This window comes from Flavobacterium johnsoniae, from assembly GCF_030388325.1.
GTDB lineage: Bacteria > Bacteroidota > Bacteroidia > Flavobacteriales > Flavobacteriaceae > Flavobacterium > Flavobacterium johnsoniae_C.
Genome location: NZ_CP103794.1, coordinates 4,383,034 through 4,498,376 on the forward strand (window position 1 = coordinate 4,383,034; position 115,343 = coordinate 4,498,376).

A 115,343-nucleotide genomic window follows, 5' to 3' on the forward strand; every position below is an offset into this window, starting at 1 on the left:
TGAAAGAATTTGCTAAACTTCCTCTATTGAATGAAGACATTGCCACGTGATTGTAGATTTTGTTTCCGCCAGCACCGTTGAAATTAGCTCCAAAATCGAAATTCTTGTATTTTAAATTCAAGTAAAAAGCATATATATAATCTGGTAAAGCGCTTCCTGCCACAATACGGTCATCATCTAAAATTTGTCCGTCTCCGTTTGTATCAGCAAATTGATTTAAACCATTAGAACCGATTCCAGTAAAATTAAGCATGTAGAAAGAACCAATTGGCTGTCCGTTAAGAACACCATTAATAGTTGCTCCAGATTGTCCGCCACCTTGAGCACCACCAGTAGTTAAGATTTTATAAGGTGAATTTTCTACTTTATTATTTGTAAAAGAAATGTTTCCACCAATACTGTATGAGAAATCTTTGCTTTTATCACTGCTGTAATCTAAAGCAACCTCAATACCACTGTTTTTAATTTCCATGTTTGGAATGTTTGTCCAATATTTTGATGTTGGCTGAATTGGATCTGTAGGCGCAACTTCTAATAAAATATTATCCGAAACTTTATTAAAATAATCTAGCGTACCAGAAATTCTATTATTGAATAAACTAAAATCTAAACCGATGTTTGCTTGTGTAGAAACTTCCCATTGAATATTCGGGTTAGCCAAACGCGTGTAGATTGAACCATAAGGATATCCGCTTAAATCTGTAGCAGAAGGATCTAACGGATAAGTATCGTTTCCTGTATTACTTTCTGTATAACTTGCTTTTGTAATTTTTGAAGGAATCTCTTGAGAACCAGTTTTTCCCCAGCTTGCTCTTAGTTTTAGATTATTTACCGTTTCAGAATCTTGTAAAAAGTTTTCTTTTGTAATATTCCAACCTAAAGCAACAGATGGAAAATATCCGTATCTATTATTTTTACCAAATTTAGAAGAACCGTCAGCACGCATTGTTGCTGTTACAAGATATTTATTATCATATCCATAGTTTAATCTTCCGAAGAAAGACTGCAATTCGTTTTCGATTGCCGATGAAGATTGTGTCGTACGCTCACTTGCTGTTTCAATCTGATTTTTTGGTTCTACACCATTATCAGGGAATCCAGATAAATTGTAGCTTTTTTGGTTTAATTGGATTTTCTGATAAGATTGACCTGCTAAAACCGTAAAACTATGATCTTTAATATTGAAATTATACGTTAAAGTATTCTCGTATAAAGTGTTATTATTTGTAGAAACAATATTATTCAAAGAACCTAAAGTTGTATTCGTTTCTGATGAATAAGGCAAAACTTGAATATCTCTTTCTGACATTGAATAATCAACTCCAAGATTAAATTTATACGTTAATCCTTTGATGAATTCGTATGATGGAGCGATATTTGCCAAAATACGATTGTTGTTTGTAAAATCAGAGTAGATTCTCTCGCTAATTAGCGGATTTAAAACATCATTACTTAAATTAGTATTTGGCTGACCGTTTACATAAACAGCATCTGTTGGGTTCATTGTTAGCATATTTCCAACAACTCCTCTTGCGTCTGGTCTAGAATTTTCTAGTTTAGTTCCTGTTAAACTGAAAGTAATGTTAAACTTATCATCTAATGCTTTTTGGCTTAAATTTACACGTCCAGAATAACGTTTTAAATCACTATTTCTTAAAACACCTTCTTGATTATCCATACCAAGAGATGCAGAATAAGTTGATTTCTCAGTTCCTCCGCTCATCGTTAAATTAACGTTTTGAGAAACTCCAGTTCTAGTCAATTCATCTTGCCAATCTGTATTTGCTCCACCGTCTTGTAAAGTTCCGTTTACCGCAACAACTCCTCTTCTAAATTCATCTGCACTAAAAACATCAACTTTATTAGCTAACGAAGAAAAACCAGTCGTCATAGAAAGATTGATTTGAGTTCTTCCTTTTGATCCTTTTTTAGTTGTAATTACTACTACTCCATTTGCAGCTCTAGAACCGTAAATTGCGGAAGCAGATGCATCTTTAAGCACGTCAATACTTTCAATATCTTGCGGATTGATAAAGTTTAAAGGATTTGAAGCAACTCCATTACCACTATTATCCAAAGCAAAACCGTCTACTACATAAAGAGGTGTTGTTCCAGAACGCAAACTTCCAACTCCACGAATAATGATGTCTTGATTCGCTCCAGGCTCACCACTTGCTGCAGTAACGTTAACTCCGGCAACTTTACCTTGAATCAATTGTCCTGCATTGGTAACAACTCCTTTATTAAAATTTTCACTTTTTACAGAACCAATTGCTCCCGTTACGTCCGATCTTTTTTGAGAACCGTATCCAACAACAACAACTTCATTTAATGTACTAACTTCTTCAGCTAAAGAAACATTTAATTTTTGATTTCCAGAAAAAGGAACTTCTTTAGTTTGAAATCCTACGTAAGAAAAAACTAAAACACCTTGATTGATCTGTGCTTTAATTTGAAAATTTCCGTCAAAGTCTGTAGTTACAGCTCCTTTAGGTTCTCCTTTTACATAAACAGAGACACCTGGTACGGGTATTTTTTCTGCGTCAGAAACTACTGCTCCTGATACTGATACCTGCGAATAGGAATACGACATACATCCTAAAGCAAGAATTAATAATGCATAAATTTTTTTCATTTAAATTACTTTTTTTGTTTTGCCAAAAGTATTTTAACGACTCCTCCAAAGGGAGGATTTTTGTTTTTCAAAAGAGGACTTTTATTTCAAATTAGGACAGAATTAGCACAAAAAAAGAGGAATATTGCACATTAACATTGTCCTAACTTTCTACAAATACAGGGCTAACAGAAACCTTAAACTGTGTACTCTTTAAATTCTTTGAATTCTTTAGGAGTTTTCCCAAAATACTTCTTAAACGAGCGTCCAAAGTATTTTGGATCATTATAACCGCATTCAAAACTGATCTCAGAAATGTTTAATCGTTTTGTTTTTAATAGAACTTCTGCCTTTTGCAAGCGAAGTGACATCAAAATATCTGAAGGAGATTGGTTTAAAGTTTCTTTAAATATGCGATAACATTTTACTCTTGAAATGCCCAATTCTTCACCCAACATTTCAACATTAAATGAAGGATTCTGAAGTTGTTCTTTTATAATTTCTAAAGCCTTTCGTAAAAGCCTTTCATTTGCCGTTACGTGTTCGTTATCTTCTGTTAGAATCTCAAATATTTTCTCCTGAATTTTATGTTCTCTAAGCGGTTCAATATTCTGATTGATTAAACTGTCTATCTTTTTTCTAACGAATGATGCGCTGGCTGGAAGCTGTATATGTGTTTCGATACCAATTTCTAATAATTGTTCGTTCAATTCGTAATTAATATCTTCTGAGATATAAATCATTGGAATTCTTATATGCGAATTATCTCTATTTGATTTTAAAAAATCAATGAGCTTTTTGGAGAATTCTGTCTGATATAAAATCAATGCCGAAATATCGATTTGTTTTAATATAGAATTCAAATTAGAAACAGAACTTTCGAAAATCAAATTAAAATTTTCGCCATCTAAAACCTGGTTTGCAGCCGGATTATTGTACGAATCTCCAAAAACCAAAAGACATTTTTTATCCGAAGCAAATTGATTTGGGTAATTGAAATTTTTCCATGAAATAGTTTCCTTATAATGCACATCAGGATTAACAATTTCGATTGGAATACGCATCGTAATCTGGAAATCTTCTTCCGAAAACGGAATTAATTCTCCTTCTAAATCTTGCAACAAAACTTGCAATGCTTTAAAGTAAGGACTATAATGCGAAATATTATACCAATTGTCTCTTAAAATAATACTATCTGAAATTGCTTTAATTTCAACACAATCAGATTGGTAAGTTATTGAAATATTTATTGTACTGTCTTTATCAGAATATTTGCTTAAATCATTAAAAAAATACTGCATTGCCAATTTTAAACGCAAAATATCTACAGACGCAAAGCAATCTGAATGATCAATTTCACAATTAAAATTTACCTCATTCTGCTGCAACTCTTTCTTCAATTTTTCTACATTATTTCTAAAAACAGGAAACAGACTTGTTGCTGATTTCTTTACAGGTCCAAGATCTTTTACATGTTCGAGATAATTCCATTCTGAAATAAGCTTTACCAATTTTCCAGATTGCACAATTAAATCTCGATGTGTTTCTGTATCTTTTTTGAAGGAACTAGATATTTTAATGATTTTAGAAATGGGTTCTTGAAACTCCGAAAGCATAAAAGTTTTAAACTTTTCAATTTCAAAATTTTCTTTTTTCAAATTACTGTGAAGAATCAGCAGTTTTTCTTTTTGTTCTAGAATTTTCTTGTTCTTTTCGTCCAATTCTTCATTAACCGCTTCCATTTCTTTTTTCTGATTTTCAATTACAGCCGTTCTTGCCGCAACCAATTCTTCAAGATATTTTTGCTGTGCCAGAGATGCTTTATTTTTAACATAAACCACAATAACGCACATAATCAGAATAAAACCTGACAGTAGCATATAAAACAAAATCGATTCATAAAATGCTTTTCCGATCTGAAGAGAAAAGAAAACCGGTTCAGGTTTTCCGTCTTTTCCTTGTTTAATGAAGAAATTATATTCGCCAGAAGATAAATTCGAATATTCTATTTTATTATTGCCAGACAAAAGAATCCATTTTTCATCTCTTCCTTCTAATTTATAATAAATAGCTACTTTGTTATTTCGAGGAAAAAGAATCGGAATTACTTCAATTTCTAATTTATTGTTACTGAAGCTTTTTTCAATCGACACTTGAGCATTTTCAATGCCATCAATTTTCAATTTTATTTTTGCTTTCGGACTAATATTATGAATCGTTGCTGGATTAAAATAATTTAAACCTTCAACACCTCCAAAAAACAAATTTCCTTTAGAATCTTGGTAATAAGCTCCTTCCGAAAATTCTGGTGCTTGCCAACCATAATCCGGATTATAAGACGTAACGCTGTATTTTTTCTTGTCAATAGAAGCAATTCCTTTTGTCGTGCTTATCCAGACTTTATCACCAGTATCAATTAATCCGTAAACCATATGACTTGGCAATCCTTCTAATTCTGTAATATTTTTAACAACACCGTTTTTTTTGTTAAAGACAGTTACACCGCCAAGAGAAGCAATCCAATAATTATCTGATTCATTATCAACAAAAACAGAATAAATGCTATTGCCTAAAATTCCATCTTTAGTACTAATTCTTTTTAGAGCATTTGTCTGCAAATTGAATACAATTACACCACTATTTTCGGTCGAAAGTATTAGATTTTGATTTTCTTTTTTGACGTTTCTAATATGATATTTACTCAGTAATTCTTGCCCTCTGAATTTTTCAAATTTTCCTGTTTCCAAATTAAACTTAGCCAAACCGCCCCAGCAACCGAGCCACAATTGCTTATTTTGATCTTCAATTATAGAATAACATCTGTTTATAGAAACGCTTTCACTGTTTGCTGTTTCATAGCTCGTGCAATTATTACCAGAAATTCTTAGAATACCTTTGTACGTTCCTGCCCAAATATTTCCGTCGCTAGAAGTAAATAAACTTCTCACGCGTTCCCAATCAGAATGTGAGCTGGCTTTGTCTATTTTAAATTTCTCAAATTTTTGACTTTTATCGTTGTAGCAATAAAGTCCTCTTGTGTAATATCCTAGCCAGATTTTTCCATTTTTATCTTTGGTAATGGCTCTAATTGTTTCGTCTGGAAGATTCGGTTCTTTTAAAGGATGCGGCACTATTGCATTTATTTTTTCAGAACCTGCAAATGCCATACTCAAACCGCCGTCTTTTTGCCCTAACCAAACATTTCCGAAATCGTCCAGATAAAGCGCTTCTATTTCATTATTTTTAAATGAATATGGCGCATACAAATCGGCTGTAAGATGTTCGATTTTATTTTCATTTGTAATAATGTATAATCCATTTTCACGAGTCGCAAACCAGATATTACCAGATTTATCCTTTAAAACATCATTGATTTTAAGCTTCGGATTTTTTCGAAGCAAGCTATTTTTTAAATTAGTGAAATCTGATTTTCTAACATTATTTGCACTTGTTTCTACAAAAGATTTGTTTTTGTATTCATAAAAATCTTTTTCTGTTTCGACTACAATATTTCCCTTTTGAGAGAGATACAGGTTTTTCGGGGCTGTTTTAAACTTAAACTCTTCAAATTCTTCATTACCAAGGTAACAGTTTATATTACCTTCTTTTGTCATAATCCAGATTTTTCCAGATTTATCTTTTTTCAACTTTGTAATATAATTGCTTGAAATGGTTTTAGGACGATTTAAATTATTTTTAAAAATCTTAAAATTATAACCGTCAAAATAATTCAGTCCGTCCCAAGTTGCAATCCATAAACCGCCGTCTTTGTCACTTTCTATATCGACTACGGAATTGTTGGATAATCCTTGATTGGTAGTAAAATTTTCGAATTTTATTTGTTGTCCAAATGAATACAGTGTAAAAAGAAAAAATAATTGTAGTGCCTTAGCCATTGCGTATAATTTAACTCGCAAGTATACAATCGCAAGGTAACTTAAACATAAATTGTATGTTAAGTTAAAAAGTGATTCAAAAGTAATCTCAGTGACTTAGAAAGCTATTTCAACATAAAAAATTAACATTTTTTTGAAATTTTAAAATTTATTAAACAAAACAAAACACATCATAATCTTATCTTAATACGTGTAATACACTCATTTATTGGGTTATTTCGTATATTTGCGAATTAGATTAAAAAAAGCAAAAACCACTAATGTTCCAACTTTTCCCTGTAGACCCCAAAACCATTTTTCTACTTTATTTTTGGGGAAATTTTTTTACTTGTATTTTAATTTTTAGTTATTCGTTTTCTTACGCAACAAGCGATAACAAAAAAATATTGAAACTATTCGGTCTAGGCAAATTAATACTTACTATAGCTTGGATATTAGCGCTTTTGCGAAATATAATCGACGATTTTACTTCAATCAACATTGCCAACTCTATGATTCTTGCTGCTTGTTGTTTTGAAACAATTGCCATGTTAGCATTGATCAAGACAAAAGCAAAGCGATATTTCAGACTTCAAATAGCCATTACCACTCTTACCATTATCTTTTTCAATATCGGTACTTTTCTAGAAGCTACAATGAATACGCGCGTTGTAATTGCGGGTATCGGAGTTTTTGCTATTTACTTAATGCCAACCGTACTTTATTTTACAGAAAAGAAAAAAAGCTTTTTTAAGACATTTTATGTTCTCTGTTATGGCGGATTTGAAGTTTTAATTCTAATACGAACTATCTACAGATATTACTATCCGGAGGATAAAGTCATTTCTTATGGAACTTTAGACAGTTTGTATAGTATTTGTTTGTTTCTGCTGTCTCTTATCGGAATTGTTGGCTTTTTATTGTTAGTGAAAGAAAAGCAAGATCATAAAATTCAGAAACTTTTAGACGATAAAAATCAGTTTTTCTCTATTATTTCTCATGATTTAAGAGGTCCGTTAGGATCATCTGTTTCGCTGTCTGAACTTTTTCTAGAAAATATTGAAGATTACAGTCGTGAAGAAATTAGAGAAATTTCAGAAATGCAGCACGAATCCAATAAAAACATTTACAAACTTTTGGAAAATCTGTTAGAATGGTCGCGCGTACAGACAGGAATGATTACTTTTTGCCCAAAAAATGTTTCTTTAAATACATTGATTAAAGAAAATATCGAACTAAATAAAAATGCGGCTTTAAACAAAAATATAAATCTTGTTTTCGAATCAACAGATTTAATTGAAGCTGAAGTCGATAAAAATATGGTGGGAACTATTTTGCGAAATTTACTTAGCAATGCGATTAAGTTTACCGAGAAAAACGGAGAAATTAAAATCAAACTTTCTCAAAATGAGCATCAAGCAAAAATTTCTATTACAGATAACGGAATTGGAGTTCCAGATTCTATAAAAGAAAATCTATTTAGAATTAATGGAAAAGTAACGCAAAAAGGAACTGAAAACGAAACCGGCAGCGGATTAGGATTGCTACTTTGCAGTGAATTCATTAAAATTCACAATGGTAAAATTTGGGTAGAAAGTGAAGCTGGTGAAGGAAGCACTTTTAAATTTACTTTGCCATTACAAAATATCTAAAAAAAAATCCAAATCCCAAGAAATTGGAATTTGGATCTTTAATATTGGATTTTTTAAACTTTTAGTCTAACACAAAACTTACGCTAACATTTGCCGTAATTTCGATTTCGCCAATTGCTAAAGTTTCATTTGATGCTCCAGCATTATCCATTGCCATAGATTTCATTGCAGCATACATTGGCTGTGGACGATACACTTGTGAATTGTCTGAAATTGTAAAAGCTTTACCAACTTTTTGTCCTAAAACAGAAACATATTCTTCAGCTTTTACTTTAGCATCTTTCATCGCTAATTTTCTAGCTTCAGATTCGTATTGCGCTAATTTAGAAGATTCAAAAGAAACTCTATCAATACGATTAATTCCTTGCTGAACCAAACCTTCCATTAATTCATCGTATTTCGACAAATCTTTTACTACGATTTCTACAGTTTGAGTCGCATTATAAGAAGTTTTCTTTTTCTCATAATCATACTGCGGATTTAAAGCAACTTGTTTTGTTCTGAAATCTGCTGTCGGAATATTCATTTTTTTGATGAATTTTAAAACAGCGTCCATCTTTTCGTCGTTTTGTTTTTTAACGTCTTTAGCATTATTCCCTTTTGTTTCAACCGTAGCTGAAATACAAACTTGATCAGGTGCTACTTTTACTTTTCCTTCCCCATTTACATTGATTAGAGGTATTTGTTTGGTTTCCTGGCCGTAAGACATAGTCATAAACATGATTGTTAAAAATAATACTAGTTTTTTCATTTTTGTTATATTTTAATATTTAATAAAGGCTTTTCAAAAGTTATGCCAGCATTATATTTTTCCCATTTTTGCCATTCCAAAAAGTATAATTATCGGAATAGCTAGCAAAATAACCATTAAAGTATTTTCTGTAAATAAAGAAGGTTCTTTTATTAAAGTAATCAAATAACCGCCTATAGCACCTCCAAAATGCGCTGTGTGCCCAATGTTATCATTTTTGGCACGCATTCCATAAATCGAGTATAATAAATACACAATTCCAAAAATATAAGCCGGCATCGGAATGACAAAAAATACGCCAAGCATCATATTTGGCTGTAATAAAATCGCAGAATACAAAACTCCCGTAACAGCGCCAGACGCTCCAACCGCACGATAACTGTAATCGTTTTTATGAAACATCATTGTGAGAAGATTTCCAAATATCAAACTTCCAAAATAAATCAAAACAAAAGAAAATGTTCCGAGCCAGGATAAAACTACTGGAGCAAAGAAATAAAGTGTTAGCATGTTAAATATCAAATGCATCATATCTACATGCAAAAAACCTGAAGAAAGCATCCTGATCTGTTCTCCAGAACGAATACTCCCTACGTGAAATTCGTACTTTCTAAAAAAAGAAAGATCGTTAAAACCTTTGTAACTAATAACAGCGTTGGCAATTATAATCCCAGCTAAAATGATATTCATAAATAGTATTTATTGTGAATTGTAAATATAATCATTCTTAAAGAAAACTTAGTACGAAAGCAAATTATCAAACGTTAATCATTTTTCATTTATCTTTGTAAAAAAAAGCTGCATGCAATTTCTCGTTTACATTTTAGCCTATCCTTTATTGTGGCTTATCTCCATATTACCTTTTCCTATATTTTACTTATTCTCAGATTTTGTTTATTTTTTAATTTACAGAGTTATCGGATATCGTAAAAAAGTAGTTCGCGAAAATTTAGCTCTTGCTTTGCCTCATTTAAGCGATACTGAAAGAAAAGAAGTAGAAAAGAAATTCTACAAACACATGTGCGATATGTTTTTAGAAATGGTGAAAACAATGAGCATTTCGCATGAGGAAATGGACAGACGATTCCGAATAACCAATCTCGATCTTGTTTTAGATTATGCAAAAAAAGGAAAAAGCGTAATTCTTGTAGCTTCGCATTATGCAAGTTATGAATGGCTTTTGACTATTAACCCAAAAATTGGTTTTAAAGGAATTGCTGTTTATAAAAAATTGGCTAATCCTTATTTTGACAAACTCGTTCGAAGAATCCGTTCTAAATACGATACAGAAATGATAGAAACCAGAAAAGCAATTCCTACAATGGCTCAAAACCAGCGTAATGGAGTTTTGGCAATGTATGGTTTAGCTAGTGACCAATCTCCGAAATTGGATAGAATTTTTCATTCGATGAAATTTATGGGAGTTGAAGTTCCTGTACACACAGGAGCAGAAATGCTGGCAAAAAAATACGATTTGGCTGTTATCATGGTAAAAGTTAAAAAAGTAAAAAGAGGATTTTATGAGGCAACGTTTGTTTCGCTTGCAGATAATCCGAAAGAATATCCAGATTTTGAAATTACCGAAATGTATTTGAAAGAAGTAGAAAAACAGATTCTTGAAGTTCCAGAATTTTATTTATGGACACACAAAAGATGGAAACACCGCGTAAAATAATTTCAAAATAACAATTTAAAAAATCCGAAAAACAACCTTATGTTTTTCGGATTTTTCTTTTGAATCTGACGCAATTCGCCAATTTATGCTTTGTAAGCTAGATTTGATGTGTTTTTGTAATGATTTTTTTGAATGAATTAAAAAAGGAAACAATTTAAATTTGATCTTCTCTAATTATCTAAAAAAAACCAAAAAATCATTAACCATGATCAAAAAATTACTTTTTACAGTTTTGCTATTATTTCTGTTTTCTACGATTTCCGCTCAAAGTCCAAAACGAGGTATTGCTTACGGGGCGCATTCTAAAGCAGATATTTTAGCGTTAAAACCAGGTCTTTCTTGGTGGTACAATTGGTCGCCAGAACCAGAAGCTGCTTTAAATGCAGATTATGCATCTCTAGGAGTTGAATTTGTTCCTATGGCATGGGGAAAAATCAGCGATGCAGAGGTTCAAACATTCATCAATAAAATAAAACCTGGCGCCAAATATTTACTAGCTTTTAATGAGCCTAATTTTACCGATGGTGCAAGGTTAACACCGCAAGAAGCTGTGAATGCTTGGGTAAATATCGAAAAAATTGCAGCGGCAAAAAATCTAGAAATCATAAGCGCATCACCTGCTTATAACGGACCAAACAATTATGGCGGAATTTCAGATCCGATAGTTTGGCATACACAGTTTTTTCAATTATGTCCAAATTGCAAAGTCGATTATATTGCTTTTCATACTTATGATGCTACTGCGGGTTCTGTAATTGGTGTTACCAGTCTTCTAAAAAAATTCAATAGACCACTTTGGATCACTGAATTTGCAAATAGAGTTATTCAAAGTGCTGCAGACAAAACAGCTTTTATGAAAGACATTTTAACCAATTTTGAAAACGATCCAGATATTTTTCGCTATTCTTGGTTTTCTGGAAGAGTAAATCCGACTTGGACCGATATGTTAGAAGGACAATTGTTAAGTTCTACAAGCGGTGTTTTAAGACCAATTGGAACTGAATATATTAACGTTCCTTACACCACAAAAAAAATGACTGTTCCAGGGCGTGTTGTAGCCAATAAACATTACAGAAGAAAAGGAACAGGTTTGCAAGCTACTACAGACTCTAATACTGGCCAAAATGTTTGTTATATTAACGAAGGAGATTGGAACGAATTTATGCTAAATGTTGTCGATGCAGGAACTTATAACTTAACTTTTAGAGTTGCTTCTCCAATTCTTGAAGGGAAATTTGATGTTCTTGTAAACGATGTTGTGGTAAAAACAGATGAAATTTTTCCTGCAACGGGAGGCTGGCAAACGTACGCCGATAAAATTGTTAGTGGAGTTACACTTCCTAAAGGGGAAGTTTATTTGAAAATCAAATTCAAATCAAACGATTTCAACTTTAATTATATTGATGTTGCTGTAGCAAATCTTGGCGTGAAAGATGATGTTTTAGAAAAAGATAGTTTTACAATTTATCCAAATCCAGTAAAAAATCAATCGACTTTGCATGTCAAATCGAGTATAACAGAACCTTTAACGATCAAAATTATTGATATGAAAGGTGATGTTTGTTTTTCATCTTCTGATTTTTCTACAAATGAAGATATTAAAATTGGAGAAAAATTGGCAAAAGGAGTTTATATTGTTAATGTTTCTTACGGAAATATTAAAAAATCAATTAAAATCATTAAAAACTGAGATTTATAAAAGTAAAAAGCCTCTTTCGAAAATTTCAAAAGAGGCTTTTTTTATTTTAAAAACAGAAATTATTAGATTCCGGCAATTACTTTAATTTCATCAATAATTCGAAGTGCTAATTCATCTGCAGCATCTTGTGAAGGTGCTTCAGTATAAATACGAATAATTGGTTCTGTGTTAGATTTTCTCAAATGAACCCACTCTGTAGCAAAATCAATTTTTACACCATCGATTGTCGAAATATCTTCATTTTTATATTTTTCAGTCATTTGAGTTAAAATTGCATCAACATCAATTTGCGGTGTTAATTCAATTTTATTTTTGCTCATATAATATTCTGGATAAGAAGCTCTCAAAGCAGAAACCGACATTTTTTTATTCGCTAAATGCGTTAAAAACAAAGCAACTCCAACCAAACTATCTCTTCCGTAATGCAACTCTGGGTAAATAATTCCGCCGTTACCTTCACCACCAATAATGGCATTATTTTTTTTCATTAATTCTACTACGTTCACCTCTCCTACTGCACTTGCTTCGTAGCTTCCGCTATGAGCTTTTGTAACATCTCTTAAAGCACGAGAAGATGACATATTAGAAACTGTATTTCCTGGAGTTTTACTTAAAACATAATCTGCGCAAGCTACCAATGTATATTCTTCGCCAAACATTTCGCCATCTTCGCTAATGAAAGCTAAACGGTCAACATCTGGATCAACTACAATTCCTAAATGCGCTTTTTCTTTTACAACCAATTCAGAAATATCAGTTAAATGCTCTTTCAAAGGTTCTGGATTGTGAGGAAAATGTCCGTTTGGTTCGCAGTATAATTTTACTACTTCAACGCCCATTATTTCTAATAATTTTGGAATAATAATTCCTCCCGACGAATTTACGCCGTCAACAACTACTTTAAATTTAGCATCTTTTACAGCCTGAACATCAACCAACGGAAGACATAAAACTTCATCGATATGAATATCCATGTAAGCATCGTTTACTGTAACTTTTCCTAAACTGTCAACATCCGAAAAATCAAAAGCTTCAGCTTCTGCAATTTCAAGAATTTTAGTTCCGTCTGCACCGCTTAAAAATTCTCCTTTTTCATTTAATAATTTTAAAGCATTCCATTGTTTTGGATTATGAGATGCTGTTAAAATAATTCCACCGTCTGCTTGTTCCAAAGGCACGGCAACTTCAACAGTTGGTGTTGTAGAAAGTCCAAGATCGATTACATCAATTCCTAATCCAACCAAAGTATTTACAACTAAGTTATGAATCATTGGTCCAGAAATTCTGGCATCACGACCAATTACAACTTTCAATTTATCTTTATTGGCATTATTTTTTAAGAAAGTTCCGTATGCTGATGCAAATTTCACCGCATCAACAGGAGTCAGATTATCTCCTACTTTTCCTCCGATTGTTCCTCGAATTCCAGAAATAGATTTTATTAGAGTCATTTTTGTGAGTTAGGGTTATTTTTCTACAAATATAAAAAAGTTACCGAGTAACTAAGGTCCTAAGTTTTTAAGATTTTAAATTTAACTTATAAGAAACCACTTTCAAGGAGTAGTTTTTATAACAAAACCATTTAAAAAAGTTTTTATACATTTACTAAATAACTCAGAAACTTAGCCACTAAGTCTCTCAGAAACTTTAACAAAAATGAATTTCTTAGCCCATATATACCTTTCTGGAGAAAATGATTTGATCAAAATCGGGAATTTTATGGCAGACGGAATTCGCGGAAAACAATTTGAACATTTTCCTCTCGACGTGCAAAAAGGAATCCAACTGCACCGATTTATTGATACTTACACAGATTCTCACGATATTTTCAGAAAAAGCACAAAACGTCTTCACGATAGATATCATCATTATTCTGGTGTCATTGTAGACATTGTTTACGATCATTTCTTGGCTAAAAATTGGAGCAATTATTCTGATGAAAAGCTAGAAACCTTCATCAGCCGATTCTACAATTCGCTTCACGATAATTACGATATTTTAACAGAGAAAACTCAAGATTTAATGCCATATATGATTGGCAGAAACTGGCTTTTGAGTTATCGTACTGTAGACGGAATTCATCAAATTCTAACACAAATGGATAGAAGATCTAAAAATATCTCTCAAATGCAATACGCTGTTGAAGAGTTGAAAGAATTTTACGATGATTTTGAAGAAGAATTCACTTTATTTTTTGAAGAAATGAAAAAACAGGCCAAAATAAAATTGCTGACTCTGTAACCGCTTCATTCCTTATTAATTTTTTATTTATGAAAAAAATCACGCTTTTAGCAGCTCTTTTATACCTATCAATCAGCAACGCTCAACAGAAAACTGCAAATCCAACTGGATTGGTTGTTACAAAAGCAATGGTCGTTTCGGCACGCGAAGAAGCTTCAAAAATTGGAGCCGATATTATGAAAAAAGGCGGAAATGCTTTTGACGCAATGGTTGGCACCGAATTAGCTTTGGCAGTTGCTTTTCCGTTTGCGGGAAACATTGGCGGCGGTGGATTTATGGTATATCGAAAAGCAAATGGCGAAGTGGGATCTTTAGATTATAGAGAAAAAGCACCTTTAGCTGCTACAAAAGATATGTTTCTGGACAGCGAAGGAAATGTTATAAAAGGTAAAAGTACCGAAACTGCTCTTGCAATTGGTGTTCCTGGAACTATTGCAGGCGTTTTTGCAGTTCATAAAAAGTACGGAACAATGCCAATCGCTAAAATTCTAGAACCTGTAATTGCTTTGGCTGAAAGAGGAGTTGTCGTAACCAAAAAACAAGAAAAAAGTTTAAACGATTATCATGATAATATTGTAAAAATAAACGGCGAAAATTCTCCCGTGTCTAAAATCTTCAAAGAAAATGATACTATCAAGTATACTGAACTTGCTAAAACTTTAAGAAGAATTCAGAAAAAAGGGAGAAATGAATTTTACAAAGGAGAAACGGCAAAGATTTTAGTCAATTATCTCAAATCGAAAGGCGGAATCATTACGATGAATGATTTAGCTAAATATGAAGCAAAATGGAGAAAACCACTTCAATTTACTTATAAAGATTTAAAAATCACTTCTATGTCGCCTCCAAGCAGTGGCGGAATCTGTTTAGCTCAAATTCTAAAAATGCTGGAACCTTACGATTTAGCAAAAATGGGACATAATTCAGATGAAGCCATTCAGGTTATTGTTGAGGCAGAAAGAAGAGCGTATGCCGATAGAAGTTATTATTTAGGTGATCCCGATTTTGTAAAAATTCCTTTAAAAGAATTAATGGATGAAAAATATCTGCGTGATAGAATGGCAAGTTTTAATCCCGAAAAAGCGACTTTATCTTCTGAAATAAAAGAAGGAAAAGTAAATTATGCAGAAAGTACAGAAACAACTCACTATTCTATTGTAGATCAATTTGGAAATGCAATCGCAGCCACAACAACTTTAAATGATGGTTATGGTTCTAAATATTATTGCGACGAATTAGGCTTCTTTTTAAATAACGAAATGGACGATTTTAGTGCCAAACCAGGTTCTCCAAATATGTTTGGTTTAGTTGGAAATGAAGCCAATAGCATTGCGCCACAAAAACGTATGCTAAGTTCTATGACACCCACAATTGTAGAAAAAGATGGAAAACTCTTTATGGTTGTTGGAACTCCTGGCGGCTCAACGATTATTACATCTGTTTTGCAGACAATCTTGAATGTTTACGAATACAATTTAAGCATGCAAGAAGCTGTAAATGCGCCACGTTTTCATCATCAATGGCTTCCAGATTTAATTACTTTCGAACCAAATGCTTTTGAGGCCAAAACTATAAATAAGCTAAAGGCGAAAAGTTATTTAATTAATGAAAAACCAACTCCAATTATCGGAAAAGTAGATGCTATTTTGGTTTTACCTGAAGGGAAATTAGAAGGCGGTGCCGATTTTAGAGGAGACGATAAAGCCGTTGGATTTTAATAGTTCTGCGTTTTCATTTTTTTTATCTAAGATTATAGCCTAATTTTGTAAGACCTATAATTTTACAACCGAATGTTAAAAAAATATTTCAGAAGACTAGAAAGTATAATTGCTTTGGCTCAATCGTTAATGACTCCAAAACAGTTTCTATTTTTATCAAGCGTTTTAATTGGAATATCATGTTCGTTTGCTGTAATTATTCTTAAAACGTTCGCCCACAGCGTATTTTCTTTCGCTACTTATATTAACGGAATTCTAAAATTGAGTTTCATTAATAGTATACTTCCAATTATTGGTATTTTACTGACCGTTTTTGTTGTAAAAAAGGTACTTAACGGAAGCATTCAAAAAGGAACTTCGCAAATACTTTATGCCGTTGCAAAAAAAGCAAGTATCATTCCGCGAAAGCAAATGTATGCACAGATTGTTACGAGTTCGTTAACAGTTGGTTTGGGTGGTTCTGCTGGTTTAGAAAGTCCAATTGTGATCACTGGCGCCGCATTTGGTTCAAATTTTGCCCAAAACTATAAATTACAATACAAAGACAGAACTTTATTAATTGGCTGCGGAGTTGCTGCCGGAATTGCTGCGGCTTTTAACGCTCCAATTGCTGGAGTTCTTTTTGCCATAGAAGTTCTATTGGTCGACGTAAGTATTTCTGCCTTTACTCCAATTATGATTTCTGGAGCAACTGGCGCTCTAGTTTCTGCGATTGTATTGGATGAAAGTATTCTTTTGAGCTTTAAAAAACAAGAAACTTTCGATTATCATAATATTCCTTTTTATGTAACACTTGGAGTTCTTACAGGGCTTGCGGCGATTTATTATTCTAGAAATTTCCAAAGAGTCGAACATTATTTTTCAAAACAGCAAATCAATCCATATAGAAAAGCATTAATCGGTTCTTCGCTTTTAGCTTTGCTTATTTTTATCTTTCCAACTTTGTTTGGTGAGGGATACGAAAGCATTCGAACTTTATCTGAAACAGATCCTGGAAAATTATTAGACAATACTCTTTTTGCAGATTTTAGAAATAATCAATGGGTTTTATTGCTTTTTGTTGGAGCAACGATGATGGTAAAAGTTTTTGCTTCGGGATTAACACTTGGAAGCGGTGGAAATGGAGGAAACTTTGCTCCTTCTCTATTCTTAGGCTCTTATTTAGGATATTTCTTTTCTAAATTTATAACACTTATTGGTTTATCAAAATTGCCTATTACCAATTTCACAATGGTTGGAATGGCTGGTATTTTGAGCGGATTATTTCATGCGCCCTTAACCGCAATATTCTTAATTGCAGAAATTACAGGAGGTTACGGACTTATGATTCCGCTTATGATTGTTTCTTCAATCAGCTTTGCTATTTCAAAACGTTACGAGAAATATTCGCTTGACGTAAAAGGATTAGCAAAAAAAGGACACGCTTTTACAAGCAATAAAGATTCTAATATTTTATCGACTTTGGATATTGATACCATTATTCAATGTGATTATTTAACGGTTCATCCTGAAGAAAATCTAAGCAAATTGGTCGATTTAATTTCTCACTCCAATCAAGTAGTTTTTGCAGTTGTAAACAACGATAAAGATTTAGTTGGTGTTGTTCATTTTAATGATATTCGCGAAATCATTTTCAATTCTTATCGCGTAAAATACACTCTTATCAAAGATGTAATGAAAGCGCCATTGACAACTATTTCTTCATTGGACAGCATGGAAATTGTAATGAAGAAATTCGAAATGTCAAAATCTGCCTTTCTGCCTGTTTTAAGAGATTGCAAATATCATGGCTTTATTTCTAAGTCAATAGCGCTTGAAGCTTATAGAACAAAACTTCGTTCTATGACGATTGAATAATTTTTTCAGCCTTGCATGATTAATAGATATATTCATACAAAAAATACTATATTTGGTTTACTATTATCATCCCAAAAACGATAAACCAAAAACCAATCTATAGATGAAAAACTATTTAATCCTTGTTCTTTTAATCGCTGGATTTCAAAATGCTAAATCCCAAGAAACAGCAAAAGTTAATGCTGAAGAATTACTAAAAGAAATCTCAGACGGCGTTTGTAAATGTATAGATTCTATACCAACTTTAGATAGAGTTAAAGATTCTATAACTGCCGATATTCATTCGTGCATTAGCGATAAAGTTGGCGCTTATCAAATTGGCGAAAAATTAGCCAATCTTGATATGACTAAAGCAACTACAGATACGCAAGGGAAAAAGAATATCGATGTTACGATGAATTTTAATCCTGATTCTAAAGATTTTAAAGATTCCTATTATAAAATTGAACGTTATTTAATGGCTAATTGCAATTCTTTAAAAAGAAAAATTGCCACAAATGATAAAGTGAATAAAAATTCCCTTTCTCAAAATGAAAAAGCCTTAGAAAACTATCAGTTGGGAATTGACGAATCAGAAAAACAAAACTACAAAGGAGCAATTGAATATTATAAAAAAGCAATAAAAATTGATCCTAATTTTGCTTTCGCTTATGATAATATGGGAATTTGCTACAGAAGATTAGAAAAATACGATGAAGCAATTGAAGCATACGAAAAATCCCTCAAAATAGATCCAAACGGATTAATGCCTTTACAAAATATCGCAGTTGTCTACTCTTATAAAAAAGAATATGGCAAAGCAGTAAAAACATACGAAAAACTAGCAGAAATTGAGCCAAATAATCCTGAAGTTTATTATGGAATTGGTCAAATGTATGCTTTGCATTTAAACGATCAGGAAAAAGGTTTAGACAATATGTGTAAGGCTTACAATATGTATATTCAACAAAAATCTCCTTATAGAACAGATGCCGAAAAAATAATAAGAATGATTTATGCTGAAATGAAGAAAAACGGCAAAGAAGCTACTTTCGAAAAAATACTAGCAGATAATAACATCAGTTCAAAATAGGTTGAAAAAATCAAAATTTAAAAACGCCGATTCTCATTGGCGTTTTTTTGTTACTATTTGTAACATAAAGTTTTGCTATCGAGCACAAAAAGAACAAATCAAAGTGGTAACTTTGCGTTTTGCTCAAAATTATGTTAGAAAAAGACAATACTATTGAAGTTCTTGGCGCAAGAGTTCATAATCTTAAAAATATAGACATTTCTATTCCGCGTGAAAAACTGGTTGTTATTACCGGTTTATCAGGTTCGGGAAAATCTTCTTTGGCATTTGATACTATTTATGCTGAAGGTCAGCGTCGTTATGTTGAAACTTTTTCGGCATACGCTAGACAATTTCTAGGCGGTTTAGAACGTCCTGATGTAGATAAAATTGACGGATTATCGCCAGTTATTGCAATTGAACAAAAAACAACCAGTAAAAGTCCGCGTTCTACTGTTGGAACAATTACTGAAATATATGATTTCCTTAGACTTTTATACGCTCGTGGAGCAGATGCATACAGTTACAATACAGGCGAAAAAATGGTTTCGTATTCTGACGAACAGATTAAAGATTTGATTATTCAGGACTACAACGGAAAGCGCATTAATATTTTAGCACCAGTTATTAAAGCAAGAAAAGGACATTATGCTGAATTATTTCAGCAAATCACTAAACAAGGATTTCTAAAAGTTCGTGTTAACGGAGAAGTTCAGGATTTAGTTTCTGGAATGAAATTAGACCGTTACAAAACACACGACATTGAGATTGTTGTAGATAGAATGGTTATTGAAGACAATCCTGATACTCAAAAAAGATTATCAGAAAGCATTAATACAGCGATGCATCACGGCGAAGATGTTTTGATGATTTTAGATCAAGATACGAATGAAGTACGTTATTTCAGTAGAAATTTAATGTGTCCGACAACAGGAATATCTTATCAAAATCCAGAGCCGAATTTATTTTCTTTCAATTCTCCAAAAGGCGCTTGCCCGCATTGTAATGGATTAGGAACTGTTCATGAAATCAATGCGAAGAAGATTATTCCAAATCCGAAATTATCAATTAAAAGCGGTGGATTTGCTCCACTTGGAGAATATAAATCATCTTGGATTTTTAAACAATTAGAAACAATTGGAGAAAAATTCGGATTTAAAATAACCGATCCAATCGAGAAAATTCCTGAAGAAGCCATGACGATGATTTTATATGGCGGAAAAGATAAATTTTCTATCAATTCTAAAGATCTTGGTGTAACCAGAGAATATAAAATTGATTTTGAGGGAATTTCTAATTTCATAAAAAATCAATATGACGAAAGCGCAACAACTAGCATAAAACGTTGGGCAAAAGATTTTATGGACGAAATTCCTTGCCCAGTTTGCGAAGGTTCTCGTCTTAAAAAAGAAGCTTTATTTTTTAGAGTGAATGGAAAAAATATCACCGAATTGTGTGATATGGATATTTCAGATTTAACAGCTTGGTTTCTTGATTTAAATAGTCATTTAACTGAAAAACAGCTTTTAATTGCTTCTGAAGTCGTGAAAGAAATCAAAGACCGTTTGAATTTCTTAATGAATGTTGGTTTGAATTATTTGGCTTTAAGCCGAAGTTCAAAATCGCTTTCTGGTGGAGAGGCGCAACGTATTCGTTTAGCAACACAAATTGGTTCTCAATTGGTTGGCGTTTTATATATTTTGGATGAGCCAAGTATTGGTTTGCATCAAAGAGATAACGAAAAATTGATTCATTCTTTGGAACAATTACGCGATATTGGAAATTCTGTTATTGTGGTCGAACACGACAAAGACATGATCGAAACTGCCGATTATGTAATTGATATTGGTCCAAAAGCTGGGAAATACGGAGGAGAAATTATCAGTATTGGAACTCCAGCAGAAACTTTAAAATCAAATACTATTACCGCTCAATATTTGAATGGTAAAATGAAACTAGAGATTCCAAAAAAACGTAGAAAAGGAAACGGCAAATTCTTAAAACTGACTGGCGCAACGGGAAATAACCTTAAAAATGTTTCTATTGAAGTTCCATTAGGACAGTTAACTTGCGTTACAGGAGTTTCAGGAAGTGGAAAATCAACATTGATTAACGAAACACTTTATCCGATCTTAAATGCCTATTATTTTAATGGAGTAAAAAAACCGCAACCTTATAAAAAGATTGAAGGTTTAGAACATATCGACAAAGTTATTGATATTGATCAAAGTCCAATTGGGCGAACACCACGTTCGAATCCAGCGACTTATACGGAAGTTTTTACAGAAATTAGAAATCTGTTTACCATGACTTCTGAAAGTATGATTCGTGGTTATAAAGCGGGACGCTTTAGTTTTAATGTAAAAGGCGGACGTTGCGAAACTTGCGAAGGTTCTGGTGTAAGAACAATCGAAATGAACTTTTTACCTGATGTTTACGTAGAATGTGAAACTTGTCAAGGAAAGCGTTTCAATAGAGAAACTTTAGAAATTCGTTATAAAGGAAAATCAATTTCAGATGTTTTGGATATGACGGTTGATGAAGCGGTGCCTTTCTTTGAAAATATTCCGAAGATTTATAGAAAAATCAAAACGATTCAAGATGTTGGTTTGGGTTATATTACGCTTGGTCAGCAAAGTACAACCCTTTCAGGTGGTGAAGCGCAACGTATTAAACTAGCAGGAGAATTATCTAAAAAAGATACTGGAAATACATTTTATATTCTTGATGAACCAACTACAGGTTTACACTTTGAAGACATTCGCGTTTTGATGGAAGTTATCAATAAATTGGTAGATAAAGGAAATACAATTTTGGTAATCGAACACAACATGGACGTTATCAAACTTGCCGATTATATTATTGATATTGGTCCAGAAGGCGGTAAAGGCGGCGGACAATTGGTTGCCAAAGGAACTCCAGAACAAGTAGCCGAAAATAAAAAAAGCTACACGGCTAAGTTTTTGAAAAAAGAATTGGAAGCTTAAAATCTTTACTAAAACATCTTTACATGGCGATACCTTTGTCAAAGTTTAAAACTTTGACAAAGGTCTACGTCCAAATTTAGTCTACACATTTTTGCCATAAAATATTGAAATCAATATTCAACTCACCAATCTCTTGATAATGAAACCACAACAAAAATCATTACCAAAAAAATGTTACATTTAAATTAATAAATAAACATTGTTGTTACAATTCTAGAAAAAAGCGTTAATTTAGTGTCCGCTTTTTCTGAAAAATTCAAAGTTTTAAAAGAGAAATCTTTCAATTAAACCAATTGTTTATTTGAAACCAACTGCCCTAGCCCTGATGGGAGCGGCATCCTTTTGTGGTGGGGTTCACCACAAAAGATATAGCGGACAGCAGGAAATAGCTCCTTCTTTCAACAACGCTAAAAACATAAATAGAAAAAATAATAAATTAAAATACCTAAAATGAGATTAGAAGATTTTGATAATGATGAAGATAAAGTAATTCAGGATCGTTTGAAACAAAAAACGTGGAATGAAATTAGAACCAATGACAGCTGGGCAATTTTTAAAATTATGTCTGAGTTTGTAAATGGTTACGAAGCAATGGGACGTATTGGTCCTTGCGTTTCGATTTTTGGTTCTGCGAGAACAAAACCAGATGACAAATACTATCAATTGGCTGAAAAAATTGCTTATAAAATCAGTAAAGCTGGTTACGGTGTGATTACAGGAGGCGGTCCCGGAATTATGGAAGCTGGAAATAAAGGCGCACATTTAGGTGGCGGAATTTCGGTTGGTTTGAATATTGAATTGCCTTTTGAACAGCACTTTAACCCTTATATCGATCACGATAAAAACTTGAATTTCGATTATTTCTTTGTGAGAAAAGTAATGTTCGTAAAATATTCTCAAGGTTTTGTAGTAATGCCAGGCGGTTTCGGAACTTTAGACGAAATGTTTGAAGCGATTACTTTGATCCAAACTAAGAAAATTGGAAAATTCCCGATTATTTTGGTTGGCGTAGAGTTTTGGTCTGGTTTAATCGAATGGGTTAAAACGGTTTTGGTAGAGAAAATGCATACGGTTAGTCCAGAAGACTTGAATTTATTTAAAATTGTGGATACGGAAGATGAAGTTGTAGATGTTTTAGATAAATTCTACAAGAAATATGATTTGAGTCCGAATTTCTAATTTTTGAACCACATAAATGATATAAGTATATTTAAGTGTTACGCTTAAAGCAATGCTTTTAAATGAACTTATATCACTTATAAGGTTAAATTTTACTACAAATACGCAAAAATTGAAAGCTGTTTTTTTAAACAGCTTTTTTTATGCTATTTTTACAAAAATCCGAAGTCACAATATGTCCGTAAATTAAGTATATCTGAACATTTTTAAGCCCGTATTTGAAAGCACTTTATAAAATTATTTGCCTTTTTATAGTTTTATTTTCTTCGATAAAACTTTCAGCACAACATCAATCTAAGATGGAAGTGGCGGTAAATCTTGAGCTTAAAACACTGAATGTAAAACAGGATCTTACTTTCTACAATACCTCAAATGATTCTCTAAACTCTATTGTTCTTAATGATTGGAATAATGCTTTTGTAGATAAAAATACACCTTTAGCAAGACGTTTTTCAGATGAATTCTACAGAGGATTTCATTTAGCAAAGGCTGTTGATAGAGGAAAAACTACAATTTTAAGCTTGACAGATGATAGTTCTTTAGCTTTGGAATGGGAAAGAACGGAAAAAAATCCAGATTTTATAATCGTTCGTCTGAATCAAAAACTGGCTCCAAACGAAAAAATCGATTTGCATCTTACTTATATTGCTAAAATTCCAAACGATAAATTTACACATTTTGGTTTTGATCAAAATGGCGGTATGGCTTTAAAAAATTGGTTTATAAGTCCTGCACGTTTTGAAAATGATGAGTTTATAAAATACAACAATTTTAATCTAGACGACATTGCAAATGCCGTTGCAGATTATGAAGTCGCTATTAAAATTCCAAATCAATATGCTATTACAACGGATTTAAATTCGATTTCTAAAGACGTCAGCAATTCTGATTATAGCGTTTACTCTTTTTCAGGCAAAAACAGATCTGATTTTAGTCTTTACATCGAAAAGCAAAATAGCTTTAGAACTTATGATAATGGTTTAATTGAAGTTTCGACAGATTTAAAAAGTAAAAAAATAAGCGAAATTCAAAAAGCTGTAATTATAGACCGAGTTGTTTCGTTTATGGAAGGTTTTATTGGCGAATATCCGAATGAAAAAATTACGGTTTCGCAAGCAGATTATGAACGAAATCCATTTTATGGATTGAATCAGCTGCCTTCTTTTATTAGTCCGTTTTCAGATGATTTTATTTTTGAAATTCAGTTTTTAAAAACATTTTTAAATAATTACCTCAAAAATAGTCTTCGATTAGATCCAAGAAAAGACAATTGGGTTTATGATGGAATTCAGATTTATGTCATGATGAAATACATGGAAGAGCATCATGAAGACCAAAAAATGCTGGGAAGACTTTCTAACATGAAATTGTTCAGCAGCTATAACATTACTAATCTAACTTTTAATGAGCAATACAGCTATTATTATATGCTTATGGCTCGTAAAAATTTAGATCAGCCATTGGGAGATCCTAAAAATACTTTAATCAAATTTAACGAGCAGATAGCAAGTAAATATCGAGCAGGTTTAAGTTTGAGTTATTTGGATGATTATCTGAATCATAACATTGTTCCAGAAAGTGTAAAAGAGTTTTATAACTTGAACAAAATTGGACAATCTAATCGTTATGATTTTGAAAAAATTCTAACTAAAAAAAGTCCAAAAAACATCGATTGGTTCTTTAAAACAATTATAGATTCTCGAGATATAATCGATTATAAATTTAGTAATGTTTCTAGAACTGCAGACAGCGTTTCTTTTTCAATTAAAAACAAAACCGGAATTTATGCACCTATTCCCGTTTACGGAACTAAAAAAAATCAGGTTGTTTTTAAGGAATGGATCGAACCAAAAAAAAAAGATTCTGTTTACGAATTACCAAGAAAAAATGCAGATAAAATTGTCATTAATTTTGATAATGAAGTTCCAGAATATAATCAGAGAAATAACTGGAAATCGCTGAAAAATATTGCTCTGAATCGTCCAATCAAATTTAACTTTGCTAAAGATTTAGAAGATCCGAATTACAATCAGATTTTATACATTCCAACAATCTATTATAATTATTACGACGGACTTACGCCTGGCATAAGATTTCATAACAAAACTATTTTAGACAAGCCGTTTAATTTTGATATTAATCCTGCTTTTTCTTCTAAAACAGGAAGTTTATCAGGATCTTCGGCATTTTCTTGGAATCAGTATTATCGCAATAGCACTTTGTTTAATGTGCGTTATTCTTTAAGTCAAAACTACTTTCACTATGCTCCGGATGCAACTTACTTAAGATTGAATCCGATGGTGCAATTCCGCATTCGCGAAAAAGATTTCAGAGATAATAGAAAACAGCTTATTATGGCGCGCCAAATAATTGTAAATCGTGAAGCGAGCGATTATATTACAGACAATTCAAAACCAAACTATTCTATTTTTAACGCCCGATATTCTAATACAAAAACAGAATTAATCAATCATTTTAACTTTATGACTGATGTTCAGTTTTCGGGAGATTTTGGAAAACTTTCGGGAGAAATTGAATACAGAAGATTATTTCAGAATAACAAAAAACTGAATTTGAGATTATTCGCAGGGACTTTTCTTTATAATACAACAAATTCAGATTATTTCAGTTTTGGTTTAGACCGTCCAACCGATTATTTATTCGATTATAATCTCTTTGGAAGGTCAGAAAGCACAGGCTTTTTTAGTCAGCAATATGTGATTGCCGAAGGTGGATTTAAATCGCAATTAGAACCTTCTTACGCAAATCAATGGATGACAACTTTGAATGCAAGTTATGCCGTTTGGAACTGGATTGAACTTTATGGAGATATTGGTTTTATGAAAAATAAACATCAAAGTGAGTTTTTTGCCTACGATACTGGAGTACGTTTAAACTTGGTTCCAGACTACTTTGAACTTTATTTCCCAGTATATTCTAATAACGGGTGGGAAATATCTCAAACAAAATACAATGAAAAAATACGATTTATAATCACTTTCTCGCCAAAAACATTAGTTACTCTTTTTACCCGAAAATGGTTTTAATCAAATAAAAATTAAACAAAAACTTGCGAAATTATCAATAAAATTAAATTTTACATAAAAATTACATAAATAAAATACGTAGTTTTTTGATTTTGAATACAAATAATTAAATTATATTTAGTTCAAAGAATTATGATTATTGATTGTTTTTAAGTAATTTCGCGACATAATAACATGACCCTACAAGATTATGATAAAAGAAAAAAACAATACTACACTGACATTTGAAGATTTCAAAACTGAGGTATTGAATGACTATAGAATAGCTGTAACAAGCCGTGAATGTAGTCTTTTAGGTCGAAAAGAGGTATTAACAGGAAAGGCTAAGTTTGGAATTTTCGGCGACGGAAAAGAAGTTCCGCAGCTGGCAATGGCTAAAGCCTTTAAAAATGGTGATTTCCGTTCTGGATACTATCGCGATCAAACTTTTATGATGGCTATTGGCGAATTAGATTCAAGACAATTTTTTGCTGGTTTATATGGTCATACCGATTTAGCTTTCGATCCAATGTCGGCGGGAAGACAAATGGGCGGACACTTTGTTACGCATAGTTTAAACGAAGACGGTTCTTGGAAAGATTTAACAAAACAACGAAACTCAAGTTCAGATATATCTCCAACTGCAGGACAAATGCCAAGATTATTAGGATTGGCTCAAGCTTCTAAAATCTACAGAAACGTTGACGGAATTACAATAAAAGACAAATTTTCTGTAAATGGAAATGAAGTTGCTTGGGGAACTATCGGTAATGCAAGTACTTCTGAAGGTTTATTTTTTGAAACCATAAATGCTGCCGGAGTTTTACAAGTTCCTATGGTAATGAGTGTTTGGGATGATGAATATGGAATTTCGGTTCACGCTAAACATCAGACAACTAAAGAAAATATTTCTGAAATATTAAAAGGATATCAGCGCGATGAAGATTCTAAAGGTTATGAAATCTTTAGAGTAAAAGGTTGGGATTATGCCGAACTGGTTTCGACTTATGAAAGAGCTGGCGCAATTGCACGTGAAGAACATATTCCAGTTTTAATTCACGTAAACGAATTAACGCAACCGCAAGGCCACTCTACTTCTGGTTCTCACGAACGTTACAAAAGCGCAGAAAGATTAGCTTGGGAGAAAGATTTCGACTGTATTCGCCAAATGCGTCTTTGGATGATTGCCATTAATATTGCTTCTCCAGAAGAATTGGCAGAACTTGATTTTCAATTGAAAAAAGAAGTTTTAGAAGCTAAAAAAGATGCATGGAATGCTTTCATTAATCCAATTATTGAGGAACAAAAAAATCTTCTTGAATTATTAGAACAAATTGCCGAAGCGAGCATTAATCATAAAGATAGAATCAAAAAATTAATTTCTGAATTGGCAGCGATTAAAGCGCCTTTAAAGAAAGAAATTTTAGTTTACGCTAGAAAAATTCTTCGTTTTATTGAGGTTCCAAACAGCAAAGTTCTTTTATCAAATTGGATTACAAATTTCTTAAATGAAACTCAAGAAAAATTCAGCAGTAATCTACATTCAGAATCAAGTGAAAATGTATTTTCTGTAGAAAAAGTGCTTCCTAAATATGCTGAAAATGCAAAACCAGATTTAGATGGAAGAATGATTCTTCGTGATAACTTTGATGCTTTATTTGCAAAATATCCTGAAACTTTAATTTTCGGTGAAGATGTTGGAAACATTGGAGACGTAAATCAAGGTTTGGAAGGAATGCAGGAAAAGTACGGTGAACTTCGTGTTGCCGATGTCGGAATTCGTGAAGCAACTATTATTGGTCAAGGTATCGGAATGGCTTTGAGAGGTTTACGTCCAATTGCTGAAATTCAATATTTAGATTATTTATTGTACGCTATTCAGATCATGAGTGATGATTTAGCTACATTACAATATAGAACTGTTGGAAAACAAAAAGCACCATTAATCATTAGAACTCGTGGACACCGTTTAGAAGGAATCTGGCATTCTGGTTCTCCAATGGGAATGATTATCAATGCGATTCGAGGAATTCATGTTTTGGTTCCGAGAGACATGACACAAGCGGCTGGTTTTTATAACACTTTGTTAGAATGTGACGAACCTGCTTTGGTTATCGAATGTTTGAATGGATATCGTTTAAAAGAAAAAACGCCTTTAAATTTTGGTGAATTTAAAACGCCAATCGGAGTTGTAGAAACTTTAAGAGAAGGTTCTGACATCACTTTAGTTTCTTACGGATCAACATTAAGATTGGTTCAACAAGCAGCTAATGAATTGGCAGAAAAAGGAATTGATTGTGAAGTTATTGATGTTCAATCTTTACTTCCGTTTGACATTAGTAAAGACATTGTAAAAAGTGTTGCAAAAACAAATCGTCTTTTAGTAATTGATGAAGATGTTCCTGGCGGAGCTTCGGCTTTCATTTTACAACAGATTTTAGAAGAACAAGATGCTTACAAACATCTAGATAGTAAACCACAGACTCTTGCAGCAAAAGCACACAGACCTGCCTACGGAACTGACGGTGATTATTTCTCTAAACCTTCTGCAGAAGACATTTACGAGAAAATATATGATATGATGCATGAAGTTAATCCTTCTAAATATCCTGCTTTATACCAGTAATTTAGAATGTTTTCGATATTAAAAAAAGCTCCAAAATTTTGGAGCTTTTTTGTTTTTTATTCTTTATCAACTTTGTCAAAGTTTGAAACTTTGACAAAGTTCTTTACGCAACATTAACAATTATCAATTAACAATTAATCAAATATCTCTCAACATTGCTCTAGCTCTTTCCAAATCTTCAGCCGTATCAATTCCAATACCAACATGCGTTGTTTCAACCATTTTAATGCGTTTTCCGAACTCTAAATATCGAAGCTGTTCCAGTTTCTCAGAAGCTTCTAAAGATTTCATAGGAAGACTGTAAAAGTCTAATAAAGCTTGTTTTCTAAAAGCATAAATTCCGATGTGCTGAAAATATCTTACACCAACATTTACCTCTCTTGGATATGGAATTACAGAACGTGAAAAATACAACGCAAACTGAGATTGATCTACCACCACTTTTACATGATTTGGATTATTGATTTCTTCTTCATCAGTAATTTCACGCATTAACGAAGCTAAATCAATTTTTTTATCAGGATCATTTTTAAAAACAGATAAAACCTCCGCTAAAGGTCCTGCTTCTGTAAAAGGTTCATCGCCTTGAACATTTACTACAATATCAACATCTAGGTCTGCAATTGCCTCGGCGATTCGGTCGCTTCCAGATTCATGTTCTTTGATGCTCATTATCGCTTTTCCTCCATTAGAAACGATTTCATCAAAAATCAAATCTGAATCGGTTACTACAAAAACATCATCAAATAAATTTGTAGAAACGGCTGCTTCGTAAGTTCTTAAAATTATTGTTTTTCCACCCAAATCCTGCATTAGTTTTGCTGGAAAACGTGTGGAAGCATATCTTGCCGGAATTACCGCTATTATTTTCATTTTTTATGTCATTGCGAGGAACGAAGCAATCTCATCCTCATTATTAATTTATTCTTTTGTGAATCTCTGTGTAAAACTTTGCGAGTCTCTGTGAAAGCTATAACGCAAAGATGCACAAAGGTTTCACAAAGATTCGCAAAGTTTTTACATTATTTTTACCGAAGTCATACTCAAAGAACCCGCTAATAACTTATCATTAAAAAGTTCAATTTCATCCGTTTTATCTTTTAATCCTAAAGTATATAACAACGGAAGATAATGCTCTGGAGTTGGAACTGCCAATTGAATGGCTTTATTCAATTTTTCAAAATCTATTAAAGGCTGGAAATTTCCATCTAATAAATAATTATTTACGGTTTCTCGAGCTTCAATTGCCCAATCGTAACCGTAATTATCTTTATCAAAATTTCTAAAGTCAACCATTCTAAGATTATGGACAATATTTCCGCTTCCGATGATTAAAACACCTTTATAACGAAGCGCTTGCAGTTTTTGAGCCAATTCAAAATGGTATTGTCCCGATTTTGTATAGTCAATACTCAATTGAATAACTGGAACATCTGCATTTGGATATAAATGTTTAATAACACTCCACGCACCGTGATCTAAACCCCAATGTTCGTCTAACTCAACCATTACTGGATCTAAAAGTTTTTGAGTTTCAACAGCCAATTCTGGACTTCCTTTGGCTGGATATTGCACATCAAAAAGTGCTTGCGGAAAACCTCCAAAATCATGAATAGTTCTTGGCATTTCCATCGAAGTAACTTTTGTTCCTTTTGTAAACCAATGCGCAGATACACACAAAATAGCGTTCGGTTGCGGCAGAGTTTTAGCCAAATTGCGAAAACCAGCCACAAATTGATTTTCTTCAATTGCGTTCATCGGGCTGCCGTGTCCTAAAAATAGAACGGGCATTTTATCTGTATTCGAAAACGTTGATGAAATCGAATGTAAATCGTTTAGTGTTGTCATTGTAAAAATATTTAAACACGGATTACACAGATTTGCACTAATCTAAATCAAAAAAATTCGTGCTAATTCGTGAAATTAGTGTTTTATTCCTCAAAACTCTCGTCTTTAAATCCTATCAAATATAACTTATTTTTAGCACGTGTCATAGCCGTGTAAAGCCATCTAATATAGTCGCGATCGATTCCGTCTGGTAAATATGGCTGTTCTACAAAAACCGTATTCCATTGTCCACCTTGCGATTTATGACAAGTAATCGCGTATGAAAATTTAACCTGGAGTCCGTTAAAATATTCGTTTTCTTTTACTTTTTGAAATCTCTTATATTTAGTTGGTTCATCTTCATAATCTTTCATTACTTCTTCATACAAACGATTTGATTCTTCGTAAGTTAAAGATGGAGACTCGCTTTTTAAAGTATCCAAAATCAAAACGGTTTCAAAAGGTTTCTGATCCGGATAATCGACCATTCTAATTTTTACTTTCGCAAATGTAAATCCGTATAATTCTCTGATTCCGAAAAGTTCCAAAACTTCAATAATATCTCCGTTGGCAATAAATCCTGCTTCGTCGGTTTCTTTTAGCCAGAAATAATTATTCTTTACAACCATTAAAAAATCCCCTACAGAAAGTTCGCTTTCTTTAAATAAAATTCGGCTTCGAATCTGTTCGTTATATTGATTGGCTCTTTTGTTAGAACGAACAATAAATGCCGTGTCTTCAATACTATAATTGCTGTACGCCATATTTATGGCATCTTGAATATCGTAACCGTCTGTTAATCGTACAATGTCTTTGAATTTCTTTACATTAAATCGAAACTCAGTAATAAAGCTTTCTTTCAATAATTCACGTAATTCTGTCGCATTGTACAAAATTCCAGAACTTTCTTCCTGACGCATTACTTCATCGAGTTCGATATGTTCAATTTCTTTACTATAATGAAAACCCAAAGTGTCAATATCTAAAGCCGGACTAACATCTAAATTAACTGGCGGAAGCTGAGCAGTATCTCCTAAAAGAATCATTTTACAATTCTGTCCCGAATAAACATAATTAATCAAATCGTCTAGAAGCGAACCGCTGTCTAAAGTGCTGTCTGAAATCATAGAAGCTTCATCGACGATAAAAATGGTGTTTTTATGTTTGTTTACTTGCTTTGTAAAAGCCACTCCTCCACCCGAAGATTTCTTAGGAAAATAGATTTTTTTATGAATTGTAAAAGCTGGATTGTTCGAATAATTAGCAATCACTTTTGCCGCGCGTCCTGTTGGTGCGAGCAAAACATATTTCTTATTAATATCTCCCAAATTATTTACAATTGTAGAGATTACAGTCGTTTTTCCTGTTCCGGCATATCCTTTTAAAACGAAAATAGTATCATTTTGAGGTTCAGTTAAAAAAATGGCGATTTTCTGAAAAAAAATATCCTGTTTGAGAGTTGGTACAAATGGAAATCGTTTTTGTAAAATACCGTAAAAGAGTGCAGAATTCATAAGGAAAAATTGAAATACAAAGTTCGCTTATTTAAATGGCAATAACAAAATTCAATTTCAATGGCTAAATCAAATTCAACGTGAAAATTAAAAATAATATCTAAAACTTAAATTTAATCATACTCTTAAACAACTGATAATAAACAAAATGATAATATTCTGCTAACTTTTATGTAATATTATTTTTAGAAATTGCACGTTAATTAAGTCTTTTTCATTGAGATTGAAATTGACATTGTTATTTTTTTTATTTGTAAGTTTGTGGTCGCTTAAATTCTTTCTTGATTTAAAACAGGTAACGAATTGTAAATCAACTATGTCATTACAAAATACTAACATTACTTCTAAAAATTACAAAAAACTTTCGATTCAGGTTTCACTGACGGGATTTTCATATTGCTGTTTTGATACTTTAAATAATGTCATTACTTCGTTTAAAGAAATTCAATTTGACAATTCAAATAAAACATCAAAAATTGAAGATTTATTTGCGAATGCTTTTAAGAATAATCCTGAACTAAAAGATGTTTATGATGAAGTAATGGTTATTCATACCAATAATCTTTCGACTTTTGTTCCAACGGCTTTGTTTGATGAAAATTATTTAGGAAGTTATCTGCAATACACCACAAAAGTTTTCGAAACAGATTTTTTTACTTTTGATCAAATATCTAATTATCAAATGAATTCGGTTTATATTCCGTATGTAAATATCAACAATTTCTTGATTGACAATGTTGGTTCATTTGATTACAAACATGCCAATAGTATTTTGGTCGAAAAAATATTGGACAATTCTCGCAATGACGATGATAAAAAAATGATTGTGAATTTTAATCCAGAAAATTTCGAAATTATCGTTGTGCAAAATCAGAAGTTATTGCTGTTCAATTCTTTTGAATACAATACACCAGAAGATTTTATCTACTATATTTTATTTACTGCGGAGCAATTAAGCATGAATCCAGAGAGTTTCAAACTAGAATTGTTAGGAACAATTAAAGAAAATGATCCTTTTTATGCTATTGCATACAAATATGTTCGCCATATCTCTTTTATGGATGTAACCAAATTGCAAGAAAAAAATAGCTTTTCTACAGCTGAAAATCAAAAACATTATATCTTATTTCAATCATGAGAATCATTTCAGGAAAATACAAAGGACGCCGTATTAATCCGCCAAAAAATCTACCTGTAAGACCAACGACTGATATGAGTAAAGAAGCATTATTTAATGTTTTGAACAATCATTTCAACTTTGACAGCTTAAAGGTTCTGGATTTATTTTCGGGAACTGGAAATATTAGTTTTGAATTCGCTTCACGCGGAAGCGCACCAATAACTTCAGTTGACGGAGATTTTGGATGCGTAAAATTCATCAAACAGGTTTCATCAGAATTTGATTTTGATATCGCGGCAACTAAAAGTGATGTTTTTAAGTTTTTAGATAATACTAAAACTACTTACGATATTATTTTTGCCGATCCTCCGTACGGTTTGGATCAGGCAACTTTTGAAAAAATCGTTCTGACTGTTTTTGAAAGAGATTTATTGGAAGAAGACGGAATGATGATTATCGAACATTCTAAATATACCAAACTCGATCATATGAGTAATTTTTCTTTTCAGAAAAGTTACGGCGGTTCATTTTTTAGTTTTTTCGAACTAAATTCAACCGATGACGATGAAGAATTACCACATGATATTTCTAAAAAAGAATCCGAAGAAGACGAAGGTTAGTTTTCTTTTAATTATAAAAAAGTCTCTTTAAATTCAAGAGGCTTTTTTATTTTACCTAATTCTATTTTCATTCTCATTAATATTTTTTTCTTTTAACTCACTTTTCTTAATTTTCCAAAAGAATAACGAAGCGTGATAGAAACTTCATTTGAATCAACTAAATATCTCGCTCGTGAACTTATATTATTGATTGTAAATCTTTCTGTGTAAATTGTATTCTTAAAAACATCATTATAATTTAAAGCGCAAGTCCAGTTTTTACCAAATTTTTTTTGCCAAAAACCCATCAAAAATTAGTTTTGCGTTTCGTTCAAAAACACCTACTTTTTGTTTTGAACAATTAAAACTTCTTTCAATTGTTCATTTGAAATCGAATCTTTTAGCTTTTCATTTTGTGCATTGGCAATAAATGAAAGACAGAATAATAAAAGTGCTATTAGAAGTTTTAATGGTAAATAGATATTCATTTTAAAATCTTTTGATTAATGTCAATGCAAAAATGATTTGAAAAAATTATTCCGAAAGTTAATTGAAGGTTAATGCGGAGTTAACGAGCTTTTTATACCGTAAAAGCATTATTTTTGATGCAGGTAAAATCCATTATGAAACAAAGAATCAATTTATTAATAGTATTTTCGGTTGTCGCACTAATTGTTCTGACGACTGTGCAATGTTATTTGGTAAAAACGGCTTACGATTATAAAGTAGCCGAATTTCATACGCAGATTAAAAACGAAATTGGAAAGATTTCGAATAATTACAGCGATATTGATTCTGCAATTGTTTCTAGAAAAGAAGCGCTTTACAAAAGTCTTTCGGAAAATTATATTAAAGGAAAGAAAACTAAACTTGACGTAAAAAGCGGTGTTCTTCAGGCGCAATATCAAAATGCAATTACCCAGAAATTACAGCGAAAATTTGAGAGAGATTTGCCTAATTTTAAGATTGATTTTGCTATAGTTTTGAATAAATTTATTCTTTACAAAAGCAAACAAGAAGCAGATACTATTTTCTCTGAAAAACCTTTTATTGAAAATAAATTATACGGAAATCTTCTTTCTCTAAATCATGCTTTTTTGGTTAGAAGTTATGTCGGAACCACAAACGGAACTTTTGATAATCAGGATTATAAATTACTGACAGAAGATTCGATGTACGTCTCGGTTGTAGATTGGGAAATGATTATTTTAGGAAGAATGACTTTTATTCTGATTCTGTCTTTATTATCGATTCTGACGTTGATAACGCTTTTTGTAATTGCGCTTAAAGCTTTAATTAAGCAAAAAAAAGTAAGCGATGTTAAGACCGATTTCATCAATAATATTACACACGAATTAAAAACTCCTTTGGCAACTTTAGGAATTTCGACCAAGATTTTAGAGCAAAAAAATATTCGTAACAACGATGAAAATTTCACTTCGATTGTAAATACTATTTCGCGCCAGAATAATCGTTTACAAAATTTGATTGATCAGGTTATGGCAAATTCATTAGCAGAAAATGAAATTGAATTGCAAAAAGAAAAAATCGAAACCGAAGATTTTTTGCTTTCGATTGTAAATGATTTTAAAATTACTTTTCCGAAAATCAATCTTAAAACCGATTTTCAAACTCAGAAAACAATTTTGGTTTTAGACCGATTTCATTTAACAACAGCTTTTTTAAATGTTTTGGAAAATGCTGTAAAATATGGTTCAAGCACAATTACCATTAAAACAAAAATAATTGAAAACCAATTTTCTATTACTTTTGAAGACAACGGAATTGGAATTGCAAAAAACAAACAATCTTTTCTTTTCGAGAAGTTTTACCGTGTAGAACAAGGAAACTTGCATAATACAAAAGGCTTAGGTTTGGGTTTATATTATGTTGACCAAATCGTAAAAGCGCATCAGGGTTCTGTAAACGTGATTAGCGATTTAGGAAAAGGATCTCAGTTTACTATTTTATTAAAAGTCTAATTACTTTATTTTGAAAAAATTACTTTTAGCCGAAGACGATTTTGATTTTGCAGCAATTTTAAAACAATATTTAGAACTCCATGAATTTGAAGTTACTTGGGCAGAAAATGGCGAAATCGCTTTAAAATATTTTGAAAATCAAACTTTTGACATTTGCATTTTTGATGTCATGATGCCAAAATTGGACGGGTTTTCTTTGGCAGAAAAAATCATTACAATTAATCCAGAAGTTCCTTTTATTTTTCTAACCGCAAGAAAATTAAAAGAAGATAAATTAATTGGATTAAAATTAGGTGCAGACGACTATATCGCTAAACCTTTTGAGGTTGATGAACTTGTTCTTCGATTGCAGAATATTCTAAAAAGAATTGAACAAAAAAGAACTTTAGAAGGAAATAATATAATCGAAATTGGTTCTTATATTTTTGATAATGAACGTCTGACTCTCAATAACAAAAACCACGTTCAGCAGCTTACAGAAAGAGAAGCATCTCTAATTGAGTATTTATATCTAAATCATAATCAATTATTAAAAAGAGATCAGATTTTGATGTCTGTCTGGAAAAAAGATGATTATTTTACTGGACGAAGTATGGATGTTTTCATCAGCAGACTTAGAAAATACTTTAATTCTGATCCTAAAATCAAGATTGAAAGTGTTCGAAATATTGGTTTAGAATTTAAAATTCAAAAGTAATCCTGCAAATCATATAATTTTAGTAAACAATTGTATAACAAGAATTAAGGTTTGAGATTTAAATTTGTTAGAGAAACTTTAAATCTAAAAATCATGAACCTAAAAAGATTTTTCGGAGGATTATTAACAATCCTCGGAATTGTAGGACTTATTTATACTGCCGTTATTTTTGCCGGCACTTCTGGAGAAACCAGAGATATTAAATCATTAATTATTTACGGTATTTTAGGAATTGTTTTTTTTACGTCTGGAATCAGTTTGGTTCGCGCGACAAAAGACGAATCTTAGAAAACTATTTCACTAAAACGGCGGCAATCTTTTCGTAAAGAGGAGTTTTTACGCCGTATTTCTTTCCTTCATTTACAACAAATTGAGTGAGCGAAAGAACTTCGGTATTTTTGCCAGCCAACAAATCTCTATGCATAGACGAAGTAGCTTCTTTTGGAGATTTTTCTAATTTTAAAATAGTCTGTCCAACAATGTCATGTGGCAATTTTAAGCCTTTTGCCTGTGCTACATCTTCAATTTCGTGAAGCAATTCTATATAAACTATTTTTGATTCGGCATTTTTTAAAATATCTCCAATATTCTGATTTAAATAAGAAGTTACAGAAGCTAAAGCAGAAATAAAAATAAATTTTTCCCAAACTGCTTCTTCAATATTTTCAACTAAATAACTTTCGATTTTTGCTTTTTTAAAAATCAGATTGAGTTCTTCTAATTTAGAAAATGGAGCCGTTTTTGAACCAAAAAACAACTTTTCATAGAAACCAATTTTACGAATCGTTCCTGGCGAAAAAATCATAGAAATGATATAAACGCAACCTTGCAAAACTTCATTTTCAGGAAATAGTTTTTGAATTCTTTCCTGAGCGTCAACGCCGTTATATAAAGGCAAAATTACAGTTTCTTTCTTTATGCAATCTTTCAAAGAATGCAAACTTTCTTCAATATCATAAGTTTTAGTGGCACAAATGAGATAATCTAAAATTCCTATTTCTTGAGAATTATTAGAAACTAAATCTGGATAAACAATCATTTCTGAATCGTCTGTAACAATCTTTAGTCCGCTTTCAGCAATTGCGTTTTGGTTTTCTCCTCTTGCAATAAAAATGATTTCAATATCATCAGATTTGAAATACGCTTTCGCTAAAAGTCCGCCGAAATAACCTCCGACGCCGCCAATTCCTAAAATTCCAATTCTTGTTTTCATAATTATTCAATTAATGCCGCGAAGGCGCTAAGTCACAAAGTTTCTTTTCTCGTAAAGTAATTTTAGCCAACAGAAAACGTAAAAACTTAGAGGCTTAGAGTCTTTGTGGCTAAAAAAAATTATTCCTCCGAAATCGGATTCAAATCGAGTTCTGTAAAATCTCTTTCGGTTTTAGAAATAATAATCGTTGCAACTGTATTTCCGATCAAGTTTGTAATCGCTCTGGCTTCGCTCATAAATTTATCAACTCCTAACAAAAAAGCCAAACCTTCTACCGGAATTTTGTGCAATGCCGTTAAAGTTGATGCCAAAACTATAAATCCGCTTCCTGTAACGCCCGCCGCTCCTTTCGAAGTAATCATTAAGATTCCGATTACCGTAAGAATTTCGAAGAAACTCAAATGAACATCGTATAATTGTGCCAAAAAAATTACAGACATTGATAAATAAATCGAAGTCCCGTCAAGATTAAAAGAATATCCTGTCGGAATCACAAGTCCAACTACCGATTTACTGCAGCCCATTCTTTCTAATTTTACCATAATACTAGGCAAAGCCGCTTCAGAAGACGAAGTTCCTAAAACTAATAAAAGTTCTTCTTTAATATATTTTAAAATAGAAAGAATACTAATTTTATAATATCTCAGAATACTTCCTAGAATTAAAAAGACAAATAATGCCATTGTCAAATACACGCAAAGCATTAATTTTCCTAGCGGAATTAAAGTTGCCAAACCAAATTTACCAATAGTATATGCCATTCCGCCAAAAGCACCTATTGGAGCGAGATACATTACATATTTTAAACCAAAGAAAACCACTTTAGAAATTCGTTCTAAAACTAAAATTGTCTGTTCTCTTTTTTTATAAAAATTCAATGCAATTCCGCAGATAATTGCGGCTAATAAAACTTGAAGTGTAAAATTGGAAAAGAAAAACTGAAGCCAAGAAAAATCTTTCGCACTTCCGTTTGTATATTGACTAGCATCTCCTAAAGTTAATCCAGATTTATCAATTTTTCCAGGCTGAAAAAAATAAGCTACAGCAACACCAATTGCCAAAGCAACGGTAGAAACTACCTCAAAATAAGCTAAGGCTTTTACACCTATTCGACCGACTTTCTTGAGATTTCCCATTCCTGAAATTCCCAAGACAATTGTCAGAAAAATAATTGGCCCAATAAAAAGTTTGATTAAGTCGACAAATCTTTTACCTAAGATTTCCATTTTCATACCATTTTCGGGAGAAAAATGTCCAAGCAAAACACCAGCAATAATTGCGATTAAAACCCAAAAAGTAAGATTGGTAATTACAGTACGAAAAAGACTTTTATTAGTTTGTGAAGAAGGATTTGGAGTCGAAATATTCATGAAATTGGGTTAGATAGTTTCACAAATATATAAAAAATGCAGACCTGTAAGCCGGATTCTGTTCTTGTCTTATTTTGCAACAAAACAATACCTTATCATTTATCTAGATCCAGAATTACTTCGGGACTCAATCTACCTACCCTTCGGCAACGAACGAGAAGCTCTTAAATGCCGATATACTTGGTATTTCACCGCATAGAGTTTACCTGGTTTCACTACAGCATTACCTGTACATACTTTCTGCTGCACTTGTCCTAATCCCAACAACAAGTTATCGGGACCGACGGGCGTTACCCGCTATGCTTCTCTGTGGTGTCCGGACTTTCCTCCCTCCCGATGAATCGGGACGACGATAAGGCGGTCTGCGCTGCAAAAGTAGCGATTTAAGAACTAACAATAATCATTTTAAATTTCTGTTTTTATGACTTTCATTCTAACTTTTTAATTTTAAAATAGTTATCTTTAAAATTGTATAATTATTAAATTCAGTTTATCATGAAAAGAATGTATCATTACGCAACTGTTTCAAAGGCTTTAGATCAATTGAATGAAAAAGGATTTACATGCGATTTTAATCGAAATGCAGAAATGATTAAAAGAAATCCTGACAAATTTGAAATTGTTCATGTGTATCGATACGAGGGTAATTCGGACCCAGCAGATGAGGCAGTTGTATACGGAATTAAATCGACTTCGGGGAAAAAAGGAGTTTATGTGGCTGGCTTCTCGGCAGATTCTGATCAGGAAACAGCAAAATTTTTATTTGATTTAAGCATTAGAGGAAGATAGTTTTCTGTTAATTTTCTAAAATCAAAAAAAAAAAAAAAAAGAGAACAAAAAAGTATTTAATAATCTGTGTCATTCCGAAAAACGGAATCTAGCCTTTTTCGGAATGGCATATAATTAGAAAATCTTTAATGAATTTTGAATTCCAAAAAACATTAAAATTTAGTTTTCAAATCCATTCTACCGTGAAGAATTCTTATAATTTCAATTTCTTGTTTTGAAATAATCCGATAAAATAAAATGTGTTCATTAGATTTATAACCTAATAATTTTTCTGACACATTATCGTATTTCTTTCCAAGATTAGGATTCTCAGCAACTTCCTGACAAGAATCTAAAAGTAAAAGATAGTATTTATCAGCCTGTTTTTCTGACCATTCATCAAAAGTATAATTCCAAATATCTGCTAAATCTTCGACAGCTTTATTTGTCAAATAATATTTAGCCATTTTTTCTGTTTGCTTTTAAGCTTTTAAGATGTTCATTTGGATCAAAATTTTCGGCACGTCCGCTATTAATTCCATCTTGAATTGCCTTTTTTAAAACGATTAATTTACTTTCTTCTTCTTCCAAAAGTCGTAATCCTGCCCTAACAACTTCACTGGCATTCTTATATCTTCCCTCCGAAAGACTGTTTTCTATGAAGTTTTCAAAATGATTTCCAAGTGATATAGAAGTATTTCTTCCCATATTATTTTTATAAGATTGCAAAGTTACCAAAAATTGGTAATAATTCCGCAGAAGATTATATAAAAAAAGCCCTTCTTAAAAGAGGGCTTTAAAATAGTACAACTATAATACTGTTGTTGGTATTTTTAACTTCCAGCCTGGCTGAATTAAGTCGGGGTTTGAAATGATATCTTTATTTGCTTCGAAGATTGTTTGCCAAGAAACGCCAAACTCTTTTCCGATTTTCGAAAGCGAATCACCGCTTTTAACCGTATATTCTTTTGAAGCGCTTTCTGCAACTTTAATATTCATTACAACATCTGCAGATCTGTAATCTGGATCAATCGCACCATAAGAATTCCAAAGTTTCTCTTTATCTTCTGCCGATTTTACTATTCCGTCGATATACAATACATTATCTTGCTCTCTTACTTCCAAATTTGTTGTTCCCAATTGAGATGCCAAATCTGTCAATTCCTTATATTTATCTTGTAAACTCATAACACTCTTATTTAATAATCAATTTATTGTCGACTTTTTTAGGATGCAATTCCTGGATACTTTGCATTAAAGGCTGTAGTTTATCTCTTTTAATTTCACCCGAAAGTGTCACTACACCTCCAACAACAGTTGCGCTAACTCCATCATAAGCATCTACAACTTTATGTATCGATTTATCTAATTCTGTATCTGGATTAATAACAACAGCCGCAGCAGCTGGTTCCTGATTTGCTCTAGCAAGTTCGCAAGTGTTTACTACCGATTTTACTCCTTTGGTTGCTCGAACGCTTTTTTCAATATTCTTTTTGAAAACTTCATCATCACAAGTTCCGGTAATTGTAGCGACACCATCGTGAACAGTCACTTGTATGTTTGGTGTGTCACTTAGTTTTTCGCTAATCGCTTTTTCTATGTCTGCATCTTTTGGAGCGCAGGCTATTAAAGAAACAGCAAGCGCCATTCCTAATAAAATTGACCTCATTTTCATAATACTTTCTTTTAATAATTAACTTTTTTAAAATTAAATAGATTAATTACCAAAAGGTTATAACATGTTGTGATGAGATTTATATGTTTTCCAGTAGATTGAGATTATTTTAACTAAAAGAAAATCATCAATCAAAAATGAGCGCTCTTGGAGCAAAAACAAGTACTATTCTAATTATATCATGTTTAATCCAGTTTCTAATTTCCCCAACTTATCATATATACTATTCAAATATGTTAACATTGTAGATGGGGCTTGATAAGTATGAGTAACTCCAGCGATAGAAGTATGAGCAGCTGGATTTCTTAATGATATAAGACTATTTAATTGTGATTTTAATAATGTAAAGTCGCCATTATAATCTAAAATATCTTCTAAAGGCTCAACATTTATAATCCCTATTAATTTAATCAATATGGGTCTTAAATTTTTATCATATTCGAATCCGTAAGTTCCATCCACAAATTGTTTTTTTGCTAAGTTAATATTATTAGTTTTCAATAATTTTAAATCAATATATTTTTTAGTTATATCGTCAATACATAATTCAATCCAACCACACAGTTCTATTAAAGCTAATTTTGAATAATAAATTTTGTGACTATTATCTGTAGCAGTATCATATAAAGTAACTAATTCCACTAGTAAAGTTTCAATCGGAAGTTTTGGCAACATTATTTTGAAAATTTATTTTTGGAGGCATTTAATCTGTTAATTAACTTATCCTTTTGAGCCAAGCCCTCTTTTAAATTAACCAAATTAAATTCTTCTAAATTCAAAAATTCAGTAAATAACAACCTAACCTCTGCATTACTTTTAGATTTTAGGTTTTCAATATTTTTTGACAATCCATATAGCAATCCTTCTAGTACAGTTTTACTTATATTCTTAATTTGTTTATCATTAAATATTTTGGTAAATAAAATTTCCAATGTTTCATTTAATAATAATTTTTTTTTATCTAATTCATCTTTGCTCAATTGTCTATTTTTAAACATATAATCATTTAGAAAGGTGGAAAGTTTACCACTGTATGTGTTTAATTCATCGTAAAATGCAAAGAATCTTAAAAAAAGTTCTTCATTTGCAAATCGTGATTTTTGTCCAATCGATTTTGATACAATATCAGAACTAGAAATATCTTTCAAAAGAGTATTAAAACTACCATTGTATATACAATTTCTAATTTCTTGATTATTTAATTTTATACCTCCTGAGTTTAATCTGTGGAATATTGTGAATAAATATTCAGTGTGAGATTTTTTTGAATAATCACATCTAATAACAGTTATAGGTATAACAATATTTTGAACTCTTGAATAAAGTTCTTTATGTTTAGCTTTAATTATTGCAACTGTTTTTCCTGATAAATTTTCATCAATATCTTCAAGTTGAGATAATTTCCATTCATCATCAGATAAAAAATTAATAATACTGCTCATTCTTTGCAAACCATCTATAATTTGCCTTTGATCAGTTTTATAGTCTAGACTAATACACATACTTGGTATAGGTAATTGTTTGATTAAACTATCAATAAACCTTGTTTGATCTGGTTTTGACCAAACCACATCTCTTTGAAAATCAGGTTTTATATCTAATTGATTACTTTCATACATTCTTAATAGATCCGCACAAGATCTTAATTCATTAAAGGCAACAATGTCTGTTGGAGGTAATTCATTATTATTATCTTCAAAAGTTAATTCATTCTCTAATTTTTCTATTTCAGAACTTTTATCTTCGTTAAGATTACTCATATTTTATTAAATCAAGGTTACTATCCATACAATATGTAAGAAATTAAACAATAAATTACACATTAACGAAAATACAAATTAAACTATAGATTTGACAAAACATCAATTATTTTTAAAATTTATTTTTATTTAATTAATTATAAAATTCATACCCAGTTGCTAAAGTTAATTTCCTAACGTTTCAAAAAAAACATTAATTCCTCAAACTTAAACTACTTAGAAATTCACAAAAATATTTATGATTTTCAGATTTGTGAATTGGTAATTTTCAGACTATATTTGCTATCGAATAAAAAAGAATATGGAACAATTTGTAGTATCGGCACGTAAATATCGCCCGCAGACCTTTAAGGATGTTGTGGGGCAAAAAGCCATTACCAACACTTTGTTGAATGCTATAGAAACCAATCACTTGGCTTCTGCTCTTTTATTTACTGGACCACGTGGAGTTGGTAAAACTACTTGTGCACGTATTTTGGCTCGAAAAATAAACCAGCCTGGATATGACGATCCTACTGAAGATTTTGCATTTAACGTTTTTGAGTTAGATGCCGCTTCAAACAACTCAGTTGATGATATTCGTAGCTTGATTGATCAAGTTCGAATTCCACCACAAACGGGACAATACAAAGTATATATTATTGACGAGGTCCACATGTTGTCTTCGGCTGCTTTTAATGCTTTTCTTAAAACATTAGAAGAACCGCCAAAACATGCTATTTTCATTTTAGCAACAACAGAAAAACACAAAATTCTTCCGACGATTTTATCTCGTTGTCAAATATTCGATTTCAAAAGAATTACCGTAAAAGATGCTAAAGAACATTTGGCCGATGTTGCCGAAAGTCAAGGAATCAATTTTGAAGATGACGCACTTCACATTATTGCTCAAAAGGCAGATGGTGCTATGCGTGATGCTTTGTCTATTTTTGACCGTGTAGTTTCGTATTGTGGAACTAATTTAACACGTCAAGCCGTAACCGAAAACCTAAACGTTTTAGATTACGAAACTTATATTTCGATTACCGACTTACTTTTAGAAAATGAAATTCCGAAGCTTTTATTAGCGTACAATGACATTCTTGCTAAGGGCTTTGACGGACATCATTTTATTGCAGGTTTAGCTTCTCATTTTAGAGATCTATTGGTAAGCAAAACGCCTTCGACAATTGCTTTATTAGAAGTTGGAGAACAAGCGCAGCAAATGTATGCCGTTCAATCTCAAAAATGTTCTCAGGAATTTTTATTAAAAGGAATTGATATTGCAAACGACTGTGATTTAAAATACAAATTGAGTCAAAATCAACGTCTTTTAGTAGAATTATGTTTGATGCAATTGGCCTCTATCAACTTTGATGGAGAAAAAAAAAAGCTGAGCAATTCATAATTCCTCCCGTTTACTTTAAAAACGGCGGGTATTCTATTGTTGAAGTCGAAAGTCGAAAGTCGAAAGTCGAAAGTTCTGCAGCAACTGAAGATCAAACTGCTGAAGCAGTAATTGAGACCAAAACAACTATTCAACCAGAACAACAAACTGTAGAAACTCCAAAAGTTCAAACTCCAGAACCTCCAAAAACGGAAACAGACGGCACACCAAAAGTTTCTGCTTTTTCTCTTGCTAGTATTCGCAAGAAAAAAGAATTGGAAGCAAGCACAAAATCTTATGTTAAACCTTCGTCTGTATTACCTACCGAAGAGTTTAACGAAACAGATATGCGTCTTCATTGGAACAAATATGCGGAACGCTTAGGTCAAAAAGGACTTAAGATTATGGAATCGATATTATTGATTTCTGATCCAGTTTTAGAAGGAACTAAAATCTATTATGAGTTGCCAAATGAAGGTTCTAAACTTGAATTTGAAAGCCAGATGAATGGTTTATTAGGTCATTTAAAAGGTCATTTGCATAATCACGACATTACGATTGAGGTTATTGTAAACGAGCAAGTAGAAATGAAGAGAAGCTACAACAATCAAGATCGTTACAATCGTTTCTTAGAAATAAATCCAAACATCGAACTTTTGCGCTCAACATTTGGATTAGATTTAAAAGATTAGTTTTTATTTATTTTGGAGACCGAAATTGTAGACTTTTTCGAGCCATTTTTTTCTTTGAGATTCCTCAGATCCTTTAATGATTCCGATATAACTAACTTTAACTGGTTTTATACCACAGAATTCTAAAGTAGATTTCTTTAATTGATTAACACTTGGTCTTCCAAAAAATAATCTATAATACCAACTCGGCTGATCTAAAGTGGTAATAATATGTGCGGTTTTGCCTTTTAGGAGTTTATCCCACCAAACCGAATTTTCACGGTATTGAAACGCCATTCCAGGTAAAAACAAACGATCAATAAATCCTTTGGTAATTGCAGGAAGTCCGCCCCACCAAACAGGATGAATCCAAACTAAATGTTCTGCATTTTGTATTTTCTGCCAAGCCTCTAGAAGATCAGGTTCTAGTTCTGTTCGTTTTTGATAACCGAATTGAAGATTTGGGTTGAATTTTAAATCGTTAATTACTATAGTTTCCACTTGAGCATTAGAAGCTAAAGCGCCATTTTTATAAGATTCTGCAATTCCGAAATTGAAACTTTCAGCGTTTGGATGCCCGTTTATAATCAGTATTTTTTTCATATCAATGTTTTTTTCAAAAATACTTTTAGTACATTTTATTTTACTAGACAAATGTCCTGAAAAACTTTTCTTAACTGTATAATTGTTCACGCAGATTTCGCAGATAAAAATGATCATATGAATATTTCGATTAAGCAGATTTTACATAAAACTAAAGCAAATAATCTGTACAAATCAGCTTAAATCTTTTAAAATCTGCGTGAAATAAAACTAATCTAAACTATGGCTTTTCGAATTCTGCTTAAATGTCTTGGCGTAATTCCTAAGTAAGAAGCTAAATATTGCAATGGAATTAACTGTATGTATTTTTGATGATTTTGATACAATTCTTCGTAACGTTCTGCACCAGATAATTTCTGAAAAGAAACCATTCTTTTATGCAGGTTTACAAATTCTAATTCGGTTAGTTTTCTACCCGTCTCTTGCCAGTTAAAACCCGATTTGTATAGTTTTTCTAAAGCTTTCCTATCGAGAATCTGTAATTCTGTATCGGTTAAAGCTTGAATATTTTCTTCTGCTTTTTCTTCTGTAATAAAACTGGCAAAAGATGCCATAAATTCATTTTCGAAAGCAAAACAATTGGTGATTTCGTCACCTTTATGATTAACAAAAAAGGAACGAAGAATTCCTTTTTTTATAAAAACAATTTCATTGCAAACTTGATTTTCAGTCAATAACAATTCTCCTTTTTTTAAGGTTCGAAACGTAATTAAATCATCTAAAAGATTTAATTCGTCAGCAGAAAAATCTTGAATGGACTGAAAAATTGATTTCATTATTATTTTTTGCCACGAATTACACAAATTAACACGAATTATTCTTTTTGCTAAACTTAAAAAATAATTCGTGTAATTTGTGGTTAATTTTTTAAATTTTACCGTAATACATTGCTTTTACGATACCATCAGAAAGTCCGATTTTTGGAACATAAATCTGGCGCGCTCCACTCCATTTCATTGCATTTAGATAAATACGCGTAGCGTGAATAATTACGTCGGCACGGTCAGAGTTTAAACCTAATTCGGCAATTCTCTGCTCGTAAGTCAATGAATTTAAAAATGCATATTGTGAATTAATATAAATGTATGAAAGCGGTTTTTCTTGCTGTTTTCCAGACATTTTAAACAATTTATTGATGTTTCCACCAGATCCGATTAAAGTAACTTCCTCATAATCTGCAGTGTTGGTTTTAATCCATTTTTCGATTTCGTCCCAAACCACATCGTGAACCATATTGTTTAATAAACGAACAGTTCCGGCTTTGAAAGATCTCGAAGTAATCATTTTTCCAGAAGAGAAAAGCGTAAACTCGGTACTTCCACCTCCAACATCCACAAAAAGATAGGTTTCATCAGACTTAATTAAATGATGCAAATCTGTAGAAGCGATAATTGCCGCTTCTTTTTTACCATCGATAATTTCGATTTTAATGTCGGCTTTTTTCTTAATTAAAGCCACAACTTCTTTTGCATTATACGCTTCGCGCATTGCAGAAGTTGCAAACGCCATATAACGCTCTACTTTATGTACTTTCATCAAAAGATTGAATGCTTTCATGGCATCAACCATTCGATCTATATTTTCTGGTGAAATTTCTCCAACTGTAAAGGCATCTTGCCCTAAACGAATTGGCACACGAACAAGGGAACTTTTATTAAACTGCGGTTCTTTTCCTTCTTGTTCTACAACATTCGATATCAGTAGCCTCATGGCATTTGAACCGATATCTATTGCTGCAAACTTCCTAATATTAATCATGCTCACTATATGATTTGAAATTGGTTTTATTATTAATTTATTTTTTGAGGAACCTCTTCTAGTATTGCTACTTTATTTTGGTAATACTTATAGGTTTCAAATTGTGCTCTAAATGGGGCATGATGGTTTTTCGGCTTATATTTATTATCCAATTTATAGGAATGATATCTTACTTTTACATTTCCTTTCCAAGCAATGTTGAAATTATCGATTAATTCTTTTTTAATTTCAAGGTCATAAATTGGGCAAGTTACCTCAACTCTTCCGTCAAGATTTCTTGTCATAAAATCGGCAGACGAAATGTAAACTTCTGTTAGACCAGCATTTCCAAAAATATAAACTCTAGTATGTTCTAAATAATTATCTACAATACTAATCGCTTCAATATTTTCACTCATTCCTGGAATTCCTGGAATCAAAGAGCAAATTCCTCGAACTTGAAGTTGAATTTTAACTCCAGCATTACTCGCTTCATATAGTTTATCAATCATTTTAAAATCAGATAAACTATTCATTTTAAGCTTTATATGTGTTTTTCTTCCTGCTAATGCATGAAGAATTTCGCGATCAATAAGTTTAATGAATTTGGTTCTTGTATAATGAGGCGAAACAATTAAATGCTTGTATCTGTGCACTCTATAATTGATATCAAAAAACTCAAATATTTTCGAAGTGTCTTTTAAGATTCCCTGATGGCAAGTTAGCAACGTTACATCGGTATAAATTTTTGCCGTAGATTCGTTAAAGTTTCCTGTAGAAATAAATCCGTAACGACGGTTTTTGCCTTCTTCCATTCGTTCAATAACGCAAATCTTGCTGTGCACTTTAAGGCCTTTAATTCCGAAAATAAGTTCAATTCCTTCGGTCTGCATTTGTTCAGCATACGAAATATTCGAAGCTTCATCAAAACGAGCTTGAAGTTCGATTTGCACAACAACTCTTTTACCATTTTTTGCAGCATTAATTAGCGAACTAATAATCTGCGAATTTTTAGCCAAACGATACAACGTAATCTTAATACTTGTAACTTTTGGATCTAAAGCTGCTTCACGCAAAAACTTTGTTAAATAAGAAAAAGATTGGTAAGGAGCGTGTACTAAATAGTCTTTTTTACTGATTTTTTCCAGAATACTTCCTTCCAAACTTAAGCCAGGAACAGGCAGCGGTTCATTTGGTTTATAAAGCAAATCGTAGCGTCCTAGATTTGGGAAACTCATATAATCACGACGGTTGTGGTATCTTCCACCCGGAATTATACTATCAGTTTCTACAATTTTCATTTTATCTAAAAAGAAATGCAGCGTATCATCTTCTATTAAACTATCATAAATAAAACGAACAGGTTCGCCAATTCGACGGTCTTTTACAGAAGTGGCGATTTTTTCGAGCATACTTTTACTCAAATCACTATCGATATCCAATTGCGCATCTCGCGTAATTTTGATCATATGTGCAGAAACGCTCTTATAATCAAATATATTGAAGATGTTTTTTAGTTTAAAACGAATTACATCATCTATTAAAATTACATATTGTTTTTCATCATCAGAAGGAAGAACAACAAATCGATTGATGTTTTTGGGAATTTCGATTAAAGCGTAACGAACTTCGTCATTTTTTAATTCTAAACGAACTGCCAAATATCCTAAAGTGTCTTTTAGAATTGGAAAAACTGCCAAATCATTCAAAATGATAGTTACCAATTCTGGACTTAACTTCTGGTTATAAAAATCTTTTAAAAAACATTCTTGCTTTGGCGTAATCTGTTTTTCGTTTATTATAAAGATATTTTCAGCCTCTAACTCTGTTTCGATATTTCCAAGAATACGTAAACTTTCAGATTGCTGTTGAATTACAATATCTGTAATATCTTTAATTAATTGATGAGCAGAAATTCCGCCTAAATATTTTTCTCCAGAAATACCAGATAGACTTAATCTTCTAATTGCAGCATATCGAACCCTAAAAAATTCGTCTAAATTGTTTGAAAAAATTCCAACAAAACGCAATCTGTCTAAAAGCGGAACCGTATTATCTGCGGCTTCCTGAAGTACTCTTGCATTAAACGCTAACCAGCTTTTTTCTCTATCGATATATTTCTGTTCGTACACTGTTATGATTTTAAATCTTTGGGGAATATAGTTTTATGTGTTTTGCCTTTATTTATTGTATCCCAGCTTTCAGCATCAAATTGTAAGGATACAAAGCCCGAAGTTGGAACATTATCAATAAAAACATCCCCAAATTTATTAACAAAATTTGTAATAGCCTCGTTATGTCCGAAAAGAATAACGCTTTCTAAACTATTATCACACGATTTGATAACTTTTTCGAGTTGTTTCTCATCAAAAGTATATAAATCGTCTTTAAAAACGATGCTTTCTATTGGGTAAGAAATATTTTGAGCAAAGATTAAAGCAGTTTCTGAAGCCCTTGCGGCAGTACTGCTCCAAATTATATACGTTTTTGGAAGATAATTAGAAATATGTAATGAAACGTCATGCGCATCTAAAATTCCTCTTTTCATTAATGGGCGATCGAAATCTTTCAACGGTGCTTCCCAACTTGATTTAGCATGGCGTATTAAAATGAGATTTTTCATAAGCTGTAAAATTTAAAAACCTGATTTGGAGATTAATTTTTTATTTAAGTTCTAATTTACAAAAGAAATCTTAAACCTTTTCCATTTTTTATTTCCCTTAACATTAAAATGAAATTTTAACAAGAATGTAATCTTAATAATATAGTAATCTTTAAAAAAAATGAATTCTAAAAAAAGTACAATTAGTGTATTTTGTCTAGAAAATAAGTACTTAGTCGAGATTATATAAATTTGCAAAAAATTAACCAAATATCTGATTATTAGATATTTATAATATTTAAAAACTTCCAATTTTAACTAAAAAAGCAAAAAAAACGTGTTGCATTTTTTGCATTTTTATGTTAAAAAATATTCTTTTTATCGCTTTTTTTTGTAGAAAAAATACATTTCAACGAGTTTTTAGGTTAGTTACAGATAAAAAAATTCAATTAGAAAAACTCTAATATAACTTTGAATCTGTTAAAATTTCATAAATACTTTTAAACAAAATCATAAGTTATGAAAACTAAATCTACTCTTGAAAAAGCAGTAAAATTTGTTACTAATTGTAAGTTTATTTTTTTCTCAAAGAGAAACATCTTTCAAAAAAATATTTTTTTCATACTGTTTTTTTTGACAACAACTTTTTCATTTGCTCAAACTGAAAATGTGGATTCGTACTTAACAAGCTTGAAAAACTCTGGACAAGATTCTAAGCTTAGCCATCTCAAACATCTTCTGTATGATATACAATCTGCAATATATTCTTCTTCTACAGGAATAAAAGTTTATGGTGAAAAACCGACCGCTTTATTCGCAGATATTAATTCGCTTAACAACCTTAACAGTGCGGTTTCATTAAAAAGCGATATCGAAATTGTAACGATTAAAATTGAAAATTCTGCAGATTTAAACAAGTCAATAGATCTTAATTCTTTCTCTGGCTTTGAAAAATTAAAATACGTTTTCATCATTTCAAAAATTGAAACAAACCCAGCTGTAATCAATAATTTGATTAAAAATGATACTTCAAAATATGTTCTACTTTATAAAATCTCGATAGGCGGATAATTTAAAAAGCTATTACTATGAAAAAATTCTACTATCCCTATTTAACGGCTTTTTATATCTTTTTTATGCTTTTTATGAGCATTAATGAAGTAAAAGCTCAAGTAATTGTACCGTTTAAAGAACGAACTTCTACATATTCTCCTACTAGAACGATTTATAAAATCAAAGGAGATTTTACGATGATTGGAAATATCAATCTAACGACTCAGAATTATGATCGTTGGGAGACTAATGGTCCTTTTCCGATGGTATACATTGACAAGGATAATGATAACCAAACAGTTAATTCTTCTTCTGCAACTTTAGATTTATTGAATGATCATGGTGCCAAATTGACAAACTGTTACAATATTGTTTACGCTGGATTGTACTGGACTGGAAGAATTGACGATGCAACTAATAGTCCAAGTACTTTTACTGTAAATAAAAACGGTAACGTTACAAATCTGGATAAAAGAAAAATCTTGTTTAAAGGTCCAAATAATGGAAACTACGATGAATTTACAGCAACGGATATTTATTTCCCAAATAATTCTGAAAACAATATTTTTACTGCATACACAGAAGTTACAGATTATGTAAAAGCAAATGGAGTTGGTGAATATTTTGCCGCAAACATTGCTGCAACAGAAGGTGCTGACGGTGGTGCGATAGGAAAATATGCCGGATGGGGATTAATAGTGGTTTATGAAAATTCAGACATGAAAAATAGGGATATTACTGTTTTTGATGGTCATGCATTTGTTCAAAATAACATTACTGCCGATCACTCTTTTTCTGTTTCTGGATTTAACGCTATAGCATCTGGACCTGTTGATGTCAAACTTGGAATTATGGCTGGTGAAGGTGATATTAATTATAATGGCGATTATTTTAAAATTCAGAAATTGAATACTAATGATTATTTAAGTTTAAGCCATTCTGAAAATTCACCAGATAATTTCTTTAACTCTTCTATCAATACTGGAGGAAATTATAGAAATCCGAATTTTGAAAATAATTCAGGAATGGATATCAGTATGTTCAAACTTCCAAATGAAAATAAAGACATCATTGGAAACAATCAGACTTCTACCACTTTCAGATATGGATCTACTGTTGACACTTATGTAATCTTTTCTATTGTCATGGCAGTTGATGCATATGTTCCAGAAATTGAAGGTATTATTAGTGCTACTTCAATAAACGGAAGTCCTGCTGGAGCTGGTCCATACACAGTTTTACCTGGTCAAGAATTAGGCTATAAAGTTCAAATACAAAATAGAGGAACAGAGGCTATCCAAAATAGCAAACTTGTTATTCCAATTCCTTACAATGCTACATATGTTCCTGGAAGTTTAGCAAAAACAATAAATTTTACTCCTGCTCCTACTCCAAATTCATTGACATATGAACCAACAATTGGTGCAAATGGCTCTATTGTTTGGGATTTAGGAACATTGCCATTACCAACTGATCCGAATACTATTTTGGGAGAATTAACATTCACATTAAAATCAACTGAGAATTGTGCTTTGCTAAAAAATTCTAACTGTAGCAATGTTATTCAGGTAAATGGAAAATTAAGTGGAAAAGGTGTTAATTCTTCAGTTACTGTAACTGATCATTCTTTGATATTAGGCTACACACCATCTGGAAGCTGTACGGGATCTCCAATAGCAGCACCACTTCAAACAACAATAGATTCAGCAAATTATACCAATGCAAATTGCCAAGCGACTCCGCCAATAATTGCATTTACATTTTGCAACAGCGCATCATCAATTCCTGTTACAGATGTTACAGGATCTTTTCCAACAGGATCAACGTTTTACAATGCGTATCCAGTAGTTGCAGGAACAACAGCTCAATATACCATCAACAATCCGTTTCCTGCTACGGTTGGAACATCAACTTATTATGCTATTCCTCCTGGAGCGTCTAGCGGATGTTATTTTCAATTTACAATTACTATTGAAAGCATTACAACCACACCAACGGTTACTAGTCCAATAAATTATTGTATTGGTGATACACCAGTAGCATTAACTGCTGTACCTACCAAACCAGAATATACATTATACTATTATGAAACCTTGACTTCAACAGGTCAGCAATCATTAACACCTTCTACAACTGTAGCTGGACAATACACTTATTATGTTGCCGAAGGAAAAACAAATGCTTGTATTGGTCCAAAAAAAGAAATAATAATTAATGTAAATGAAAAACCAACAGTTTCTATAACTAATCCTCTTCCAATTTGTTCTCCTGCTACTTCATTAGATTTAACGGCTACAAATATCACAGCTGGAAGCTCTTCAGGATTAACATACACGTATTGGACAGATGCTACGGCAACAACTCCATATGCCAACTTTGCTGAAGCTGTTCCTGGAACTTATTACATAAAAGGAACTAATTCTTCTAATTGCTTTGATATAAAACCAGTTGTAGTTACAAAAAGTACTGTTTCGATAACAGAATTAACTGCTTCGCATGTAGATGTAAAATGTTTCAATCAGGCAACAGGTTCTATTAGCGTAGAAAATGCTTCTGGCGGAGTAGCTCCTTATACTTATTCATGGAAAAAAAATGGTGCTGTTTATACAGGAACTTCGCAAACGTTAACTGATCTTGAAGCTGGCAGTTATGAAATTACTGCAACAGATAGCAATGGTTGTCAAGGAACTTTAGTTATTACAATTTCTCAACCTGCTGCAGGTTTGGCTTTAGGAATATCTTCTAAAACTGATGCTTCATGCTTTGGAACAAGTACTGGAACTTTAACTGCCGGTGCTGTAACAAATGCCATTGGAACAGTAAAATATTCTTGGAAAAATGAAGCAAATACTGAAATTTCAACTTCTGCAAATGTTTCAGACGTACCAGCGGGAACATACACATTAACCGTAACTGATGATTGTTCTTCACAGTCTAATTCTGTTATAGTTGGTCAGCCAGCTGCGGCGCTAAGTGCTGTAAAATCTCAAACTAATGTTTCATGTGGCAACGGAACAAACGGTTCTGCAACAGTAACTGTTTCTGGAGGAACTCCTGCATATACTTATATTTGGAATACCAATCCGGTTCAAACTACTGCAACAGCAAATAATCTTATAGCTGGAAATTATAGCGTAAAAATTACGGATGCAAACGGATGTGAAATTAATGAGTCTTTTACAATTTTAGATGGAGATGCTATCAAACCAATCATAAGTCCGTTACCACAAACAACAACAATTAATTGTCCAGCAGAACCTGTTTTTGCACAAGCAACAGCAACAGATGATAGCGGAACTGTATCTTCATTAACATATATTGATGATATTGTTCCTGGAAATTGCGCTGGTTCTTATACAAAAACAAGAACTTGGACTGCACAAGATGCTTGCGGAAATATTTCGCTTCCTGTATCACAGACCATTATTGTGCAAGACAATACGGCACCAACTTGGACAACACAAGCTGGATCTTTAGATAAAACTATAGAATGTAGTGATGCTTCCGCTTTAGCGAATGCTCAAGCTTTATTTCCAACTGCTACAGATTCTTGTGATGCAGACGTAACAAATATCGTAAAAGTAAGCGGTTCATTTACAGCTTCTGCTGGATGCGGAAATGCAGGAACTTACACCAATACGTGGACCGTTAAAGATGATTGCGGAAATACTTCTGATACTTTCACGCAGATAATCACTATTCAAGATACGACTGCACCAACTTGGACAACTTTAGCTGGATCTTTAGATAAAACTATAGAATGCAGCGATGCTTCCGCTTTAGCGAATGCTCAGACTTTATTTCCAACTGCTACAGATTCTTGCGATGCAGATGTAACAAATATTGTAAAAGTAAGCGGTCTGTTTACAGCTTCTACAACATGTGCAAATGCTGGAACTTATACCAACACTTGGACTGTTAAAGATGATTGCGGAAATACTTCTGATACTTTCACGCAGATAATCACTATTCAAGATACGACTGCGCCAACTTGGACAACTTTAGCTGGATCTTTAGATAAAACTATTGAATGTAGCGATGCTTCCGCTTTAGCGAATGCTCAGACTTTATTTCCAACTGCTACAGATTCTTGCGATGCAGATGTAACAAATATCGTAAAAGTTAGTGGTGCATTTACAGCTTCTCCAACATGTGCAAATGCTGGAACTTACACCAATACTTGGACTGTTAAAGATGATTGCGGAAATACTTCTAGCACTTTCACACAAATAATTACGATTCAGGATACAACTGCGCCATTATTTACAGGAAATCTTCCACAAAATATGACTGTTTCATGTGATGCTGTTCCGGAACCTGCGGAAATGACTGCATCTGATAATTGTAATGGAAGTTTACCAATAGTATTTTCTGAAACAAAATCAGATATTCAAAATGGATGTGCTTCAAATTACACTTTAACGCGTACTTGGAAAACTAGTGATTGTGGAGGAAACACAGTTTCTTATACTCAAATAATTACAGTAAAAGATACAACTGCTCCAACTGGAACGGCACCTGCGAATGTAACTAATTTAGCTAGCATCGATTTAATTCCTGTGGGAAGTCCAGCGGATATTAAAGATGCGGCGGATAATTGCAGCCCCACCGTTAATATCACTGTAAAAGACACAAATAGCGGATGTGACGGAAACGTAAATATCTTAACCAGAACATATACATTAACAGATTGTGCTGGAAACAAAACGGAATTAGTTCAGACCTTTACTATAAACTGTAAAAAAGCCATTATAGCAAATGATGATTCTGCAGGTCCGATTGCAGGTGTTAATCATACTACAACTAATGTTTTGAATGTTTTTTCAAATGACACTCTGGATGGTGCGCCAGCTACTCCATCGAATGTTATCTTGACTACAGTAACACCAAATCCGTTTTTGCAATTAAATCCGAATGGTTCTATTGATATATTGCCAAATGCACCGGTTGGAACATTAACTTTAGTTTATCAAATTTGTGAAGCAAACCAAACAAATAATTGTGATACTGCAACTGTAACAATTACTATTGAAGCTCCAAAAATGACGGTTACTGCAACTCCAATCTGTGTAAACGATGTTCCATATATTGATTATGTGGTAACACCTTTAAACTTTACTCCTGTAAACGGTGTAAGCATTGTATGGGCTGATAGCAGTAATAATGCTGTAACAACAATGAATAACTTGCCATTAACTGGACGTATTTTATGGCCAGGTGCTATAATAGACAACAATGGAAAAGGTATCGACTGGCCAGGATGGATTTTCGAAAACAACAAATGGGTTCAAGGTGCAGATGGTTTTGAAAAATTGCGTCCAACAGCTAATTTGATTGTAACATTAAATCCAACAGAAACTATTACGGTAAATTATCCTCCTTCTGATCCTTATTGTACATCTCGTCCTGCATTTGCCATTGTTGCAAATAACGACACAGCTGGTCCAATAAACGGAGTTTCTGGAGCAAATAATATCGTAAATGTTTTAACTAATGATACATTGAATGGTTCTGCAGTAAACATAAATGACGTAACATTAACAACAACTATTCCTGATCCAAAAGGAGCGTTAACTTTAAATGCCGATGGCTCAGTAAATGTTGCTCCGAATACACCTGAAGGAACGTACACATTAACATATCAAATTTGCGAAAAAGCTGATTTTGGAAATTGCGCAACCGCTGTCGTAACAGTAACGGTTATAACTCCAGCTGCGCCTCCAACTCCTGTTGTTGCAAATGACGATACTTACAGTAATATTGGATGCAACACTTTTGGAGTAGTAGGTAATGTTTTAAGCAATGATTTAAAAGGCACAACTCCTGTAACTCTAGAAATAGTAAACTTTACGCTTCTTAGTGATAATAATAGTAAAACTGATCCGAATATTACAATCAGTAATTCTGGAAGTGTAACTGTTTCTAGTTTAACGCCTGCTGGAACTTATACTTACAGTTATAGAATCTGCGACAAATTAAGTTCTGAAAATTGTGATACCGCAATTGTTACTATTACAGTGGTTCCAAATGGTACTACGCAATTTAGCAGTGAAGCTTGTACAGACGATTCATCTCTTCTAAATTTAACTAGTTTGCTTCCTGAAGGAAGTCCAACTACTGGAACTTGGGTAGACAGAAGTAATTCAAATGCGCTTCAAGGAAACATTTTTAATCCGTTTGGGTTGGCTTTAGGAAATTATGTTTTAGAATATTTAATCGCCGACGAAAAATGTCCAAGAAGCATCATTCTAAACATGGAAGTAAATGATGATTGTAAAGTTTTGGCTTGTGGTGAAGTATTTCCTCATAACGCTTTCTCTCCAAATGGTGACACATTCAATGACACGTTTAAAATTGACTACATCGACGATTTAACTTGTTATCCAGAAAACACGGTCGAAATCTATAATCGTTGGGGTATTTTAGTTTTTGAAACCAAAAACTACAATAATACAACGAATGCATTTGATGGAATTTCTAGAGGAAGAACAACTGTTAAACAATCTGACGGATTACCTACTGGAACTTATTTTTATATCATTAATTATAAATCTCTAGATGGCAATAACAACCTTCAAGATAACAAGCTAAGCGGTTATTTATATCTATCAAAATAACATTCGACTCTAAACAAAACGTAAAATACTATTTTTCAGCACATTAATAAAATTTATGTAAAAAAAATATGTATTTTTACATTAAATAACTATTTGATTTTCAATATATTAAAAAATCAATAGTAATATTAAAAATAATTCATTTACTATGAGAACAAAATTACTTTTTTTCGTCATTCTGTTAGTTACATATAGCGGTTACGCGCAACAAGATGCTCAGTTTACGCAATATATGTACAATACAATTAACATAAATCCTGCTTATGCTGGTTCTCGTGGTGCATTAAGTATTTTTGCATTACACCGTGATCAATGGGTAGGATTAGATGGAGCCCCTAAGACAAATACAATATCTGTCAACACTCCAATAAACAACAGCAATGTTGGACTTGGCGTATCTTTAGTTAATGACAAAATTGGTCCCACGACCGAAAATCAATTCTCTGTAGATTTATCTTATACGATTCCAACTTCAGACACTTGGAAACTTTCATTTGGGATAAAAGGTACCGCAGATATTTTTAATCTTGACGTAACTAAATTAAGCCCAGAAACAGCTGGCGATCCTAAATTTCAAAACTTAGATAATGATTTTTCTCCAAATGTTGGTGCGGGTTTATACTGGCATTCTAGTAAAGCTTACATTGGTTTATCTGTACCAAACTTTATTCAGACCAATCGTTACGATGATAATGATGTAGCTATTTATAAAGATAAAATCAACTATTATTTAATGGCAGGTTATGTCTTTGATCTTTCTCAGGAAATAAAATTTAAACCTGCTGCTTTAACTAAAATGGTTGAGGGTGCACCTCTTCAGGTCGATGTATCAGCAAACTTTTTATTCTTCGAAAAACTAACTCTTGGGGTTGCCTACAGATGGGATGCAGCGGTAAGTGCAATGGCTGGATTTCAAATTACTGACGGCTTATATCTTGGATATGGGTACGACAATGAAACTACTAGACTGAGAAACTACAATTCTGGTTCGCATGAAATCTTCTTACGTTTCGAACTTTTCAAATACAATAGTAAAATGACAACTCCTCGTTTCTTCTAAAACTTCGCACCATGAAAAACTATACACTACTTCTCTTAACCATTATCAGTGCTTTTTCATTTGGCAGTTATGCTCAAAAAGCGAAAATAGCTTCTGGAGACAAGAAATATGACAGTTATGCATATGTAGATGCTATTAAAACTTATGAAAAAGTAGCGTCTAAAGGATACAAATCTGAAGACATGTTTAAAAAACTAGGAAACTCTTACTATTTTAATTCAGATTTTGCAAATGCCGCAAAGTGGTATGGCGAATTGTTTGCAATGAATACTTCTATAGAACCTGAATATTACTACCGATACGCTCAATCTTTAAAATCTATTGGCGAAAACAACAAAGCCAATTCTTTTTTAGATCAGTTTTACGCAAAATCAAAAAACGATGCTCGAGGTAAACTTTATAAAGATAATGCCAATTATCTAGACGAAATCAAAGCCAATTCAGGAAGATATAAAATTGAAGATGCCGGTATAAATAGTAAATATTCTGATTATGGATCTTTCGTCTACAATAACAAAATATATTTTGCTTCTGCCAGAGATACTGGAAATTTTACGAAACGCAAACACCAATGGACTGGAGAATATTTCACCAATATTTACAATGCTGATGTAGATTCTCAAAGTGGAAATGCGGGCAAAGTTAAAAAGTTCAAATCGGCAATTAACACCAAATTTCACGAAGCATCTCCTGTTTTTACACAAGATGGTAAAACAGTTTATTTTACAAGAAACAATTATATTAATGGGAAAAAAGGGAAAAATGAAAATAGAATTACTTTAATAAAAATTTATAAAGCAACTTTAAATGCTGATAATAAATGGGACAACATTGTTGAACTTCCTTTTAATAGCGATAATTACAGCACTGGACATCCTGCATTAAGTCCCGACGAAAAAACATTATATTTTTCATCAGATATGCCAGGTTCTTTCGGTCAATCTGATTTGTATAAAGTCAGCATTAATTCAAATGGCGGATTTGGAACTCCTGAAAATCTTGGAAAAGAAATTAATACTGAAGGAAAAGAAACATATCCTTTTGTAACTAAAGAAAATGAAATTTATTTTTCGTCTGACGGATATCCTGGACTTGGAGGTTTAGATGTTTTTGTGGCTAATATCGATAATGATGGAAAAATAAGCAATATTCAAAATGTCGGAGCAGATGTAAACTCTCCTAAAGACGATTTCGCGTATATTATTGATCCAGCTTCAAGAAGAGGTTATTTTACCTCAAATAAAGATGGCGGTCAAGGTTCTGATGATATTTATAAATTCTTAGAAACAAGAAAACTCAAATGCGAGCAACAGCTTGAAGGAATAATTACTGATGCCGAGACTGGAACTGTTTTGCCAGGCACTAAAGTAACTTTATTCGACGATCAGATGAACGTGAAAAACACAATAGTTACAGATGAATACGGAAAGTATGTTTTTCCTGTTGAATGTGGAAAAATATATTTTGTAAGAGCCGAAAAACCTGAATACAATACTAAAGAAGTAAGTGTAACTATTTCTAAAACAAGTGGAAAAACTAGTCTGCCAATTGCATTAGAAAAATCAAGCTGTAAAGTTACTGTCGGTGATGATTTAGGTGTTTGCTTTGGAATTAAAATGATCTATTTTGATCTTGACAAATCGAATATTAGAACAGAAGCTGCCTTAGATTTAGAAAAAATATTAGTGGTTTTAAACGAAAATCCAACAATGAAATTAGATATTCGTTCGCACACAGACAGTAGAGCAACACATCAGTACAATGCAGCTTTATCTGACAGAAGAGCAAAATCTACCATTAAATGGCTTATTAAAAACGGTATATCGCCAAATCGATTAACAGGAAAAGGCTATGGAGAAACTCAACTTGTAAATAAATGTGCAGACGGAGTTAAATGTACCGAAGAAGAACATCAAGCCAATAGACGAAGTGAGTTTATTATAACTGCTTTGTAATTTTTAATTACTAACATAACCAACGGAAAAAGCTGTCTAGATAGACAGCTTTTTTTATATAAAAAAAAATCGTTGTAACTCTACGAAATTACAACGATCTCTAAAAAACCAACCAGTTCAAGTTTTTTTACAACTTAGCAAAAATGTTAGTGTAATATTTTTTACCAGTCACAGTATCTGTTGTAACAGATATACCGAAATGCGTATAATCACCTTCGATATTTGCTTTGTGGCCTGGACTCTCCAGCCAGGCTCTCAAAGCCGCTTCAGGAGTTTTATAGTTGTAGGCAACGTTTTCACCAACTTTTTTGGCTCCTAAAACACTAGTAATATTTTGAGATCTTTCGACAAAATCATTGTGATTTACAACATTGTTTTCAATCATATAAACATTATGTTCTTCACATTTAGAAGATATATGATTTACTTTTTCTAAAGCATTTAAACCAACACTCAAACGGTGTTCGTTAATAAGCTTCATAGTAAGAAGTTCAAAATCGTTGTAAGAGTAATTAGTAACGAGCGCTTCTATCGGATTATTATCCACGCTTCCTTCGGCGGTGTCTGCAGTACATGAGTTCATTGCGATTACAATCGCAATGAACAACATGATGCGCTTAATCTTTTTCATAATCAATAGCATTTTAGCAGTTTAAAGTAAATGTGGGGCAAATCCTTTAAATTTATGTTTGAATAAATATCGTCTGATTTCTTTACCAAACGTATTTAATTTATCGCTAAACTACAAAATTAATCGATGAAATACATCTCTTTTTTTTAATGAAATATAAAATTCCTACAAATCAAGAAGAAAGTCTTTCAATCTTCCATGAAAAGTCAGATTGGCTTGTAAAACGAATCCTGTCATGCAGTCTGTTAGCTCTTCCTTGCCAAAATTCTACTTGTAACGGTGTGACAATATATCCTCCCCAATTTTCAGGTCTTGGAATTGATTTTCCTTCAAATTCAGCTTCGATTTTCTTTAAATTTTCTTCTAAAAAATTTCTAGACGGAATTACTTCGCTTTGATTAGAAACAATAGCGCCAAGCTTGCTTCCGTCTGGACGCGAATCAAAATAGTTATCAGAAATAATTTCAGAAGTTTTTTGGGCAATTCCTTTTATAATTACCTGACGTTCCATTTCCTGCCAAAAAAATGACAAACAAACATTTGGATTGTTTTCAATTGCCTTTCCTTTTTCAGAATGATAATTGGTGTAAAATATAAATCCTTCTTCAGAAAATTTCTTCAACAACACAACACGAGATTTCGGAAAACCATCTAAACCAATTGTAGAAACCGTCATAGCGTTCACTTCTCCACTTCCACCAAAATCTTCTACTTCGTGAAACCAACGGTTAAAAAGATTAATTGGATCTTCCGGAATGCTATTTTCTAACAGTTCACTTTTCTCGTATGATTTTCTATAGTTACTTAAATCACTCATAGTTTTTGTTTTTTTTGTTTCAGGTTTAAAGTTTCAAGTTTGTCAGGCTGAGCGAAGTCGAACCCCTACGTTTGCAAGATACATTTTGCTAAAAAAAGCCCTTCGACTTCGCTCAGGGTGACAACAATTTTCAAAACTTTGTTCCTTTGTCCCTATGTCCCTTATAAATCAAAATTCAAAACTCAAACCGTCATCTGCTAAAAGCACATTTGGAAAAACTTCTTCTGCTTCTTTCTTAAATGATTCTAAACCATCATATCGGGTTGAATAATGTCCTAAAACTAATTGTTTTACATTTGCTTTTAAAGCAATTCTTGCAGCTTCTTTTGCTGTAGAATGTAAAGTTTTTTCTGCTAATCTTGCTTCCGATTCTAGAAAGGTCGATTCGTGATATAAAACATCAGTGTTTTCAATAATTGGAATTATAGCTTCGTTGTAAACAGTGTCGGAACAAAAAGCATAACTTTTTGTTGGCGGTGGATCAAAAGTCAACTTTTCGTTTTCAACAACAGTTCCGTCATCCAATGTAATATCGCCGCCGTTTTTTATTTTCTGATAATAAGCAACATGAATATCATATTGCTGAACCGCCTCAACGTTCAGCTTTCTTTCATCTGGTTTTTCTTGAAAATGATAACCATTTGTATAAACGCGGTGTTTTAGCGGAATTGTTTTTACAATTACTTTTTTATCCTCAAAAATAACTTCGCTTTCTTTTGATTCTAATTCGTGGAAAAACAAAGAATAAGTTGTCCAAGATTCAGTTAATTTCAATTGAAGCAAAATTAATTCTTTAATTCCTTTTGGACCATAAATATGTAAATCTGTGGTTCTTCCTAGAAGAGAAAAAGTCGAAATTGTTCCAATTAATCCGAACAAATGATCACCATGAAGATGCGAAATAAAAATGTGGTTAATCTTCGAAAATTTAATTTTATTCTTTCGAAGCTGAACCTGAGTTCCTTCACCACAGTCAATTAAAAACAATCTATTTTTAATCTCTAAAACCTGCGAAGTCGGATTAGTAAGTGTTCTAGGAGTTGCGGCGTAACAGCCAAGTATAGTTAATTTCATTTTTCAATTGATAATTGACAATTAATAATTATCAATTGTTAATTATTAAAAACCTAAGTCTCTTTCGATTTCTTCCATTTCGATAATGTCGTGCGCTTCTAAAAGAGAAGGAACAACAGTTAATTTATCAGAAATAGCATTAAAATCAAGATCGGTTGCAACGATTACAAACGATTTTTTTGCTTTTTTATGCTGCTTAGAAAGCGGTAAAAAAGCTTTCAAATCTTTTTCTGTAATCGCTGTGTCAGCTGACAAATCGATGATAATATTTTGTTTTTCAAAGGTTTTAAACTGTTGCGTTACTTTTTCCAAGAAAGCATTTACATCTCCTTGAGTATCTTTAATCGTAACGGTATGTCCTTTTTGATCTACTTTCATTTTATAATTTTATGGGGCTTATAATTTATGATGCAAATTTACTAAGTTTTTTTGTTGTTTCAGGTTTCATGTTTCAGGTTGTTTACTTAAAGTTTGATTTTAACGCAAAGCACGCTAAGTTTTTTCTCCTCAGTTAGTCCTAAAACCTGCAAAGTTCGCAAAGCTAAATCTACACAAAGCTTTGCGAACTTTACATATTTATTAAGTTTCGCTTGTTAAAAAAACTTAGCGTGCTTTGCGGTAAAAAAATATCACCTCCAACAATAACTTGAAACATTAAACTTGAAACAAAAATCTACTGAATCTTAGAAGCCAGCAAATAAATAACCGCCATTCTAATCGCTACACCATTTTCTACCTGATTCAAAATCACAGAATGATCAGAATCTGCAACCTCAGAAGTAATCTCTACTCCTCTATTGATTGGTCCTGGGTGCATGATTACGATTTCTTTTCCTAGCGAATCTAAAAGCGGTTTGTCTACTCCGTATTGTTGTGCATATTCACGTGTTGACGGGAAGAAATTCACATCCATACGTTCGTTTTGAACTCTAAGCATATTCGCAACATCACACCATTCTAAAGCTTTACGCAAATTCGGTTCAACCGTTACACCAAGCGATTCAATATATCTTGGAATCAGTGTTTTTGGTCCGCAAACTTTTACTTCTGCCCCTTGCATCTGCAAAGCATATATGTTTGAAAGCGCTACACGCGAATGCAAAATATCGCCTACAATAACTACTTTTTTTCCAGCAACATCTCCCAATTTTTCTCTAATAGAATAACTGTCTAACAAAGCCTGAGTTGGATGTTCGTGCGCTCCGTCTCCAGCGTTTACGATACTGGCTTTGACATTTTTAGATAAAAAATAAGCCGCTCCTGGATTGGAGTGGCGCATTACAACCATATCAACTTTCATCGAAAGGATATTATTTACAGTATCAATCAAAGTTTCTCCTTTTTTAACCGATGACTGAGCTGCAGAAAAACTGATTACATCAGCAGATAAACGTTTCTGTGCTAATTCGAAAGAGAGTTTGGTTCTAGTGCTGTTTTCAAAGAAAATATTGGCAATGGTAATATCTCGTAATGAAGGAACTTTTTTAATCGGTCTATTAATGACTTCTTTAAAATGATCTGCCGTTTCAAAAATCAGGTTAATATCATTCTCGTTGATATATTTTATTCCTAATAAATGATTTACGCTTAATTCTTTCATTGTGTGTGTTTATATATTTTGTTTGTTTAATCGTTTATTTGTTAAATTGTTTAATGCTGGCTTTTCCGATTAAACAATTAACCGGTTAACCGATTAAACTAATTTGTCACTAAGTGAACAACATCTTCACCATCATTTTCTTTCCAGCTCACTATCACTTTTTCGCCATTAATAGCATCTACCTGACGACCTCTATAATCGGGCTGAATTGGTAAATGACGACTAAAACGTCTGTCTATTAAAACCAATAATTCGATTTCTGAAGGTCTTCCGAAAGATTGAATGGCAGTTAAGGCCGAACGAATACTTCTTCCGGTAAACAAAACATCATCAATAAAAATGACTTTTTTGTCTTCGACTATAAAATTGATTTGAGTTTTATTGGCTTCAAGCGGTTTATCAGTTCGACGGAAATCATCTCTAAAAAAAGTGATGTCCAGATATCCTAAAGTGATTTCAGGAACCTTGTATTCGTTTTCTAATAATTGTTTTAAACGTTCCGCTAAATAAACACCTCTTGGCTGAATTCCAACTAAAATTGTATTTGAGAAATCAAGATGTTTTTCGATTAACTGACAAGCCAAACGATGGAGTATGATAGTAACTTCTTTCGAATTAAGTAATACTTTTTGACTCATAAGTGATTGTAATGTTTGGTTGCGCAAATATACGGAATCTGATTTTATTTGTTGGGGTGTTGAGTACATAAATGTTTATGCGATATTATATGAATTTTTAAGTCCTAATTATCCATAAAATGTACATAATTCATTCTCAAACATATAATAACTAACATTAAATTGAAATAATTATATTATATTTAAAGCCTATTAATCTGACAAAAATATGCTTTCAAGATCAAACCAATTAGAAGTTCATTATTTTTTTTCTGACAACTCACATGGTTTTGATGCTTTAGTCCGTAATGAATGTGAAAAAGAACTTCTTCATCTTTACCATGATGTTGCTAAAACTCTTGATTTTAAATTATTAGTTCAAAGCGAGCCACCAAAGGATGGTGGTTTTGTAGAATTATGGAAATTTATCGGTGATAATCCCAATCAAATTACTCTTATTGTAAGTGCAATTGTTGTCATTCTTTCACGAATTCCGGTTGAAAATAAAAAATTAACCAAATTACAAATTGAGAACTTAGAGTTAGACAATGAATTAAAACGAAAAGAATTACAAGAACTAAAATTAAAAACAAAAAATGAAATTGAAATTGATGACGAACTCATAAAGAAAGTTGTAGATTTATTAATTCTTAATTATAAGATAATTTGGCGCCGTTCAAATTTCTATAGAAAAGTTTCACAATACAAACGTATTTACAAAATCTCAAATCATAGATTATCTGATGGAAAACCAATAGGAAATGAGCGAGAAGTTTCTAGAAATGAGTTTTACAATTTTGTTTTATCGTCTGACGATCTTCCAGAAAATGAAATTGATGAAGCTAACATTGACCTTATTTCCCCAGTTTTAAAATCTGGAAATTTCCACTGGAAAGGCTTTTATAATAATGAAATAATTAATTTTGAGATGATTGATTCAGCATTTAAAACAATGGTTCAACAAGGTGAAATTCTTTTGAACAATAAAGTTATTTTGACAACGCTTTTAATTCAAAATCGAAAGATTGATGAAAATGGGCAAATCAAAACTACAAAGTCGTCAGTAACATTAGTTATTAAATATTCTGTAAATGGAGTAGAACACATTACAAGGGATGGAGAAATTTATTTGAGAAATAAAAAACCATTATCATAATTTTTTGATTAATCTTTTAAAAGACACTCGGTGAAATTTATTTAATTACTGATAAAACCTTTTTTTGATTTCTTTAAATTATTTATAACCAAACCCTAAAAAATTCCCCTAAAAATTCTATAACACATTTCCCTGATTTTCAAGTAATTTTAAATCGAATTTAAAAACTCAAAATTATGAGAAAAATAATCGTCATAACCATGATTACCATCGATGGTGTAATGCAAGCGCCTGGTGGTCCAGAAGAAGATACTTCGGGCGGTTTTAAATATGGAGGTTGGGTAGCACCTTTTGGAGATGAAGAATATGGCAATGTTATGCAGGAGCAAATGAAACCCGCCGATATTCTTTTAGGCAGAAAAACATTTGACATTTTCGAAGATTATTGGCCAAAACATGCAGATGGCTGGCCGGGAATTAATGAAGTTACGAAATACGTTTTGTCTTCCACCAGAAAAAAATCTAATTGGGAAAACTCGGAATTCCTTTCATCTGTAAACGATATCAAAAAACTTAAAAATTCAGAAGGCGGAGACATTAAAGTTTGGGGAAGCGCAACACTTGTTCAGCTTTTACTTGAGCATGATTTAGTTGACGAACTTGCACTCGTAATTTACCCTATTATTCTTGGTAAAGGAAAAAAACTCTTTAAAGACAATGCAACTCCTTCTGGATTTACCTTAATAGAAAGTACAGTTACGCCAAATGGGGTAATTGCTGTGAGCTACAAAAAAGCAGGAGAAGTTAAAACGGGTACAATTGGAGAATAAGAATCATATGAAAGAAAGTATTCGAAACTTTTTAGCAAAACCCAAAAACATATTTCTATTAGATAGTTTTGGAGCTTTACTTACCGCAATATTACTTTTTTTCGTTCTTAAAACTTTCAATTATTTTTTCGGCTTATCAAAAACTATTTTAGAATGCCTTTCTATAGTAGCCGTGTTCTTTTCAATCTATTCTCTTCTCAGTTTTTTTTTAATAAAGAATAATTGGAAACCATTTTTAAAAATAATCTGTACAGCTAACATTCTTTATTGTATCCTAACATTTGGCATTTTAATCTACAATTATGATAGCATTTCTATTTTTGGCATTATTTATTTCCTAGCGGAAATAGCAGTAATTATTGGACTTGTCACTTTAGAAATCAAAATCCTAAAACATTTCTCCAAAATTCTATAACACATTTCCTTGATTGTTGAAGTAATTTTAATACTGAATTTAAAAACTCAACATCATGCAAAATAAAATACTTAGATTGTTAATGGTATTTGTTATACTATTTTCATTTACAAGCTGTGAACTAGTAGGAGACATTTTTAAAGCCGGAATGGGATTCGGGATTTTCATCGTAATTTTTATTGTTGCGATTATCATTTGGATCTTTGCCAAAATGTTCGGAAGCAAATAAGACATAAAAAAAATCCCCGTTATTTACATAGCGGGGATTTTTTTATAGGTGATAGAACTTTGTCAAAGTTTTAAACTTTGACAAAGTTGCAAGATTTTATAGATTAAAGATTATACATCTTCTTTCTTTGTTCCTGAATCTTTTCATCATCAAGATATTCATCAAATGTCATGTAACGATCGATAACTCCGTTTGGTGTCAATTCTACGATTCTGTTACCAACAGTTTGAGCAAACTCGTGGTCATGAGTTGTGAAGATTACAGAACCTTTAAAGTTTTTCAATGAGTTGTTGAAAGCTGTAATAGACTCCAAATCTAAGTGATTTGTTGGTTCGTCTAACATTAAAACGTTGGCACGCTCCATCATCATTCTAGACAACATACAACGCACTTTTTCTCCTCCAGATAAAACTCTTGAAGTTTTTAAAGCTTCTTCTCCAGAAAAAATCATTTTCCCTAAGAAACCTCTAATAAATACCTCATCACGCTCTTCTTCCGTTTTAGCATACTGACGTAACCAATCTACTAAACTTAAATCGTTTTCAAAGTAATCGTGGTTTTCAGCTGGTAAATACGCTTGGTTTGTTGTAATTCCCCAATCGAAGTTTCCAGAATCTGCTTTTTGTTCGTTATTTAAGATTTCGTAAAATGCAGTTGTTGCACGTGAATCTTTAGAGAAAAGAACGATTTTATCGCCTTTCGCCATATTCAGATTAATATCTTTAAATAAAACTTCCCCATCTACAGACGCAGATAAGTTTTCTACATTTAAGATTTGATCTCCAGCTTCACGATCCTGATCGAAAATAATCGCTGGATAACGACGGCTTGAAGGTTTGATTTCTGAAATATTCAATTTAGAAATCATTTTTTTACGAGAAGTTGCTTGTTTCGATTTCGCCACGTTTGCACTAAAACGACGAATAAATTCTTCCAATTCTTGTTTCTTCTCTTCAGCTTTTTTGTTTTGCTGTGCACGTTGTTTTGCCGCTAATTGGCTAGACTCGTACCAGAACGTATAGTTTCCTGAGTAATGATTAATTTTTCCGAAATCAATATCAGAAATATGTGTACAAACCGCATCTAAAAAGTGACGGTCGTGAGATACAACGATTACAGTGTTTTCGTAGTTTGCCAAGAAGTTTTCTAACCAAGCGATTGTCTCGAAATCCAAATCGTTGGTAGGCTCATCCATGATCAATACATCAGGATTTCCAAAAAGTGCCTGCGCCAAAAGCACACGAACTTTCATTTTTCCTTCCATATCAGCCATTAATGTGTAATGATCTGCTTCTGTGATTCCTAAGTTAGATAACATTGATGCCGCGTCGGAATCTGCATTCCATCCGTTCATTTCTTCAAACTGAACCTGAAGCTCTCCAATTCGGTCTGCATTAGCATCATTATAATCCAAATAAAGTTCATCCATTTCTTTTTTAACAGCGTACAGAACTTTATTTCCCATTAAAACGGTTTCCAAAACAGTATGCTCGTCGAACATGTTGTGGTTCTGGTTTAAAACCGACATACGTTTTCCTGGTTCTAAATGAATATGCCCAGAAGTTGGGTCCATATCTCCTGAAATAATTTTCAGGAATGTAGATTTTCCAGCACCATTGGCTCCAATAACGCCGTAAATATTTCCGTGAGTAAACGTTGTATTTACTTCGTCAAATAAAATTCTTTTACCAAACTGAACTGATAAATTATTGACTGTTAACATGAATGTCTTTTTAATTAATTTGGTGCAAAAGTACGGAAAAAGGTTCAGAGTTGCAAAGGTACTGAGGGACTAAGTTTTTTTGATGCTGATGAAGGTTTCTCGCAAAGTCGCAAAGACGCAAAGTTTTGTTTTTCTCAGATTTTTTCACAATCTTGTCATTTCTCGTTCCTCGAAATGACAAACTGTATCCTAAAATAATTGGTTAAAAACTTCGCGGCTTCGCGACTTTGCGAGATTAATTCGATTATAATTTACTTTCCTTAGCCAAAGCCACTTCTAAACTTTCAAAATTTGGCAGCACTTTAGCAATAATTCCTTCTTTGTTTAAAATGAAATGCGTTGGAAATGAATTCAATTGCAAAGAATCGTTCATATACTCTTTCATGTCTGGAATTACAGAATAAGAAAGTGGTTTTCTTGCTAGAAATGTTTTTAATTGTTCGGAAGAATCTTCAGCTAAACTTATAAAAACGATATCTTTTCTGTCTTTATATTCAGCAACCAATTTATTTACCTGCGGAAATTCTCTAATACAAGGCGCGCAATGAATGTACCAGCATTTTATGACAATAATTTTCCCTTTCATAGATTCATTCGTAACCAAATTTCCGTTTAAATCTTTAAATGAAAATGGAGGAAAAGCCGTTCCTTCCATTTTGTAATTTTTGTAAGCATCAAAACCAATCTGATTAATTGTAGCTTTTATACTCGTATCTGTTTTTGGCTGAATCTTAAATAATTTATAAACATAAACAGCCGTTTCAGATTTTAAACGAATTGGAATAAAATTTCCGTTAGCAAGCTGATCTAAAAAGGTTTCTTTTGATATTTCTTTTGAAGAAAAATCCAGCGGCGTAAAATCTCTCGAAAGCATTATATTTTTATTCTGATAAGCTGACCACGATTCGTAAGTTTTCTGAATTTGAATAGGATCAACTTCTGGATTTCCGAATTTATTTTGAGCTGAACTGATAGAAAAAATAAAAAGAAATGTAATTAAACTGAAGAATTTCTGCATGGAACCTGAAAACATTGTATTAGATTCCAAAAGTAATCAAATTTTATATTTGCTTAACCGTAAAGCTTACTAAACGGTTAAGCAATTTGTTTTCTTAATTTTTTAAAACTGGCAAAAAAGAAATATCCATAACATAATCTTTTGGATTCTCTGGATCAATAAAAACTCTTACTGTATCTGTTTTTACAAATTCTGTAGGATCAAACCAAATGCTTTCACTTTTAAAAACATATAATTCATCGGTTTTCGGATCTTGCCATTGACTCAAAATCTGAAAAGGATTTCGCCCGTTTAATGTTTGATTTGTATTTAACTGAACTTGTGTAAATTTTGCTGAAATCGGTTTTCCTGTTTCACGTAAATTTTGTGCTTTTTTATTTTTAAGATAACGAAATAAAACTCCTAAAGAACCGATTAAAAAGAAAACGATTCCGATAAAACCTAGAATTATAACACCTAGCCATAACGAGAAAAAGCCATTTATTTCTGCTTTATTTGGATTAGCGGGATCATAAAAAATTTGAACATTTTCTCCTACGTTATAACTTGGCGGATTACTGCTAGTAGATGATGTGTAAGCAATTTCCTGACCTGATTTTGTCGTAAAAGATACAACTGGACTATAAGTGGTAGAATCTTTTGATCTTTTAGGAATCATTTCTATAACCGTTCCTTGTGTGGTTTCTGCTTTTTCGAGAAAAGCTTGTTTGTCTATATAAAGATAAATAGCTCCAGCTAATAGACATGCTCCGATAATGGAAAATACATAATTAAAAATTGAGAATGCTTTCATTAATTTTGGGTTTGATTAGTTGCTGTAAAAATAATCCTAAAACTTTTATTTCCTAATAGTTTGATTTATTTTAAACAAAAAAGCCTGACAACGAATTGCCAGGCTCTATAAATGACCTCATCTGGGTAAAAACCAAATAACAAATTACCCAAACTCGATACATTGTTTTGAAATAAAACTAGATTAAAAAATAAATAACCAAACTCAATTTTAACCCACCAAACATTTTATTTCACATAATTTTCAGGATTTTTGTTATTAACTCTTGAAAATATATTTTTTGCTCTTTTTTTAAAGAGCAGAAAAATCTCTTTTTGTAAATATCTCTGCCAGAGAGTTTCTAGCAGAGATATAGAATTCAAATTAATAGAGGCAACATTTTACTAAACACTAATTCAAATTATATTACAATAATTTTTTCAAGCTTGTATAAACAGCTAATTCTACATCGGCGTGGTCTTTTGTATTGCAATCTTCCACTAATTTTTTCAAATTATCAGATTTCAAAGTCGATTTATTATCTAAAACCAATAATAATTCCTGCGACGCATCATTTAATTTTTTTGACAATGGCAATAACGGCTGCACCAAAGGCGCATTGGCACTTAACGTTGTCAAATCTTTGTGTACAGCGATCCATTTATTAAAAAATCCTGCCACTTTTGCTTTATTATCAGCAGATTTATTTGCTAAATATTGAGTAACTGCCGCGTCAAATGCTAAAGCGTCTTTTGCATCTGGACCACAGGCATCTGCAAATAAAGTAAATGGAGAGTACATTTGATATTCTGTTCCGCCTTTGTTACGAGTGTAACCTTTTAAAGGTTCACTTACCAATGAAAATTCTTCAAGTGCTTTAATATCCTGATTGTTTGAAATATTTCTCAGAATTACATCTTTGTTGCGAATATGAGTGATTCCCAATTCTTCTAATCTGAAAGAAACTGTTTCTAAACGTTTGCGCATATTCTCAACATCAACAACATCTTCTGCAGACCAAAGTCTTTCTGCAATTGCAGCAGTTCTTGGCCAAATTCTAGAATCTACTGTCTCAGGAGTAACCAATTCTGTCCACATTGTAGCTTCTCCACCTAAAATTCTTGCTTTTTCTTCTGCACTTAAATTTGCATTTTTCGGCATCGGATCATTTAAATAATGACTTGCTACTGGATACATCAGATCGATATAATAACCGTTTGATAAAACCGTTTTGTATCCTTTTTTAACAGCATCTACTAAAGATTGCCCAGCGGTCATTCCTTCGTTTGGACCTCTCCAAGAATGTACAATTGCTTCTTTAGAAAGATCTTTAGTTAGAATTTCTTCCCAACCCATCAATTGTTTTCCGTGTTTCTTTAACATAGGCGCCAATTGCATCGTGAAATAGGTTTGTAATTCGTGGTTGGTTTTTAAATTATGTTTCTTTTTAAATTCTTGAATTTTAGGATTCGCATCCCAATCTTTTCCTTCATTTTCATCTCCACCAATATGGAAATATGCACCTGGAAATAACGGACAAACCTCATCAAAAACTTCACTTAAAATTTGATATGTTTTAGGATTTGAAGGATCTAATGTTGGCGAAAAAATACCAGCATTTCTTTCAACTCCATAGGTACTAATTGCTGTACCTTGAATATTTTTTTCGGATGTTCCTCCTGTCAGCGTAATTACTTTACTGCCAATTTCTGGATAAGCCGTTAAAATTGCAGATCCGTGACCTGGAACATCTATTTCTGGAACAATTAAAATACCGCGCTCATCAGCATATTTTACGATATTTTTAATTTCCTCTTGTGTGTAATACATTCCATCCGAAGCTAAATCAATAAACTTTGGATGTTTTTTCATTTCGATTCTCCATCCCTGATCATCAACCAAATGCCAGTGAAAAACATTCATTTTCATCGCTGCTAATGCATCGATATTTCTTTTAATAACATCAACTGGCTGAAAATGTCTTGAAACATCAATCATTAAACCTCTCCATGTAAATCTCGGAAAATCTGAGATTTTCGAAGCTGGAAAATAAAACGAATTTGAGTTATTTTGAAGCAATTGCAACAAAGTCTCCAAACCGTGTAGAGCTCCTAAATCGCTTGATGCGTTTAAAGTGATTTTGTTTGAAGTAATATCCAAGTGATAACTTTCGTCTTCATATAAACCAATTTTACCACTTTTAGCACAATTGATTTGCAGTTCTGCATTTGGAACTTCGTTTAATTTAGTAATAAAACCTTGTTCAAAAAATATACCTGCTCTACCATCTAAACGGCGCAAAAAGCGAGTTACTCCGCCAAAAATTCTTGGATTCGGATTTCCTGTAATATTGACTTTAAAATTTTTGGTTAAAGCAAAATTACCTTCATTAACAACAACACTCTGAGGCCAAGGCATAAGATTTAGCTGCTCTTTCTTGACTTGAGCACCCGCAGTTATCCCTGCAAATAATAGTACAAATAAATATTTCATTTTTCTTTTTTTTGGTTGGATAGTTTTTTAATAAGTATCCTAAATTTATATAAAAAAAGACAAAATTCAGAATGCCTTCTGCATTACCTCACTTTAACCAGTAACCATCTGAATTTTGTCAATTGATTCGCTCAAAATCGAATCTTAAAACTTTAATAATCAAAACGTTTAAAAGCTTCAATTGCTTCATATTCAGCTAAACCTAATTCATCATATAAAATGGCTGTATTTTTGTTTCTGTCTTCTGCTCTAACCCAGAATTCTCGAGAATCATTTCCTTGAAACATTACTCGGTCTTTTTGAGATTGATGATGCAAAATAGCATGACGTTTCAATAAAACCTCTGATGGACTTAGCGGAACTGCCATATCAATCTCATGAATATCCCATTCGTGCCAAGCGCCTCTGTAAAGCCATAACCAACAATCTTTCATGTAAGGTTCTGGTTTAAGTTCTTTTAAAGCCGCAAATATGGCATTCAGACAAACTTCATGTGTTCCGTGCGGATCTGCAAGATCTCCAGCCGCAAAGACTTGATGTGGTTTTATTTGAGCAATAATATTTTTTACAATATCAATATCTTCTGATCCTAACGGATTCTTTTTAACCTGCCCTGTTTCATAAAAAGGTAGATCTAAAAAGTGTGTATTAGCATCTTTTAAACCAATATATCTAGTTGCCCCGTAAGATTCTCTTCTTCTAATAAGTCCTTTTAATTTTCTAACTTCCAAAGAATCAATTTGATTTTCAGATTTGTTATTTAGAAATTTTATTACTTCTTTAAAATTGATACCAGAATCATTTTTTCCAAGAAAATCACTTGCTACTTCTGCAAATTTTAGTGCTTCATCATCAGAAACGGCAATATTTCCTGAAGTTTGATATACAACATGAACATCATGACCTTGTTTGATTAATTTAGAAAAAGTACCTCCCATAGAAATTACATCATCATCTGGATGCGGACTAAAAAGAATAACTCTTTTTTTCGCCGGATTTGCTCTCTCTGGACGATGCGAATCATCTGTGTTCGGTTTTCCTCCTGGCCATCCGGTAATGGTGTGCTGCAAAATATTAAACATATTGATGTTCATATCATAAGCAGAACCTTCTTGTGCCAAAAGATCAGACATTCCGTTATTATTGTAATCTCGGTCTGTTAATTTCAGAATAGATTGTTTTGTTTTTTGACACAACCAAACAATAGCTTTGCTTTTCAATTCTGGTGTCCAAAGACATTCGCCAACTAACCAAGGCGTTTTAAAACGAGTTAATTCGGTAGCTGCAGATTGATCTAAAACGAAAGTAGCGTTTGGATGATTTTGTAAAAAAGTAGCGGGAACTTCAGAACTGATATCACCTTGAATAGTTCTTTTAATGATATCTGCTTTGTTTTGTCCCCAAGCCATCAGAACAATACGTTTTGATCTCATAATGGTTGAAACTCCCATTGTAATAGCGCGTTTCGGCACATTATCGATACCATTAAAAGCAGATGATGCATCGACTCTTGTGATATGATCTAACGTAATAATTCTAGTACCTGAATTAATATGAGAACCTGGTTCGTTAAAACCGACGTGTCCTGTACGTCCAATTCCAAGTAATTGAAAATCAAGACCACCAGCATTTTTAATATTCATTTCATAATCAATACAATATTGATTGATTTCGTCAATCGCTACAGTACCATCTGGAATATTAATATTTTCAGGTTTGATATCAATGTGATTAAAAAGATGTTCATGCATGAAATAATGATAGCTCTGATTGTTCTCTTTAGTCATCGGATAATATTCATCCAGATTAAAAGTAACAACATTGCTAAAACTCAGTCCTTCTTCTTTGTGCATTCTCACTAACTCTTCGTAGACTTTTATTGGAGAAGAACCTGTTGCTAAACCTAAAACACAAGATTTATTTTTCTCCTGTTTTGATCTAATCAGCTGCGCAATTTCCTGAGCGACAATTACAGAAGCTTCTATAGAACTTTTGAAGATTTCGTTATGAATTTTCTCAAATCTAGTCTCTTCAAATTTTCCCGCGCTTTTGTAACTGATATCAGGTTTTATTTCTAAAGCACTTTTCATTTCTTTTCTTTTTTTGTAGTAATTACCATTTTGGTTTTAAGAATGGTATAAACCGCTTTCGCACTCTATACCATTACTACTAACCAAACTTAAAATCTTGTGACCTTTATTATTTCGATGGGATAAAAAAAGCTTTACGGCATGTATTGTAAAAACTGTTTTTAGTTCCCACACAGATTTGTAGTTTTGACTTTTAGAGAAGTAAACTTTTTATGAATAACATCTAATAAAGAGTATTCATCAAATGAATCTTGGGCTAATTCCCAAATCATAATTCCTCCTGTATTTTGAGCAACATATTCTACTTTTTGCGCAATGGTTGGTCTTCCATTATAATAGATTTTACCTAATTCATCCTGTTCAGCAAATTGCTTTCCTGCTGCGACAATTTCACTATATTTAGCACTTGTAACTTCTGGATTCGTAAAGTTATAACCATAAAAAGGAACACCTAAAGTCAGTTTTTCGCTAGGAACATTTTGAAGTTTATTCCAAAACTCAATTCCTTCCTTAGCAAAAGCAAAAGAACTATGCTGACCAGGTTTGTTTGGTGCCCAAGGACCAGTGGAATCATAAGCCATGATATTGATAAAATCGAAAGCTTCTAAAGCAGCTGCATTTATATTTTGAAAACGAGAATTGTTTGGAAGTGCGGCAGTTAATAGCTTTTTACGCTCAACCATGCTTTTTTTCAATTCCAAAACAAAGCCACTATAACCAACTGTTACAGCATCCCATTCTAAATCTACGTCAACGCCATCCAGCTTATGAAGTTCTACAAAATTCATAATGTTTTGAATCAAAACTGGTCTATTTTCGGGCTTATCAATCAACCATGACCAATTTGCTGCCTGCTCTTCTGAAATGACACCACCTGCTAAAGAAATGCTTATTACAATTTTGGGATTAACTGATTTTGCATAATTAACTAGTGCGTCAATATCTCCTGAAAAAACAATATTTCCATTTTTATCAGGGTTTGCAAACGCAACATTCAAATGCGTTAGTTTACAAAACTCAATCGAAGTCATTTTATAAAAATTATCCGTAGATAAATATCCTACAACTCGAGCTGTCTTTTTCTTAACATCATCGTTTTCTGCATCTTTTTGAGATGTACAGCTGTAAACAGAAATAAGTGAACTTATAAAAAAGAGGATGCCTAATAAGGCTTTATTTTTTCTCATAATTTTGATTTTAATAATACCGTATTAGGCATAACTCTAGTTTTTTAGTTTACATCCCACCACACTCTATTCAACCAGTCGTTTGTTCCTCCCATTCTAGATAAAGCTTCTGTATAGTTAACACCATTCTTTTGCATTTCATCATTTGGATAGTATAAACGTTTTGGCGTAACACCATTAGTTTCAGAATCTGGATTTGTAATTGGCAACAATTGAGGGAAACCTGTTCTTCTCCAGTTTGAATATGCTTCAATACTGTTAAATAAATAAGTAACCCAAAGCTGTGTTGCAATTTGTTGTTTTTCAGAGCCTGCAACTAAAGGTTTAGCAGTCAAATAAGTATTAATAGCTGCTGGAGTTGCTGGTGTAGCACCATAAATTTCTAATTGTTTAATACCTGCTTCAACACCTTTTCTGTAGTAATCTGCCGCTGTACCAGTTACCCATCCTCTGTATGCCGCTTCAGCCAATAATAATTGTGACTCTGAATAGCTAACATGTAAAAATGGCGTAGTTCTTAATTTCAAATAAGGCTGGATTCCAGATATTGCATTTGAACCTCCCTGCATTTCCCATTGAAAAAGTCCTGGAGTATTTCCTATATACAAATCTTCACCAGGAAGAGGAGCTCCACCAGCTGCTCCACCGGTTTTTGGAGTTGCAAGCATAGTTAATCTTGGATCTCCGTTATTTTTCAAGAAATTAATCATTAAACTACTAAAATGGTCACCATTTTCGTTTCCTATAAGTGCATAAGAAAGACCATTCCCTCTAAAATCAAGTGCTCCAGGAGTATCATTAAAAGGATAATCTAAATGTTTCATGATACAGTTATCAAGATTACTTTCGAAAACTCCATTTTGTAACGCTGCTTTTGCTTGTTTTTCAGCTTCAGCTGGTTTTACTTCTGAAATTCTCATTGCTAAACGCAAACGCATTGTATTAGCAAGTTTTTTCCATTTTGAAATATCTCCATTATAAAATAAGTCTCCATTTACTGCACCACCACTTGCATTTAATTGTACAAAAGCTTCTTCTAATTCAGCAAAGAATTGATTGTAAATATCCTCTTGTTTATCATACTTTGGAGTTACAATTCCTTTAGAGAAACCTTGACCAGCTTCTGAATAAGGGCAATCACCATATAAATCGGTAATACGCTGTGCAATCATAACTCTCATAATTTTAGCCACAGCATTCATATTTACCATGTCTGCTTTTCCGCTAGTTTTTTCAATAACGTCTACGATACTTTTTAATTCGTTAGCATATCCATTTCTCCATATTGCTGTTGCGTAGTCATCGCTTTTCTTAAACTTGCTTCCAAATTCTGTTACATTCCACGCTCCTGCATAATGTTGCACAAACCCTCCAGAATAGATCAAATTGGCTCTCCATTGGTAGTATCCGTCACCAGACATACACAATTGAGTAAATGAAAGCTGTCCTGCAGGATTTGCAGATAACGCAACTGGATCTTTTTCCAGTTCGTCAAAATTGTCTGTACAGCTTACCGTAGCAAAAGTTACAAGTACTGCTAATAATATATTTTTAAATTTCATAATTTCTATTTTTTAGAATGCAACTTTAAGATTAAAACCATACGATCTTCTAAATGGTAAAGAACCATACTCAAACCCTTGTCCATTACCTGAAGTATACATAGATTCAGGATCAACGTTTGGTAAATCTTTATTAAAAGTCAATAAATTTCTAGCAAATGCTGAGATATAAATTGAACTAATTTTTGATCCAGCGAAAACACTTCCTGGAATTGTATATCCTAAACTTAGCTCTCTAAGTTTTACGTAAGATGCATCATAAACAAACGGTGCTGGTGTGTTGTTGAAAACAGTACTCCAATAATCTTGAGGATTTACTGGTCTTGTATTTTGCACATAATTTGGATTTTCTGCAGTACCTGTATTTACAACTCCTTGCACTACATAACCAGCTGTAGGAATCCATGTTGACTGGCTAAAGTTTGGATCATTTGCAACAGCTTGAGCTCTTGCTTCGTTGTAAGCATCTCTTCCTTCTGTTGTAATATCCAAAAGACCTTTTTGAGCTGCAAGTGCATTTGTCATAGAATACACATCCATTCCAAATTTCATATCAATTAAGAATTGAAGTGTAATTCCTTTATAAGAAAAACGGTTTGTTAAACCTGCTGCCCAGTCAGGAAGACCTTTTCCTAAAGCAACTTTATTATCTGTAAATAGAGGCATACCGTTTGCTCCTACTATTTTTTCTCCAGATGGAGTTCTTAAGAAATCTTTCCCCATAATTGTACCATATTGACCTCCAACTTGTGCCACAATTGCCGCACCAGCCCAACGAGCTTCAGAAATAGTATAAGTATCAATATCTGGATGTAAAGAAACAATTGAGTTTTTGTTTCTAGAGAAGTTCAAATCAATTCCCCATTCAAAATCTTTCGTTTTGATTGGCGTACCAGATAAAAACACCTCGATACCTTCGTTACGTAACTTTCCAGCGTTTACAGAGATAAATTCATATCCAGATGTTGCAGATGAAGGCAAATCAATAGTTTGATCTGAAGTATCTTCACGATAAACTGTAATATCTGCTCTTAATCTGTTTTTGAAGAAAGCCGTTTCAAGACCAAATTCAACTCCAGTTTTAGATTGGTATGTTAAATTTGGATTTGGTGCAGAAGTATTTTTAATGTTTACAACACTTCCTCCGTTGTAAGAAGAATAAGTTGTATAGTTTAATGCATTTTTATAAGCGCCTGGAGCATTTGAAACTTGTGCCCAAGAACCTCTTAATTTACCATAAGAGAACGTATCGCTTTGAAGTCCAAGTGCATCAGAGAATATGAATCCCATAGAAGCTGCTGGATAAAAAGCATCTTTATTAATTACACTAAACCAGTCATTTCTACCTGTAAATTCAGCATATAAATATCCTTTGTAATCAAATTTTGCAGAACCGTAAACAGAGTTAGTTCTTGTTTTTGTTTCTACTGGAGCATTTTCTGTTTGATTAGAGAAATTACTAATATATTCAGTTCCTGGCTCAATAATATTCGTTGCAAATCTAGAGTTTTGTTCTCTTCTAAAATCTCTTCTACCAGCACCCAAAATTCCAGAGAAAGTAAAATCTTGCGCTAATTTGATATCACTGAAAGTAGCAATGAAATCTGTATTCATTTCAGAAACTTTAATTCCTTCTATACCTAAATATCCATTGTCTCTTCCTGGCCAAGTGTTTCCACCTTCCATAAAATCTTTAGAATCAAAAGTATAAGTATCTAAACCAGTTCTAAGAGTTAAACCCATCCATTTTTTTAATTGGTATGTTCCAGTAACATTACCCATAAAACGGTTTTTCTTAGTCGCATTATGATTTTGATCTACAATCCAATAAGGATTCAATGAGTAAACATTATTGTTCCATTGATACATATCACCAGTTGCAGGATTTTGAGAATTTTTTAACCATGCCTGATCAATATTTGGTGCCAAACCACTTAAAGCATATCCAACGTTATTTGGAGAATCTCCTAACCCTGGTCTATTATTAGTATTTTCGACCATGTAGTTTACATTAGCATCTAAAGTGAATTTTTCAGATTTTAATGTCGCATTTAAACTTGCATCATTTCTTTCTAACCCTGTATTAGGAATTACGTCATCATTTTTTAAGTTATTGTATCCAAAACGTACAAATGCATTGTCACTTCCTGAAGATAAAGAGACACCATTTGTCATTGTAACTCCAGTTCTAAAAAAGTCTTGAATATTGTTTTTAACTCTTGCATAAGGTTTCATAGAACCATCAAATATTATTGATTGCTGTCCTACAGTTTCAGAAAATTTAGGTCCCCATGCACTTGTTGTATAACTATAAATTTCTGTAGGTCTTGCTGGATCTGGCAAAAGTCCATTAGATCCTGAACCATATTCTGTTTGATAATCAGAATATTTAGCATTTACACGGTCAAAACTTACACCACTATTAAGCTCAACTTTTAATGCTCCTTTACTACCTTTTTTAGTCGTAATCAAGATTACACCATTTAACGCTCTAGAACCATATAATGCAGCAGCAGCAGCTCCTTTAAGAACCGTTAAACTTTCAATGTTGTTCGGGTTGATACTAGAAATTCCATCTCCACTATCTCTACCGTCAAACCATTTACTTGTTGCAGCTTGATCATTATTCAATCCAGAGTTATCAATCGGCACACCATCAACAATATAAAGAGGCTGATTGCTCTCACCAATACTAGAAATACCTCTAATAATAACACGAGTACTTCCTCCAACACCTGTAGCAGGAATAGATACGTCAACACCGGCAACTTTACCAGAAAGTGCTGTTGCAACATTCGTTGTAATTACCTTGTTCAACTGGTCTCCCTTAACATCCTGAACTGCATAACCTAACTCTTTCTTTTGTCTCTTAATACCAAGTGCCGTTACAACAACTTCATTAAGATTCTGTGCATCTTCCGAAAGAGTAACATTAAATTGTGTACCATCGGTTACAGTAACCGACTGAGATTTAAATCCAATGTACGAAAACAACAAAACATCATTTTTTGATGCCTGAATTGTGTACAATCCATCATAATCACTTTGACTTGCCTTGTTTGTTCCTTTAATGAGAACCGTCACGCCTGGTAAAGGCAAACCTTTCTGGTCTGTTACCAAACCTTTGACAGTTTTTACCTGAGCAAACATAATTTGCGCCGTAAAAACAATCATAAAGATTAAGAAAATTTTTTTCATGTTTATTTTATTTTGTTAGTTATGAGGTAAAATTATTCTTAAGACATTGTTAAAAAAAATAAATTAAACCAACGACAATAAAATTTAAACCAACGACATAAATCATTCAATAATACGCTTTACGAAAACGTTCTATTTAAAAAAATAAGCACGAATAACCATTTATAGCGAAATTTTATTCAAAAAAATTGGCACTTTGCCTTTAATTGTTTAAAGTTGCACAATAATAATACTTGTTAAGAAAAACTAAAATCGCTAAACATCTTATAACCAATTGAAAGAAATTAAGAAAGTTAAATTCGACATTAAACTTCGAAATCACATATGGTTTTGGGGAGTTTATTTTACTTTAAACTTTTTAAGATGGGGAGCTTATTTTAATGATTATCCTTATGCTTTTAAATCTAACCTAATTGAATTTTCATTAGTTATACCTTTAGTATATCTTAATTTATTTGTTTTAGTTCCGAAGTATGTATTGAAACAAAAATATATTACTTATACATTTTTACTGCTTCTAAGTTTATTTGCCATTTATTTAGCTAAAACCGCACTTACCTATTATATAATTAGTGAAAACATTTGGCCTGAAGCAAATCGAGAATACCATCCTTTTGAAATTAATCATATTGTTGCCGTTTGTATTGGAGAATTATACGTTTTGGCAATGGCATCTTCGGTTTATTTGACATTAACTTGGCTTCGTGAACGCGAAAGAAACAGATCTTTAAGAGAAAATCAGTTTAAGATCAAACTAAAATATCTCGAAAACCAGATTCAGCCACATTTCTTTTTCAATACTTTAAATAATTTATACGCTTTATCACTAGAATCTTCTAAGAAAGTTCCTGATGTAATTATCAAACTTTCAAACTTAATGGAATATGTATTGTATGATGTAAAAGGAACTAAGTTTGTGCCTTTGCTGAAAGAAATCGATTATATTCAGAATTATATTGAAATCGAAAAACTGCGTTTTGCAAATGTAGATGTGACGATAAATCTAGAATCAAATATTGAAGACGTTGTTGTGCCACCGCTTATTTTTATTTCTTTGGTAGAAAACGCCTTTAAACATGGTGGCGTGAACAACAAAAATTTGAAGATTAAAATTAACTGCAAAGTCTTAGACAATAAAATGCTTGACTTTGAAATCTTAAATAATTTTGTAATTTCACAAAATGATAATTCAAAAAGAGGAATTGGCTTAGTCAATACAAAAAAGAGATTAAAGCTCATTTATAGAAATAATTTCAGTCTTAAGCAAAAAACCAAACTAAATTTCTACATAACAAGATTACAAATACCTACTCATAATGAAGATTAAATGCGTGTTAATTGATGATGAGCCATTAGCAATCAAGGTTCTGGAAAATTATTTTACCAATTTTACAGACTTTGAAGTAATAGCAACATTCAACAATTCTTTAGAGGCGCTAGATTTTATCAACAGTACCTCTGTCGATGCTGTCTTTTTAGACATCAACATGCCGATGATGACCGGTTTTGAACTTATCAGTCTAATTGAAAGCAAAACTAAAGTAATTATAACAACTGCATTTAGAGAATTTGCGGCAGAAAGTTATGATCTTGATGTTTTGGATTATTTAGTAAAACCGATTCCGCTTCCTAGATTTATAAAATGCATTAATAAAATCACAACCGAATACAATCTTAAAAACAATATTAAAGTTGAAACCGCAAAAGGCGATTCACATATTTTCATTAAAGTAGATAAAAAGATGATGAAAATTAATATTGAAGAAATTCTGTTTGTTGAAGGAATGAAAGAATATATCAAAGTTGTCACTCCAGACAAAACCTATATTACCCATAAATCTCTTACATCTTTATCAGAAGAATTGCCTGCAGATAAGTTCCTGAGAATACATAAATCATATGTAATTGCACTAAATAAGGTAAAATCAATAGAAGGAAACCGTGTTCAAATACAATCTTACAACATTCCGATAGGTAGAAACTACAGTAAAGAGGTCAAAAATAAAATATTAGAATAAATATAATTACGAATTACATTTTCTAAGTAGGTTAAAATTAACACTTTGTTGAAATAATATGGTCGTTGGTATAAATTTAACATTATTTATACCTTTTTATTTTTTTTTGATAATCCTAACAAATATATTTACGGTCTTCAAAAAACAATAAATAAAAAATTAACCTTATTATTATGAGTTCAGAAAATGTGCAAACCAAATGGGGGCAATTTATCTCGTTGATAATCGTCTTTTTCTTTTGGGGTTTTGTTGGTTCTGCCAACGACATCCTGATTCCAGTATTCAAAAAAGTATTTACTTTATCGCAAGTACAATCACAATTAGTAGCGTGGGCATTTTATGCTGCGTATTTTGTAGGATCGATAATCTTCTTTTTAGTTTCTTTAAAGCTTGACGTACTCCAAAAGTTCGGCTACAAAAGAACACTTTCAGCTGGTTTACTTCTTTCTGCTGTTGGATCGTTTTTATTCATTCCAGCTGCAACTATGGAAAGTTTCCCTTTCTTTTTAACCGCTTTGTTTACTGTTGGTTTAGGTTTCTCTATTCAGCAAATTGTAGCAAATCCATTAGCAATTAAAATGGGAAGCCCGAACACTGGGGCGCACCGTTTAACACTTGCTGGAGGTATCAACTCTTTCGGAACAACAATTGGTGCGATCTTATTAGGTATCGCTTTATTCGGAATGGGTGACAATAAAAAAACTGCTCTTTCATTAGAAGATATTAAATTGCCATTTATTATTCTTGGACTTGCTTTTATCATTGTTGCAGTTTTCATGAATTTCTCTAAAATTGAAGATCCAGAAAAAGAAGAAGAAGCTGTAATTAAAGACAAACACAGTAAATTCAACATTATGGATTACCCACAATTATACCTTGGTATGTTAGGGATTTTCATTTATGTAGGAACAGAAGTAACTATCATCAGTAATTTACCAGCTTTATTACACACTAGCGAGTTTGGTAATGTATTAGAAGATGCAATCGCTCCATTTATCGCCCTTTATTGGGGAAGTTTAATGATTGGACGTTGGAATGGTGGTGTAAACGTATTTAACACTTCAAACCTAGTAAATACAGCTTTAAAATTCATTGTACCAGCTGCTGCATTCGGAGTAATTATCGGTGCTAATATTTTTGCTGCCCATGACGTTTCTTCATTCTACATTTACCCTCTTTGGATTTTATTGTTCATTGCAGTAAGTTTCGTTGGAGGTAAAAATGCTGGAAAAACGTTAATGCTTTTCGGAGCTTCAGGATTATTAATGATGGTTTTAGGTTTAGTTTGGCCAAATCCAGAAATTGCTAAATTCTTCTTTATCTCAGGAGGTTTATTCTTATCTATTATGTGGCCTTCTATCTTCGATTTAGCGATTGCAGGTTTAGGAAAAAACACAGGAAAAGCATCTTCTTTTTTAATTATGATGATTCTTGGAGGTGGAGTTATTCCATTGGTTCAAGGAAGTATCTGCGATTTTGATATTTCTCATCCAGGTGGAATCTTCGGAATTACATGGACACATTTCTCTTACATTGTTCCACTTTTAGGTTTTGCTTATTTAGGATTTTACGGTTTCTATTGCCCAAAAATCCTTAAAAAACAAGGAATCAGCCACGTAGAAAGCGAAGGCGGCGGACACTAAAAATTTCAAAAACAACAATATAAAAAAATCCAAATTCCAATTTATAAAACGGAATTTGGATTTTTTTTATTTTAAAAAAGGCAAAACCTTAGAATCTCAGCATCTCAGTAACTTAGCACCTTTTATTTAGCATTAATGATATTACTCAAATTCTTTTTAAAAATTGCTTTATTTTGTGCCGTTAAAGGATAAACAACATCTTTATCAGCATGAACAATTACTTTGTCAATATCCGCTTTTAAAAGCGCTTCTGGGTTTGCAATTTTTAGCGTGCATGCACCGTCAAAAAAACCATCATCTTCTATCGTTTTTTTTGCCTCTATAATTGTTCCATCGCTTAAAACGGCAGAAATCTTCATTTCACTATTTAGTGTTTTCGAATAAAAACCATCCATTACCAAAAGCAATCTATAACTGTTTTTCATTTCAGGACCTTTAAATTCATGTCTTGTTATGTTATAACGAAGACCTTTTGCGAGCGTTTGAAATTTGACCGAGCAATCCAATTCGTAAGTCGCCACATCTCCCGCATCATTTACAGAAGTTAACACTTTTGCCTGGGCATTTACAGAAAAATTCAAAGCCAGAAAAGACATTAAAACAAATAGTACTTTCATAATCAGTTATTTAAGATTCATATAAAAGTAAAAAAAATCGTCTTTTCTCGTTAGAAAAAAGACGATTTTTATTTTATAAGTATCTAAGTATTACTTATTTCCTTTCTCGAAATCAGCTACGAATTGAGCTAAACCGATGTCAGTTAAAGGATGTTTCAACAATCCGTAAATTGCAGAAAGAGGTCCAGTCATAACATCAGCACCAATTTTAGCACAGTTCACAATATGCATTGTGTGACGAACAGAAGCTGCTAAAATTTGAGTTTCGTAACCGTAGTTATCGTAAACTTCTCTAATTTCTTGAATCAAGTTTAATCCGTCTGTAGAAACATCATCTAAACGCCCAACAAAAGGAGAAACATAAGTAGCACCAGCTTTTGCAGCCAAGATCGCTTGACCAACAGAGAAAACAAGAGTTACGTTAGTTTTGATTCCTTTATCAGAAAAATATTTTGCTGCCATAACACCTTCCTTAGTCATCGGAAGTTTTACAACAATCTGATCATGTAATTCAGCTAACTCCTCACCTTCTTTAACCATTCCGTCAAAATCCAATGCATTAACTTCAGCACTAACATCACCTTCAACAAGATTGCAGATGTCAACATAATGCTTCAAAATGTTGTTTTTTCCAGTGATTCCTTCTTTTGCCATCAAAGACGGATTAGTTGTTACACCATCCAAAACACCTAAAGCTTGTGCTTCTTTAATTTGAGCTAAATTAGCTGTGTCAATAAAAAATTTCATAATTTATATTATTTAAATTGTGTTGATTTACTTTGGGCGTGCCCCAAGGGTCGGGCTTTCGGCTAAATCTTTTGTTCCGTTTCACTTCACAAAAGGATATCGCCTCTATCCCTCACGCAAACGCCGGTGCAAAATTACGAAATCAATACCAATAACAATTTCAAAAACCAAATCAATTTGCGAATTATATTAAAATTCACAAAATATTTACAAACAGTAAATTATTTATTTCTGTTTAGTTCTTTCAATTCATCCCTAATTTCTTCCAGAACTCTTAAAGTATCTTCTTTGTAACTTTCAGAATTATTTATCTTATCGCTTACTGATCCTAAAATTCTACGAATCACAAACCAAATAACAAGTAATACTAAAACACCAAAAACCGTTGGCAAAAACTCATTAAACTTTTCCATAATTTTATAGTTTATAATGGTTCATTAACATTTTCTCGTAAACTTTATCTGGAAGCGCGCGTTTTAAAACAATCGAAAACTTCTGCATAAAAGCGCCAACTTTATAATGCACATTTGGTTTTTTCGTTTGAATAATTTTATAAACCGCTTCTGCCATTTCATTCGGATTACTTCCTGCGTCAACATGATCATTCATTGTTGCTAGAACTTCACCATAAACGTTTTCATAAGCCGAATCTTTAATCACTGGTGCATGATAGCGACCAGCAGCAATATTGGTTGCAAAATCTCCTGGCGCCACATTTGTAATTTCAACACCGAAAGATTTCACTTCCATTCTCAAAGCTTCGGTAATCAATTCTAAAGCTCCTTTTGATGCCGAATAAACACTTCTGTAAGGAAGTCCCATGTAACCAGCAATAGAAGTAATATTAATAATTAATCCAGAATTCTGTTTACGCATTTGCGGCAAAACTGCTTTCATTACTTCAATCGGACCAAAGAAGTTTGTTTCAAAATTATTTCTGATTTCTTCTGTCGGAATTTCTTCCAAAGGTCCTGTAATTCCAACTCCAGCGTTATTTATAACGATATCTAATCTTCCAGAAGTTTCAATAATTTTAGAAACAGCACTCTGAATAGATGCCACATTTCGAACATCTAAAGCAACCAAAGGAAAAACAGAATTTACAACTTTCTCAGGATTTCGGCTTGTTCCATAAACAACGAAACCTTTATGATGTAAAAATTCACCAATAGATTTTCCGATTCCTGATGATCCTCCGGTAATTAAAACGACTTTATTCATTTGACAGATTAAATGTTAGGTTAAAGTGATTATCTATGAGTCAAAATTAATACAACAAGAGAAAATCTTTAGTTTCTTTCATATAATTTCCAACTTTCGAGATGCCCAAAAATAAAAAAATCTTCCAGAAGGAAGATCGCAAATTAAGTATTTCTAAAAATAAAAAAATGGCAAGCGACCTACATCGCACCGCTCAACCACGTACCCTTGCTATGTTCCCATCCTGGGGGAGTCTGCAGGAGCTGGTCGTGTAGGACTTGCCGGTGCAAATATACAACCTTTTTATATTTTTGCAAGACCTTTGTTGCTATAAAAATATCGTCGTATATTGGCTTATTCAAATTTTAAACTATGAAAAATTATAACTTCCTAACTCTCATTTTATTAGGAATCACATTAATTGGATGTGGAGATACAAAAAAAGGTGAAAATTCTTTATTTACTATCGATGAATCTGCTTTTCCGGCTCATTTTACGCAAAAAGAAGCGCTTACAATTGGAATTTTAAACCCAAAATCGAAAGAAATCGACAGCGTTGCTTACTTTATAAATGACCAAAAAGTTGGAAGCACAAAAGGCGCTAAAGAATTTAGATTTGAATTGATAGATCAAAAATTAGGTTACCAATACTTAAAAGCTACTGTTTATTTTGGTGGTGATTCTTCTGATGCCACTAAAAGAATTGAAGTTGTTTCGGATGTTGAACCAAAAGCTTTAAAATTCAAAATTGTAAATACATTTCCACACGATACTAAGTCTTTTACTGAAGGATTAGAATTTCATGATGGCTCTTTATACGAAAGTACAGGACAAAAAGGCGATTCTTATATTAGAGAAATTGATTATAAAACTGGAAAAGTAATCAGACAAGTAGATTTGGACTCAGCCTACTTTGGAGAAGGAATTACTTTTATTAACGGAAAATTATTTCAATTGTCTTGGCAAGAAAAAACAGGTTTTATCTATGATGCTAAAACTTTGAAACTTGAAAAAACTTTCACGTACGATAAAGAAATTGAAGGTTGGGGAATGACAAATGATGGCAAATACATCTATCAATCTGACGGAACTGAGAAAATCTGGAAAGTAGATCCAGCTAATCAAAAACATATTGATTATATCAATGTATATTCTGGAACATCAAAAATTAAAGCTCTTAATGAGTTAGAACTTATTAATGGAAAATTCTTCGCAAATGTTTTTCAAAAAGATGCAATTGCAATTATAAATCCAACTTCTGGAGCTGTCGAAGGAATTTTGAATATGGCAGAATTACGCAAACAGCTAAAATTTAATAACCCAGACGTTTTAAACGGAATCGCTTACAATCCGCAAACAAAAACAATTTTTGTAACGGGTAAATACTGGGATAAAATGTTCGAAATAACAGTTTCGGAATAAACCTTAGACAAAAACAATTTTACGAATTTCACAGATTTCACGAATTAGTTCGTGATAATTTGTGAAATTTGTGTTTATAACAATATCAATAATGAAAACATTAATTACAAACATAAAAGAATTACTTCAAGTTCGCGAAACTTCAATTACTAAGGTTTCGGGTTCAGAAATGGCGGTACTTCCAACAATTAAAAATGCTTTTTTAGTTTTAGAAAACAATCTTATTGCTGATTTTGGTTCTATGAACAATCTTCCAAAAATTAATGCCGATAAAGTTATTGATGCAACAGGAAAAGTAATTCTCCCATCTTGGTGCGACAGCCATACTCATATTGTTTATGCAGGAAATCGCGAACAGGAATTTGTTGACAGAATTAATGGATTGACTTATGAAGAAATTGCCAATCGCGGCGGCGGAATTTTAAATTCGGCTAAAAAACTAAACGAAACTTCAGAAGAAGAAATTTACGAACAATCTAAAACTCGTCTTGAAGAAGTAATGCGTTTAGGAACTGGAGCAGTTGAAATAAAATCTGGTTACGGATTAACAATCGAAGGCGAATTAAAAATGCTTCGTGTAATTAAAAAACTGGCAGAAAATTATCCAATTTCAATCAAAGCAACTTTTTTGGGCGCACACGCATTTCCAACTCATTACAAAGAAAACAAAGCAGGTTATATAGACGAAATCATCTCGAAAATGATCCCAGAAATAGCTAAAAACAAACTAGCGGATTATGTAGATGTTTTCTGCGAAAGCGGTTATTTTTCAGTAGAAGAAACCGAAAAAATTATGGAAGCAGGAATTGAATTTGGCTTAAAACCGAAAATCCACGTCAATCAATTTAATTCTATTGGCGGAATTCAGGCTGGAGTTAAATATAAAGCGCTTTCTGTCGATCATTTAGAAGTTATGAATCCAGAAGACATTGAAGCTTTAAAAGACTCAGAAACGATGCCTGTTGCTTTACCTTCTTGTTCTTATTTTTTAAGCATTCCGTACACGCCCGCGCGCGAAATGATTAAAGCTGGCCTACCTTTAGCATTAGCCACAGATTTTAATCCTGGTTCTACTCCATCTGGAAATATGAATTTTGTTGTTGCCACAGCTTGCATCAAAATGAAAATGACGCCAGAAGAAGCTATAAATGCCGCAACAATAAATGGCGCTTATGCAATGGGACTTTCAGAAACGCATGGAAGTATTACAAAAGGCAAAAAAGCCAATTTAATTGTAACAAAACCAATTTCTTCTTATTATCAAATTCCTTATGCTTTTGGAAGCAATTTAATTGAATCTGTTTTTCTTGAAGGTAAAATTCTAGAATAAATTATTTTAAAATTATTGCAATAAAAAAAGGTCTGTGAAAATGCACAGACCTTTAATATCAAAGTGGTATTTTATCCCTTTAGGCTAAATTATCTTAAACTGAAGCTAGTTTTAGAAACTAACTCATCATTATCAAAAACATTGATGAAGTAAGTTCCTTTTGCGAAATCTTTTCCAGGAAGATCTTCACTTACATTTACGCTTTTGTTTTCGTACTTAACAGTAGTTTTAAAGCTATAAGTTAAAGAGTTATCTCCAAAACTTTCTGTTTTCTTTTCACCTAAAACATTATTTTTAGCGTCAATTACTTGTACATAATAAGTTTTGTCACCAGATTTTGCAATTTGGTTTTCAGCAATTGTAAAACTAACTTTTAAGATATCAGCACGACTTGCTTTATCTGTTTCAATTTGTTTTCCTGAGCTTCTCAATTTGTAAGCTGCAGTTTTTGTGTTTAACACAGATAATTTAGAACCTCTTTCTACCGTTTTAGAAAGTTCTTCGTTTTGACCAACTAGAACTTCATTAAACTTTTTAGATTCTCCTAAAACTACGATTGTACTATCTCTCTGAGTTGTTAAAACACCATTTTGTTTTTTCAACTCATCGTTTTCAGCAACCAAAGTTTTCATTTTACTTTGCATAGCCTGAACTTGAGATTTGTATTTAGAAACATCTCCTTTTGATTTATTTAAATCATCCATTAAAGCAACTACTTTATCCCTCTCTTGGATCAACTCATCAGACATTGAAGTGTTTTCAGCAATTGCAGCATCATAAGTTGCTTTTAATTCCTGTAAATCTTTCATAACAGATTCTTTTTCTGTCATTGATGTTGTAAGTTCTGTTTTAACTACTTCTGAATCAGAAGATAATTTAAAAATATACACTAAGCTACCAATCAGTAGGACTGCTAAAACTGCGATTATCGCTTTTAGACTTGAATTGTTGTTCTTTGGGTTTTCCATATTTAAAAAATTTTCTTTAATAACAAATTTAAGAATTAATATAAGGTAATAACGTAAGTTAGTACAATTATATTATTTTTGGAAAATAAATTTTTTTCATGGAGAAATTAATCCCTTTCACTATAAATGATTTAGCAAAAGTCACAAATCATCGAAGTGGTGAAATAAAGTTCGGAGAAAAAATGATTGTCATTCCGCCTGGAGCTGACAAAGTTGATTTTCTAAAACAAAGTGAAGCTAAATATGTGCTTTTAGGAATTCCTGAAGATATTGGCGTGCGTGCCAACTACGGAAGACCTGGAGCTGCTTCAGCTTGGCAATCTGCCATAAAAAGCATTGCAAATATTCAGCATAATCGTTTTTCTAAAGGAAGTAACATTATAATTTTAGGACATATTGATGTTGCTGATGAAATGCGCGAAGTTGAAAACTTAGATTTTAACGACATTGACGATCGTTCTAAATTAAGTCAACTTGTTGAAAAAATAGACAAAGAAGTATCTCATATTATATTTACCATTATTAAGGCAGGAAAAACACCAATTATTATTGGCGGAGGACATAACAATGCATACGGAAATATTAAAGGTGCCGCTTTAGCGAAAGGAAAACCAATAAACGCTATTAATTTTGATGCTCATTCTGATTTTAGAATTTTAGAAGGCCGTCATAGCGGAAATGGATTTTCTTATGCTTATGAAGAAGGTTTCTTAAAAAAATACTTCATTTTCGGACTTCACGAAAATTATACTTCAAAAAGCGTTTTAGATATTATCAAAAAACTGGAAGATCGAGTTCGATATAATACTTACGACAGCGTTAATATTAGAAAAGAAAAAGACTTTAATCGCGAAATGATTACGGCTTTGGATTTTATAAAAAATGACGCTTTTGGAATTGAAATAGATTTAGACGCGATTCCAAATATCGCCAGCAGCGCAATGACAATTAGCGGTTTTTCTGTAGAAGAACTGAGACAATTTGTTTCCTTTTTTGCAGAACATAAAAATGCCGCTTATATTCATATTTGCGAAGGCGCACCAGATTTAGACAATGCACCAAATAATAATTTAATTGGAAAATTAATTGGTTATTTAGTAACCGACTTTATAAAAGCAAACTTAGAACAGGATTGATTTTAAACTCTAATTTCAATCCTAAAACTAAGCGTGTTTGCCAAATAATCGCCAATTCAAACAAACGATTGACTGAATAAACCTATCTTTGCACAGCATTTTAGTACATCAAACTAAAATACTTAACAAATAAGATATGTTATTCGAAGATTTATCACTTTCAAAAAGTATACAAAAAGCCGTATTTGAAGAAGGCTATTTAAATCCGACTCCAATTCAGGAACAATCTATTCCGATTGTTTTATCAGGGAGGGATTTAATTGGCTGCGCGCAGACAGGAACAGGAAAAACGGCGGCATTTGCTATTCCAATTATACATCAATTACACCGAATTGTAGGTTCATCAAAAAAAGCAAAACAAATTCGTGCTCTTATCGTTACACCTACTCGCGAACTTGCCGTGCAAATTGGAGAAAGTTTTGACACTTACGGAAAGTACACAAACTTAACACAATTAACCATTTTTGGTGGTGTCTCTCAAAATCCGCAAGTCGAAACCTTAAAAAAAGGTGTAGATATTTTAGTGGCAACTCCAGGAAGATTACTTGATTTACACAAACAAGGATTTCTGGATTTTGATCATTTACATACTTTGGTTTTAGACGAAGCCGATCAAATGTTGGATATGGGTTTTATAAACGATGTCAAAAAAATCGTAAAACTGACTCCAAAAAACAGACAAACATTACTTTTCTCGGCAACCATGCCAATTGCAATTCGCGAACTTGCTGAAATGTTTTTGCAAGATCCAGAAAAAGTAGAAGTTTCTCCAGTTTCTTCAACAGCAGAAAACGTAGAACAACGCGTTTATTTTGTTGATAAAACAGAAAAAAGAAACTTGTTGTATAAGTTGATTCAAGAAGAAAATTTATCAAACGTACTTGTTTTCTCGAGAACAAAACATGGTGCAGATAATGTTGTAAAAGCGCTTCGTAAAAAAGACATTCCTGCTGAAGCCATTCATGGAGACAAATCTCAAAATGCCAGACAACGTGTTTTAGACGCTTTCAAGAACAAAGAAGTTGGAGTTTTGGTTGCAACTGATATTGCAGCAAGAGGAATTGACATTGAACAACTTCCGTATGTAATCAATTTTGATTTACCGAATATTCCAGAAACTTACGTTCACCGTATTGGTCGTACAGGACGTGCAGGAAATGGCGGAATTGCAATTTCTTTCTGTGGAAAAGATGAAGAACCATATTGGAAAGACATTAAGAAATTAATAAAAGTAGATGTAAAAATCATTACAGATCATCCTTATCCATGGCATTCGGGAAGTCCAGAAGCTGGAGAAAAACCTAAAAATTCTTCTAATAGAAGCGGTGGAGCTCACAAATCGAGAAAATCGAATTCTTCTAAGAAAAACAAAAAACGCTGGTATTAAACAGCGTTTTTTTCGTTTATAAGAAAATTAATGATCTTAAATAATTTAACCGGCTCAAAAGGTTTAATTATAATATCATTCATTCCAGACGAAATGGCTTCGTCTGTAATTTCATCTTTATCAAAAGCGGTTAAGGCAACAATTGGAGTATCAACTCCTAATAGACGAATTCGTTTTGTGGTTTCAAATCCGTTCATTAAAGGCATATTAATATCCATCAAAATCAAATCAAAAACTTCATCTTCTAAAATCTTTAACGCCGCAAAACCATCATCAACAACTTTACACGCATAATTGTTTTTTTCGATAATCTTTTTGGTCACCAATTGATTGATTAAATTATCCTCAACAACCAAAATTTTATAGATTTCGTTTGAAGTTAAATCGACTTCAATTTCATTAATTATACTTTTTGTTTTGTCTAAATCGTGTTCAAATGCAATAACAAACGAAAATGAAGTTCCTTTTCCGAGATCGCTATCCAAAGTAATTGTGCTTCCAAAAAGTCCTAATAACCTCTTAACGATACTAAGCCCAAGTCCAGTTCCTTGATAATCTTCATCTTTACGTCCTACTTGAACAAATTTTTCAAAAATCTTACTTTGATCTACCGCCGCAATACCAATACCATTATCTTTAATCATGAAATTCAAGTAATTTAGTTTTCCTTCAACATTTACTAAATCTACTTTTACTTCTACTTCTCCGTCTTTCGTAAATTTTAATGCATTACTTACCAAGTTCATCAAAATTTGCGCTAATCGAAGTTTATCGCCAATTAAATATTCTGGAATTTCAGGATCAACATCGATGGAAATTTTATTGTTATTTTTCTGCGAAAGAAAAGATAATGAGTTCTTAATAACGGTAATTTCGTCTAGAATATTAAATGTTAAGCTCTCGAGGACAATTTTGTTTTCTTCAATCTTATTTATTTGAAGAATATCATTTACTAGAGAAAGTAAATATCTGGCAGAGAATTTTAGGGAACTTAAATGCTGGCTTCTTGAGATTTCTTTATGCTCTTCTAAAAGCATATTGGTTATACCAACAACACCATAAAGCGGCGTGCGTAATTCGTGACTTATAGTGGAAATAAACTGCGTTTTTAATAAGGAAGCTTCTTCTGCAATTTCTTTTGCTTTTAAAAGCTCTAAATTATGCTTTTTCTTATATCGAATATTCTTTATTAAAGTGATAATTAAAAAGAGGAGTATTAATGAAATCAGAATAAATAGAATTACAATAATTCTCGATTTTTTAAGACTTTGAGATTGTTCTACTTTTTCATTTTCGATTTTATCGATTTCTCTTTTATATTCATCTAATTCTAAACTGATTCCAGCATTTGAAGCTTTACTCAATTTGCCCTCATTGTAAATTTCTTCAGTAATTTTATTATAATTAACCAAAGCTTCATAAGCCTCTTTATGTCTATCTATTTTATTTAAAAACGTCGCATATTCTAAATAAGCGTTTGACAAATCTGTTTTTTCTTCGCATTTATTTCCAGCTTCTATTGCTTTTAAAAAATAGGCGTTTGCTTCATCATTCTGTTTTTTATGGCTTAGATAAATACCATTGAGCATATTAACAACAACATCGGTAGATTTATCTCCATATTTCATGTTATTATTTACATATTTCAAGAAAAGATATCCTTCGTCATAATTTTTAATATCGAAGTATGCCCAAGCTATATTAACATTTGTAAAAAATACATCTTTTAAATTATTTGTTTTTAAACAATAAGCAATTGCTTTCTTATAGTATCGAATTCCTTGATCAAATTCTCCTCGATCAAAGCAATGCATATTTCCTAAATTATTGTAAATATTGGCTTTTAGAGAATCGTTAGTAGTTTTGTTTGCATAACCTAAGCTTTTTTTATAGAAAAAGATCGATTTATTAAACTCTGAAACAGCATTATAATTAGCTGCAATTATGTTGTAAGATCTAGCAATAAGACAATTATCTTTTTGCAATGTTGCCGCATTTAAGGCAGTTCTGGAAAGTATTAAAGATTTTTCGAAGTTAGACTCTCTGAAAGATGCGAGTGCCTGTTTAACCAGTTTTTCCGTTTTAGGATTTTTACCGCAGTCAGATTGAGCCATAGCCGAATCTATGCCAAAATTCAGGCAAAAAAGCAGAAAAAAATAAATCCGTATTTGGGGCATCAATCGGGCTAATTTAATCAAATATACACTTTAAAATAAAAAAAAGCTGTATTTCAAATAAAAATACAGCTTTTCAATTGTTATTTAGACAACTAAGATTAAAATTGTAATCTCAGCGCTACTTTTTCTTATTCTTTTCCGTCTTCCCATTGCCCTACAACAGAGGTTGCTAAAGCGTTTCCTAAAACATTAGTTGCGCTTCTGAACATATCGCAGAAATGGTCAATTGGTAAAATTAATGCAATACCTTCAATAGGAATATCAAACATTCCGCAAGTCGCAGCTACAACTACCAAACTTGCTCTTGGCACACCTGCAATACCTTTACTTGTAAGCATTAAAACCAAAAGCATTGCCATTTGAGTACCTAAATCTAAATGCACGTTGTAGAACTGTGCAATAAAGATACTTGCAAAAGTCATATACATCATACTTCCGTCAAGGTTAAACGAATAACCAAGAGGCAACATAAACGAAACGATTTTATCTTTTACACCAAAACCTTCTAATTCCTCTGTTAATTTCGGAAATACAGCTTCACTACTAGTTGTTCCAAAAGCAATTGCCAAAGGTCCAGTTATGCGTCTTAACAATTCAGTCATTCTTCCTTTAAGGAAAATATATCCAACTGCAATTAAAATAACCCATAAAGTACTGATTCCTATTAAAAACGAACCGAAAAATTTAAAGTAAGTTATTACCAATTCTTCTGCATCTCGAATAGCAAACACACCAGCAATAGCACCAAAAACTCCAATTGGCGCAAACTTCATTACATAGTTTACCATTTTTAAAACGATGTGAGACAACTTATCAAAAGCACCAATAATTGGCTTTACTTTCTCGCCTAAAGACGCAGCTGCCAATCCGAAGAAAATTGAGAAAACTACAATTTGCAGAATTTCATTGGTTGCCATCGCTTCGACGATACTTTTTGGCACGATATGCTCAACAAAATTATCAAAAGACAAGTTTTGAGTTTTACCAGTAACTTCTGAAGCTGCTGCCATATCTACGTGATCTAGTTTTAGACCAACACCCGGCTGTAAAACATTTACATAAAATAATCCAATTAAAAGAGAAATAAACGAAGCTGTAAAAAACCATCCAATCGCTTTTCCTCCAATTCTTCCAACAGTTTTAATATCACCTAATTTCGCAATTCCCACTACCAAAGTCGTAAAAACCAACGGAGAAATAATCATTTGCACCAAACGGATGAAGATGGTTGCCAGCATTTTTATTTTACTGCTAAATGCTTGCGCTGCTTCGGGCGAAATGCTATTGTGCAGTATAATTCCTAATATGGCTCCAAGAACCATCGCAATTATAATCTGCCCTGTTAATCCCGAAAGAAATGATTGTTTTTTAGTTTCTGTAACTTCTTGCATTAATTTATTTTTTAATTATTAAAATATAAGACCCTCACTGTCTTACCTTTTATTAATATGTTTTGTTGATTAAATAAAAATCAGCCAAAACAATTGCTGCCATTGCTTCTACAATTGGAACAGCGCGAGGCACTACACACGGATCATGACGTCCTTTTCCTGTCATTGGTGTAATGTTTCCTTTATTATCTAATGAATCCTGCGTCTGCATGATAGTTGCAACAGGTTTAAAAGCTACTCTAAAATAAATATCCATTCCGTTGCTGATTCCACCTTGAATTCCGCCAGAAAGATTTGTTTTTGTAGTTCCGTCATTATTATATAAATCGTTGTGTTCGCTCCCTTTCATTTCAGAACCAGAGAAACCGCTTCCGTATTCAAAACCTTTTACAGCATTAATAGAAAGCATAGCTTTTCCTAATTCTGCATGAAGTTTATCAAAAACAGGTTCTCCTAAACCAACTGGAACATTTTGGATTACACAAGTTACAACACCTCCAACAGTATCTCCTTGTTTACGAATATCACGAATATATTCTTCCATAATTGCAGCCGATTTTTCATCTGGACAACGAACAGGATTGCTTTCTATTTTAGAGAAATCCAATTCCTGATAAGGAGTTTCTAAATGAATTGGACCAACAGAAGAAACATAAGCATTAATCTTAATTTCAGGAAGCATTTGTTTTGCAATTGCACCTGCCACTACTCTACTTGCCGTTTCTCTAGCTGAACTTCTTCCGCCTCCGCGATAATCACGAAAACCATATTTCTGATCGTATACATAATCAGCGTGACTTGGTCTGTAATTGTCTTTTATATGTGAATAATCGTCTGACTTTTGATTGGTATTTGGAATAATAAAACCGATTGGAGTTCCAGTAGTTTTTCCTTCAAAAATTCCAGATAAAAACTGAACCGCATCTGGTTCTTTTCTTTGTGTAACAATTGCCGATTGCCCTGGCTTTCTGCGAGCCATATCTACTTCAATTGCTTCAAAATCTAGTTGAATTCCTGGAGGGCATCCATCGATAATTCCGCCTAAAGCTTCACCGTGAGATTCTCCAAATGTTGTTACTTTATATAGTTTGCCGAAGCTGTTTCCTGCCATTGTAATTTGTTTTGAGCAAATGTAAGTTTTATGAATTAAATTAAAAAATTTAAAACTGGTATTATTAACTAAACATTAACTGGAATAAAAATCACAATTTGGTAAAATTATCCGCATTTTCATAACCTTTTGATAAAATAAATCTAAACAGACTTTCTTTAATTTGTAAAACTTCAAATCAAGAAAAATTGAAAAAGAGAAATGTCGAATTGGTCATTCTTTCTGATGTCCATTTAGGAACTTACGGAAGTCACGCTAAAGAACTAAACAACTATCTTTCAAGCATTAAACCCAAAACTTTAGTCTTAAACGGCGATATAATTGATGCTTGGCAATTTCGTAAATCGTACTTTCCGAAAGCACATTTGCGAGTAATCCAACGCATTATCGGAATGGCTTCTAAAGGAACAAAAGTGTATTATATTACTGGAAACCACGATGAAATACTTCGAAAATTCAGTGATATGAATATGGGGAATTTTGCTTTGGTCGATAAATTAGTTTTAGAATTAGACGATAAAAAAGCTTGGATTTTTCACGGAGACGTATTTGATGCTTCGGTTCAGCACTCAAAATGGATTGCAAAACTAGGTGGATTAGGTTACGATTATCTAATTTTAATCAATCGATTTGTAAACTGGTGCCTGGCAAAATTAGGACGCGAACCGTATTCTTTTTCTAAAAGAATCAAAGCAAGTGTAAAAAAAGCAGTCAAATTTATTTCTGATTTTGAAACTACAGCTACAGATTTAGCTATTGAGAAAAACTACGATTATGTGATCTGCGGTCATATTCACGAACCAAAAATAATGACCAAAGAAAACAAACACGGATCGACTCTATATTTAAATTCTGGAGATTGGGTAGAAAATTTAACCGCTTTAGAATATCATAAAAAACGATGGAAATTATTCTCTTACAAAGCCAGTAATTTTGTTGAAGAAGAAAACCTTTTTGAAATGGAAGATATCCTAACTTCACAATTGATTTCTTCGATAATATTAAAGTAGATTTTAACATTTAGATTGCAAAATTTCAAAAAATGTAAATTATATAACAATTTTCAAAAATTTTATACGTTCTCTTTTTGACTGTAATAATACATTTGAAAAAAAATAATTTGACCATTTTATGAAAAAGATAATTTTATCTGCCATTATGCTTTTTGGATTAGCATTCACGGCTCAATCACAAGAAATTTCAAAACACGCTTTAGGATTACGTCTTGGAGACAACAACGGATTTGGTGGTGAAGTATCATACCAATTAGGATTGAATCAAAAAAACAGACTTGAATTTGATTTAGGCTGGAGAAATAGTAGAGATGTTGATGCTATTAAAGGTGTTGCACTTTACCAATGGGTTTGGAACATCGATGGAGGTTTTAACTGGTACGCTGGTGTCGGTGGAGGTTTAGCCGCTTGGGATTACAACTATCACTATAATGACAACAGATTTAAAGATAGCGGAACTTACGTTTTTGCAGCAGGTGATATTGGTATCGAATACAGATTTAAAGAAGTACCGTTAACATTATCATTAGACGCTAGACCAGAGATTGGTTCAGGATATTATGATGATGATAACTTTGGATTTGACGTTGGTTTAGGCGTTAAATTCAGATTCTAAATAAAAATAAAAAATAATTGTAAGAAGAAAATCCTGTCATTTCACAATGACAGGATTTCTTTTTTTTTAGAACATCAAAATTTTATTTAATTATAATTTCTTTCTTAGAATGAATTTTCACAACAGTATACGGATATGAAATAACCTGCATCGTCATAGCGTCTTTAGCAGGACTGTTTTCTTTAACCGTTATAATAATGTTCTTATCCGTTTCTTCCACTTTTTCAACATCAATAGAATAACCACTGGTATTCTTTTCTCCCATATTCAAGATTACATAATTATAATCGTGAACGTTTGGACTTTTCATTTTATCAGCCAAAAGGGGATCATTTTCGAGCATTTTAATTTCGTTTGGCTCTGTTAAAATCTCGAAAAATTTAATGTTTCCACCACCATCAGATTGCTTTGTCAAAACTTCATACAATGCGTTTGAACTTTCAACTTTCTTAACACCGCAAGAAATCATCACAAAAACCGCTAAAACAGAAATTACTTTTTTCATTTATTGCTCTTTAAATTAATGCTTTTCATATTTATAATCATCAACCGCTTTCTGATACAATGCTTCGTATTTAGGAAGAATGTTTCTGATATCAAACTTTCTAGCCACTTCTAAAGCATTTGCCTTAAACTGACTCAAAACAGCATCGTCTCTTAAAATTTTTAATGCATTTTCAGCCATTTCTTCAACATTTCCAACATTGCTTAGATAACCCGAAAAACCGTCAAAATTAACCTCAGGCAAACCACCAGAATTACTAGAAATTACAGGAACACCGCACGCCATTGCTTCTAAAGCTGCCAAACCAAAACTTTCTGTTTCAGAAGGAAGTAAAAACAAATCGGTCATGCATAAGATTTTATCAATTTCGTGGCTATTTCCAAAGAAAATCACTTTATCTAAAATTCCTAATTCCTGACATAAGATTTCTGCTTTTTCTTTTTCTGGTCCGTCTCCAACCATCATTAACTTTGCAGGAATTTCTTTCTGCACATTATAGAAAATCTTAATAATATCTGGAATACGTTTTACCTTTCTAAAATTACTGATATGCGTTATAATACGCTCATTTTCATTTGCCATCACATATCTGTGACATGGTGCCAAAGGATCTTTTTTAACTTTATCCAATTCAATAAAGTTCGGAATTACTTTAATTTTATTCTTGATTTTGAATAATTTCAAAGTATCATCTTTCAAACTCTGCGAAACCGAAGTAACATAATCTGATTTATTGATGCTAAAAGTTACCGCCGGTTTATAAAACGGGTGATTTCCTACAAGTGTAATATCAGTACCGTGAAGAGTTGTAATCATCGGAAGATTAATCCCTTCATTTTTAAGCATTTGTTTTGCCATATAACCCGCGTATGCGTGCGGAATAGCATAATGCACGTGAAGAAGCTCAATTTTATATAATTTAACCATATCGACCAATTTGCTCGATAATGCTAATTCATAAGGCTGATAGTGAAACAATGGATATTCCGGAACATTTACTTCGTGATAATGAACATTCGGATTTAAAAGCGCCAACCTTACTGGCTGACTGTATGTAATAAAATGTATTTCGTGTCCTCTTCTGGCTAATTCGAGACCTAACTCTGTGGCTACCACACCACTACCTCCAAAAGTAGGATAACAAACAATTGCTATTTTCATGGATTAAATTTAATTCTACGAAAATACTCAAAAATCACGTGTAAATGAGCTTTTAAATTGTTAGATTTTTGACAAAATTAGATTAATTCTAGTTAATAAATATTTTTAGAAGCAGACAATATCGAATAAAAAGAACCACTTGTCCCGCTGTCCGTTATATCTTTTATGCCGAACACCGGCACAAAAGGATATCACTACCATCGGGGCTAGATTAGAACATTTTGTTTTCATAAGTCATACCTTAACGAAAAACTTTGTCAAAGCCCTATCACCAAAAAAAATGTCATTCCGAGGAACGAGGAATCTCCGTAAGAAACTCGACAAAGATTGGTGATTTTAATTGCGGAGCTACTTACGGAGATTCCTCGTTCCTCGGAATGACAAACTTTGGCGAAACCTGAAACATTAAAACAAAAAAAGGCATAAAATCTAAATTTCATGCCTTTCAAATATTTTATAAATTTCATATTAGAAAAATCTGCTGTGCCAACTATCGGCAGCAGGAACTTCCCAAGATTCATTAAATTCTTCGATATTATTAACCAAATTATTGAAAACAATTGTGTTCTCAGAAACAGATTTATCTTTAACCATTTTCTTAAAATCAATTAATGGTTTGTGTGCAATATGTTCGCCAAGTTTAAAAGTAACGTTCATTTTATCTAACAGATCAACATTGTACTTTTTTTCTAAGCTTTGAATAAATTCAACTGAACTATCAATTGAACAGCCAGTTGCTGCCTGTACATCTTGATTTACAGCCAATATTATAAATCTATTGTATTTCAATAAAAAAGAAGCTTCTAGACTTGTGCCGTGCGCAGCCCATTGTTCTACAAAAGCTTTTAAATCAGTTTCAATTTCAGAAAACTCTTCCTCAGAAAACTTTCTGTTTGATTGGTAAATCCAGACTCTAGATTCACCTGGTAAATTTTCAAAAGGTATATACATTTTTTAATTTTAGATTGTTGATTTTAGATTTTAGATTTTTTGAAAAGTTTTAAGTTTCATGTTTCAAGTTCAAAAACTTAGAATCTTAACATCTTAGAACCTTAGCAACTTTTTTTTTACAAATCTTGCGCGTTTGCTATTAACTCAGCAACGTCCATTACTTTTACTTCACCTTCTTTATGTGCGTGTTTAATTCCATCTGTTAACATCGTATTACAGAAAGGACAACCAGCAGCAATAATATCTGGTTTAACTTCTAAAGCATCTTCTGTACGAAGAACGTTTACTTCTTTGTTTCCAGGTTCAGCATCTTTAAACATTTGCGCTCCACCTGCACCGCAACATAATCCATTTGCTTTAGAACGTTTCATTTCAACTAATTCAACGTCCAACTTCTCAATTAAATCTCTCGGAGCTTCATAAACTTTATTTGCTCTTCCTAAATAACAAGGATCATGGAAAGTAATTTTTTTTCCTTTAAATTGTCCGCCTTCAACAGTCAATCTTCCATCATCAATTAATGATTTTAAAAATTCTGTATGATGTATAACTTCGTAATTCCCTCCTAATTCAGGATATTCATTTTTCAAAGTATTAAAACAGTGCGGACAAGCCGTAACAATTTTCTTTGCTTCATAAGCATTCAGAACTTCAATATTCATCATCGCTTGCATCTGAAACAAAAACTCATTTCCAGCTCTTTTTGCAGGATCTCCAGTACAACTTTCTTCCGTACCTAAAACTGCAAAAGAAACATTTGTACGATTTAAAATTCGCACAAACGCTTTAGTAATTTTTTTTGCTCTATCATCAAAACTTCCTGCGCAACCTACCCAAAACAAAACTTCTGGCTGTTTTCCTTCGGCAAGCATTTCTGCCATTGTTGGCACTACTAAACTTTCTGACATTTCTCTCTCTTTTGTTTAAAGTTTAAAGTTCAAAGTTTCATATTTTATTCTGAAATCTGAAATCTTAATTCATTATGAGAATTTATTTTAATTCTCGTTTTTCCAATTTAAACGGTCTTGCTGGCTATACTGCCAAGGCGCACCGTTATTTTCAATATTAGTCATCATCGCGTTTAATGACATTGGAGCAGCACTTTGCTCCATTACCAAATAACGACGCATATCCATAATAATAGATAACGGACTAATATTTACTGGACATTCTTCTACACAAGCATTACAAGACGTACAAGCCCATAATTCTTCTGGAGTAATATAATCGTTTAAAAGTGATTTATTATCTGGAACAAAAACACCTTTATTGGCGTCAATATTTTTTCCAACTTCCGTCAAACGATCTCTTGTGTCCATCATAATTTTACGAGGAGACAATTTTTTACCCGTTTGATTTGCTGGACATGATGAAGTACAACGCCCACATTCTGTACACGTATAAGCATTTAATAACTGAACCCAATTTAAATCCTGAACATCGCTTGCACCAAATTTAGCTGGAGCTGAATTTTCATCTGCTGGCGGTGCCGCTGCAAACGGATCGGCGTTTGGATCCATCATCAATTTCACTTCATTTGTAACAGAAGCTAAATTATCAAACTGTCCTTCTGGTTTTAAATTTGCAAAATAAGTATTCGGGAAAGCCAAAAGAATATGTAAATGTTTTGAGAAATATAAATAGTTCATAAAAACTAAAATTCCAGCAATATGCAACCACCAAAATACTTCAAACAAAAGAACAACTAATTCATTTGACATTCCGTTAAAAATAGGCGCAATAAACTGACTTATTGGAAAACTTCCTGCTTTATGAAAAATTCCTCCTGGAACATTTTGCAAATGATAATCAGAAGCATTCATCAATAAAAACAAAATCATCAAAACGGTTTCGAAATACAAAATGTAATTCGCATCGCTTTTTGGAAATCCAGTTAAATCAGAGTGAATAAAACGCTTCAATCTGATAAAGTTTCTTCTAATCCAAAAAACAGTTACAGCAAAAATTACCAGTATTGCTAATATTTCAAATGAAGCAATCAGAACATCATAAACAACACCTAAATAAGGCGCAAAAATCCTATGCGTCCCGAAAAGTCCATCAATAATGATTTCAAGCAATTCAATATTAATAATGATGAATCCCACATAAACAAAAATATGCAGTATTCCAGCAACAGGGCGTCTCACCATTCTTGATTGCCCAAGAGCAATCAAAGCCATGTTTTTCCATCGAGCTTTAGGATTATCTTTTCGATCTACATCTACTCCCAAATTAATGTTTCGGATGATCTTTTTTACGCTCGCTGCAAAAAAACCGAAACCAACTACAAGAAGTATGGCAAACAAAATATTATCTAAATAACTCATTTACAATTATTTTTTATCAGTTGAATTTGTATCTTCAGTTGGTGCTACATAAGGTTTGTTTTTCTTTCCAAAAAGAGAAACATTTACGTAACGTGTAGGATATAAACGTACATCTTGCAATAACAATTCAAGCTCTTTTGAAGTTTTAGCTAAGTTATTATAAAGAGCGTCGTCGTTTAATAATTTACCCGCAGTACCTTTTCCAGAATTTAAATTAGCCATTAAACCATCAACTTTTGCCAAAGCTTGGTTAAGATTACGAACTGTTTTCCCTAAATCAGCTTTATTTAAAGAATCAGAGATTTTATTGAAATTGTTTGATGCTTTATTAAAGTTAGAAACCATTCCGTTAATCTGTCCTTTATTAGTGTCTAAAATATTATTTAAACTACCAGATGCTTTGTGAAACTGCGCCATTGTCTGACTTAACTCAGCAATTGTTTTCTTTAAGTTTTCTTGTGTTTGCTTGTCTAAAGTATTGTTCAGTCCAGTAACTAAAACATCAATATTTACAAGCATTTTGTCTAGCTTTTGCTGAATTGGTTCAATTTTCCCTCCTAAAGATTCAGTCAACCCAAGTTCAACCGCAGAAGCTAAAGTCTGTCCATCTTCTGCTAATTCTTTATCTGCCATATTCGGTACAATCTTAATTTGTTTTCCGCCAATTAAACTTGGAGAATACAAAGATGCAGTACTTGTTTTCGAAATTGGAAAATCTGTTTTTAATTGAAGTTCAACTAATAATTTACCAGTAACTTCGTCTATAGTGATTTTACTTACTTTACCAATTGCTAATCCGTTTAATGTAACGGGAGCTGAAGCTGACAAATCTTCAACATTATCATATTGAACATATAAAGTTTTATAATTTGTAAAAAGATCTCTGCCTTTTAAAAAACTATAACCCCAAATAAATAATAAAATCGATGCGATGACTAAAATAGCCGTTTTAATTTCTCTTGTTAGTTTCAAAATTCTAAGTGTTTGTACAAAATTAATATAAATATTCGAACTAAGGCTTATTATTTAATTGCGTCCTGAATACTGATTTTTTCTCCATCTCTAGTTGCTACTAAAAATGCTGCGCCATACCCTTTACTTTTAGCTTCTTGCAAATATTTTTGCGCAGTTTCGTAACTTGAAGTTTCTTCGTAGAAATACTTATATATATTGTTTTCAAATAACATCGTCACATTTTTTAACCCTTTGAAGTTTTTAGGTTCCAATGGCGTTTTTTTAATACTCGCTATTAGCTGTACTTTAAAAAAGGTTCCTTTAGGCGCATTTTTAACCGCTGCAACAGGAGCAGTTGTTTTAGGTTTTACTGGTTTTGAAGTATCTCTTATGGGCCGACTGTCGTCTGATTCACCACCTGAACCAAAATATTCTCTCTTATAACTTAAAATTGCCTCTGCGATTGCTCTTGCAATATCATCCTGACCTTCTTCAGAATTTAGAATATTACCTTCTGTTGGGTTAGACACAAATCCAGTTTCAACCAAAACTCTAGGCATGTATGCTTTATGAAGTACCATGAAAGGTGCTTGTTTTACACCACCTTGACGAAGTTTCTTACCTAATTTTTCAAAATTATCTTCGATTTTAGTAGCCAAAGAAATACTGTTATCTAAATATTCTTCTTGCATCAAAGTCATACCGATCATTGATTCTGGAGAATTAGGATCGTAACCTTCATATTTACGTTTATAATCTTTCTCTAAAGTAATTACAGAGTTCTCTTTCTTTGCCGCTTCAAGGTTTGACGCAACTTTACTTAAACCCATTACATAAGTTTCTGTTCCGTCGGCAGCTGTATTTTTATTAGCATTACAGTGAATAGAAACAAAAATATTTGAATTGGCTCTATTTGCGATGTTTGCTCTTTCGACCAAATCGATAAAAACGTCTGTTTTACGGGTATAAATTACATTAACATTCGGATTTAGTTCTAAAATCTTTCCCACTTTTAGAACAATCGCTAAAGCAATATTTTTTTCAATTCTGCCGCTATAAACAGCTCCAAAGTCATGATCACCATGTCCAGCATCCAAAGTTACTTTAAACACATTGGACTGACTATGAGCATAAAAAGACAGGATTGTTAGAAATAAAGTAAATATTACCTTAAATTTGTTAATTCTATTCATAAATCTAAAAGTTAATTTTAATAAAATGCAGCTGTTATAATTTTCAGAATTGATTATTTTTGCCAAAAAATTATATGTAAGTTTGACATGTCAAAAAACAAGCCATAATTTTACAAAAATAGCATTTAAACCTTTGCATACAAACTTATTTAATATCGTTTTAATATCATTTTTCCTAACTATAGGTTGTGGTAATTTATATTCGCAAGAAATAAAAAACAAAAAAAAGCCTTTACCTGCTGTAAAACAAACAGATAAAGAATCCAAACCCGTAATCGATACTATAAAGCTAGACACTGTTAGACCTAAAAAGACTTTTTTGGATGGAAAAGTAAAATACAGAGCTAAAGATTATGCAAAAATTGATCAGAAAAACAAACTTATCACTTTATACAACGAAGCCGAATTATACTATAAAGATGTAGAATTAAAATCGGGCATCATTATTCTTAATTATGAAAAGGACGAAGTTTATGCAGGAAGAATAAAAGATTCTGCTGGGGTTTTAGTCCAATATCCTAATTTTAAACAAGGTTCAAGCGAAGTTCAACCCGACTCAATTCGATTTAATTTCAAAACAAAAAAAGCATTAATTTATAATTCTAGAACCGAACAAGGAGAATTTAAAATTAAAGCTGCTGTTACTAAAAAAGAAAACGATTCTGTTTATTTCTTAAAAGGAGCGCGTTTTACAACTTCAACAGATGTTGATCATCCAGAATATTATTTCCAAACCAGCAAAGTAAAATTTATTCCTGGAAAAAAAGTAATTACCGGTTTAACCAACATGGTAATTGCCGACGTACCAACACCTTTAGCATTACCTTTTGCATATTTTCCGATGAGCCAGGAAAAAAGTGTTTCTGGTATTATTATTCCTAGTTATAATGATTCTAACACCAGAGGTTTTTCTCTTCAAAATGGTGGATATTATTTTGCTTTAAGTGATCATTATGATTTAACCGTACTTGGAGATTATTACACTAACGGAAGTTACGCCATGCGATTTGAATCTTCATATGCAACAAGATACAAATATCGAGGAAATGTAAATATCCGTTTTGAAAATCTAATAAACAGCGAACGTGGATATCCTGATTATTCAAAACAAAATATTTACAACATTCAGTGGTCGCATTCTAAAGACACAAAATCAAACCCAAATTCAACCTTCTCTGCATCGGTAAATATGGGTAGTAGTAAATACTTTAAACAATCTATTAACCAAGCCAACATTGGTTCGAACTTAAACAACACTTTAAGTTCTTCTATTTCATACAATAAAACTTTTAATACCATTCCAGGATCTCGTATTTCGTTATCGGCAACGCATCAGCAAAATACGCAAACAGAAGATATCATTATGACACTTCCTACATTGCAAGGAAGTATAGACCGTATTTATCCTTTTGCTGGAAAAGACGGCGTAAAGAAAGGGATAATTAAAAACATCAACTTGCAATATAACGTAAGCGGAAAAAATGAATTTAAAACAAAAGATTCTTTGTTTTTCAAGCCGCAGATGTTTAAAGATGCCCAGATGGGAATGCAACATACAATTCCTCTTAGTACAAACTTTAAAGTTTTTAAATATTTTAGTGCAAGTGCTTCCACAACTTATCAGGAAACTTGGGTAAACAAAACAATCAAAAAAAGCTATGATGCTTCAACTGGACAAGCAGAACCTACACCTGTAAATGGTTTTGACTCTTTTAGAACTTATAATTTTAGCACAAACTTAGGAACAACCATTTACGGAACTTTTAATTTTGGCGAAGACAAGAAAATTCAGTCTATAAGACACGTTATGCGTCCAAGTGTAACTTATGCTTACACACCAAGTTTTGAGCGTTATTATGATACTTATGCTGTAGATGCAAGCGGAAGAATCACTTCTGAATATACAAGATTTGAAAACGGTCTTTTTGGACAGCCTGGTAAAGACAATTCTAACGTTGTTGGTTTTTCTTTGAGTAATACTTTTGAAGCAAAAGTAAGAGACAAAGACAGTACTAAAACTGAACCAAAAAAAATAATGCTGTTAAACAACTTAAACTTCAGTACAAGTTATAACTTCAATGCAGACGGAAAAACAACTTTTGGATGGCAGCCTGTATTAGTAAGTGGTGGAACACAGTTTTTTGACAATAAAATGAATATGAACTTTGGCGCAACATTAGATCCTTACGCGATTGATAATGGAGGTAACAAGTTAAACAAATTCAACATTGATAACGGCGGAAGTTTATTTAGAATGACCAGCGCAAACGTAACGGTAAACTATTCGTTTTCTAGTAAAGGAACCGGCGAAAAAGACAAGAACACCCAAAGTCAGCGGAATGGTGGACGAAGTGATGATTTATTTGGTACAAACACCGATTTAAATGACACTCGAAATAGCCAATTTGCCAATGAACCTGAAAAAGAAGATGTGATTACTGAGTTTTTTAACTCAAAAATCCCTTTTGACATGACTCTTGCCTACTCTTTAACATACTCTAATATAAATCGAGAGAATAGAATCTCTAATAACTCTCTTATGATTTCGGTTAACACAGACATTACACCAAAATGGAAAGGTGGAATTTCTACTGGTTATGATTTTGTACAAAAAGGAGTTACTTTTACCCAATTCCGTTTTGAAAGAGATTTGTTAAGCTGGAGAATGGCATTTAATTGGCAGCCTCTAGGAACAAATTCTAACTGGAACTTCTTCATCGGAATCAAATCTGGTATGCTTAGTGACATTAAATGGAACAAACGAAGCGTTTCTAATCGATAAACTTTCGAATCAAAATACTTTCATTATGAAAAAAATAATCTTTACCGAGAAAGCTCCGGCTCCGATCGGACCTTACAACCAAGCTATTTTATCTGGAAATACGCTTTATGCTTCTGGACAAATTGCCATTAATCCAGAATCAGGAGAATTGATTACAGATAATATTAACGACGAAACTAACCAAGTTATGCAAAACATTGCTGCAATTCTAGAAGCCGCAGGAATGACTTTTGAGAACGTAGTGAAGTCTACAATTTTCATTATGGATATGAATAACTTTGGAGCAATAAACACAGTTTACGGTTCGTATTTTAACGAAAAAACCGCTCCAGCACGTGAAACGGTTCAGGTGGCATGTTTGCCAAAAAATGTTAATGTAGAAATATCTATAATTGCTGTGCAATAGCATCTAATAATAATTGTGCCGTTGCTTCGTTTGTTGCCAGCGGCACATTATGCACATCACAAACACGAATCAGCATATTAATATCTGCCTCGTGAGGATGACTTGACAAAGGGTCTTTAAAAAAGAAAACCATTTTTGTTATTCCTTCCGCCACTCTTCCTGCAATTTGCGCATCGCCTCCTAAAGGTCCCGAAAGCATTCTTTGAGTTTTAAAACCCGCTGCTTCAGCTTTTCCTCCAGTTGTACCGGTACCAATTAATCTTATTTTTTCATTGTGTAAAACAGCTTCATTTTTAATTAAAAAATCAATTAAATCAGCTTTTTTTCCATCATGGGCAATAATGGCAATTTCCATAAAATCAGAACTATTGATTAGCGACATGATATGCAATTAATCCATCAATAGGTCTTCTTAAAACGTTTCCTAATTGAAGTTCATATTTATTGAAAGTTTCTTGTAATTCGTCTTTCAAATAAAATGCAATAGAACCAACAAAATGTACTGGAACTTCTTTGCAGTTATCGAATTGTTTAATATAATTCTTAACGAAAGACTTCATTCCTTTAAAAATGATTTTTCTGCAGAATTCCGTGTCTTTATGCTTAATTAAAAATTTAGCGTAAGTTGCTAAATAAGCATTTGGATTTGGTTCTTTATATAATTTGTTTTTAATAAAATCTGGATCAACGTCGTACTCTTTTTCAAGTTCAACAGCCAATTCTTTAGGCATTTTATTAAAGTAGTATTTTCTAATTAATTCTTTTCCAAAAACGTTACCGCTACAGTCGTCCATAACAATGTATCCTAAAGACTGTACTTTTTGATGCAATACTTTTCCATCAAAATAACTGCAGTTAGAACCAGTTCCTAAGATAGAAACAATTGCCTCTTCTCCTTTTGGTGTTGTTGCATAAACCGCCGCGTAAGTATCTTCCTGAACATCTACAATAGCGTTAGTAAAATACTCTTGGAAAATTTGAGATAATGCTGTTTTCATTCTATCAGTACCACATCCTGCACCATAGAAGAATAAATGAGTAGCATTTTTTTTGTTTTGTAAGATATCAAAACGGTCGTTTAATCTTTCGATAATTTCCGGACCATCAAGAATTTCAGGATTTAATCCTAAAGTTTGTGTTGTGAATAATACTTTTCCATTATCATCTATCGCAATCCAATCGGCTTTAGTAGATCCACTGTCAACTATTAATTTCATTTGTTTAGTTTTTGGAATTAGGCTTTTCTATTTTTAATTTAAAAGTGTGATTTTTACATTAATTATAGAGGTAACAAAATAAGAAAATCCCGTTATTGTAGTAACGGGATTTTGCAAAAATATATATTATTATTTTAAACCTGCAATATGTACAGATAAATCGATCAATTTGCTTGAGTATCCGTACTCATTATCATACCAAGAAACTAATTTGAAGAAAGTTGAGTTCAAACCAATTCCTGCAGTAGCGTCAACGATAGATGTTCTTTTGTCAGAGATGAAATCTTGAGAAACAACAGCATCTTCAGTATATCCTAAAATACCTTTTAATTCGTTTTCAGAAGCTTTTTTCAATACAGCCATGATTTCTTCGTATGAAGTTTCTTTAGCTAATTTCACAGTTAAATCTACTGTAGAAACGTCAGCTGTAGGAACACGGAAAGCCATACCTGTTAATTTTCCATTTAAGTCTGGAATTACTTTTCCAACCGCTTTTGCAGCACCAGTTGAAGAAGGAATGATGTTGATTGCAGCAGCACGTCCACCTCTCCAGTCTTTTCTAGAAGGTCCGTCAGCTGTCATTTGAGTTGAAGTAGTTGCGTGAACAGTAGTCATTAAACCTTCAACAATTCCGAAGTTATCATTGATAACTTTAGCTAAAGGAGCTAAACAGTTCGTAGTACAAGAAGCGTTAGAAACAACTAAATCAGAAGCTTTTGCAGTTTCGTGGTTTACTCCCATTACAAACATTGGAGCATCAGCAGAAGGAGCAGAAATAATAACTTTTTTAGCTCCACCTTTTAAGTGCTCGCTTGCTGTTTCAATAGTTGTGAAGATACCAGTACACTCAGCAACAACATCTACATCAACTTCGTTCCATTTTAAGTCAGCTGGATTTCTTTCTGCAGTAATACGGATATTTCTTCCGTTTACGTAAAGTTTTCCTTCTTTTACTTCTACAGTTCCGTCGAAACGACCGTGAACTGAATCATATTTTAATAAATAAGCTAAGTGATCAACATCTAATAAATCGTTGATTGCAACAACTTCTACATTATCTCTATTGAAAGATTCTCTAAAAACGATTCTTCCGATACGTCCAAATCCGTTTATTCCTAATTTTACTTTTGACATTTTACTAAATTTTTGCTTTTGTTTTTATTACACTATTTTCAAAGTCTAATTTCCTCACAATAAACTTCTCTTCTTTTTAAACTTTTATTTTTGATTATGTCGACATAATGTCAGACACTCTTAATAATTCTCTATCAATTTCTGATTTTCCTTTAATAGCCTGCTCTAATGGAGTTAAAACAACTTTATCTTCTTTCAATCCAACCATATAGTTAGATTTTCCTTCCAATAAAGATTCTACAGCTTTCATTCCTAAACGGCTTGCTAAAACACGGTCAAAACAAGATGGAGAACCACCACGTTGCATGTGTCCTAAAACAGAAACTCTTACATCGTATTCTGGAAGATTTGCCTCAACATAATCTTTTAGTTCGAATACGTTTTTACCAATTTTATCTCCTTCAGCAATTACCACAATACTTGATGATTTTCCTGAAGCTTTACTTTTTTGAAGTGAATCTAAAAGACGATCTAATCCTAAATCTTCTTCAGGAATAAGAATCTCTTCTGCTCCAGCTCCAATACCGGCATTAAGAGCAATATGACCAGCATCTCTACCCATAACCTCTACAAAAAACAGACGATTATGCGAACTTGCTGTATCTCTAATTTTATCGATACAATCAACAACAGTATTTAAAGCCGTGTCGTACCCTAGAGTAAAACTTGTACCATAAATATCATTATCGATAGTTCCTGGAATTCCCATTACTGGAAAATCGTATTCTGAATTAAAAATCAAACCTCCTGTAAAACTACCGTCTCCACCAATTACAACAAGAGCATCAATACCTGCCTTTACAAGATTTTCGTGCGCTTTTTTTCTACCTTCTGGAGTTCTAAACTCAACTGAACGAGCCGATTTTAAGATCGTTCCGCCTTTGTTTACAATATTATTTACACTACGAGGTCCCATCTCTTTGAAGTCGCCTTCAATCATTCCTTGATACCCTCTATAAATTCCGATGCATTCTATATTATGATATGCACAAGTACGAACAACCGCTCGAATTGCAGCATTCATTCCAGGTGAATCTCCTCCTGAGGTAAGAACACCTACTTTTTTTATTGTTTTTGGCATTATTTAAGTATTAAAGTGTAAAATTAGCAAACATTAAGCACTTTTCGGGTTACGATTATCATAAATTAATAAAATCTGTTAAATTCAAACGTTTTCGTTAATAAGTTTTTTCTATGAAAAAATTTCATTAAAAATAAAAAATTGCTATTTTTTTATTAAATCGTCAAAAATTAACAATACCCAAATGAAGTGTTATAAAATTAGAATTTCTCTCTCACATGAAAAATTCTGAAAGTGGGCCTAAATTTAGCACAAAAAAAACCATTATGAGAATAATGGTTTTATAAATATCTTTTTTTAACAAATTGTTAATAATCATTATCAGGAATTAAACCTTGATTATTTGCTGGTTCTTCTTTTT

The 115,343-nt window shown here is 32.5% G+C and carries 94 protein-coding genes and 2 other RNA genes (2 of these 96 only partly in view); 37 read left to right on the top strand and 59 right to left on the bottom strand.

Annotation, left to right across the window (positions count from 1 at the left end):
• Positions 1–2,635, bottom strand: the 5' portion of a protein-coding gene (locus tag NYQ10_RS18570) for a SusC/RagA family TonB-linked outer membrane protein (RefSeq protein WP_289877717.1). 335 nt of this gene lie to the left of the window's left edge; the window shows 2,635 of its 2,970 coding nt (coding positions 1–2,635); it begins with the start codon at positions 2,633–2,635; its stop codon lies off the left edge, out of view.
• A gap of 176 nt (positions 2,636–2,811) precedes the next feature.
• The gene (locus tag NYQ10_RS18575; RefSeq protein WP_289877718.1) at positions 2,812–6,510 is read right to left on the bottom strand and encodes a two-component regulator propeller domain-containing protein; all 3,699 of its coding nucleotides are present in this window, start codon (positions 6,508–6,510) and stop codon (positions 2,812–2,814) included.
• 443 nt (positions 6,511–6,953) lie between these two features.
• Here NYQ10_RS18575 and NYQ10_RS18580 point away from each other — a divergent pair, with 443 nt between their 5' ends.
• Positions 6,954–8,141, top strand: coding sequence for a sensor histidine kinase (locus NYQ10_RS18580; RefSeq protein ID WP_289877719.1), 1,188 nt, complete (start codon positions 6,954–6,956; stop codon positions 8,139–8,141).
• 61 nt (positions 8,142–8,202) lie between these two features.
• Here NYQ10_RS18580 and NYQ10_RS18585 read toward each other — a convergent pair whose 3' ends face one another.
• Entirely contained in the window at positions 8,203–8,892 is a 690-nt protein-coding gene (locus NYQ10_RS18585) for an SIMPL domain-containing protein (protein WP_276173060.1), read from the bottom strand.
• Between the two features lie 51 nt (positions 8,893–8,943).
• Positions 8,944–9,582, bottom strand: coding sequence for a rhomboid family intramembrane serine protease (locus tag NYQ10_RS18590; RefSeq protein WP_289877720.1), 639 nt, complete (start codon positions 9,580–9,582; stop codon positions 8,944–8,946).
• 112 nt (positions 9,583–9,694) lie between these two features.
• Here NYQ10_RS18590 and NYQ10_RS18595 point away from each other — a divergent pair, with 112 nt between their 5' ends.
• Together NYQ10_RS18595 and NYQ10_RS18600 are read left to right on the top strand one after the other, a co-directional pair.
• Positions 9,695–10,567, top strand: coding sequence for a lysophospholipid acyltransferase family protein (locus tag NYQ10_RS18595; RefSeq protein ID WP_289877721.1), 873 nt, complete (start codon positions 9,695–9,697; stop codon positions 10,565–10,567).
• Positions 10,568–10,772: 205 nt separating this feature from the next.
• The gene (locus NYQ10_RS18600; protein ID WP_289877722.1) at positions 10,773–12,257 is read left to right on the top strand and encodes a glycosyl hydrolase; all 1,485 of its coding nucleotides are present in this window, start codon (positions 10,773–10,775) and stop codon (positions 12,255–12,257) included.
• A 71-nt stretch (positions 12,258–12,328) separates the two neighbouring features.
• On the opposite strand, the gene glmM is transcribed toward NYQ10_RS18600, so the two are convergent.
• Positions 12,329–13,717, bottom strand: a complete 1,389-nt coding sequence (gene glmM / locus NYQ10_RS18605; protein WP_289877723.1) for a phosphoglucosamine mutase — start codon at positions 13,715–13,717, stop codon at positions 12,329–12,331.
• Between the two features lie 205 nt (positions 13,718–13,922).
• Here glmM and NYQ10_RS18610 point away from each other — a divergent pair, with 205 nt between their 5' ends.
• The 8 genes from NYQ10_RS18610 (at position 13,923) to NYQ10_RS18645 (ending at position 28,951) form a co-directional block, all read left to right on the top strand.
• Positions 13,923–14,507, top strand: coding sequence for an ACP phosphodiesterase (locus NYQ10_RS18610; protein WP_289877724.1), 585 nt, complete (start codon positions 13,923–13,925; stop codon positions 14,505–14,507).
• A gap of 29 nt (positions 14,508–14,536) precedes the next feature.
• Positions 14,537–16,225: a gamma-glutamyltransferase gene (ggt, locus tag NYQ10_RS18615; protein WP_289877725.1), complete on the top strand. Its 1,689-nt coding sequence runs from the start codon at positions 14,537–14,539 to the stop codon at positions 16,223–16,225.
• Between the two features lie 72 nt (positions 16,226–16,297).
• The gene (locus NYQ10_RS18620; RefSeq protein WP_289877726.1) at positions 16,298–18,082 is read left to right on the top strand and encodes a chloride channel protein; all 1,785 of its coding nucleotides are present in this window, start codon (positions 16,298–16,300) and stop codon (positions 18,080–18,082) included.
• A 103-nt stretch (positions 18,083–18,185) separates the two neighbouring features.
• The gene (locus NYQ10_RS18625) at positions 18,186–19,154 is read left to right on the top strand and encodes a tetratricopeptide repeat protein (protein WP_289877727.1); all 969 of its coding nucleotides are present in this window, start codon (positions 18,186–18,188) and stop codon (positions 19,152–19,154) included.
• 131 nt (positions 19,155–19,285) lie between these two features.
• Entirely contained in the window at positions 19,286–22,120 is a 2,835-nt protein-coding gene (gene uvrA, locus NYQ10_RS18630) for an excinuclease ABC subunit UvrA (RefSeq protein WP_289877728.1), read from the top strand.
• A gap of 450 nt (positions 22,121–22,570) precedes the next feature.
• The gene (locus NYQ10_RS18635) at positions 22,571–23,299 is read left to right on the top strand and encodes a TIGR00730 family Rossman fold protein (RefSeq protein ID WP_289877729.1); all 729 of its coding nucleotides are present in this window, start codon (positions 22,571–22,573) and stop codon (positions 23,297–23,299) included.
• A 299-nt stretch (positions 23,300–23,598) separates the two neighbouring features.
• Positions 23,599–26,346 carry an aminopeptidase gene (locus tag NYQ10_RS18640; RefSeq protein ID WP_289877730.1) on the top strand — a complete coding sequence of 916 codons (2,748 nt, stop codon included), beginning with the start codon at positions 23,599–23,601 and terminating at the stop codon, positions 26,344–26,346.
• Positions 26,347–26,536: 190 nt separating this feature from the next.
• Positions 26,537–28,951 carry an alpha-ketoacid dehydrogenase subunit alpha/beta gene (locus NYQ10_RS18645; protein ID WP_289877731.1) on the top strand — a complete coding sequence of 805 codons (2,415 nt, stop codon included), beginning with the start codon at positions 26,537–26,539 and terminating at the stop codon, positions 28,949–28,951.
• Positions 28,952–29,089: 138 nt separating this feature from the next.
• On the opposite strand, the gene kdsB is transcribed toward NYQ10_RS18645, so the two are convergent.
• The 3 genes from kdsB to NYQ10_RS18660 all read right to left on the bottom strand — a co-directional run bounded on the left by kdsB (position 29,090) and on the right by NYQ10_RS18660 (position 32,292).
• Entirely contained in the window at positions 29,090–29,824 is a 735-nt protein-coding gene (kdsB, locus tag NYQ10_RS18650; protein ID WP_289877732.1) for a 3-deoxy-manno-octulosonate cytidylyltransferase, read from the bottom strand.
• 144 nt (positions 29,825–29,968) lie between these two features.
• Positions 29,969–30,799 carry a 4,5-DOPA dioxygenase extradiol gene (gene ygiD, locus NYQ10_RS18655; protein ID WP_289877733.1) on the bottom strand — a complete coding sequence of 277 codons (831 nt, stop codon included), beginning with the start codon at positions 30,797–30,799 and terminating at the stop codon, positions 29,969–29,971.
• An 83-nt stretch (positions 30,800–30,882) separates the two neighbouring features.
• Positions 30,883–32,292, bottom strand: a complete 1,410-nt coding sequence (locus tag NYQ10_RS18660; RefSeq protein WP_276173043.1) for an ATP-dependent DNA helicase — start codon at positions 32,290–32,292, stop codon at positions 30,883–30,885.
• A gap of 316 nt (positions 32,293–32,608) precedes the next feature.
• Between NYQ10_RS18660 and NYQ10_RS18665 the strand changes: the two genes are divergently transcribed.
• Entirely contained in the window at positions 32,609–33,430 is an 822-nt protein-coding gene (locus NYQ10_RS18665) for a DUF3822 family protein (protein WP_276173042.1), read from the top strand.
• On the top strand, positions 33,427–34,032 hold the full coding sequence (locus tag NYQ10_RS18670; protein ID WP_289877734.1) for an RsmD family RNA methyltransferase: 606 nt from the start codon (positions 33,427–33,429) through the stop codon (positions 34,030–34,032). Before NYQ10_RS18665 ends, NYQ10_RS18670 begins: the two co-directional genes overlap by 4 nt.
• 92 nt (positions 34,033–34,124) lie before the next feature.
• On the opposite strand, the gene NYQ10_RS18675 is transcribed toward NYQ10_RS18670, so the two are convergent.
• Together NYQ10_RS18675 and NYQ10_RS18680 are read right to left on the bottom strand one after the other, a co-directional pair.
• Positions 34,125–34,319 (bottom strand): hypothetical protein, encoded by a 195-nt coding sequence (locus NYQ10_RS18675; protein ID WP_289877736.1) that lies wholly within the window; start codon positions 34,317–34,319, stop codon positions 34,125–34,127.
• Positions 34,320–34,352: 33 nt separating this feature from the next.
• Positions 34,353–34,499: a hypothetical protein gene (locus NYQ10_RS18680; protein ID WP_289877737.1), complete on the bottom strand. Its 147-nt coding sequence runs from the start codon at positions 34,497–34,499 to the stop codon at positions 34,353–34,355.
• Between the two features lie 135 nt (positions 34,500–34,634).
• On the opposite strand from NYQ10_RS18680, the gene NYQ10_RS18685 reads away from it, so the two are divergent.
• The 3 genes from NYQ10_RS18685 (at position 34,635) to NYQ10_RS18695 (ending at position 36,978) form a co-directional block, all read left to right on the top strand.
• Entirely contained in the window at positions 34,635–35,993 is a 1,359-nt protein-coding gene (locus NYQ10_RS18685; protein WP_289877738.1) for a sensor histidine kinase, read from the top strand.
• A gap of 10 nt (positions 35,994–36,003) precedes the next feature.
• Complete coding sequence (locus tag NYQ10_RS18690; RefSeq protein WP_289877740.1) at positions 36,004–36,690, top strand: response regulator transcription factor; 687 nt, start codon at positions 36,004–36,006, stop codon at positions 36,688–36,690.
• A 93-nt stretch (positions 36,691–36,783) separates the two neighbouring features.
• Positions 36,784–36,978, top strand: coding sequence for a hypothetical protein (locus tag NYQ10_RS18695; protein ID WP_068845681.1), 195 nt, complete (start codon positions 36,784–36,786; stop codon positions 36,976–36,978).
• A 4-nt stretch (positions 36,979–36,982) separates the two neighbouring features.
• On the opposite strand, the gene NYQ10_RS18700 is transcribed toward NYQ10_RS18695, so the two are convergent.
• The 3 genes from NYQ10_RS18700 to rnpB all read right to left on the bottom strand — a co-directional run bounded on the left by NYQ10_RS18700 (position 36,983) and on the right by rnpB (position 39,642).
• A complete protein-coding gene (locus tag NYQ10_RS18700; protein WP_289877741.1) occupies positions 36,983–37,903 on the bottom strand; it encodes a ketopantoate reductase family protein in 921 nt (306 codons plus the stop codon).
• Between the two features lie 119 nt (positions 37,904–38,022).
• Positions 38,023–39,273 carry a cation:dicarboxylate symporter family transporter gene (locus NYQ10_RS18705; RefSeq protein WP_289877742.1) on the bottom strand — a complete coding sequence of 417 codons (1,251 nt, stop codon included), beginning with the start codon at positions 39,271–39,273 and terminating at the stop codon, positions 38,023–38,025.
• A 31-nt stretch (positions 39,274–39,304) separates the two neighbouring features.
• Positions 39,305–39,642, bottom strand: an RNA gene (gene rnpB / locus NYQ10_RS18710) — RNase P RNA component class A.
• Between the two features lie 126 nt (positions 39,643–39,768).
• Between rnpB and NYQ10_RS18715 the strand changes: the two genes are divergently transcribed.
• Positions 39,769–40,062, top strand: a complete 294-nt coding sequence (locus NYQ10_RS18715) for a hypothetical protein (RefSeq protein WP_184162184.1) — start codon at positions 39,769–39,771, stop codon at positions 40,060–40,062.
• Between the two features lie 152 nt (positions 40,063–40,214).
• Here the strand turns inward: NYQ10_RS18715 and NYQ10_RS18720 are convergent, their stop codons facing one another.
• From NYQ10_RS18720 to NYQ10_RS18745, 6 genes are all read right to left on the bottom strand, one after another.
• The gene (locus NYQ10_RS18720; RefSeq protein ID WP_289877743.1) at positions 40,215–40,508 is read right to left on the bottom strand and encodes a type II toxin-antitoxin system RelE/ParE family toxin; all 294 of its coding nucleotides are present in this window, start codon (positions 40,506–40,508) and stop codon (positions 40,215–40,217) included.
• Positions 40,501–40,749, bottom strand: a complete 249-nt coding sequence (locus NYQ10_RS18725) for a type II toxin-antitoxin system ParD family antitoxin (RefSeq protein ID WP_289877745.1) — start codon at positions 40,747–40,749, stop codon at positions 40,501–40,503. Before NYQ10_RS18725 ends, NYQ10_RS18720 begins: the two co-directional genes overlap by 8 nt.
• Before the next feature lie 102 nt (positions 40,750–40,851).
• Positions 40,852–41,229: a LysM peptidoglycan-binding domain-containing protein gene (locus tag NYQ10_RS18730; RefSeq protein WP_289877746.1), complete on the bottom strand. Its 378-nt coding sequence runs from the start codon at positions 41,227–41,229 to the stop codon at positions 40,852–40,854.
• Between the two features lie 7 nt (positions 41,230–41,236).
• On the bottom strand, positions 41,237–41,716 hold the full coding sequence (locus NYQ10_RS18735; RefSeq protein ID WP_289877747.1) for a BON domain-containing protein: 480 nt from the start codon (positions 41,714–41,716) through the stop codon (positions 41,237–41,239).
• Positions 41,717–41,890: 174 nt separating this feature from the next.
• Positions 41,891–42,391, bottom strand: coding sequence for a HEPN domain-containing protein (locus NYQ10_RS18740; protein WP_289877748.1), 501 nt, complete (start codon positions 42,389–42,391; stop codon positions 41,891–41,893).
• A complete protein-coding gene (locus NYQ10_RS18745; protein ID WP_289877749.1) occupies positions 42,391–43,476 on the bottom strand; it encodes a DUF262 domain-containing protein in 1,086 nt (361 codons plus the stop codon). Before NYQ10_RS18745 ends, NYQ10_RS18740 begins: the two co-directional genes overlap by 1 nt.
• Before the next feature lie 301 nt (positions 43,477–43,777).
• Between NYQ10_RS18745 and dnaX the strand changes: the two genes are divergently transcribed.
• A complete protein-coding gene (gene dnaX, locus NYQ10_RS18750) occupies positions 43,778–44,863 on the top strand; it encodes a DNA polymerase III subunit gamma/tau (protein ID WP_289877750.1) in 1,086 nt (361 codons plus the stop codon).
• A gap of 254 nt (positions 44,864–45,117) precedes the next feature.
• Complete coding sequence (locus tag NYQ10_RS18755; protein ID WP_289877752.1) at positions 45,118–45,534, top strand: DNA polymerase III subunit gamma/tau; 417 nt, start codon at positions 45,118–45,120, stop codon at positions 45,532–45,534.
• Between the two features lie 3 nt (positions 45,535–45,537).
• On the opposite strand, the gene NYQ10_RS18760 is transcribed toward NYQ10_RS18755, so the two are convergent.
• From NYQ10_RS18760 to NYQ10_RS18780, 5 genes are all read right to left on the bottom strand, one after another.
• Complete coding sequence (locus NYQ10_RS18760) at positions 45,538–46,116, bottom strand: NAD(P)H-dependent oxidoreductase (protein WP_289877753.1); 579 nt, start codon at positions 46,114–46,116, stop codon at positions 45,538–45,540.
• A gap of 215 nt (positions 46,117–46,331) precedes the next feature.
• Entirely contained in the window at positions 46,332–46,892 is a 561-nt protein-coding gene (locus NYQ10_RS18765) for a Crp/Fnr family transcriptional regulator (protein ID WP_289877754.1), read from the bottom strand.
• Between the two features lie 91 nt (positions 46,893–46,983).
• Positions 46,984–47,874 carry a Ppx/GppA phosphatase family protein gene (locus NYQ10_RS18770; RefSeq protein WP_276173024.1) on the bottom strand — a complete coding sequence of 297 codons (891 nt, stop codon included), beginning with the start codon at positions 47,872–47,874 and terminating at the stop codon, positions 46,984–46,986.
• 32 nt (positions 47,875–47,906) lie between these two features.
• Positions 47,907–49,985: a polyphosphate kinase 1 gene (ppk1, locus tag NYQ10_RS18775; RefSeq protein ID WP_289877755.1), complete on the bottom strand. Its 2,079-nt coding sequence runs from the start codon at positions 49,983–49,985 to the stop codon at positions 47,907–47,909.
• Positions 49,986–49,987: 2 nt separating this feature from the next.
• Positions 49,988–50,476, bottom strand: coding sequence for a SixA phosphatase family protein (locus NYQ10_RS18780; protein ID WP_289877756.1), 489 nt, complete (start codon positions 50,474–50,476; stop codon positions 49,988–49,990).
• A gap of 612 nt (positions 50,477–51,088) precedes the next feature.
• Here NYQ10_RS18780 and NYQ10_RS18785 point away from each other — a divergent pair.
• The 4 genes from NYQ10_RS18785 (at position 51,089) to NYQ10_RS18800 (ending at position 61,140) form a co-directional block, all read left to right on the top strand.
• Positions 51,089–51,526, top strand: coding sequence for a hypothetical protein (locus tag NYQ10_RS18785; protein WP_289877757.1), 438 nt, complete (start codon positions 51,089–51,091; stop codon positions 51,524–51,526).
• Positions 51,527–51,543: 17 nt separating this feature from the next.
• Complete coding sequence (locus NYQ10_RS18790) at positions 51,544–58,125, top strand: HYR-like domain-containing protein (RefSeq protein ID WP_289877758.1); 6,582 nt, start codon at positions 51,544–51,546, stop codon at positions 58,123–58,125.
• Positions 58,126–58,273: 148 nt separating this feature from the next.
• A complete protein-coding gene (locus tag NYQ10_RS18795; protein ID WP_289877759.1) occupies positions 58,274–59,185 on the top strand; it encodes a PorP/SprF family type IX secretion system membrane protein in 912 nt (303 codons plus the stop codon).
• 11 nt (positions 59,186–59,196) lie between these two features.
• Positions 59,197–61,140 carry an OmpA family protein gene (locus tag NYQ10_RS18800; RefSeq protein WP_289877760.1) on the top strand — a complete coding sequence of 648 codons (1,944 nt, stop codon included), beginning with the start codon at positions 59,197–59,199 and terminating at the stop codon, positions 61,138–61,140.
• A 127-nt stretch (positions 61,141–61,267) separates the two neighbouring features.
• Here NYQ10_RS18800 and NYQ10_RS18805 read toward each other — a convergent pair whose 3' ends face one another.
• The 6 genes from NYQ10_RS18805 to pyrR form a co-directional block, all read right to left on the bottom strand.
• Positions 61,268–61,771 (bottom strand): CAP domain-containing protein, encoded by a 504-nt coding sequence (locus NYQ10_RS18805; protein ID WP_289877761.1) that lies wholly within the window; start codon positions 61,769–61,771, stop codon positions 61,268–61,270.
• 172 nt (positions 61,772–61,943) lie between these two features.
• Positions 61,944–62,588, bottom strand: coding sequence for a pyridoxamine 5'-phosphate oxidase (gene pdxH / locus NYQ10_RS18810; protein ID WP_289877762.1), 645 nt, complete (start codon positions 62,586–62,588; stop codon positions 61,944–61,946).
• A 168-nt stretch (positions 62,589–62,756) separates the two neighbouring features.
• The gene (locus NYQ10_RS18815) at positions 62,757–63,662 is read right to left on the bottom strand and encodes a ribonuclease Z (protein WP_289877764.1); all 906 of its coding nucleotides are present in this window, start codon (positions 63,660–63,662) and stop codon (positions 62,757–62,759) included.
• A 45-nt stretch (positions 63,663–63,707) separates the two neighbouring features.
• A complete protein-coding gene (locus tag NYQ10_RS18820) occupies positions 63,708–64,040 on the bottom strand; it encodes a ribonuclease Z (RefSeq protein ID WP_289877765.1) in 333 nt (110 codons plus the stop codon).
• Positions 64,041–64,335: 295 nt separating this feature from the next.
• Positions 64,336–65,262, bottom strand: a complete 927-nt coding sequence (locus NYQ10_RS18825) for an aspartate carbamoyltransferase catalytic subunit (RefSeq protein WP_029273654.1) — start codon at positions 65,260–65,262, stop codon at positions 64,336–64,338.
• A 98-nt stretch (positions 65,263–65,360) separates the two neighbouring features.
• Entirely contained in the window at positions 65,361–65,900 is a 540-nt protein-coding gene (gene pyrR / locus NYQ10_RS18830) for a bifunctional pyr operon transcriptional regulator/uracil phosphoribosyltransferase PyrR (RefSeq protein WP_109194143.1), read from the bottom strand.
• 208 nt (positions 65,901–66,108) lie between these two features.
• On the opposite strand from pyrR, the gene NYQ10_RS18835 reads away from it, so the two are divergent.
• The 3 genes from NYQ10_RS18835 to NYQ10_RS18845 all read left to right on the top strand — a co-directional run bounded on the left by NYQ10_RS18835 (position 66,109) and on the right by NYQ10_RS18845 (position 68,449).
• A complete protein-coding gene (locus NYQ10_RS18835; RefSeq protein ID WP_289877767.1) occupies positions 66,109–67,035 on the top strand; it encodes a hypothetical protein in 927 nt (308 codons plus the stop codon).
• A 176-nt stretch (positions 67,036–67,211) separates the two neighbouring features.
• Positions 67,212–67,805, top strand: coding sequence for a dihydrofolate reductase family protein (locus tag NYQ10_RS18840; RefSeq protein ID WP_289877768.1), 594 nt, complete (start codon positions 67,212–67,214; stop codon positions 67,803–67,805).
• A gap of 470 nt (positions 67,806–68,275) precedes the next feature.
• Complete coding sequence (locus NYQ10_RS18845) at positions 68,276–68,449, top strand: hypothetical protein (RefSeq protein ID WP_289877770.1); 174 nt, start codon at positions 68,276–68,278, stop codon at positions 68,447–68,449.
• 103 nt (positions 68,450–68,552) lie between these two features.
• Here NYQ10_RS18845 and NYQ10_RS18850 read toward each other — a convergent pair whose 3' ends face one another.
• The 8 genes from NYQ10_RS18850 to NYQ10_RS18885 form a co-directional block, all read right to left on the bottom strand.
• Positions 68,553–70,172: an ABC-F family ATP-binding cassette domain-containing protein gene (locus NYQ10_RS18850; RefSeq protein WP_276173010.1), complete on the bottom strand. Its 1,620-nt coding sequence runs from the start codon at positions 70,170–70,172 to the stop codon at positions 68,553–68,555.
• A gap of 244 nt (positions 70,173–70,416) precedes the next feature.
• Positions 70,417–71,220, bottom strand: a complete 804-nt coding sequence (locus tag NYQ10_RS18855) for a TlpA family protein disulfide reductase (RefSeq protein WP_289877771.1) — start codon at positions 71,218–71,220, stop codon at positions 70,417–70,419.
• A 64-nt stretch (positions 71,221–71,284) separates the two neighbouring features.
• Positions 71,285–71,983 (bottom strand): DUF3592 domain-containing protein, encoded by a 699-nt coding sequence (locus tag NYQ10_RS18860; protein ID WP_289877772.1) that lies wholly within the window; start codon positions 71,981–71,983, stop codon positions 71,285–71,287.
• 405 nt (positions 71,984–72,388) lie between these two features.
• The gene (locus NYQ10_RS18865) at positions 72,389–74,455 is read right to left on the bottom strand and encodes a beta-N-acetylhexosaminidase (protein ID WP_289877773.1); all 2,067 of its coding nucleotides are present in this window, start codon (positions 74,453–74,455) and stop codon (positions 72,389–72,391) included.
• A 152-nt stretch (positions 74,456–74,607) separates the two neighbouring features.
• Entirely contained in the window at positions 74,608–76,545 is a 1,938-nt protein-coding gene (gene nagB, locus NYQ10_RS18870; RefSeq protein ID WP_289877774.1) for a glucosamine-6-phosphate deaminase, read from the bottom strand.
• A 161-nt stretch (positions 76,546–76,706) separates the two neighbouring features.
• A complete protein-coding gene (locus NYQ10_RS18875) occupies positions 76,707–77,732 on the bottom strand; it encodes a glycosyl hydrolase family 18 protein (RefSeq protein ID WP_289877775.1) in 1,026 nt (341 codons plus the stop codon).
• Positions 77,733–77,776: 44 nt separating this feature from the next.
• The gene (locus tag NYQ10_RS18880; RefSeq protein WP_289877776.1) at positions 77,777–79,294 is read right to left on the bottom strand and encodes a SusD/RagB family nutrient-binding outer membrane lipoprotein; all 1,518 of its coding nucleotides are present in this window, start codon (positions 79,292–79,294) and stop codon (positions 77,777–77,779) included.
• Between the two features lie 12 nt (positions 79,295–79,306).
• On the bottom strand, positions 79,307–82,492 hold the full coding sequence (locus NYQ10_RS18885; protein ID WP_289877778.1) for a SusC/RagA family TonB-linked outer membrane protein: 3,186 nt from the start codon (positions 82,490–82,492) through the stop codon (positions 79,307–79,309).
• Between the two features lie 274 nt (positions 82,493–82,766).
• Between NYQ10_RS18885 and NYQ10_RS18890 the strand changes: the two genes are divergently transcribed.
• The 3 genes from NYQ10_RS18890 (at position 82,767) to NYQ10_RS18900 (ending at position 86,153) form a co-directional block, all read left to right on the top strand.
• Positions 82,767–83,819, top strand: coding sequence for a sensor histidine kinase (locus NYQ10_RS18890; RefSeq protein WP_289877779.1), 1,053 nt, complete (start codon positions 82,767–82,769; stop codon positions 83,817–83,819).
• On the top strand, positions 83,809–84,510 hold the full coding sequence (locus NYQ10_RS18895; protein ID WP_289877780.1) for a LytR/AlgR family response regulator transcription factor: 702 nt from the start codon (positions 83,809–83,811) through the stop codon (positions 84,508–84,510). Before NYQ10_RS18890 ends, NYQ10_RS18895 begins: the two co-directional genes overlap by 11 nt.
• 173 nt (positions 84,511–84,683) lie before the next feature.
• On the top strand, positions 84,684–86,153 hold the full coding sequence (locus NYQ10_RS18900; protein ID WP_276173000.1) for an MFS transporter: 1,470 nt from the start codon (positions 84,684–84,686) through the stop codon (positions 86,151–86,153).
• Between the two features lie 122 nt (positions 86,154–86,275).
• Here NYQ10_RS18900 and NYQ10_RS18905 read toward each other — a convergent pair whose 3' ends face one another.
• The 5 genes from NYQ10_RS18905 to ffs form a co-directional block, all read right to left on the bottom strand.
• Positions 86,276–86,770: a hypothetical protein gene (locus NYQ10_RS18905; RefSeq protein WP_289877781.1), complete on the bottom strand. Its 495-nt coding sequence runs from the start codon at positions 86,768–86,770 to the stop codon at positions 86,276–86,278.
• A gap of 90 nt (positions 86,771–86,860) precedes the next feature.
• Entirely contained in the window at positions 86,861–87,517 is a 657-nt protein-coding gene (gene fsa / locus NYQ10_RS18910) for a fructose-6-phosphate aldolase (RefSeq protein WP_184162302.1), read from the bottom strand.
• A gap of 221 nt (positions 87,518–87,738) precedes the next feature.
• Positions 87,739–87,930, bottom strand: a complete 192-nt coding sequence (locus tag NYQ10_RS18915) for a hypothetical protein (RefSeq protein ID WP_289877782.1) — start codon at positions 87,928–87,930, stop codon at positions 87,739–87,741.
• A 4-nt stretch (positions 87,931–87,934) separates the two neighbouring features.
• Positions 87,935–88,738: an SDR family oxidoreductase gene (locus NYQ10_RS18920; protein ID WP_289877783.1), complete on the bottom strand. Its 804-nt coding sequence runs from the start codon at positions 88,736–88,738 to the stop codon at positions 87,935–87,937.
• Positions 88,739–88,903: 165 nt separating this feature from the next.
• Positions 88,904–89,001, bottom strand: an RNA gene (gene ffs / locus NYQ10_RS18925) — signal recognition particle sRNA small type.
• 88 nt (positions 89,002–89,089) lie between these two features.
• Here ffs and NYQ10_RS18930 point away from each other — a divergent pair.
• Positions 89,090–90,139 carry a glutaminyl-peptide cyclotransferase gene (locus NYQ10_RS18930; protein WP_289877785.1) on the top strand — a complete coding sequence of 350 codons (1,050 nt, stop codon included), beginning with the start codon at positions 89,090–89,092 and terminating at the stop codon, positions 90,137–90,139.
• 91 nt (positions 90,140–90,230) lie between these two features.
• On the top strand, positions 90,231–91,469 hold the full coding sequence (gene hutI, locus NYQ10_RS18935) for an imidazolonepropionase (protein ID WP_289877787.1): 1,239 nt from the start codon (positions 90,231–90,233) through the stop codon (positions 91,467–91,469).
• Positions 91,470–91,558: 89 nt separating this feature from the next.
• Here hutI and NYQ10_RS18940 read toward each other — a convergent pair whose 3' ends face one another.
• Positions 91,559–92,437, bottom strand: coding sequence for a hypothetical protein (locus NYQ10_RS18940; protein WP_184162319.1), 879 nt, complete (start codon positions 92,435–92,437; stop codon positions 91,559–91,561).
• A 98-nt stretch (positions 92,438–92,535) separates the two neighbouring features.
• Here NYQ10_RS18940 and NYQ10_RS18945 point away from each other — a divergent pair, with 98 nt between their 5' ends.
• On the top strand, positions 92,536–93,573 hold the full coding sequence (locus NYQ10_RS18945) for a formimidoylglutamase (protein ID WP_289877788.1): 1,038 nt from the start codon (positions 92,536–92,538) through the stop codon (positions 93,571–93,573).
• Positions 93,574–93,709: 136 nt separating this feature from the next.
• On the top strand, positions 93,710–94,960 hold the full coding sequence (locus NYQ10_RS18950) for a DEAD/DEAH box helicase (RefSeq protein ID WP_289877789.1): 1,251 nt from the start codon (positions 93,710–93,712) through the stop codon (positions 94,958–94,960).
• Here the strand turns inward: NYQ10_RS18950 and NYQ10_RS18955 are convergent.
• From NYQ10_RS18955 to aroC, 3 genes are all read right to left on the bottom strand, one after another.
• Positions 94,957–97,074: a response regulator gene (locus NYQ10_RS18955; protein ID WP_289877790.1), complete on the bottom strand. Its 2,118-nt coding sequence runs from the start codon at positions 97,072–97,074 to the stop codon at positions 94,957–94,959. The genes NYQ10_RS18950 and NYQ10_RS18955 overlap by 4 nt on opposite strands.
• 191 nt (positions 97,075–97,265) lie before the next feature.
• Positions 97,266–98,528 carry a dicarboxylate/amino acid:cation symporter gene (locus tag NYQ10_RS18960; RefSeq protein ID WP_289877791.1) on the bottom strand — a complete coding sequence of 421 codons (1,263 nt, stop codon included), beginning with the start codon at positions 98,526–98,528 and terminating at the stop codon, positions 97,266–97,268.
• A gap of 52 nt (positions 98,529–98,580) precedes the next feature.
• A complete protein-coding gene (gene aroC / locus NYQ10_RS18965) occupies positions 98,581–99,639 on the bottom strand; it encodes a chorismate synthase (RefSeq protein ID WP_276172989.1) in 1,059 nt (352 codons plus the stop codon).
• A 188-nt stretch (positions 99,640–99,827) separates the two neighbouring features.
• Between aroC and NYQ10_RS18970 the strand changes: the two genes are divergently transcribed.
• Together NYQ10_RS18970 and NYQ10_RS18975 are read left to right on the top strand one after the other, a co-directional pair.
• Positions 99,828–100,649: a UDP-2,3-diacylglucosamine diphosphatase gene (locus tag NYQ10_RS18970; protein WP_289877792.1), complete on the top strand. Its 822-nt coding sequence runs from the start codon at positions 99,828–99,830 to the stop codon at positions 100,647–100,649.
• A gap of 121 nt (positions 100,650–100,770) precedes the next feature.
• Positions 100,771–101,268, top strand: a complete 498-nt coding sequence (locus NYQ10_RS18975; protein ID WP_289877794.1) for a hypothetical protein — start codon at positions 100,771–100,773, stop codon at positions 101,266–101,268.
• An 82-nt stretch (positions 101,269–101,350) separates the two neighbouring features.
• On the opposite strand, the gene NYQ10_RS18980 is transcribed toward NYQ10_RS18975, so the two are convergent.
• The 7 genes from NYQ10_RS18980 to NYQ10_RS19010 form a co-directional block, all read right to left on the bottom strand.
• On the bottom strand, positions 101,351–101,773 hold the full coding sequence (locus NYQ10_RS18980; protein ID WP_276172986.1) for a protease complex subunit PrcB family protein: 423 nt from the start codon (positions 101,771–101,773) through the stop codon (positions 101,351–101,353).
• A gap of 15 nt (positions 101,774–101,788) precedes the next feature.
• Positions 101,789–102,934, bottom strand: coding sequence for an N-acetyl-alpha-D-glucosaminyl L-malate synthase BshA (bshA, locus tag NYQ10_RS18985; RefSeq protein WP_229350141.1), 1,146 nt, complete (start codon positions 102,932–102,934; stop codon positions 101,789–101,791).
• Positions 102,935–103,402: 468 nt separating this feature from the next.
• Complete coding sequence (locus NYQ10_RS18990) at positions 103,403–103,885, bottom strand: hypothetical protein (protein WP_057116491.1); 483 nt, start codon at positions 103,883–103,885, stop codon at positions 103,403–103,405.
• 116 nt (positions 103,886–104,001) lie between these two features.
• Positions 104,002–104,793: a (Fe-S)-binding protein gene (locus NYQ10_RS18995; RefSeq protein WP_223704455.1), complete on the bottom strand. Its 792-nt coding sequence runs from the start codon at positions 104,791–104,793 to the stop codon at positions 104,002–104,004.
• Positions 104,794–104,880: 87 nt separating this feature from the next.
• Positions 104,881–106,215, bottom strand: a complete 1,335-nt coding sequence (locus tag NYQ10_RS19000; RefSeq protein ID WP_289877796.1) for a (Fe-S)-binding protein — start codon at positions 106,213–106,215, stop codon at positions 104,881–104,883.
• Positions 106,216–106,221: 6 nt separating this feature from the next.
• Positions 106,222–107,187: an MlaD family protein gene (locus tag NYQ10_RS19005; RefSeq protein WP_289877798.1), complete on the bottom strand. Its 966-nt coding sequence runs from the start codon at positions 107,185–107,187 to the stop codon at positions 106,222–106,224.
• A gap of 50 nt (positions 107,188–107,237) precedes the next feature.
• Positions 107,238–108,362, bottom strand: a complete 1,125-nt coding sequence (locus tag NYQ10_RS19010; protein WP_289877800.1) for an N-acetylmuramoyl-L-alanine amidase family protein — start codon at positions 108,360–108,362, stop codon at positions 107,238–107,240.
• 82 nt (positions 108,363–108,444) lie between these two features.
• Here NYQ10_RS19010 and NYQ10_RS19015 point away from each other — a divergent pair, with 82 nt between their 5' ends.
• Positions 108,445–111,144, top strand: coding sequence for a putative LPS assembly protein LptD (locus tag NYQ10_RS19015; RefSeq protein WP_289877801.1), 2,700 nt, complete (start codon positions 108,445–108,447; stop codon positions 111,142–111,144).
• 25 nt (positions 111,145–111,169) lie between these two features.
• Positions 111,170–111,550 (top strand): RidA family protein, encoded by a 381-nt coding sequence (locus NYQ10_RS19020; protein ID WP_289877803.1) that lies wholly within the window; start codon positions 111,170–111,172, stop codon positions 111,548–111,550.
• Here NYQ10_RS19020 and NYQ10_RS19025 read toward each other — a convergent pair.
• From NYQ10_RS19025 to NYQ10_RS19045, 5 genes are all read right to left on the bottom strand, one after another.
• Positions 111,531–111,905 (bottom strand): methylglyoxal synthase, encoded by a 375-nt coding sequence (locus NYQ10_RS19025; RefSeq protein ID WP_111379227.1) that lies wholly within the window; start codon positions 111,903–111,905, stop codon positions 111,531–111,533. The two genes, NYQ10_RS19020 and NYQ10_RS19025, sit on opposite strands and share 20 nt — an antisense overlap.
• A gap of 10 nt (positions 111,906–111,915) precedes the next feature.
• Positions 111,916–112,767: an N-acetylglucosamine kinase gene (locus NYQ10_RS19030; protein ID WP_276172978.1), complete on the bottom strand. Its 852-nt coding sequence runs from the start codon at positions 112,765–112,767 to the stop codon at positions 111,916–111,918.
• A gap of 129 nt (positions 112,768–112,896) precedes the next feature.
• A complete protein-coding gene (gene gap / locus NYQ10_RS19035) occupies positions 112,897–113,901 on the bottom strand; it encodes a type I glyceraldehyde-3-phosphate dehydrogenase (RefSeq protein WP_109194184.1) in 1,005 nt (334 codons plus the stop codon).
• Positions 113,902–113,995: 94 nt separating this feature from the next.
• Complete coding sequence (gene pfkA / locus NYQ10_RS19040) at positions 113,996–114,982, bottom strand: 6-phosphofructokinase (RefSeq protein WP_276172976.1); 987 nt, start codon at positions 114,980–114,982, stop codon at positions 113,996–113,998.
• Positions 114,983–115,290: 308 nt separating this feature from the next.
• Positions 115,291–115,343: the final stretch of a translocation/assembly module TamB domain-containing protein gene (locus NYQ10_RS19045; protein ID WP_289877804.1), read on the bottom strand. Its footprint extends 4,471 nt past the window's final position; the window shows 53 of its 4,524 coding nt (coding positions 4,472–4,524); its start codon lies beyond the right edge, outside the window — the gene reads right to left on this strand; its stop codon occupies positions 115,291–115,293.

What these genes read in the sequence shown, in the direction of transcription:
- pyrR (WP_109194143.1), bottom strand. Translation starts at nt 65,900, where the DNA reads ATGAGTCAAAAAGTATTACTTAATTCGAAAGAAGTTACTATCATACTC.
- NYQ10_RS18990 (WP_057116491.1), bottom strand. Translation starts at nt 103,885, where the DNA reads ATGTATATACCTTTTGAAAATTTACCAGGTGAATCTAGAGTCTGGATT.
- NYQ10_RS18940 (WP_184162319.1), bottom strand. Translation starts at nt 92,437, where the DNA reads ATGGAAAACCCAAAGAACAACAATTCAAGTCTAAAAGCGATAATCGCA.
- NYQ10_RS19000 (WP_289877796.1), bottom strand. Translation starts at nt 106,215, where the DNA reads ATGAGTTATTTAGATAATATTTTGTTTGCCATACTTCTTGTAGTTGGT.
- NYQ10_RS18895 (WP_289877780.1), top strand. Translation starts at nt 83,809, where the DNA reads ATGAAGATTAAATGCGTGTTAATTGATGATGAGCCATTAGCAATCAAG.
- NYQ10_RS19025 (WP_111379227.1), bottom strand. Translation starts at nt 111,905, where the DNA reads ATGGAAATTGCCATTATTGCCCATGATGGAAAAAAAGCTGATTTAATT.
- NYQ10_RS18930 (WP_289877785.1), top strand. Translation starts at nt 89,090, where the DNA reads ATGAAAAATTATAACTTCCTAACTCTCATTTTATTAGGAATCACATTA.
- ygiD (WP_289877733.1), bottom strand. Translation starts at nt 30,799, where the DNA reads ATGACAACACTAAACGATTTACATTCGATTTCATCAACGTTTTCGAAT.
- NYQ10_RS18975 (WP_289877794.1), top strand. Translation starts at nt 100,771, where the DNA reads ATGAAAAAGATAATTTTATCTGCCATTATGCTTTTTGGATTAGCATTC.
- NYQ10_RS18620 (WP_289877726.1), top strand. Translation starts at nt 16,298, where the DNA reads ATGTTAAAAAAATATTTCAGAAGACTAGAAAGTATAATTGCTTTGGCT.
- NYQ10_RS18645 (WP_289877731.1), top strand. Translation starts at nt 26,537, where the DNA reads ATGATAAAAGAAAAAAACAATACTACACTGACATTTGAAGATTTCAAA.
- NYQ10_RS18915 (WP_289877782.1), bottom strand. Translation starts at nt 87,930, where the DNA reads ATGGAAAAGTTTAATGAGTTTTTGCCAACGGTTTTTGGTGTTTTAGTA.
- NYQ10_RS18670 (WP_289877734.1), top strand. Translation starts at nt 33,427, where the DNA reads ATGAGAATCATTTCAGGAAAATACAAAGGACGCCGTATTAATCCGCCA.
- NYQ10_RS18825 (WP_029273654.1), bottom strand. Translation starts at nt 65,262, where the DNA reads ATGAAAGAATTAAGCGTAAATCATTTATTAGGAATAAAATATATCAAC.
- NYQ10_RS18800 (WP_289877760.1), top strand. Translation starts at nt 59,197, where the DNA reads ATGAAAAACTATACACTACTTCTCTTAACCATTATCAGTGCTTTTTCA.
- NYQ10_RS18955 (WP_289877790.1), bottom strand. Translation starts at nt 97,074, where the DNA reads ATGGCTCAATCTGACTGCGGTAAAAATCCTAAAACGGAAAAACTGGTT.
- pdxH (WP_289877762.1), bottom strand. Translation starts at nt 62,588, where the DNA reads ATGAGTGATTTAAGTAACTATAGAAAATCATACGAGAAAAGTGAACTG.
- NYQ10_RS18590 (WP_289877720.1), bottom strand. Translation starts at nt 9,582, where the DNA reads ATGAATATCATTTTAGCTGGGATTATAATTGCCAACGCTGTTATTAGT.
- NYQ10_RS18600 (WP_289877722.1), top strand. Translation starts at nt 10,773, where the DNA reads ATGATCAAAAAATTACTTTTTACAGTTTTGCTATTATTTCTGTTTTCT.
- NYQ10_RS18720 (WP_289877743.1), bottom strand. Translation starts at nt 40,508, where the DNA reads ATGGCTAAATATTATTTGACAAATAAAGCTGTCGAAGATTTAGCAGAT.
- NYQ10_RS19020 (WP_289877803.1), top strand. Translation starts at nt 111,170, where the DNA reads ATGAAAAAAATAATCTTTACCGAGAAAGCTCCGGCTCCGATCGGACCT.
- hutI (WP_289877787.1), top strand. Translation starts at nt 90,231, where the DNA reads ATGAAAACATTAATTACAAACATAAAAGAATTACTTCAAGTTCGCGAA.
- NYQ10_RS18880 (WP_289877776.1), bottom strand. Translation starts at nt 79,294, where the DNA reads ATGAAATTTAAAAATATATTATTAGCAGTACTTGTAACTTTTGCTACG.
- nagB (WP_289877774.1), bottom strand. Translation starts at nt 76,545, where the DNA reads ATGAAAAGTGCTTTAGAAATAAAACCTGATATCAGTTACAAAAGCGCG.
- fsa (WP_184162302.1), bottom strand. Translation starts at nt 87,517, where the DNA reads ATGAAATTTTTTATTGACACAGCTAATTTAGCTCAAATTAAAGAAGCA.
- uvrA (WP_289877728.1), top strand. Translation starts at nt 19,286, where the DNA reads ATGTTAGAAAAAGACAATACTATTGAAGTTCTTGGCGCAAGAGTTCAT.
- NYQ10_RS18585 (WP_276173060.1), bottom strand. Translation starts at nt 8,892, where the DNA reads ATGAAAAAACTAGTATTATTTTTAACAATCATGTTTATGACTATGTCT.
- NYQ10_RS18980 (WP_276172986.1), bottom strand. Translation starts at nt 101,773, where the DNA reads ATGAAAAAAGTAATTTCTGTTTTAGCGGTTTTTGTGATGATTTCTTGC.
- bshA (WP_229350141.1), bottom strand. Translation starts at nt 102,934, where the DNA reads ATGAAAATAGCAATTGTTTGTTATCCTACTTTTGGAGGTAGTGGTGTG.
- NYQ10_RS18905 (WP_289877781.1), bottom strand. Translation starts at nt 86,770, where the DNA reads ATGAAAGTACTATTTGTTTTAATGTCTTTTCTGGCTTTGAATTTTTCT.
- pfkA (WP_276172976.1), bottom strand. Translation starts at nt 114,982, where the DNA reads ATGCCAAAAACAATAAAAAAAGTAGGTGTTCTTACCTCAGGAGGAGAT.
- NYQ10_RS18635 (WP_289877729.1), top strand. Translation starts at nt 22,571, where the DNA reads ATGAGATTAGAAGATTTTGATAATGATGAAGATAAAGTAATTCAGGAT.
- NYQ10_RS18765 (WP_289877754.1), bottom strand. Translation starts at nt 46,892, where the DNA reads ATGAAATCAATTTTTCAGTCCATTCAAGATTTTTCTGCTGACGAATTA.
- glmM (WP_289877723.1), bottom strand. Translation starts at nt 13,717, where the DNA reads ATGACTCTAATAAAATCTATTTCTGGAATTCGAGGAACAATCGGAGGA.
- NYQ10_RS18790 (WP_289877758.1), top strand. Translation starts at nt 51,544, where the DNA reads ATGAAAAAATTCTACTATCCCTATTTAACGGCTTTTTATATCTTTTTT.
- NYQ10_RS18795 (WP_289877759.1), top strand. Translation starts at nt 58,274, where the DNA reads ATGAGAACAAAATTACTTTTTTTCGTCATTCTGTTAGTTACATATAGC.
- NYQ10_RS18860 (WP_289877772.1), bottom strand. Translation starts at nt 71,983, where the DNA reads ATGAAAGCATTCTCAATTTTTAATTATGTATTTTCCATTATCGGAGCA.
- NYQ10_RS18680 (WP_289877737.1), bottom strand. Translation starts at nt 34,499, where the DNA reads ATGAATATCTATTTACCATTAAAACTTCTAATAGCACTTTTATTATTC.
- NYQ10_RS18845 (WP_289877770.1), top strand. Translation starts at nt 68,276, where the DNA reads ATGCAAAATAAAATACTTAGATTGTTAATGGTATTTGTTATACTATTT.
- kdsB (WP_289877732.1), bottom strand. Translation starts at nt 29,824, where the DNA reads ATGAAAATAATAGCGGTAATTCCGGCAAGATATGCTTCCACACGTTTT.
- NYQ10_RS18950 (WP_289877789.1), top strand. Translation starts at nt 93,710, where the DNA reads ATGTTATTCGAAGATTTATCACTTTCAAAAAGTATACAAAAAGCCGTA.
- NYQ10_RS18850 (WP_276173010.1), bottom strand. Translation starts at nt 70,172, where the DNA reads ATGTTAACAGTCAATAATTTATCAGTTCAGTTTGGTAAAAGAATTTTA.
- NYQ10_RS18640 (WP_289877730.1), top strand. Translation starts at nt 23,599, where the DNA reads ATGGAAGTGGCGGTAAATCTTGAGCTTAAAACACTGAATGTAAAACAG.
- NYQ10_RS18840 (WP_289877768.1), top strand. Translation starts at nt 67,212, where the DNA reads ATGAGAAAAATAATCGTCATAACCATGATTACCATCGATGGTGTAATG.
- NYQ10_RS18995 (WP_223704455.1), bottom strand. Translation starts at nt 104,793, where the DNA reads ATGTCAGAAAGTTTAGTAGTGCCAACAATGGCAGAAATGCTTGCCGAA.
- NYQ10_RS18745 (WP_289877749.1), bottom strand. Translation starts at nt 43,476, where the DNA reads ATGAGTAATCTTAACGAAGATAAAAGTTCTGAAATAGAAAAATTAGAG.
- NYQ10_RS18725 (WP_289877745.1), bottom strand. Translation starts at nt 40,749, where the DNA reads ATGGGAAGAAATACTTCTATATCACTTGGAAATCATTTTGAAAACTTC.
- NYQ10_RS18610 (WP_289877724.1), top strand. Translation starts at nt 13,923, where the DNA reads ATGAATTTCTTAGCCCATATATACCTTTCTGGAGAAAATGATTTGATC.
- aroC (WP_276172989.1), bottom strand. Translation starts at nt 99,639, where the DNA reads ATGGCAGGAAACAGCTTCGGCAAACTATATAAAGTAACAACATTTGGA.
- NYQ10_RS18900 (WP_276173000.1), top strand. Translation starts at nt 84,684, where the DNA reads ATGAGTTCAGAAAATGTGCAAACCAAATGGGGGCAATTTATCTCGTTG.
- NYQ10_RS18665 (WP_276173042.1), top strand. Translation starts at nt 32,609, where the DNA reads ATGTCATTACAAAATACTAACATTACTTCTAAAAATTACAAAAAACTT.
- NYQ10_RS18695 (WP_068845681.1), top strand. Translation starts at nt 36,784, where the DNA reads ATGAACCTAAAAAGATTTTTCGGAGGATTATTAACAATCCTCGGAATT.
- NYQ10_RS18700 (WP_289877741.1), bottom strand. Translation starts at nt 37,903, where the DNA reads ATGAAAACAAGAATTGGAATTTTAGGAATTGGCGGCGTCGGAGGTTAT.
- NYQ10_RS18740 (WP_289877748.1), bottom strand. Translation starts at nt 42,391, where the DNA reads ATGTTGCCAAAACTTCCGATTGAAACTTTACTAGTGGAATTAGTTACT.
- gap (WP_109194184.1), bottom strand. Translation starts at nt 113,901, where the DNA reads ATGTCAAAAGTAAAATTAGGAATAAACGGATTTGGACGTATCGGAAGA.
- NYQ10_RS18660 (WP_276173043.1), bottom strand. Translation starts at nt 32,292, where the DNA reads ATGAATTCTGCACTCTTTTACGGTATTTTACAAAAACGATTTCCATTT.
- NYQ10_RS18760 (WP_289877753.1), bottom strand. Translation starts at nt 46,116, where the DNA reads ATGAAAAAAATACTGATTATAAACGGGCATCCAAACGCTGAAAGTTTC.
- NYQ10_RS18805 (WP_289877761.1), bottom strand. Translation starts at nt 61,771, where the DNA reads ATGAAAAAGATTAAGCGCATCATGTTGTTCATTGCGATTGTAATCGCA.
- NYQ10_RS18770 (WP_276173024.1), bottom strand. Translation starts at nt 47,874, where the DNA reads ATGATTAATATTAGGAAGTTTGCAGCAATAGATATCGGTTCAAATGCC.
- NYQ10_RS18820 (WP_289877765.1), bottom strand. Translation starts at nt 64,040, where the DNA reads ATGAAAGTAGATCAAAAAGGACATACCGTTACGATTAAAGATACTCAA.
- NYQ10_RS18835 (WP_289877767.1), top strand. Translation starts at nt 66,109, where the DNA reads ATGCTTTCAAGATCAAACCAATTAGAAGTTCATTATTTTTTTTCTGAC.
- NYQ10_RS18730 (WP_289877746.1), bottom strand. Translation starts at nt 41,229, where the DNA reads ATGAGTTTACAAGATAAATATAAGGAATTGACAGATTTGGCATCTCAA.
- dnaX (WP_289877750.1), top strand. Translation starts at nt 43,778, where the DNA reads ATGGAACAATTTGTAGTATCGGCACGTAAATATCGCCCGCAGACCTTT.
- NYQ10_RS18945 (WP_289877788.1), top strand. Translation starts at nt 92,536, where the DNA reads ATGGAGAAATTAATCCCTTTCACTATAAATGATTTAGCAAAAGTCACA.
- NYQ10_RS18705 (WP_289877742.1), bottom strand. Translation starts at nt 39,273, where the DNA reads ATGAATATTTCGACTCCAAATCCTTCTTCACAAACTAATAAAAGTCTT.
- NYQ10_RS18625 (WP_289877727.1), top strand. Translation starts at nt 18,186, where the DNA reads ATGAAAAACTATTTAATCCTTGTTCTTTTAATCGCTGGATTTCAAAAT.
- NYQ10_RS18575 (WP_289877718.1), bottom strand. Translation starts at nt 6,510, where the DNA reads ATGGCTAAGGCACTACAATTATTTTTTCTTTTTACACTGTATTCATTT.
- NYQ10_RS18865 (WP_289877773.1), bottom strand. Translation starts at nt 74,455, where the DNA reads ATGAAATATTTATTTGTACTATTATTTGCAGGGATAACTGCGGGTGCT.
- NYQ10_RS18875 (WP_289877775.1), bottom strand. Translation starts at nt 77,732, where the DNA reads ATGAGAAAAAATAAAGCCTTATTAGGCATCCTCTTTTTTATAAGTTCA.
- NYQ10_RS19010 (WP_289877800.1), bottom strand. Translation starts at nt 108,362, where the DNA reads ATGAATAGAATTAACAAATTTAAGGTAATATTTACTTTATTTCTAACA.
- NYQ10_RS18960 (WP_289877791.1), bottom strand. Translation starts at nt 98,528, where the DNA reads ATGCAAGAAGTTACAGAAACTAAAAAACAATCATTTCTTTCGGGATTA.
- ggt (WP_289877725.1), top strand. Translation starts at nt 14,537, where the DNA reads ATGAAAAAAATCACGCTTTTAGCAGCTCTTTTATACCTATCAATCAGC.
- NYQ10_RS18815 (WP_289877764.1), bottom strand. Translation starts at nt 63,662, where the DNA reads ATGAAATTAACTATACTTGGCTGTTACGCCGCAACTCCTAGAACACTT.
- NYQ10_RS18715 (WP_184162184.1), top strand. Translation starts at nt 39,769, where the DNA reads ATGAAAAGAATGTATCATTACGCAACTGTTTCAAAGGCTTTAGATCAA.
- NYQ10_RS18595 (WP_289877721.1), top strand. Translation starts at nt 9,695, where the DNA reads ATGCAATTTCTCGTTTACATTTTAGCCTATCCTTTATTGTGGCTTATC.
- NYQ10_RS18885 (WP_289877778.1), bottom strand. Translation starts at nt 82,492, where the DNA reads ATGAAAAAAATTTTCTTAATCTTTATGATTGTTTTTACGGCGCAAATT.
- NYQ10_RS18675 (WP_289877736.1), bottom strand. Translation starts at nt 34,319, where the DNA reads ATGGGTTTTTGGCAAAAAAAATTTGGTAAAAACTGGACTTGCGCTTTA.
- NYQ10_RS18685 (WP_289877738.1), top strand. Translation starts at nt 34,635, where the DNA reads ATGAAACAAAGAATCAATTTATTAATAGTATTTTCGGTTGTCGCACTA.
- NYQ10_RS18780 (WP_289877756.1), bottom strand. Translation starts at nt 50,476, where the DNA reads ATGAAAAATCTCATTTTAATACGCCATGCTAAATCAAGTTGGGAAGCA.
- NYQ10_RS19030 (WP_276172978.1), bottom strand. Translation starts at nt 112,767, where the DNA reads ATGAAATTAATAGTTGACAGTGGATCTACTAAAGCCGATTGGATTGCG.
- NYQ10_RS18735 (WP_289877747.1), bottom strand. Translation starts at nt 41,716, where the DNA reads ATGAAAATGAGGTCAATTTTATTAGGAATGGCGCTTGCTGTTTCTTTA.
- NYQ10_RS18920 (WP_289877783.1), bottom strand. Translation starts at nt 88,738, where the DNA reads ATGAATAAAGTCGTTTTAATTACCGGAGGATCATCAGGAATCGGAAAA.